Source organism: Saccharibacillus sacchari (genome assembly GCF_037722395.1).
Classification (GTDB): Bacteria; Bacillota; Bacilli; order Paenibacillales; family Paenibacillaceae; genus Saccharibacillus; species Saccharibacillus sacchari_A.
This window is the reverse complement of sequence record NZ_JBBKAR010000033.1, coordinates 692,057-807,399: the sequence shown is the minus strand read 5'-3', so window position 1 is coordinate 807,399 and position 115,343 is coordinate 692,057. Positions and strand designations below refer to the sequence as shown.

At 53.1% G+C, this 115,343-nt stretch carries 108 protein-coding genes, 1 riboswitch and 1 other annotated feature (1 of these 110 cut by a window edge); of the genes, 10 read left to right on the top strand and 98 right to left on the bottom strand.

Annotation, left to right across the window (positions count from 1 at the left end; genetic code table 11):
• The 6 genes from WKI47_RS12445 to WKI47_RS12420 form a co-directional block, all read right to left on the bottom strand.
• Nucleotides 1-1,401: the 5' portion of an ABC transporter ATP-binding protein gene (locus WKI47_RS12445; RefSeq protein ID WP_340227429.1), read on the bottom strand. The gene continues 372 nt to the left of window position 1, outside the view; the window shows 1,401 of its 1,773 coding nt (coding positions 1-1,401); the start codon lies at nucleotides 1,399-1,401; its stop codon lies beyond the left edge, outside the window.
• 461 nt (nucleotides 1,402-1,862) lie between these two features.
• Complete coding sequence (locus WKI47_RS12440; RefSeq protein WP_425355459.1) at nucleotides 1,863-2,819, bottom strand: pectinesterase family protein; 957 nt, start codon at nucleotides 2,817-2,819, stop codon at nucleotides 1,863-1,865.
• Nucleotides 2,820-2,850: 31 nt separating this feature from the next.
• Complete coding sequence (locus WKI47_RS12435) at nucleotides 2,851-2,979, bottom strand: hypothetical protein (protein WP_340227427.1); 129 nt, start codon at nucleotides 2,977-2,979, stop codon at nucleotides 2,851-2,853.
• Nucleotides 2,960-4,225: a glycoside hydrolase family 88/105 protein gene (locus WKI47_RS12430; RefSeq protein WP_340227426.1), complete on the bottom strand. Its 1,266-nt coding sequence runs from the start codon at nucleotides 4,223-4,225 to the stop codon at nucleotides 2,960-2,962. Before WKI47_RS12430 ends, WKI47_RS12435 begins: the two co-directional genes overlap by 20 nt.
• A gap of 15 nt (nucleotides 4,226-4,240) precedes the next feature.
• Nucleotides 4,241-5,770 carry an extracellular solute-binding protein gene (locus tag WKI47_RS12425; protein WP_340227425.1) on the bottom strand — a complete coding sequence of 510 codons (1,530 nt, stop codon included), beginning with the start codon at nucleotides 5,768-5,770 and terminating at the stop codon, nucleotides 4,241-4,243.
• A 50-nt stretch (nucleotides 5,771-5,820) separates the two neighbouring features.
• On the bottom strand, nucleotides 5,821-6,693 hold the full coding sequence (locus tag WKI47_RS12420; protein ID WP_340227530.1) for a sugar ABC transporter permease: 873 nt from the start codon (nucleotides 6,691-6,693) through the stop codon (nucleotides 5,821-5,823).
• Nucleotides 6,694-7,062: 369 nt separating this feature from the next.
• On the opposite strand from WKI47_RS12420, the gene WKI47_RS12415 reads away from it, so the two are divergent.
• Complete coding sequence (locus WKI47_RS12415; protein ID WP_340227529.1) at nucleotides 7,063-7,950, top strand: carbohydrate ABC transporter permease; 888 nt, start codon at nucleotides 7,063-7,065, stop codon at nucleotides 7,948-7,950.
• A gap of 125 nt (nucleotides 7,951-8,075) precedes the next feature.
• Here WKI47_RS12415 and WKI47_RS12410 read toward each other — a convergent pair whose 3' ends face one another.
• The 12 genes from WKI47_RS12410 to leuC all read right to left on the bottom strand — a co-directional run bounded on the left by WKI47_RS12410 (nucleotide 8,076) and on the right by leuC (nucleotide 27,777).
• Complete coding sequence (locus WKI47_RS12410; protein WP_340227424.1) at nucleotides 8,076-10,316, bottom strand: helix-turn-helix domain-containing protein; 2,241 nt, start codon at nucleotides 10,314-10,316, stop codon at nucleotides 8,076-8,078.
• 292 nt (nucleotides 10,317-10,608) lie between these two features.
• Nucleotides 10,609-11,508 (bottom strand): peptide-methionine (S)-S-oxide reductase MsrA, encoded by a 900-nt coding sequence (msrA, locus tag WKI47_RS12405; RefSeq protein WP_340227528.1) that lies wholly within the window; start codon nucleotides 11,506-11,508, stop codon nucleotides 10,609-10,611.
• A 154-nt stretch (nucleotides 11,509-11,662) separates the two neighbouring features.
• Entirely contained in the window at nucleotides 11,663-12,511 is an 849-nt protein-coding gene (locus WKI47_RS12400; protein ID WP_340227423.1) for a S66 peptidase family protein, read from the bottom strand.
• Between the two features lie 252 nt (nucleotides 12,512-12,763).
• Entirely contained in the window at nucleotides 12,764-15,181 is a 2,418-nt protein-coding gene (locus WKI47_RS12395; RefSeq protein WP_340227422.1) for a putative bifunctional diguanylate cyclase/phosphodiesterase, read from the bottom strand.
• Nucleotides 15,182-15,406: 225 nt separating this feature from the next.
• Nucleotides 15,407-19,246, bottom strand: coding sequence for a dynamin family protein (locus WKI47_RS12390; RefSeq protein WP_340227421.1), 3,840 nt, complete (start codon nucleotides 19,244-19,246; stop codon nucleotides 15,407-15,409).
• 54 nt (nucleotides 19,247-19,300) lie between these two features.
• Nucleotides 19,301-19,558: a hypothetical protein gene (locus tag WKI47_RS12385; protein ID WP_037293207.1), complete on the bottom strand. Its 258-nt coding sequence runs from the start codon at nucleotides 19,556-19,558 to the stop codon at nucleotides 19,301-19,303.
• Nucleotides 19,559-19,621: 63 nt separating this feature from the next.
• Nucleotides 19,622-20,293 (bottom strand): endonuclease III, encoded by a 672-nt coding sequence (gene nth / locus WKI47_RS12380; RefSeq protein WP_340227420.1) that lies wholly within the window; start codon nucleotides 20,291-20,293, stop codon nucleotides 19,622-19,624.
• 136 nt (nucleotides 20,294-20,429) lie between these two features.
• Entirely contained in the window at nucleotides 20,430-23,171 is a 2,742-nt protein-coding gene (locus tag WKI47_RS12375) for an S-layer homology domain-containing protein (protein WP_340227419.1), read from the bottom strand.
• 287 nt (nucleotides 23,172-23,458) lie between these two features.
• The gene (locus WKI47_RS12370) at nucleotides 23,459-24,868 is read right to left on the bottom strand and encodes an N-acetylmuramoyl-L-alanine amidase (RefSeq protein WP_340227418.1); all 1,410 of its coding nucleotides are present in this window, start codon (nucleotides 24,866-24,868) and stop codon (nucleotides 23,459-23,461) included.
• A 297-nt stretch (nucleotides 24,869-25,165) separates the two neighbouring features.
• Complete coding sequence (locus tag WKI47_RS12365; protein WP_340227417.1) at nucleotides 25,166-25,555, bottom strand: DUF6037 family protein; 390 nt, start codon at nucleotides 25,553-25,555, stop codon at nucleotides 25,166-25,168.
• A 163-nt stretch (nucleotides 25,556-25,718) separates the two neighbouring features.
• On the bottom strand, nucleotides 25,719-26,321 hold the full coding sequence (leuD, locus tag WKI47_RS12360) for a 3-isopropylmalate dehydratase small subunit (protein WP_340227416.1): 603 nt from the start codon (nucleotides 26,319-26,321) through the stop codon (nucleotides 25,719-25,721).
• Between the two features lie 34 nt (nucleotides 26,322-26,355).
• Entirely contained in the window at nucleotides 26,356-27,777 is a 1,422-nt protein-coding gene (leuC, locus tag WKI47_RS12355; RefSeq protein ID WP_340227415.1) for a 3-isopropylmalate dehydratase large subunit, read from the bottom strand.
• Between the two features lie 430 nt (nucleotides 27,778-28,207).
• On the opposite strand from leuC, the gene WKI47_RS12350 reads away from it, so the two are divergent.
• The 4 genes from WKI47_RS12350 (at nucleotide 28,208) to proC (ending at nucleotide 32,887) form a co-directional block, all read left to right on the top strand.
• Nucleotides 28,208-29,125, top strand: a complete 918-nt coding sequence (locus WKI47_RS12350) for a LysR family transcriptional regulator (protein WP_340227414.1) — start codon at nucleotides 28,208-28,210, stop codon at nucleotides 29,123-29,125.
• A 399-nt stretch (nucleotides 29,126-29,524) separates the two neighbouring features.
• Nucleotides 29,525-30,628, top strand: coding sequence for a glutamate 5-kinase (gene proB, locus WKI47_RS12345; RefSeq protein WP_340227413.1), 1,104 nt, complete (start codon nucleotides 29,525-29,527; stop codon nucleotides 30,626-30,628).
• A gap of 30 nt (nucleotides 30,629-30,658) precedes the next feature.
• Nucleotides 30,659-31,906, top strand: coding sequence for a glutamate-5-semialdehyde dehydrogenase (locus WKI47_RS12340; RefSeq protein WP_340227412.1), 1,248 nt, complete (start codon nucleotides 30,659-30,661; stop codon nucleotides 31,904-31,906).
• A gap of 102 nt (nucleotides 31,907-32,008) precedes the next feature.
• Complete coding sequence (gene proC, locus WKI47_RS12335) at nucleotides 32,009-32,887, top strand: pyrroline-5-carboxylate reductase (protein ID WP_340227411.1); 879 nt, start codon at nucleotides 32,009-32,011, stop codon at nucleotides 32,885-32,887.
• Nucleotides 32,888-33,004: 117 nt separating this feature from the next.
• Here proC and WKI47_RS12330 read toward each other — a convergent pair whose 3' ends face one another.
• The 6 genes from WKI47_RS12330 to WKI47_RS12305 all read right to left on the bottom strand — a co-directional run bounded on the left by WKI47_RS12330 (nucleotide 33,005) and on the right by WKI47_RS12305 (nucleotide 40,911).
• Nucleotides 33,005-34,264, bottom strand: a complete 1,260-nt coding sequence (locus WKI47_RS12330) for a multi-tm2 domain protein (protein ID WP_340227410.1) — start codon at nucleotides 34,262-34,264, stop codon at nucleotides 33,005-33,007.
• 1 nt (nucleotide 34,265) lies between these two features.
• Nucleotides 34,266-34,718 carry a hypothetical protein gene (locus tag WKI47_RS12325; RefSeq protein WP_340227409.1) on the bottom strand — a complete coding sequence of 151 codons (453 nt, stop codon included), beginning with the start codon at nucleotides 34,716-34,718 and terminating at the stop codon, nucleotides 34,266-34,268.
• Nucleotides 34,715-35,233 (bottom strand): RNA polymerase sigma factor, encoded by a 519-nt coding sequence (locus WKI47_RS12320; RefSeq protein WP_340227527.1) that lies wholly within the window; start codon nucleotides 35,231-35,233, stop codon nucleotides 34,715-34,717. Before WKI47_RS12320 ends, WKI47_RS12325 begins: the two co-directional genes overlap by 4 nt.
• Nucleotides 35,234-35,714: 481 nt before the next feature.
• On the bottom strand, nucleotides 35,715-37,385 hold the full coding sequence (locus WKI47_RS12315; protein ID WP_340227408.1) for an ABC transporter substrate-binding protein: 1,671 nt from the start codon (nucleotides 37,383-37,385) through the stop codon (nucleotides 35,715-35,717).
• A gap of 133 nt (nucleotides 37,386-37,518) precedes the next feature.
• The gene (locus WKI47_RS12310) at nucleotides 37,519-39,126 is read right to left on the bottom strand and encodes a response regulator (RefSeq protein WP_340227407.1); all 1,608 of its coding nucleotides are present in this window, start codon (nucleotides 39,124-39,126) and stop codon (nucleotides 37,519-37,521) included.
• Nucleotides 39,127-39,141: 15 nt separating this feature from the next.
• The gene (locus tag WKI47_RS12305) at nucleotides 39,142-40,911 is read right to left on the bottom strand and encodes a sensor histidine kinase (protein WP_340227406.1); all 1,770 of its coding nucleotides are present in this window, start codon (nucleotides 40,909-40,911) and stop codon (nucleotides 39,142-39,144) included.
• A gap of 237 nt (nucleotides 40,912-41,148) precedes the next feature.
• Between WKI47_RS12305 and WKI47_RS12300 the strand changes: the two genes are divergently transcribed.
• Both WKI47_RS12300 and WKI47_RS12295 read left to right on the top strand, forming a co-directional pair.
• A complete protein-coding gene (locus tag WKI47_RS12300; protein WP_340227526.1) occupies nucleotides 41,149-42,006 on the top strand; it encodes an ABC transporter permease in 858 nt (285 codons plus the stop codon).
• Between the two features lie 16 nt (nucleotides 42,007-42,022).
• Nucleotides 42,023-42,895 carry a carbohydrate ABC transporter permease gene (locus tag WKI47_RS12295; RefSeq protein ID WP_340227405.1) on the top strand — a complete coding sequence of 291 codons (873 nt, stop codon included), beginning with the start codon at nucleotides 42,023-42,025 and terminating at the stop codon, nucleotides 42,893-42,895.
• 399 nt (nucleotides 42,896-43,294) lie between these two features.
• Here the strand turns inward: WKI47_RS12295 and WKI47_RS12290 are convergent, their stop codons facing one another.
• The 5 genes from WKI47_RS12290 to WKI47_RS12270 all read right to left on the bottom strand — a co-directional run bounded on the left by WKI47_RS12290 (nucleotide 43,295) and on the right by WKI47_RS12270 (nucleotide 48,549).
• Entirely contained in the window at nucleotides 43,295-43,975 is a 681-nt protein-coding gene (locus WKI47_RS12290) for a DnaD domain-containing protein (protein ID WP_340227404.1), read from the bottom strand.
• Between the two features lie 57 nt (nucleotides 43,976-44,032).
• Nucleotides 44,033-45,328: an asparagine--tRNA ligase gene (gene asnS, locus WKI47_RS12285; RefSeq protein ID WP_340227403.1), complete on the bottom strand. Its 1,296-nt coding sequence runs from the start codon at nucleotides 45,326-45,328 to the stop codon at nucleotides 44,033-44,035.
• Nucleotides 45,329-45,351: 23 nt separating this feature from the next.
• Nucleotides 45,352-46,560: an acetate kinase gene (locus tag WKI47_RS12280; protein ID WP_340227402.1), complete on the bottom strand. Its 1,209-nt coding sequence runs from the start codon at nucleotides 46,558-46,560 to the stop codon at nucleotides 45,352-45,354.
• Entirely contained in the window at nucleotides 46,557-47,429 is an 873-nt protein-coding gene (locus WKI47_RS12275) for a 3-hydroxyacyl-CoA dehydrogenase family protein (protein ID WP_037289189.1), read from the bottom strand. Before WKI47_RS12275 ends, WKI47_RS12280 begins: the two co-directional genes overlap by 4 nt.
• 208 nt (nucleotides 47,430-47,637) lie before the next feature.
• Nucleotides 47,638-48,549, bottom strand: coding sequence for a LysR family transcriptional regulator (locus WKI47_RS12270; RefSeq protein WP_340227401.1), 912 nt, complete (start codon nucleotides 48,547-48,549; stop codon nucleotides 47,638-47,640).
• A 105-nt stretch (nucleotides 48,550-48,654) separates the two neighbouring features.
• Between WKI47_RS12270 and WKI47_RS12265 the strand changes: the two genes are divergently transcribed.
• Nucleotides 48,655-49,410, top strand: a complete 756-nt coding sequence (locus WKI47_RS12265; protein WP_340227400.1) for a tautomerase family protein — start codon at nucleotides 48,655-48,657, stop codon at nucleotides 49,408-49,410.
• Between the two features lie 93 nt (nucleotides 49,411-49,503).
• Here WKI47_RS12265 and WKI47_RS12260 read toward each other — a convergent pair whose 3' ends face one another.
• The 57 genes from WKI47_RS12260 to WKI47_RS11980 form a co-directional block, all read right to left on the bottom strand.
• Complete coding sequence (locus WKI47_RS12260) at nucleotides 49,504-51,006, bottom strand: AAA family ATPase (protein ID WP_340227399.1); 1,503 nt, start codon at nucleotides 51,004-51,006, stop codon at nucleotides 49,504-49,506.
• Nucleotides 50,999-51,544, bottom strand: a complete 546-nt coding sequence (locus WKI47_RS12255) for a hypothetical protein (protein WP_340227398.1) — start codon at nucleotides 51,542-51,544, stop codon at nucleotides 50,999-51,001. Before WKI47_RS12255 ends, WKI47_RS12260 begins: the two co-directional genes overlap by 8 nt.
• A 345-nt stretch (nucleotides 51,545-51,889) precedes the next feature.
• On the bottom strand, nucleotides 51,890-52,408 hold the full coding sequence (locus WKI47_RS12250) for a DUF5590 domain-containing protein (protein ID WP_340227397.1): 519 nt from the start codon (nucleotides 52,406-52,408) through the stop codon (nucleotides 51,890-51,892).
• A gap of 25 nt (nucleotides 52,409-52,433) precedes the next feature.
• Nucleotides 52,434-53,744: an amidohydrolase gene (locus WKI47_RS12245; protein ID WP_340227396.1), complete on the bottom strand. Its 1,311-nt coding sequence runs from the start codon at nucleotides 53,742-53,744 to the stop codon at nucleotides 52,434-52,436.
• Nucleotides 53,707-54,384 carry a redox-sensing transcriptional repressor Rex gene (locus tag WKI47_RS12240; RefSeq protein ID WP_340227395.1) on the bottom strand — a complete coding sequence of 226 codons (678 nt, stop codon included), beginning with the start codon at nucleotides 54,382-54,384 and terminating at the stop codon, nucleotides 53,707-53,709. The genes WKI47_RS12245 and WKI47_RS12240 overlap by 38 nt, the downstream gene beginning before the upstream one ends.
• A 25-nt stretch (nucleotides 54,385-54,409) precedes the next feature.
• The gene (gene dinG / locus WKI47_RS12235) at nucleotides 54,410-57,274 is read right to left on the bottom strand and encodes an ATP-dependent DNA helicase DinG (protein ID WP_340227394.1); all 2,865 of its coding nucleotides are present in this window, start codon (nucleotides 57,272-57,274) and stop codon (nucleotides 54,410-54,412) included.
• A gap of 229 nt (nucleotides 57,275-57,503) precedes the next feature.
• The gene (gene panD / locus WKI47_RS12230; protein ID WP_340227393.1) at nucleotides 57,504-57,887 is read right to left on the bottom strand and encodes an aspartate 1-decarboxylase; all 384 of its coding nucleotides are present in this window, start codon (nucleotides 57,885-57,887) and stop codon (nucleotides 57,504-57,506) included.
• Nucleotides 57,880-58,794 (bottom strand): pantoate--beta-alanine ligase, encoded by a 915-nt coding sequence (panC, locus tag WKI47_RS12225; RefSeq protein ID WP_340227392.1) that lies wholly within the window; start codon nucleotides 58,792-58,794, stop codon nucleotides 57,880-57,882. The genes panD and panC overlap by 8 nt, the downstream gene beginning before the upstream one ends.
• Entirely contained in the window at nucleotides 58,791-59,720 is a 930-nt protein-coding gene (gene panB, locus WKI47_RS12220; protein WP_340227391.1) for a 3-methyl-2-oxobutanoate hydroxymethyltransferase, read from the bottom strand. Before panB ends, panC begins: the two co-directional genes overlap by 4 nt.
• Nucleotides 59,721-60,204: 484 nt before the next feature.
• Nucleotides 60,205-61,242, bottom strand: a complete 1,038-nt coding sequence (locus WKI47_RS12215) for a biotin--[acetyl-CoA-carboxylase] ligase (RefSeq protein ID WP_340227390.1) — start codon at nucleotides 61,240-61,242, stop codon at nucleotides 60,205-60,207.
• Nucleotides 61,239-62,510 (bottom strand): CCA tRNA nucleotidyltransferase, encoded by a 1,272-nt coding sequence (locus WKI47_RS12210; RefSeq protein ID WP_340227525.1) that lies wholly within the window; start codon nucleotides 62,508-62,510, stop codon nucleotides 61,239-61,241. The genes WKI47_RS12215 and WKI47_RS12210 overlap by 4 nt, the downstream gene beginning before the upstream one ends.
• Before the next feature lie 48 nt (nucleotides 62,511-62,558).
• The gene (gene bshA / locus WKI47_RS12205) at nucleotides 62,559-63,689 is read right to left on the bottom strand and encodes an N-acetyl-alpha-D-glucosaminyl L-malate synthase BshA (RefSeq protein ID WP_340227389.1); all 1,131 of its coding nucleotides are present in this window, start codon (nucleotides 63,687-63,689) and stop codon (nucleotides 62,559-62,561) included.
• A 27-nt stretch (nucleotides 63,690-63,716) separates the two neighbouring features.
• Nucleotides 63,717-64,415 (bottom strand): bacillithiol biosynthesis deacetylase BshB1, encoded by a 699-nt coding sequence (bshB1, locus tag WKI47_RS12200; RefSeq protein ID WP_340227388.1) that lies wholly within the window; start codon nucleotides 64,413-64,415, stop codon nucleotides 63,717-63,719.
• Nucleotides 64,408-64,833 (bottom strand): methylglyoxal synthase, encoded by a 426-nt coding sequence (mgsA, locus tag WKI47_RS12195; protein ID WP_340227387.1) that lies wholly within the window; start codon nucleotides 64,831-64,833, stop codon nucleotides 64,408-64,410. The genes bshB1 and mgsA overlap by 8 nt, the downstream gene beginning before the upstream one ends.
• A gap of 35 nt (nucleotides 64,834-64,868) precedes the next feature.
• Entirely contained in the window at nucleotides 64,869-65,669 is an 801-nt protein-coding gene (dapB, locus tag WKI47_RS12190; protein WP_340227386.1) for a 4-hydroxy-tetrahydrodipicolinate reductase, read from the bottom strand.
• Nucleotides 65,666-66,019, bottom strand: coding sequence for a nucleotide pyrophosphohydrolase (locus tag WKI47_RS12185; RefSeq protein ID WP_340227385.1), 354 nt, complete (start codon nucleotides 66,017-66,019; stop codon nucleotides 65,666-65,668). Before WKI47_RS12185 ends, dapB begins: the two co-directional genes overlap by 4 nt.
• A 128-nt stretch (nucleotides 66,020-66,147) precedes the next feature.
• Nucleotides 66,148-66,807 (bottom strand): DUF1405 domain-containing protein, encoded by a 660-nt coding sequence (locus tag WKI47_RS12180; RefSeq protein WP_340227384.1) that lies wholly within the window; start codon nucleotides 66,805-66,807, stop codon nucleotides 66,148-66,150.
• A 128-nt stretch (nucleotides 66,808-66,935) separates the two neighbouring features.
• Nucleotides 66,936-67,154: an IDEAL domain-containing protein gene (locus tag WKI47_RS12175; protein ID WP_340227383.1), complete on the bottom strand. Its 219-nt coding sequence runs from the start codon at nucleotides 67,152-67,154 to the stop codon at nucleotides 66,936-66,938.
• A 268-nt stretch (nucleotides 67,155-67,422) separates the two neighbouring features.
• Entirely contained in the window at nucleotides 67,423-68,025 is a 603-nt protein-coding gene (locus tag WKI47_RS12170) for a histidine phosphatase family protein (protein WP_340227382.1), read from the bottom strand.
• A 53-nt stretch (nucleotides 68,026-68,078) separates the two neighbouring features.
• Nucleotides 68,079-68,696, bottom strand: coding sequence for a hypothetical protein (locus WKI47_RS12165; RefSeq protein ID WP_340227381.1), 618 nt, complete (start codon nucleotides 68,694-68,696; stop codon nucleotides 68,079-68,081).
• On the bottom strand, nucleotides 68,686-69,291 hold the full coding sequence (locus WKI47_RS12160) for an RNA polymerase sigma factor (RefSeq protein ID WP_037289224.1): 606 nt from the start codon (nucleotides 69,289-69,291) through the stop codon (nucleotides 68,686-68,688). Before WKI47_RS12160 ends, WKI47_RS12165 begins: the two co-directional genes overlap by 11 nt.
• Nucleotides 69,292-69,482: 191 nt before the next feature.
• Entirely contained in the window at nucleotides 69,483-69,809 is a 327-nt protein-coding gene (locus WKI47_RS12155; protein WP_425355455.1) for an immunity protein Imm33 domain-containing protein, read from the bottom strand.
• A gap of 3 nt (nucleotides 69,810-69,812) precedes the next feature.
• A complete protein-coding gene (locus WKI47_RS12150; protein WP_340227379.1) occupies nucleotides 69,813-70,103 on the bottom strand; it encodes a hypothetical protein in 291 nt (96 codons plus the stop codon).
• 23 nt (nucleotides 70,104-70,126) lie between these two features.
• A complete protein-coding gene (locus WKI47_RS12145; protein ID WP_340227378.1) occupies nucleotides 70,127-70,564 on the bottom strand; it encodes a hypothetical protein in 438 nt (145 codons plus the stop codon).
• Nucleotides 70,565-70,610: 46 nt separating this feature from the next.
• The gene (locus tag WKI47_RS12140; RefSeq protein ID WP_340227377.1) at nucleotides 70,611-71,411 is read right to left on the bottom strand and encodes a metallophosphoesterase; all 801 of its coding nucleotides are present in this window, start codon (nucleotides 71,409-71,411) and stop codon (nucleotides 70,611-70,613) included.
• Between the two features lie 19 nt (nucleotides 71,412-71,430).
• Nucleotides 71,431-71,745: a hypothetical protein gene (locus WKI47_RS12135; RefSeq protein WP_340227376.1), complete on the bottom strand. Its 315-nt coding sequence runs from the start codon at nucleotides 71,743-71,745 to the stop codon at nucleotides 71,431-71,433.
• The gene (locus WKI47_RS12130; protein ID WP_340227375.1) at nucleotides 71,742-72,467 is read right to left on the bottom strand and encodes a DUF4274 domain-containing protein; all 726 of its coding nucleotides are present in this window, start codon (nucleotides 72,465-72,467) and stop codon (nucleotides 71,742-71,744) included. The genes WKI47_RS12135 and WKI47_RS12130 overlap by 4 nt, the downstream gene beginning before the upstream one ends.
• 119 nt (nucleotides 72,468-72,586) lie before the next feature.
• Nucleotides 72,587-73,279, bottom strand: coding sequence for a metallophosphoesterase (locus WKI47_RS12125; protein ID WP_340227374.1), 693 nt, complete (start codon nucleotides 73,277-73,279; stop codon nucleotides 72,587-72,589).
• Between the two features lie 585 nt (nucleotides 73,280-73,864).
• Nucleotides 73,865-74,953, bottom strand: a complete 1,089-nt coding sequence (locus WKI47_RS12120; RefSeq protein WP_340227373.1) for a prephenate dehydrogenase — start codon at nucleotides 74,951-74,953, stop codon at nucleotides 73,865-73,867.
• 84 nt (nucleotides 74,954-75,037) lie between these two features.
• Nucleotides 75,038-76,135: a histidinol-phosphate transaminase gene (gene hisC, locus WKI47_RS12115; protein ID WP_340227372.1), complete on the bottom strand. Its 1,098-nt coding sequence runs from the start codon at nucleotides 76,133-76,135 to the stop codon at nucleotides 75,038-75,040.
• Nucleotides 76,136-76,300: 165 nt separating this feature from the next.
• Nucleotides 76,301-77,218 (bottom strand): tryptophan synthase subunit alpha, encoded by a 918-nt coding sequence (gene trpA / locus WKI47_RS12110; RefSeq protein WP_340227371.1) that lies wholly within the window; start codon nucleotides 77,216-77,218, stop codon nucleotides 76,301-76,303.
• Nucleotides 77,215-78,417 carry a tryptophan synthase subunit beta gene (trpB, locus tag WKI47_RS12105; protein ID WP_340227524.1) on the bottom strand — a complete coding sequence of 401 codons (1,203 nt, stop codon included), beginning with the start codon at nucleotides 78,415-78,417 and terminating at the stop codon, nucleotides 77,215-77,217. The genes trpA and trpB overlap by 4 nt, the downstream gene beginning before the upstream one ends.
• A complete protein-coding gene (locus WKI47_RS12100; protein ID WP_340227370.1) occupies nucleotides 78,417-79,139 on the bottom strand; it encodes a phosphoribosylanthranilate isomerase in 723 nt (240 codons plus the stop codon). Before WKI47_RS12100 ends, trpB begins: the two co-directional genes overlap by 1 nt.
• A complete protein-coding gene (trpC, locus tag WKI47_RS12095) occupies nucleotides 79,136-79,954 on the bottom strand; it encodes an indole-3-glycerol phosphate synthase TrpC (protein WP_340227369.1) in 819 nt (272 codons plus the stop codon). The genes WKI47_RS12100 and trpC overlap by 4 nt, the downstream gene beginning before the upstream one ends.
• On the bottom strand, nucleotides 79,944-80,975 hold the full coding sequence (gene trpD / locus WKI47_RS12090; RefSeq protein WP_340227523.1) for an anthranilate phosphoribosyltransferase: 1,032 nt from the start codon (nucleotides 80,973-80,975) through the stop codon (nucleotides 79,944-79,946). The genes trpC and trpD overlap by 11 nt, the downstream gene beginning before the upstream one ends.
• A 483-nt stretch (nucleotides 80,976-81,458) precedes the next feature.
• On the bottom strand, nucleotides 81,459-81,830 hold the full coding sequence (gene aroH / locus WKI47_RS12085) for a chorismate mutase (RefSeq protein ID WP_340227522.1): 372 nt from the start codon (nucleotides 81,828-81,830) through the stop codon (nucleotides 81,459-81,461).
• Nucleotides 81,830-82,945 (bottom strand): 3-dehydroquinate synthase, encoded by a 1,116-nt coding sequence (aroB, locus tag WKI47_RS12080; protein WP_340227368.1) that lies wholly within the window; start codon nucleotides 82,943-82,945, stop codon nucleotides 81,830-81,832. The genes aroH and aroB overlap by 1 nt, the downstream gene beginning before the upstream one ends.
• Nucleotide 82,946: 1 nt before the next feature.
• Nucleotides 82,947-84,116 carry a chorismate synthase gene (aroC, locus tag WKI47_RS12075; RefSeq protein WP_340227367.1) on the bottom strand — a complete coding sequence of 390 codons (1,170 nt, stop codon included), beginning with the start codon at nucleotides 84,114-84,116 and terminating at the stop codon, nucleotides 82,947-82,949.
• Nucleotides 84,117-84,371: 255 nt separating this feature from the next.
• Complete coding sequence (locus WKI47_RS12070; RefSeq protein WP_340227366.1) at nucleotides 84,372-85,196, bottom strand: protein-glutamate O-methyltransferase CheR; 825 nt, start codon at nucleotides 85,194-85,196, stop codon at nucleotides 84,372-84,374.
• Nucleotides 85,187-85,630 carry a nucleoside-diphosphate kinase gene (gene ndk, locus WKI47_RS12065; RefSeq protein ID WP_340227365.1) on the bottom strand — a complete coding sequence of 148 codons (444 nt, stop codon included), beginning with the start codon at nucleotides 85,628-85,630 and terminating at the stop codon, nucleotides 85,187-85,189. The genes WKI47_RS12070 and ndk overlap by 10 nt, the downstream gene beginning before the upstream one ends.
• A 362-nt stretch (nucleotides 85,631-85,992) precedes the next feature.
• Nucleotides 85,993-86,967, bottom strand: coding sequence for a polyprenyl synthetase family protein (locus tag WKI47_RS12060; RefSeq protein ID WP_340227364.1), 975 nt, complete (start codon nucleotides 86,965-86,967; stop codon nucleotides 85,993-85,995).
• Complete coding sequence (locus WKI47_RS12055) at nucleotides 86,964-87,818, bottom strand: menaquinone biosynthetic enzyme MqnA/MqnD family protein (protein ID WP_425355454.1); 855 nt, start codon at nucleotides 87,816-87,818, stop codon at nucleotides 86,964-86,966. Before WKI47_RS12055 ends, WKI47_RS12060 begins: the two co-directional genes overlap by 4 nt.
• Nucleotides 87,815-88,432 carry a flavin prenyltransferase UbiX gene (locus WKI47_RS12050; RefSeq protein ID WP_340227362.1) on the bottom strand — a complete coding sequence of 206 codons (618 nt, stop codon included), beginning with the start codon at nucleotides 88,430-88,432 and terminating at the stop codon, nucleotides 87,815-87,817. The genes WKI47_RS12055 and WKI47_RS12050 overlap by 4 nt, the downstream gene beginning before the upstream one ends.
• Nucleotides 88,426-89,298, bottom strand: a complete 873-nt coding sequence (locus tag WKI47_RS12045; RefSeq protein WP_340227361.1) for a UbiA-like polyprenyltransferase — start codon at nucleotides 89,296-89,298, stop codon at nucleotides 88,426-88,428. The genes WKI47_RS12050 and WKI47_RS12045 overlap by 7 nt, the downstream gene beginning before the upstream one ends.
• A gap of 1 nt (nucleotide 89,299) precedes the next feature.
• Nucleotides 89,300-90,016: a demethylmenaquinone methyltransferase gene (locus WKI47_RS12040; protein ID WP_340227360.1), complete on the bottom strand. Its 717-nt coding sequence runs from the start codon at nucleotides 90,014-90,016 to the stop codon at nucleotides 89,300-89,302.
• Entirely contained in the window at nucleotides 90,016-90,807 is a 792-nt protein-coding gene (locus WKI47_RS12035; RefSeq protein ID WP_340227359.1) for a heptaprenyl diphosphate synthase component 1, read from the bottom strand. The genes WKI47_RS12040 and WKI47_RS12035 overlap by 1 nt, the downstream gene beginning before the upstream one ends.
• A 96-nt stretch (nucleotides 90,808-90,903) precedes the next feature.
• Nucleotides 90,904-91,128, bottom strand: coding sequence for a trp RNA-binding attenuation protein MtrB (gene mtrB, locus WKI47_RS12030; RefSeq protein WP_037289270.1), 225 nt, complete (start codon nucleotides 91,126-91,128; stop codon nucleotides 90,904-90,906).
• Between the two features lie 168 nt (nucleotides 91,129-91,296).
• Complete coding sequence (locus WKI47_RS12025; RefSeq protein WP_037289272.1) at nucleotides 91,297-91,569, bottom strand: HU family DNA-binding protein; 273 nt, start codon at nucleotides 91,567-91,569, stop codon at nucleotides 91,297-91,299.
• 201 nt (nucleotides 91,570-91,770) lie between these two features.
• The gene (locus tag WKI47_RS12020) at nucleotides 91,771-92,133 is read right to left on the bottom strand and encodes a 2Fe-2S iron-sulfur cluster-binding protein (protein ID WP_340227358.1); all 363 of its coding nucleotides are present in this window, start codon (nucleotides 92,131-92,133) and stop codon (nucleotides 91,771-91,773) included.
• 12 nt (nucleotides 92,134-92,145) lie between these two features.
• A complete protein-coding gene (locus WKI47_RS12015) occupies nucleotides 92,146-93,186 on the bottom strand; it encodes an NAD(P)H-dependent glycerol-3-phosphate dehydrogenase (protein ID WP_340227357.1) in 1,041 nt (346 codons plus the stop codon).
• The gene (gene plsY / locus WKI47_RS12010) at nucleotides 93,179-93,817 is read right to left on the bottom strand and encodes a glycerol-3-phosphate 1-O-acyltransferase PlsY (RefSeq protein WP_340227356.1); all 639 of its coding nucleotides are present in this window, start codon (nucleotides 93,815-93,817) and stop codon (nucleotides 93,179-93,181) included. The genes WKI47_RS12015 and plsY overlap by 8 nt, the downstream gene beginning before the upstream one ends.
• A gap of 59 nt (nucleotides 93,818-93,876) precedes the next feature.
• Entirely contained in the window at nucleotides 93,877-95,205 is a 1,329-nt protein-coding gene (gene der, locus WKI47_RS12005; RefSeq protein WP_340227355.1) for a ribosome biogenesis GTPase Der, read from the bottom strand.
• 206 nt (nucleotides 95,206-95,411) lie between these two features.
• Nucleotides 95,412-96,692, bottom strand: a complete 1,281-nt coding sequence (gene rpsA / locus WKI47_RS12000; RefSeq protein WP_340227354.1) for a 30S ribosomal protein S1 — start codon at nucleotides 96,690-96,692, stop codon at nucleotides 95,412-95,414.
• Nucleotides 96,693-96,785: 93 nt separating this feature from the next.
• On the bottom strand, nucleotides 96,786-97,481 hold the full coding sequence (gene cmk, locus WKI47_RS11995) for a (d)CMP kinase (RefSeq protein ID WP_340227353.1): 696 nt from the start codon (nucleotides 97,479-97,481) through the stop codon (nucleotides 96,786-96,788).
• A 185-nt stretch (nucleotides 97,482-97,666) separates the two neighbouring features.
• Entirely contained in the window at nucleotides 97,667-98,308 is a 642-nt protein-coding gene (locus WKI47_RS11990) for a flagellar brake protein (protein WP_340227352.1), read from the bottom strand.
• Nucleotides 98,309-98,520: 212 nt separating this feature from the next.
• On the bottom strand, nucleotides 98,521-99,270 hold the full coding sequence (gene prsW, locus WKI47_RS11985) for a glutamic-type intramembrane protease PrsW (RefSeq protein ID WP_340227351.1): 750 nt from the start codon (nucleotides 99,268-99,270) through the stop codon (nucleotides 98,521-98,523).
• Nucleotides 99,271-99,377: 107 nt separating this feature from the next.
• On the bottom strand, nucleotides 99,378-99,989 hold the full coding sequence (locus tag WKI47_RS11980; RefSeq protein WP_340227350.1) for a genetic competence negative regulator: 612 nt from the start codon (nucleotides 99,987-99,989) through the stop codon (nucleotides 99,378-99,380).
• Between the two features lie 381 nt (nucleotides 99,990-100,370).
• Here WKI47_RS11980 and WKI47_RS11975 point away from each other — a divergent pair, with 381 nt between their 5' ends.
• The gene (locus WKI47_RS11975; protein ID WP_340227349.1) at nucleotides 100,371-101,342 is read left to right on the top strand and encodes a polysaccharide deacetylase family protein; all 972 of its coding nucleotides are present in this window, start codon (nucleotides 100,371-100,373) and stop codon (nucleotides 101,340-101,342) included.
• Between the two features lie 66 nt (nucleotides 101,343-101,408).
• Here WKI47_RS11975 and WKI47_RS11970 read toward each other — a convergent pair whose 3' ends face one another.
• Genes WKI47_RS11970 through WKI47_RS11960 form a run of 3 tightly spaced genes read right to left on the bottom strand, consistent with a single transcriptional unit; the run spans nucleotide 101,409 to nucleotide 103,257 of the window.
• On the bottom strand, nucleotides 101,409-102,245 hold the full coding sequence (locus tag WKI47_RS11970) for a metallophosphoesterase (protein WP_340227348.1): 837 nt from the start codon (nucleotides 102,243-102,245) through the stop codon (nucleotides 101,409-101,411).
• Entirely contained in the window at nucleotides 102,236-102,670 is a 435-nt protein-coding gene (locus WKI47_RS11965; protein WP_340227347.1) for a hypothetical protein, read from the bottom strand. The genes WKI47_RS11970 and WKI47_RS11965 overlap by 10 nt, the downstream gene beginning before the upstream one ends.
• On the bottom strand, nucleotides 102,667-103,257 hold the full coding sequence (locus tag WKI47_RS11960) for a type II CAAX endopeptidase family protein (protein WP_340227346.1): 591 nt from the start codon (nucleotides 103,255-103,257) through the stop codon (nucleotides 102,667-102,669). The genes WKI47_RS11965 and WKI47_RS11960 overlap by 4 nt, the downstream gene beginning before the upstream one ends.
• 314 nt (nucleotides 103,258-103,571) lie before the next feature.
• Nucleotides 103,572-103,812: a binding site (T-box leader), on the top strand.
• Between the two features lie 230 nt (nucleotides 103,813-104,042).
• Between WKI47_RS11960 and serA the strand changes: the two genes are divergently transcribed.
• Nucleotides 104,043-105,629 carry a phosphoglycerate dehydrogenase gene (gene serA, locus WKI47_RS11955; RefSeq protein WP_340227345.1) on the top strand — a complete coding sequence of 529 codons (1,587 nt, stop codon included), beginning with the start codon at nucleotides 104,043-104,045 and terminating at the stop codon, nucleotides 105,627-105,629.
• 122 nt (nucleotides 105,630-105,751) lie between these two features.
• On the opposite strand, the gene glpK is transcribed toward serA, so the two are convergent.
• From glpK to ribE, 9 genes are all read right to left on the bottom strand, one after another.
• Nucleotides 105,752-107,254: a glycerol kinase GlpK gene (glpK, locus tag WKI47_RS11950; protein ID WP_340227344.1), complete on the bottom strand. Its 1,503-nt coding sequence runs from the start codon at nucleotides 107,252-107,254 to the stop codon at nucleotides 105,752-105,754.
• Between the two features lie 97 nt (nucleotides 107,255-107,351).
• Complete coding sequence (locus WKI47_RS11945; RefSeq protein WP_340227343.1) at nucleotides 107,352-108,806, bottom strand: HAMP domain-containing sensor histidine kinase; 1,455 nt, start codon at nucleotides 108,804-108,806, stop codon at nucleotides 107,352-107,354.
• A gap of 1 nt (nucleotide 108,807) precedes the next feature.
• Nucleotides 108,808-109,524, bottom strand: coding sequence for a response regulator transcription factor (locus tag WKI47_RS11940; RefSeq protein WP_037289300.1), 717 nt, complete (start codon nucleotides 109,522-109,524; stop codon nucleotides 108,808-108,810).
• A 96-nt stretch (nucleotides 109,525-109,620) separates the two neighbouring features.
• On the bottom strand, nucleotides 109,621-110,364 hold the full coding sequence (locus WKI47_RS11935) for a pseudouridine synthase (RefSeq protein WP_340227521.1): 744 nt from the start codon (nucleotides 110,362-110,364) through the stop codon (nucleotides 109,621-109,623).
• Nucleotides 110,365-110,587: 223 nt separating this feature from the next.
• Complete coding sequence (gene scpB, locus WKI47_RS11930) at nucleotides 110,588-111,259, bottom strand: SMC-Scp complex subunit ScpB (protein WP_340227342.1); 672 nt, start codon at nucleotides 111,257-111,259, stop codon at nucleotides 110,588-110,590.
• On the bottom strand, nucleotides 111,228-112,019 hold the full coding sequence (locus WKI47_RS11925; RefSeq protein WP_340227341.1) for a segregation and condensation protein A: 792 nt from the start codon (nucleotides 112,017-112,019) through the stop codon (nucleotides 111,228-111,230). The genes scpB and WKI47_RS11925 overlap by 32 nt, the downstream gene beginning before the upstream one ends.
• Before the next feature lie 31 nt (nucleotides 112,020-112,050).
• Entirely contained in the window at nucleotides 112,051-112,521 is a 471-nt protein-coding gene (gene ribH / locus WKI47_RS11920; protein ID WP_340227340.1) for a 6,7-dimethyl-8-ribityllumazine synthase, read from the bottom strand.
• A 59-nt stretch (nucleotides 112,522-112,580) separates the two neighbouring features.
• Nucleotides 112,581-113,894, bottom strand: a complete 1,314-nt coding sequence (locus WKI47_RS11915) for a bifunctional 3,4-dihydroxy-2-butanone-4-phosphate synthase/GTP cyclohydrolase II (RefSeq protein WP_340227339.1) — start codon at nucleotides 113,892-113,894, stop codon at nucleotides 112,581-112,583.
• Nucleotides 113,895-113,916: 22 nt separating this feature from the next.
• On the bottom strand, nucleotides 113,917-114,582 hold the full coding sequence (gene ribE / locus WKI47_RS11910; protein ID WP_340227338.1) for a riboflavin synthase: 666 nt from the start codon (nucleotides 114,580-114,582) through the stop codon (nucleotides 113,917-113,919).
• 407 nt (nucleotides 114,583-114,989) lie between these two features.
• Nucleotides 114,990-115,156: riboswitch (FMN riboswitch) on the bottom strand.
• Nucleotides 115,157-115,343 lie beyond the last annotated feature (187 nt).

Here is a 115,343-nt window from a genome sequence, read left to right as displayed (position 1 = left end):
GACTACGGTATCGTAGCCATCTTTCATTTCCATGATGAAATCATGGGCTTTGGCCAACTTGGCCGCGCGGACGACGTCTTCCATCGGAACGTCGTTCATTCCGTAACCGATATTGCCTTTAATCGTCGACGAGAACAAAAAGGTTTCCTGGAAAACGGTCGCGATCTGTCCCCGCAGATCTTCGACGCGGATATCCCGGATATCGACGCCGTCAAACTTGATCGATCCTTCCGTGACGTCGTAAGCACGCATCAGAAGCTGGATGATCGTCGATTTGCCGGCTCCGGTTCCGCCGAGCAATCCGATCACTTTGCCCGGAGGCGCATCCAGACTGATATCATGCACCGCGTGCAGCTTGTTGCCGTAAGCGAATCCGACTTTTTCGAACGTCACCTGTCCGCGAACCGTATCCGGATCGAGGGCCAACGCATTTTCTTTGTCGCGAACGTCGATCGGCCGGTCCAAAATTCCTAGCACCCGTTCGCCGGAAGCTTCGGATTGCGTATAGTTGTTGATATGGAACCCCAGGCCCCACATCGGTCCGATAATGTACCAGATCAGACTGAAGAAAGCGACCAGTTCGCCGATCGTCAGCGTTCCGCGAATGACCATCGTGCCGCCGACGCCGAGCAGAAGTACGGCGCAGCCGGAAGCCAGAAGTTCCATCACCGGGAAGTAGCGGCTCCAAAGTCCGGAAGCATGCAGCTGATTGTCTTTGTACCGGTCGTTGCGCAGCGAAAATTTGCCGACCTCGTGAGGTTCGCGCGCAAACGCTTTGACGGTACGTACGCCGGTGACGTTCTCCTGAACAGCCGTCGTCAGCGATCCCAGCGCAAGACGCATTTCCTGAAAAGCCGGATGGATTCGCGATTCGAAGCGAATCGCCACGAATACCAGCGGCGGAATCGTGATCAGCGTCCACAGCGTCAACTGCCAATTGATCGACAGCATCATCGCGGCGCCGAAACCGACCATTAGGAACAGGTTAAGAATTTGGGCGAACCCGAAGCCGATAAACAAACGGATCGCTTCCAGATCGCCGGTTAGGCGGGACATCAGATCGCCCGTTCTGGCCGTGTCGTAATAGCGGAACGACAGAAATTGCAGCTTCTCGTAACAAGCGTTACGCAGCCGGTAAGCCAGAAAGTTACCGAGACGCGCGCCGAAGAAGCCATGCAAAAACTGCATGAGCGCTTTGAGCGTCACCACGCCGACCACGGCCAGCGCAAGCTGAGGCACCAATTCGAAATTGCGCGGTGTAATCACATCATCAATCAAAATCTGAAGTAGTTTGGGGTACACCAACCCCAGAGCAGTGGCGATTGCCAGAAAAAGAATCGAGACGAACATATACGTCTTCTTTTCCCAGTAATAGTCCTGCAGTCGCCTGAGAACGTTCATGTCTTTCCTCCTCGTTTTCGGGATGCCGAATTTTTTCCGGTTTCCCAATTTCCGTATACGGTTGCAATGCTTGAGCATAATGCAGTGTATCACCCTGCCTTTATCCCGGCAAAGCGAGTAAAAAAGCGTATTTCGGCAAGGGAACGGCTCAGCATTCGACTGGTGTTGTCAGCGCATTCATTTATACAAAATGGTCTTGTATCCTCGCTTATTCGGCGACTTTGGGGAATTTCGAAAAATATGGCTCGAAAAATTCGAAAACGCTTTAACCTTTTTCAAAAAACAGTCTTTCCGCATAATCAAAAAAGCCCGGTACAACCGCCTATTCTATACACTTTTCCGACAAAAACAGGTTCAATATTGCGACATCGCTAAATCAAAAAGACCGCTTCTATTTAAATGACCAGCAAGGTGCATGCTGTGCATTCGAGTAGAAACAGCCTTTCCTCATTCTATTAAAATCACCAAAAATGCTCATTTGCAAAAATATCCGCCTTGCTCCACATCTTGCCTGGGGACGCGTCATAAATCGCCCAAGGCACACGTTGACTTGAGCGATTTGCAGTCACGCTGCCATATTCCCGATAGTCTACCGTATGTTCGTTGGCGGCATTGCCCCAATGATCCCAGCCCGCCGGGTGAATATGGCTTCCCATTCGGCAATCGGCAAATACCGTTCGGGCATAAGCTCGCCACGGGCGACCCAGGTAGACGGATGAAGAAGCGACGTCGGGGGCAGCAGTCAGTACACATTGGCGAAAGATATAGCCGAAGGACTGCTGCTCGGGTGTCGAAGCGGCTGTGATATATCCCGCCGACTCCCGATTCGGACGAGCCAGACTATGCAATTCGCATTGCTCGAAATAAGCGCAAGCCCCACCGAATATGTAGTCTACAGTTCCTTCAATCCGGCAATTCACGTACAGCTGTCGATATTGCTCATGATGCTGGCGAATTTCGATGCCTCCAAATGCCGCGCGTTTTTTCGGAGCAGGGGGAAGGGGGCCGGTGAACAACGTATCCTGATGCCCTTTGAATATGCAGGAGCGAAAAACAGTCCGGTCGCAGTAAGCCGTCACGGCGATCGCTTGTCCGATAGGCTCTCCCTGACCCGCCGTGTTGGAGACCGTTATGTTTTCCACCCACAAATCGCTTCCGCCCAAAAAAAGGGTCGGCGTGGCAAAGGTTCCGATCTCTTCGCCGTCCGCTTCCTTTTCCCGGGCATAACGATCCATTTCGATATTCACTTGGCCCACGCCGATTATCCTCAGATTGGACCGATGAATTTGAAGTTGCTCGCGATACGTTCCCGACAAGACGTACAACGTTTCGGGGATTTGCGGATCGCGGCGCTCAAGCTCTTCGACCGCCTCTCTTATCGTGGCATATTCGCAAAAAGGTACTGTACCGACCCATATCGGCATCCGCGTTTCCTCCGTTCGTTAAACACTACCTGACTCCGAACACCGTTCCTCCCCCTGCCCATGCAGCGGCATCGATGGCCGCTTGAATGCCATTCGTCGAAGATTGCCGCGCGTTGGGGAGGGCTCCGTAATCGCTAACGTTGTACATCGCCACGTCGGTTCGCTCCCTCCGCTCCAACAGAGGACGCTTCGGTCGGTTGCTTAGTCTTGTGCACAGATTGAGCAGGCTGGGAAAAGTGTTGGCTTGACGCGTCGTTATTCGGCATTTTTGGCAGCAACAGTTCGTACTCGACACACGCTTGCAAAAAGGCGCCCAGCCCTTTCTGGTCATTGGTAACGATCGGTTCGCTAATATAGTAAGCAAAGCTGCCGTCACGCTTGTCCGCGCCGCCGAGTCCCGCAACCTGGCAGTTTTTGTTCAGGTTGATCCAGCCTTCTTTCGTTTCGAGCACGAATTCGTCGATCAGTCCGCGGAAAGCCAGATCCAAAGGCTCCCGCCAACTGTCGTCCAGCACGCCGAGACGAATGCCTTTTGCCATCGCATAAGCGATCATGGATGAGGCGGACGCTTCCAGATAGTTGCCTGTTCGGCCGCCCTGGTCGACGATCTGATACCACACACCGGAATCTGCATTCTGATAGGAACGCAGCGCGGTCAGCGTGTCTGTCAGCATCCGCCGCAGTTCCGGAGCATCGGATTGGCCTGCCGGAAGCAGTTCCAACGTATCGGCGAGCGCCATCACGAACCAGCCGAGCGAACGCCCCCAGAAGTGCGGAGACAATCCCGTTTGCGGATCGCACCACGGTTGAACCTTTTTCTCGTCCCAGGCATGATAAAGCAGTCCGGTTTTCGTATCCTTCGTATGCTTTTCGCACAGCAGGAATTGCTTCGTCACGTCTTCCAACCCTTCGCCGCCCGCGTACTCCAATTGATATTGCAGATGGAACGGCGAGCCCATATACAGTCCGTCCAGCCAGATCTGATACGGATAAATCCGTTTATGCCAAAAGGCGCCTTCGGATGTGCGGGGATGGCTGGCCAATTGTTGTCGCAGCAGATCGGCCGCCGCGCGGTATTTGGCTTCGCCCGTTTTCTTATGGAGCGCGAACATCAACTTGCCGTTGTTGATATGGTCGATATTGTACTCGTCCTGGGCGTAACCCCGGATCGTACCGTCCTCCTGCACGAATTCGTCCATCTGCTTTTGCATGTACAGGAAGTATCGGTCATCGCCGGTGCGACGCCAAAGCGCTTCGAAGCCTTTTAACACGACGCCGTAATCGTACGACCATTTGCCTCCATGCCCGTTGCATTCATGCAGCAGCGGGTTTCGTTCCATGATCGATTCAGCCGTGCGCACGGCCCAACTTTGTTTGTTCAAAGCGGTATGCTGATCCATAGGTTCCTCCTTTGTTTACGATTGAACTTCTTTGTAAGCGGATTCATATTCAGCAATGATCGCATCGCCTCCGGATTTTTTCCAACTTTCCACGGCAGCATCGAATCCTGCACGGTCAAGCTCGCCCAGAATGTATTTATACGTCGCATCCGTGATCGTTTTTTGCAGCTCGGAGCCTTGCGTGTTATACGTCTCCGATTCGAGCGAATACGCCGGGTTCAGCACCGCGTAGTTGGCGTTGTCGGCAATCAATTTGTCGGATTCTTTTTTCAACGGATCAGCGTCATGAATCTTAAACCCGCTTTCTTTCGGACGGCTGGCCGAGAACGGTTGAACTTCCTGCTGCCACAGATCCGTATTCGTAATCGTCGCCGCATCCTGGTCGTCCACGGTATAGTGCGTGCCTTCGATGCCGTAAGTCATCAGTGCATAGACGTCCTCATCAAGCAGATCGTTGACGAACTTCAGCACTCTTTTCAACTCGGCTTCGTCTTTCACTTCGGACCTCGGGAATGACAGCAGGCCGCCGATGCCGTTGTTGGCTGCCCAGATCGCCCGATCCGCTTCGTTGCCGGTGGAGGTGATATCGTTGACGAGCACCAGCTCCATATCGTCTTGGATGCCTTTTGCCATGTTCAACAGGTTTTTGCTATCAAAGATCGCGCCCACGTAGATGCCTGCACGGCCTTGAGCGAACTTTTGTTGCTGGTCGGTTTTGGCGGTCACAGCGAAGTCTTGATTGATATATCCTTTTTGATACAGTTCTTTCATATAATCCATCGTGTCCACGTAACCCTGGGTCATGAACTCCGGCGTCATTTTCCCATCCGCGCTCACTTCCCAGATGTTCGGCGTACCGAAGTAGGAACTGAGCGTTTTGAACGCCCCGTAGATCAGATCGCTGCGATCCACAAAGCCTGTCGTGTCGTCTTTGCCGTTACCGTCGGGATCATCTTCGGTGAACGCCCGGGCGACTTCCATCAGCTCTGCGGTCGTATGCGGTGTCTCCAAGCCCAGCTTGTCGAGCCAGTCTTTGCGGATGGTGACACCGTTGCGCGCCAGATCCTTTTGGAAAGGAACCCCGTACAGCGTACCGCCGATCGAAGCCGAACGGCGCGTATCTTCGGAGATTTTGGCCAGATTCGGATAATCGTTCAGATACGGCTCCACTTCCCAGAACAACCCCGACTTGAGCGAGTTGCGCACGGACGAGTTATCGAGCAGCGTCAACGTCACGATATCGGCCAGCGAGTCGGAAGCCAGCGAGGTATTGATCCGTTCTTCTTTCGAAGCGTCCGGAATCCAGGAGAACTGAATATCGGTATTCGTTTTCTCTTCGATCTTGTTCAAAATGGTATCGGTCGGCGGGGAAGCGGTATGCAGGATATTCAGCCAACTGATATTCGCTTTGGAATTTTCGTCGTACGGCTCGCCGGACGCCGCTTGATTGCTACTCGCGCCCCCTCCGCAAGCACTCAGCAGAAGAATTGTGGTACACAGCAGCAGCGCACCCGTTTTACGGGCTTTTCTCGCAACTTTTTTCATGTGATTACCCCTTCTTTTTTGGAATAAAATCTTTTCACGCCCCAGCACGGTCAATACACGCCGTCTTCCCCCATCTTTTTGGCAAGCCGGTTGGACAACATGACGAGCGCCAGTCCGACAACGCCTTTGAACAAACCGACGGTCGTACTGTAGCTGAGTTGACCGTTTTTAAGACCCGCCGTATAGATGTACGTATCGAAAATTTCCGCGACGTCGCGGTTGAGGGAATTCAGCAACAGATACATATGCTCGAAACCGAGGTCCAGCGTGCTGCCGATCTTCAGAATGAGCAACGTGATGATGACCGGACGAATCGCGGGCAGCGTGACGTGCCATGTTTTGCGCAGGCGCCCTGCTCCGTCCATCTCCGCCGCTTCGTACAACTGCGTATCGACGACGGTAATCGCGGCCAGATAAATGATCGTCGACCAGCCGAGTTCTTTCCAAATGATCTGTCCGATGTACACGGTACGCAGCCACTCCGAGGAGGTGAGGAAGCTGATCTTTGGTAGTCCCACCGCGGCCAGCAGCTCGTTCAATACGCCGCCGTCGACCGTCAGAAAGACATAAGTAATGGAAACGATGATAACCCAAGACATAAAGTGCGGAATGTAGATGATGGTCTGGATCGAGTTTTTGAAAAACTTGTGCCGAACTTCATTGAGCATGAGCGCGAGAATAATCGGTAGCGGGAAAAAGAAAACGATGTTCATCGCGAACAGGACTAACGTGTTGCGCAGCAGCATAAAGAAGGTAGGTTCCGTGAACAAGCGGACAAAGTGTTTGAGTCCTACCCATTCGCTGCCCATGATGCCTCGGTACGGCTGATAATCCTGGAAGGCAATGATCAGACCTCCCATCGGGAAATACTTGAATACGACGAAATAGAGAAAACCGGGCAGGATCATCAGATACAGCAGCATATGCTTGCGAACACCGAATCCGCGTTTGCGCACCGCCTGACGATCGTGCTTCAGCAGGGACGCATCGGACACGTTCACCGGCTTTGCCATCGTTAACCGACCTCACTCTCACTTTGAATTCCGATTGCTTTCCCAGCGTAAGCGAAGGGGGCGATTCCGTATATAATCATCACATGATAACGCTTGCAAATCGCCGCGGTTACGGGATTTTCCGTCAACGGAACGCTTCTGATGATTACTGTCAGGGCTGATGATTATCCGGTAAACAAAGCTTCAAAAGCCGATCATCTCATGCGCGGATTATATACGGAACGCAAGGCCGCTGGTATCGTGGAGATAGGCATTCAAGTCCATAAGGAGGTTCATATGATGGAGCATTCTTCTTCACGTCGCAAGCAAACGCTCGGCAGTCGGGTATTCAATATCGTCAACTATACGCTGCTGATCCTGATCGCGCTTATCTGTCTGCTGCCGTTCATTAACGTAATCGCCAGCTCGTTCGCATCCACTCAGGAGGTCGTATCCAAAAAGTTTATTTTGTTCCCGACCACATTCTCTTTGGATGCTTACCGCTATATTTTGTCCACGCCAACGATCTTCAAAGGACTCGGCGTATCGGTCGGCGTGACGCTGGTCGGAACGGTCGTGAGCATGGTGTTGACCGCACTTATGGCTTACGGGCTGTCGCGCAAGTATTTGAGAGGCCGGAACTTCATTAACTTTGTCGTCGTGTTTTCCATGTTGTTCAGCGGCGGTATGATCCCGACTTTCTTGGTGGTCAAAGGAACCGGGCTGATCGACTCGTACTGGTCCCTGATCCTCCCCGTTGCCGTCAACGCGTTCAATCTGATCATCATGCGGAACTTTTTCCAGGCGCTGCCTGACGAACTGGAGGAATCGGCAAAAATCGACGGCAGCAACGACTTCGGCATTTTCCTGAAAATCATGCTGCCGCTCGCGCTTCCGTCGATCGCGACCATCTCGCTGTTCTACGCCGTCACCTATTGGAACACGTATATGACGGCGATCTTGTATCTGACGGATTCCGTCAAATGGCCGATTCAGGTACTGCTGCGCCAGATCGTGATCGTATCGAGCGGCATGCAGGCGGAAGGCACGTCGGTCGACGTCATCCCACCCGCGCAAACGATCAAGATGGCCGTAATCGTGGTCGCGACGATTCCGATGCTGATCGCGTATCCGTTTGTGCAAAAGCACTTTACGAAAGGCGCGCTGCTCGGAGCGGTCAAAGGCTGATCGGTCGTCCGCAAGCGGTCGCACGCCTATCCGGTTATCCGCGTCCGTCTGGCGCTAGGCACGCCTGTAGCGAAACGAAGCCCCGTTCTTCTGTGGAACCACAGGAGCACGGGGCTTTTCGTGCGTCACACATTTTGCCTGAGCTTGCGGTATACGCCGGGAGTCACTTGTTCTTTTTTACGGAACGAACGAATAAAGTTTTGCGGATTGTGGTATTGCAGTCGTTCGGCGATCTCTTTTACCGTCTTGTCGGTCTCGGTCAGCCATTTTTTCGCCATGTCGAGCCGGTATCCCATCAAGTAGTCGCTGAAGGTGACCGAGAATTCCTTTTTGAAAATGCTGCTGAGATAGTTGGGATTGTAATGCAGTCTTTCCCCGATCATCTCCAGCGACAGCTCCTGATCGTACTCCTCATGCACAATATCGGCAATCGTTTGCGACAAGCAGCGGAATTGCTCGTTCGTTTTCTTTTCCATGCTGCGCACCATCGGGAAAATAACCTGCTCGACCAGTATGCGTTCCACCTCTTCGGGATTGCGGATACCGAGCAAACGATGGTACAACGCATGATTGTCGGCGGTTAGCAGCACTTCGATCCCGAGCAGCTGCTCCAGCTGGATCAGATTGTTGACCAGCCGGACGAGCATGACTTCCAGGTTCATCGAATTGCGGCTTTTTTTCATAAACTCGGCCAGAAGCGGATACAAAGCTGCGGACACCCGCTCCTCGTCGCCCAACCGAATCGCGTCGAACAGTCTGGATTCCAGCTCGGCTGGATAATGGAGCAGCAAAGGACCGGAAACGACCCCTGTGATATCCTCGTAAAAAATAATCGACTCTTTGCCCAGATTCAACCGTTGATGCAGCGCCTGTTTGCCCATCTCGCACGCTTCCTTGCTTTTGAGCAGTTTGGGATAGGCTCGGCTGATCCCGACGCTGACCGACAGCTTCAGATACTCTTTGACCGTCTTAACCATCAGCTTCGCGTAATCCAGCATTCGGCGCCGGACTTCCGGCTCTTCGATATCGTCGAACATCAGAATCGTCGCTTGGGTGTCATCGTTTAAAATAACAGGCAGCATCCGATGTCCCGCCGGAATGATCTCCTCCGCGATCTTGTTGACGGCGAGCAGCAGCACGTCCCGATCCGGCGTGTCGCGTTTGCCCACGTTATCGAGTTGAACAAGCATCGTTACGTATAGCCTGGAGCGACCTCCATCGTAGTTCAAACGGCGAAGTTGATGCTCCAGATCGTTGGCCGAAATCCGATTGCGGAATAAATTCAACACGAATTGCGTCTCCAATTGCGGCTGTTCGGCTTCCATCAGGCTTTCCAGACTCTGCTTCTCGCTTAACAATCGATTGATCGAAGAAAGAATCCAATCCACTTCGTTTTTGCCCGGCGAAGCGACATGATCAGGCAGGCTGTGGGTAATTTGGCGAATCGGTTTGGTAAAATGGGCAGCGATAACGTAGGCAACCACGGCGATCAGCAAAATCAACGCCAGCTCCATCGCCATCAAGCCGAATCTCGTCGCTTTTAATGCACCGGCGATTTCTTTTGGATCAAGCACGGTAAAATAAGTCCAATTGTTGTACGCAGAACGGGAGTAGATCAAATCGCCTTGAGCTTTGTTGTTTGCTTCTCCGTCGATCATGCCTTTTAGCTCGCCGTTTCCGGCAATTCGAGTCAGATTCGATCGTACGGCGTCATCCAACGGCGCATCCGGGTCGGTATCATACATCAAATCGCCTTGCTTGTTCAAAATGAACACCCGTGCGCCGTCCTCGCTGCGCAGCGTCCGCCCCAGCGTAGCCAAAGACAGATCCGATAGCGCTATCGCGTCTTTGTTGGTCGAAAAAGCGGGCAGCGTATTGACGAATCGAATCCCGCTTTCCGTTTTGATCCAGAACAGGCCCTTCTCCTGATTGTGGATGTACTGCTCATAAAGGCGTTCTTTCTCCTCAGCGCTGATATAGGATAACGTCCCGTTCGAAATCTTCCAATCCCGCTTGAGGCTGATCAGCGTATACTCGGCACCGTCCAGCCCCATCGTCGCGATGTAGTTCAATTGGGAGTTGACTTCCCGATACGCGACAAAATCGCGTTCGGTAATCGGGTTATCGACAACCTGATCGAAGGAAGTCGTTGTGCTATATGTATTGAAAGCGTATTCAATCGTACGTATTTTTTGTTCCAGATTATTTTTAATTTGGGTAATTGAATTTTGCTTTTCTTCGGCTACGCTATCGATGACCGAGCGAACCGTCTGAAAATACGTATAAATTCCAAAACTGACTGCCAAGCCGACGCCCAGCAAAAGGATTGGAATGAACGTTTTATAAAACATTCTTCCTTTTTTCATGGAATTCCTCCAACGTCTATAAGATTCTTCCATATTATAACGCTTAAAAGATAGAGGGGGAAGGTCTTAATTTGGCGGGGAAGCGCGGGACGCTACGGGAGAAATTCGTTTCGGTCGCGTGTTGTCCTTAGAAAGCGGGATTAAACTTTTATAATGTGGCTTTCCAAGGACAAAGGCGATCGCTAGCGCTCCTACACTGAATTTCTCCCTTCGCTAGCGACTTCCGCAAAGGATAAGACCGTTTGGGGGAGTAGTCAGGGAAAAGAAAGTGATTCAAGAAATCATAGCATTCTTAGTCCGCTTCTTCCCGGGGGATGAAGCGGAGAGCGGCGGAGTTGACGCGGTAATGGAGGCGGTCTTCGCCGGGGCCGTCGTAAAGAAGATAGCCGAGTTTGATGCCGGTCAAGCGGCTGACGAGCGCGGTTCGGATGTCGGTTCCGCCGCCGAGGGAAGCTTCGCGTTTGACAAGACGGCTGGAAGCGATCTTGGAGAAGGCGGGCCAGCCGTCGCCGGCGTCGTATTGGTGTTCGGCCTCGAACAAAAGATCGCCGCTCAAGCGGTCGACGTATCGGCCGGGACGGGTTTCGTTCCAGTACGCGTTATCGAACGCCGGTTCCATGTCGCCCAGCACCATGACGCGGTACTCCGTATCCGTCAGTTCGCGGCGCAAAGCTTCCCGATCGCGGTCGGTATCCCAATGGTCGCGGATAAACGCATCCCGGCCCGAATGTTGGCGATACAGGCGGTAATGGCCGAAGCTGCGTTTGTAGTATTCTTGATGCTCTTCTTCGGCGGGGTAAAAAGGACCGGCATCGAGAATTTCGGTCACGATTTTACTTTTGAACCGGCCGCTTTTTTGCACAGAACGTTTGGAGGCTTCGGCTTCTTGGCGCTGACGTTCCGAGGTAACGAAAATCGCGGTTCGGTACGAAGCTCCGCGATCCTGAAACTGTCCGTCGGCGTCGGTCGGATCGATCTGCTGCCAAAACAGGTCGAGCAGTCTGGTATATGGAAAAAGACGCGGATCGAACACAATTCGCACCGCTTCCGCGTGTCCCGTCGTCTCGCCCGCCACCTCGTCGTAGGTCGGATTTTCGGTATGCCCGCCGGTGTAGCCGGATACGACCGAAACGATGCCCGGCAGCTCGTCGAACGGCGATACCATGCACCAAAAGCAGCCGCCCGCGAAAATCGCCGTTTCGAAACCGGGCGTTTTCTCCGCAAAAAAGTCCGGCGCGACCGCAACGTTTTCCGCTTGGGCCGGCCGCGATTTTATTTGTTTTCTTCCGAATCGGCCGAACAACCGCTTGCCGCTTTTCAAATCGATTCCTCCTTTGGACGCCGCATCAGCCCAATACGACGCATTTTCCGTTTTCGCCATGTCCGATCTGACTGGATTTGACGATCGGCGTTCCCCGCTTGCCGGTCAATTCGATCAGCAGGTCGCGAATCAACCCAAACTCGCCCCGGCTTTCCAATTCGGTGAACGTTCCCAGCAAAATGCCCGAGCATTGCTCCAATGCCCCGGTCTGCGCCAGTTGCGACAATAACGAAGCGATGCGCGCCGCGCTGCCGCCGAGCGATTCGAGCAGCAACACTTTGCCCGTGAACGTCGGCCAATACGGCGTACCGGCCAGCTTGAGCAAACAACGCAAATTGCCGCCGACCGCATCGCCGTTCAGATCTTCTCCTTGCAAAAACTCAAAATCGAAATTGTACAAATCCGGCAACCCTTCGAAAAACGTCCGGTAAAAGTCTTCCTTTTGCCGCTCGGCTTGCGAAGAGATCAGGTTCATGACCCGGTAATGATAGGTGCGTATGCCGCTGCGGGCGACAACGGCGTTCAATACGGTCGACAGATCGCTCAGACCGAAAAATGCCGCCTGCGAATTCCGAATACGGTCGTAATCGAGAAAAGGCAAAATTTGATTGGCCGCATCGCCTCCCGAAATATCGAAGATGGCCGAAATGCGCGGATCGGCGAACAATCGGTTCAATTCGTCCGCTCGCTCTTGCGGCGTGCCGCCGAAAGGGCCGTTGCTCCGAAATAAGGCGCGCGCTTCTTCAACCTGCAATCCCCAGCTTTTCAACTGGGCGGCAAGGGCGTCCGTCCGACTTCGGTCTTCCGGCGCCAAGCCGTCCGAACAAGCGATCAAGGCGACGGTGTCGCCGGATTTCAATGTAAATGAAGACATGGAAACTCTCCTTTTATGCAAAGTCTGGGCAGAAGTTCGCGTTCCGGCGTTGAGCCTGACACGCACTCTCTGCGCTATCTGTATTTTACCGACTCCCGTTTGATTTGAAAGCCTTTTTTCGGAATCATTTTTTACGTTTTTCTATTATGAATTTTTCATTACCTTATTTTTATTTTTTATTGATCAAGATAAAAAAAGCCCCGAGACCGCGAACGGTCGACTCGGGGGTGGGATGACTGCATTTTTGATCGGTTACGAAACATAAGCATGATCCACTTGTTCCGCCGTAAGAGGACGACTGTAATAAAATCCTTGCACGTTGTAACACTGAAGCTCTTGCAGCAAAGCGACTTGCTCGCTGGTCTCGACGCCTTCGGCAATGATTTTCAGTCCTAACTGCTTCGCCATGGAGATAATCATTTCGGCAATCGCTTTGCTGTCTTTGTCGGTCGTGATTTTGCGGATAAACGAACGGTCGATTTTCAAGCAGCTGATCGGCAGGCTATGCAGGTAACTGAGCGAACTATACCCCGTACCGAAATCGTCCATCGAAACGGAAATGCCCGCGGCTTTGAGCTTGTCGAGAATCTCGATGACATGTTCTTCGTTGTGCATCATCGCGCTTTCGGTAATTTCCAGCTCAAGCAGATGCGCATCCAACTGCGTTTGTTCCAATGTTTCGATAATCGACTCGTAAATGTCCGGCTTCATCAAATGCACCTGGGAGATGTTGACCGCGATCGGCACGACAGGGCGTCCGACCTTTTGCCAATTTTTCGCTTGCATGCAGGCCGTACGCAGCACCCACTGTTCGATCGGAACGATCATGCCGGTTTTTTCCGCCAACGGGATAAAACGCAACGGCGAAATTTCTCCGTGAATCGGATGATCCCAGCGCAGCAGCGCCTCGTACCCGATCGCTTCGCCGTTGCGGATATCGAATTTCGGCTGATACATCAACCGAAGCTGGTTCAGTTCCACCGCCTGCTCCAGTTCCTGCTCCAGCCGGATTTCCTCCTGGCTGCTTTTGTCGCTTGCCGCATCGTAAAACCGGTACTGCGAGCTGCCGTTTTGCTTGGCGACGTACATCGCGGCATCCGCGTATTTGGTTAACAATTCGCTCGATAATCCGTCTTCCGGGTACCGGGCGATGCCGACCGAAGCGGACAATTTGACCGTATGCTTGCCGATCTCGAACGATTCGTTGAACCGATCGACGATATTGCCGGCCCATTTTTCGATTTCGGCGATTCGGCACACGCCCGGCAGAATGACGGTGAACTCGTCGCCGCCCATCCGGGCGATAAACGCGCTTGACGGAATGCTTTCTTTGATCACTTTGCCCGCATGTTTGATGACCAAATCGCCGAACGCATGGCCGAAAAAGTCGTTGACACGTTTGAAGCGATCCAGATCGACAAACAGCAACGTGAACGGTTCGGGCTTGCTTTCGCCGTAATTCGCGTAACGCTCCAGCGTATGCTCGAACGAACGGCGATTCGCCAGCCCCGTCAATTCGTCATGGTACGCAAGATGGCGGATCGTTTCCTGGTCGCGTTTGCGCTTGGTTACGTTTTTCGCCATGCTGTAAGCACCTATGACGCGGCGGTCCACGACGATCGGAAGCGAAGTGAGCGAATACGACTGGATGCCGCCGTCCATGCCTTTGAAATCGATCTCCGTCGTTCCCGGCCTTCCGCCCAGCACGATCTTCATATGCTCGGCTACGATACGTCTTTGCTCGCCGGAAAACAAATCGCTGAACTTCGCGCCAATCAACTTTTTGCCCATTTTTTTCGCGATCATTTCCGCTTGCTCGTTCATGCCGGTCACGATGCCCTGTTTGTCGAATTCCAGTACGCCGTCGGGGTTATGTTCATACAAGGAAATATAATGCTGCTCCCGTTCGCGGTGTTTGCGGGCTTGCAGCTTTTCGCGCGTACGCAAAAATTCGTCCGGGATCGCGACCAATCCGCAAACCACGGCCAGCATGACGATATAAGGAATCAGAAAAGCGCGCTTTTCGCCGATCTCTCCCGCTCGGTCATACACGTCCAAAGGAAGCACCGACAACACGCTCAAGATCGGAATGCCGAATAGCGCGACGCCGCACAATACGATCCCGAACATGTTCCAGCGGGAATGCAGCCCGTGTTCGCGGTTGCGGTTCGATAAAGCCAGCAACCTTAGCACCGCGAATCCCGCGCACAAAGCCAACCCCGTATTCAAAGCGATCAAATCCGGATTCCAAACGGCCAAATGGCCGAACAACAATACGACATTCACGTAATCGAAAACAAGAATGATCAGCGATACGAGCAGTCCTGTGAAAAAAAAGCGTGCAGATCCGCTCGGCTGTAAAATCGTATATCGCATAGCGAACGCCGTAGCTGCCAAACAGCCGATAATCGTAAAGACGATATGAATCAAATAATAGTCCCGGTTCACGACAATGGTCAACGACAAAGGCGCGACGATATGGTCGATGCTAAAAGCGAGCGTGCCCAGCAAAATCGCGAGCATCTGCCTTCTTTTGACCTTTTCCGTTCGAAGTTCAGAATCTTTCCAGGATGCTCCGTACGTAACAAGCACACATGCGGCGATTGATCCAAGCAGCGCAATCGTCAGATAGACCCCGTTCAGTGATAGGATTTGCAAGATGTCATTCATGATATTCTCTCCCGCCCGATTAACTTAGGGACCCGCTCGTGCCAACTGCATCAATATGACTACCGATAATGAGTCTTTTCTCATAAGAGTTACCCAGCAAACTCCTACCCGAAACCTGACGTACCCATAAAAAAAGGCAAGCAAGTGACAGATCGTTCCTGTCTTTGCAAGCCTAACATTTTAATGGAAAAATCATTTCCCGATTTTCCCGGTTTTTGCGGCAAGCTATTTTTCTGCATAAGCCGATCTTTGAATCACGACATCCAAACGGCTTTCGATCTGTTTCCACGAACCGATGTCCGGCGTTCCCGACAACGAGATCCGCATGCCGTCGGCCGCTTCTTCGACCTGATCAAGCAACTGCTCCGACCGAAGCTGCAATTTGCCGGACAGTTGCGTGCCGTAAAAGCTTTCGAACTCCGGCAAGCGCGACTCGGTAATATGCTGAAGCGCTTCTCTGAACGTTGCCAGCGAAGCTTCGCGCACCACATCGCGTCCGCGCTGCTCGAAAAAGGCTTTCGGGCTTTTGAATAACGGCCAAAGCGATCCCCAATCCAAAGCTCCGCCGAGCTGAACTTCGGAAATTTCCGGCGTTTGCCAAGGCTCGCTTTCATTTTGCTTGGGCAGGTCGAACGCAGCGCCAAGCCCATGCAGACGCTCGATCGCATCGTTCAAGCTTGCCGTCAGCATACGCTGACCGGCTTTTTCGATCCGAAGTCCGGTCGCAAGCAGCTCGTTTTCCGCTTCCCGGGCAACCATTCGCGACAGCTCCCGGCCGCAGGCCAAAAACGAAGCTTTCAAATCGCCGCTGCCCGCATGCAGGATCGCGGGATTGAAGCTTTCCGCAAACCAGGTGCCGAAACGAAGTTCAATCCGCTGCCGCACATGGAACAATAGCTCCCGGATTTCTCTCGACAACTCCGGCGCTTTGTCGGACGATCCGGCTGCGGCCACAATCGTTCGGGCTTCGGTCAATGCCGATTCCAGCTGTTCCAGACGCGTCCGGCGCTGCTGCTCGCCGTAAGCCGCCTCCTCGATCCAACCGCTAATCCTTTCTTTTGCCGCTTCGATCTCGCGATCGGCAGCCGCAGCGGCCAAACCGGCCAGTTCTTCCGCCGCAAAGTGCATCAGTTCGCGCTCGAAATCGTCAAAGCGATCCGTTAGGTCGGGTGCGGAAGATTCAGCTGTCGAAGCCTGCTTGCGGTCGAGCGCATTCAAGCTGGACACCGGATAAATCCGGGGTTGCAAAATGCCTTCGGCGCGCAGCCGTTCTTCCAAATGCGAGGTGACGCCCAGACATTCTTCTTCCGAATCGGCCAAATCGGCGGCATTGACGATAAAGAACGTTTTATCGACGCTGTCGCTGCCTTTCACGCGTCCGAGCTGCGCCAAAAATTGACGGTCGGCGCGCGAAAAAGCATGGTTGTAGTAGGTAACGAACACCAGCGCGTCCGCGTTTTTCATATAGTCGAACGTCACGCCCGTATGGCGGGCATGCACCGAATCGGCTCCCGGCGTATCGACCAACACGATGCCCTGACGCGTCCAAGCGGAATCGATATACAGATCGATGCGTTTGACGAAGCACGCGCGACTTTCGTCCGCCGCGTACAACCGGAACTCTTCGCTTCCCGTCAGCATTTCCGTGCCGAGCAAAGGCTCCGCCCGGTCGAAGCCGACGTCGGCGGCGCGCAGGAAGCTGTAATGCGCCCGTCCCGACGGATGGATGCGTTCCGGCGTCAGCGCGCGCACTTCCGCGCGCCAGCGTCCAAGCGACGGGTCCCGCAGACCCAGCAGCTCGCAAGCGTCCGCGAGATCGCCCAGCAGCTCTTCGCTGCTTTTCATCACGATCAGCGCTTTGCCGTGGTCTTCGGCGCGTTCCGGCGCCATGATCCGGTTGATTGCCGCCGTCGTCGGATGCGGGGATACCGGCAGGTAGTAATCGCCCAGCAGCGCATTGGCGAACGACGATTTGCCGGCGCTGAACGCGCCGAACAAAGCCAGCGTGAAACGGCCGCCTCTAAGCGACGCTTCCCGTTCGCGCATGGCGCGCAGCGTCGAACCGAAAGCCGGCAGCGGCTCTAGCGCCTGCACGGCTTCGTTCAAACGCTCCGCCGCCGCTTGCAAAATGCCGAGGCGGCCGGAGACGGAAGCCGTCTCCGGTGCAGAACGGCGTGACGCGGCTTCGTCTTCAACCGCTTCGCCGGAAATACCGTCGGCGGATTCGGATGCCTCCGACCCGCCGACCGGATGCGCCGCCATCTTCCTATCGGCGCTACTCGCTGCGCCGGAAGACCCGGCGCGCACATCCTGAAGCTGCGCCTTTCCGCCGGTTCCGGCGTCATCACGGGCTTGCTCGGCCGACTCTGCGAGGTCGGCAAACCATGCTTGCGGAACCGTCATCCGTTCCGCCGGCTGCTGCCCGGCTTCGCCGAGCAATGCCGCCAGCTCCGCCTGGCGCAGATCCAGCGCTTCGCGGACTTCGCGCCTGCGGCGCGCTTTGTCCGCGAGCGCGGAAGCGACCGCAATCCGCTGCTCCAGCTCAGCGCGCTTCTCCGCATCCTGCGGCTCCCGGCTCTCCAGCAGCCGGTCGGCGAATTCCAAAGCCGCCCTGCGGAAGCGGCCGAGCGCGTCGGCGCGCAGATCGCCGGTGAAATTCATGACGTACTCCGGCGATAACCGGACATCGGGCTTGAGCCGCCCGGAGATCCAGGCGCTTTCCACGCGCGGCAAAGCTTGCTCCAGCTGCGCTTCCCGATCGCCGTCCCATACGCCGATCTCGCGCCCGAAAGCGCGCAAGCGCTCGCGCACATGCACGTCGAGTCCCGCTTCCACCCGTTCCGAAAAGTCGGAAGCCACATGCCGAAGACGGTCTTCGCGCTCTTTTTCCGTCCGTTTTTTCGAACCGAACAGCCCGCCGGCGCGGAAACCGGGCGCCGTGGATTCCAGATAGCCTTGAACCAAGTCGCGCAGCGACGCCGGCATGATCGGGGCGTTATCGAGTATGCGGCCGATATCGGCCATCAAGCGATCCCGAAGCAGCGCTCCTCCGCCCAGCAATTCGATTTGCTCGGACTGAAGCGCTTGCAAAGTTGCTTCCGCGCCATATTCAAGTTCGGCTTCTTCTTCGGTCAGCGCCGCGGCTTCTTCAGGTCGGGTTTCCCGCTCGCGCAGCAGATGCCGTTCGACCAAGTCGCGGGCAGCCAAGCCGATGCCCCGTTCCAGCAAGGGTTCCCGGCGATCCAACAAATGCCGGATCAAGACCGGAAGGCGCTGCCAGTCGCTTAACGGATGAACGGGATGCTTGACCGACACATACAGGATTCCCGCGGCTTCGATCTGCCAATCCGCAAACGTACGCTCCACCGTTTGTTGGTAATGCGCAAACGGCAGTTCTTGTTCCCGATGCTTATCGACTTGATTCACGATCAAAACGAGCGGCTTGCCCAGATCGGATAAACTTTTGGCAAAAGCTAAATTGGTTTCCGATTGAACATGGTTATAATCCATCACATAGAATACGACATCCGCCAAATGCAGGGCCGCATCGGTTGCCGAAGCATGGGCCGCATCGGTAGAATCGACCCCCGGTGTATCCAGAAAGGCTCCGCCGCGTTGCAGCAACGGAATATCTCCCCAAATTTCCACCGTGGCATAAGCTTCCCCGTCTTTGCAATACTTGGCCAACGCTTCTTCCATCTCTTCGGGTGCCAGCACCAGCTTCCGCTGTTCTGAAGCGGAATCTACATTAGCCTCCTGCTTATCCCCCGCTTCGAAGGTTGGATGCAACGTGATCTCGGCACGGCGTTCTCCGCTTCGGATAATGGCTGCATTGGCTGTCGTCGGAAGCGGGCCGGATGGCAACAAAGGTCCTCCGCATAAAGCATTGATCAAGCTCGACTTTCCGGCCGAGAAATGTCCGAGAAAAGCAAGCGTCAGTTCTTTTTGTTCCCATTTGTGCTCAAGCTGGCCGATCTTGGCTGCTATTTTAGGATCTTCATATGAAATTAGAGCGGCACGCAGCCGCTCTAATGTTTTGTGCAGATCCCTGGAATTCATTGTCATGTCCGCCATATGCTCCTCCAGGTTCAGCGCCGTTTCAACGTTCGCAAGCGAAACTTAAACGGACGGGATGAAAATTTCGAAAATTTTTCCGTGCTGCAAAATCGTGATGTTGCGTTTTTTGTCGCGCATAACCACGACTTCCGGTTTTACACGCATTTGTTCGATGTACTCTTCGGGAATCTCGGTCACGAGGCCGACCGTTACGCCTTCGATTTCCGTGTCTTCGTTCTCGGGAATATCGCTGACGAGTATTTGCTCGAAGATATCCGAAAATTTCTCGAACTCATTGGTATATACCGTTACGCATTTCATGTTTTCCATCATGTTTTCCATGTTTTCCATCCTGTCCATCCTCTTTTTGTGTAATTTTAGTCTTTAACTTGATTTTCGCGCTCGACGTACCGTTGACGTCTTCATCCGTCTTTTGCCTTCTTTGCACACATCAAGCAACGGACATACTTGGCAGTTCGGTGATTGCGCCTTGCAGTGGTAACGACCGAAAAAGATCAGACGGTGATGCGTAAGGGTCCATTCGTCCTTCGGCACCTTTTTCATCAGCTTCTTCTCGACTTCAAGCACAGAGTCGTCCTCTGCCGCCAGACCCAATCGCTTCGATACGCGCTCGACATGGGTATCCACCGCAATGGCCGGCATATCGAAAGCATTCGACACGACGACATTGGCTGTTTTCCGGCCTACGCCGGGCAGCTTGACCAGTTCGTCGTGAGCACTCGGAACTTCGCCTCCATATTGCTCGATCAACAAATGGCAAAGACTTTGAATATGCTTGGCTTTGTTCCGGTACAGTCCGATCCGGCGAATATCCTGTTCCAGCTCTTCACGGGGTACGGCGATATAATCGGCCGGTGCCTGATATTTCTGGAACAGATCTTTTGTCACCTTATTAACCGTAACATCCGTACACTGAGCTGACAACAGCACCGCGATTGTCAATTCAAACGCGTTGCCGTAATCCAGCTCGCAACGGGCGTCCGGATACATGCCAGCAATCGTGTCCAGAATATGTCTGACCTTCGCGTTTGTCATGGCTCAATCCTTCTTCCGCGCCGCGATTACGAGGCTTGGCCGTAGAAGCCCGATCTCAAAGACAAACCGGCCAGTGCGAACGATAAGGTTCGCACTGAGCCGGCCTGACCGTACCCGGCAATAGCCGGACGGAAATCTATTGCTTCACGAGCTCGTAAACGACGTTGTTATTCAGATACAATACGATTTTATCATCTCCGGCGAGTGATTGCACGCTGATATTCGTTGTTCCTTGGTGAATCCAGGCATCCGGAGCCAATTTGAAGGTATTTGCCTCCGATGATCCCGGCGTAATCTTCACGAATACCGTCTGGGTCAGCGCGTCGTATTTCCAGAAACTTTTGCTCAAAGCTTGGAAGACCGTGAACGATGTGCTTCCGTCCGGTTGAACGTTGGCCTGGACATGCTGCCCGGCCGAAAGGGTTCCGATTCCCGATACGACCGTTCCGTTTTGAGTAACGGTCAGCGGGGAAGTCGCTGCGGTATAGGTCCGTGTCGCTCCCGAGGAAGTCAGTACAGTCACGGTACGGGCAGCGGTATCCACACTTTGGACCGAACCGATAACGCTGTCCGAGATCCGAACTTTCGATACGTCCGGGCCGCTGAAGGTCACGTCTACCAGGCCACCGATTGTCAGACCTGCATAACCGACTTGCGCGCCCTGTACGTTTTGAATAAGCTTGTCATCTACATACAGGCTGTTTGTGATTCCGCCTTGTTCTACGGTCAACCGGCTGCTTGTTGGCGTTGTAGCCGATATACGGAATTGTTTCGTCGTCTGCACCGCAACGGATTGCAAGGCAACCCGATCGGCGTACAGAGAGGCCACGACGCGGTCTCCGGTCTTCACATTCGCCATTGTCGCATTGTTCGTGCCGTACACCTGAACCACGGTTCCGGTCGTGCCGTAAGGCAGCTTGACGCTCGTTCCATTATCCAGCTTCAACGTCAGCGACAACGACGCGGCATTGACCTGCTCGACCGTGCCTTCGTATTTGTACACGATCTCCATTGACAGCAAGCGACTATTCACGGCGGTCAGATTAAGCCCGCGCCCTTTGATCAACAATGGCTCGATGCCTTTCAGCGTCGGAGTCGTCGTATTGTAGGCCAGTTTCGTATTGGCATCCAGGGTGAAGGCATAAGGCTTACCCGCTGAATCGATAACGGCCAGCACGCCTGTCGCCGAGTCATAGGAGCTGACCGTCGCAAACGCAAGCTGGGTCGCTTCGCGATCCCGCACGACGATCTGGGTCACTTCGCCAGCACCGTTCAAGGTTAATATGACACGGTCACCCTGTGTCTTGTCGGCAATCAGATCGGCTAACGCAGCCGTTTTTCCGTCGACAACCACAACAGCGTTATCCGCTACCAATTTCACTTCAAGCGCACCCGAATCCGTTTTATAGGTGAGTGTCGAGCCGTCAGCGGACGTTTGGTACAACGATGCCGTCACCGTACGCTCCACGCTCTCTGTCACTTCGATCGTGCGAATCGCGTTATTTTCGATCGTATAGCCGACTTTGCTGCCGACTTTAAGATCCGCTACGCTTAAAATTTCATTTTGGTAGCGAATAATCGTTGTAGAATCAAGCTTGTACTGTTCCGAGATCCCTGTTGAAGCATTGAAGGTCACTGTACCGGAAGTCGTATCGACCGCCGTGATCGTACCCGTATCTTTTTTGCTCACATTGCCCGAAGTCACTTGAACAGTCAGGATTTTGCCTGCGCCGGAATACGTTTCTTTCAGAAGCGAGATGCGGCTGCCTGCGCTAATGCTTTTCGGATCGATCTTATTGCCGTTTTGGTCCAGGAAAACCGTCTCTGCATCATATTCGTATTTCGGATAATCGCTCTCTGTTCTCATGAACAGCGTATTCGTGCCTGTGACCCGATCGAATTCTCCCGTGATTGTCTCGACCTGGGCTTTGGCATCGACAATTTCCACGTAAGCAGCTTGCCCACCCGTTCCTGCGGCCATGACCCGCGTATACAGCTGCACGGACGAGACAGGCACTTTCGCGTCGGAATCGGCGGCGAAGACTGCCGTACCTGCGCCGAGTGTATACGTAGTGTTTGTCCCATTGGCATAAAGCGTTAGGGAATTAGCTGTCAGACCCGTTACGATTCCTGTTGTCATTCCTGCATATGTAGGCGTGATATACGCTTCTGCACGGCTGAAAAACGTCGCCATTTGCGCACGAGTCACCGAACCTGCCGGATTGAACTTATTGTTCTCGACGCCTTGAGCGATTCCAAGCTTAACCGCTGTGCTGACATAGCCTACGCTTGCTTTGGCAATGTCGCCATTATCGGCAAATGCCGTAGCTTCGGTCGAGGCCAATGCTTCGGACTCTTTTCCGATAGCACGTACGAGAATTTTGGTTACCCATTCACGGCTGGCTGCTTGGGTGCCCCAGGCTTTGCCGTCGATGTCTTTTTCTTCGCCGGACTTGATCAGCCCTTTATCGAGCGCAAGATCGACGTAAGGTTTGAAATAATTACTCACGGTAAGCCCTTCAGGCAGCACGGCTGCTTCCGCTGTTCCCAGCTCGCTTTCCGCTCCCGCAAAACGAATCGCCATCGTGATGGCTTCTTGGCGCGTAATGTTGTCGGCTGGCTTAAACTGACCATTTTGCCCAAGAACGATCCCCTGCGCGGCCAGCTTGTAGATATGTTTTTCGGCCCAGTAGCCGGATTTCACATCGCTAAAACCTGTGGCTGCCGTCGTCGTAGCGGTGGCCGCGACGGGTGCTGACGTTGTCGTTTCGGCTGCCAACGCCAGCGAGCCCCCGCCCGCTCCCATCATTACGGCCAAAACGGCCGGAACCACTTTTTTCATTTTGAATACTCCGTTATTGTATTTAAACTGCTGCATATTCGTTTATCCCCTTTCCTTTCTTCCAAGCGATTAGGACGTGTTTGAAAACTCAACGATGTGCATCTTTTACCGCCTTTTCGCCCGCCACGGCGTCACGGTTTCTTGACGTGCCCCGGCACGACTGCGAAACCCTTCCTTGTTGCAAACGAAAATTCGGCAAAATCTGCTTCCTTCGGAGTTTTCAAACACGCCCTAAGCTCTAAACAAAACATTCGCCGCCGGCGCTCTTATTCCTGCCGGCGGCGAATGTATGAAATAATCGTAACTTTTAAGCGTCGATCCCTTTATACTCCCAGATACTCAAGCAATCCTTTGGCAATGGCCTCAGCAACTTTTTGTTGGAAAGCTTCATTTTTCAGCTGTGCCGCATCTCCCGCATTGCTCACGAATCCGATCTCCAGCAGCGCTGCCGGCATGGTCGTTTCGCGGATGACATGGAAATTGCCATATTGAACCTTGCGGTCTTTAAACCCGGTAGCCGCAAGAATATACTTATGCAGTATGGTGGCCAGCGATTTGCTGCCGTCTCGTTGGTAATACGTTTCGGTTCCGCTCGCAGCCGCCGAACCGCTGTTGTTGTGAATCGAAACGAACACGTCTGCGTTAACATTCTGCGCCACCCGCACACGTTCCTTCAGTTCCAGGAATGTGTCGTCGCTACGCGTCATTACGATATCCACGTTCGAATTCTTTTTCAAAATGGCTTCAACCTTGAGCGCGATGCCCAGATTGATGTCTTTTTCCCGGATACTGTTGCCTACGGCGCCAGGGTCCTGGTTGCCGTGTCCCGCATCGATCACGATCACTTTTTTGCCGTTGCCGCCCACGTTGGTGTTCGGCGCCGACACTTTGTCCAAGGCTACGAAAACAGACGTTCCCTCTTTGGAAAGCTTATACGTATTCGCGCTTTTCAGATCGATCACGACTTGAACAGTGTTCGGATTGGATTTGGGAATGAAGTAGCGAATCTGTGAGACATTGTCCGCATTGTCTGCCGAGATTGTCCCTACGTCGCCGACACTCATGCCGCTTCCGATCGCCGGACCGAAGCCCGTGTTCGATAACTCCAGCAAAATGCGGTTTGGACCGGCAAGCACGGAGTCTTTCACGCTTACGTTCTTATCCGTAGTCACCATCAGCCGATTGTCGCTGAAGCTGATAGCCTGAAGCACAGCCAGATTGCCGACCGGCGTCGTTACGGGAGTCAGCGTTCCGCTATCCGATGTGCCCGGAGTCGTAGCGCCAACCTGACTTCCCACCGGATTTCCCGAAGTAAACAGGGAAACCGTTTGTGCGGCGTTGTCCCACTTGACCTGAAGTCCCATCTGCGCGCTTACGAAGCGCAGCGGCACGTAGGTCGTTTGCTTCTGAGCCATGGCCGGCTGGGTTAGGGAAACAAGTGCCCCGTTTACAGAAGCCATACCCTGGTTAATGGTGAGTACGACGGTATCTGCACCGCTGCCGATGGTCACCTGCTGCGCTGACTGGTTCCACTCGACCTTATAACCCAGTTCTTCGGAAACGACCCGGATCGGAACCATCGTAGTCTGATTAACCGTGAGCACGTCTGCGTTGGCAAGCTCCCGATTATCCAGCACGATTTTGGTTCCCGATGAGGCCGCTTGTCCCGTATGCGGGAGCAAGAACATCAGCATCAGGACTGCCATGACTGTTGTTAACACGTACTTTTTCATTCATCCACCTCTAAATTCTTCGCTTTTTTCGTCGGACTTAGATTCTACTCGGGCTTGCTCCCAAACGCCTTTCGAACTATTCCGAACTATTGACATCCCAACAGTTGCCTACGTTAGCTTAGACGCGGACTTTTTTCGAAAGTTGCGGCATTTATTGCAATTTTGTCATCAAATCCTGGAGTTGTGCCATGAGAAGCGGATTTCTTACGCACAGCAAATTCCTATTCTTCTTATCGGCATTGCTCGTATGTAAAACGTAGAGTTTGAACAAAAAACCTGATGGTTTTTTGTGTTTTTTTATCCACGCAGAACTTGTTGCTCGATCTCCGACTTGTCCTCCAACACTTGAATCGGAATAAAATCCGCAAATCGCTCGTAAAGATCCCGAAAAACCTCGCCCAAATTTTCCGTATACTCAATATCGAAATAATTTCTCATCGCACGCGCGTCCAGCATGAACTGCCACTTCGTGGCGGGTACAGCCAACCGATCGCGAAGCTTGCCGACCCGTAAAAACTCCAGTTGCATCAGCGCTTCAGGTGGCTTTTTCTCGCCTTTTGCATAAGGTTTGACCAAAACCACGTACTGTTGCTTATTATAGCCGAACAAAAAAGAGTCAACCGGGCACTTTTTTTTCTTCATATCCTTTTTCAACTGTTCCAGATTACCAAATAACGATGAGTTCATCCCTTCCTCCTCAATCCTATCCCTGTTGAAAACCCTCACTTATTATAAAACGAAGTCCCGCATTCTTCCAACCCTTTGTTATCCGCGTCAACCCAAAGCAAAAAGCACCGCTCCCTAACCGGGAAGGCGGCGCTTAGAAAACTCGACTCTAAATCATACAAGATTAAGCATATACCCGCTCGGAGCGCTTTGCTTCGTATGCCGAGATGGCATCTTCATGCTGAAGCGTCAGACCGATATCGTCCAGGCCTTGCAGCAGGAACTGGCGACGGTGCTCGTCCAGATCGAATTCGATTTTCAGCCCGTGGCCGTCTGTAAGAACTTTGTTCTCCAGATCGACATTCAGGCGATAGCCTTCATGCTCAGCCGTACGCGCGAACAGATCCTGCACTTGCTCTTCGGACAGCTTGATCGGCAAAATACCGTTCTTGAAGCAGTTGTTGTAAAAGATGTCGGCGAACGACGGCGCGATCACGCAGCGGAAACCGTAGTCCATGATTGCCCAAGGTGCGTGCTCGCGGGACGAACCGCAACCGAAATTGGCACGGGAGATCAGCACTTCCGCTCCCGTGTAACGCGGCTTGTTCATCTCGAACGAAGGATTCACCTCGCCCGCTTCGTCGAAGCGCCATTCGAAGAACAGGAACTGGCCGAAGCCGGTCCGTTCGATACGCTTCAGAAACTGCTTGGGAATAATGGCGTCTGTATCGACGTTAACCCGATCCACCGGGGCAACGAGTCCGTTTAATTGTTTGAATGCTTCCATATAAAGTCCCTTCTTTCCGGAGATTGGTCAGTGATCAGCTAACGACTTCGGTCTTGAATTCCCAGTCGCGCACGTCTGTGAAATGGCCTTCGATTGCGGCAGCCGCAGCCATTGCCGGCGACACCAGATGCGTACGTCCTCCGCGGCCCTGACGGCCTTCGAAGTTACGGTTCGACGTGGATGCGCAGCGTTGTCCCGGTTGAAGCACGTCCGGGTTCATCGCCAGGCACATGCTGCATCCCGCTTCGCGCCATTCAAAGCCCGCGTCGCGGAAGACCACGTCGAGCCCTTCCTTCTCCGCTTGCAGCTTAACGCGTCCCGATCCCGGAACGACGATCGCGGTAACCTTTTCCGATACTTTGTAGCCCTTGGCGATTTCGGCAGCCGCACGCAGATCCTCGATCCGTCCGTTGGTGCAGGAACCGATAAATACATAGTCAACCGGAATGTCAGCCATTTTCGTACCCGGAGCCAGATCCATGTATTCCAGCGCCTTTTCCGCAGCACGGCGTTCGTTTTCTGTCGTGAAATCGGCTGGATTAGGCACAACCGAGTTGATATCCGTACCCATACCCGGACTGGTTCCCCAGGTCACTTGCGGGATCAGCGTATCCACATCGAATTCGACAACGCGATCATAGGTCGCGCCTTCGTCCGTGGTGAGATTTTTCCAATCCGCAACCGCTGTCTCGAACGCTTCGCCTTGCGGCGAGTATTCGCGGCCTTGAATGTAGTTGAACGTCGTCTCGTCCGGCGCGATCAGACCCGCTCTCGCTCCGCCTTCGATCGACATGTTGCAGACCGTCATACGCTCTTCCATCGTCAGATCGCGGATCGATTCGCCCGTGTATTCCAGAACGTAACCTGTCGCGAAGTCGGTGCCGTATTTCGCGATAACGCCCAGGATCATGTCTTTTGCCGTTACGCCCGGTTTACGCTTGCCGATAAAACGAACTTCCATCGTTTTCGACTTTGCTTGTTGCAAACATTGCGTCGCCAGCACGTGTTCCACTTCACTCGTGCCGATACCGAACGACAACGCGCCGAATGCGCCGTGCGTGGACGTATGGCTATCGCCGCAGACAATCGTTTTACCCGGATGCGTCAGCCCCAGTTCCGGTCCCATAACGTGCACGACGCCTTGGTCGATCGTATCGAGGTCAAACAGCTTCACGCCGAAGTCTTTACAGTTCTGGCTGAGCGTATCGATCTGCTGCTTGGAAATCGGGTCTTTGATGTTAAAACGATCCGTCGTCGGTACGTTATGGTCCATCGTGGCGAACGTACGGTCCGGGCGGCGAACTTGACGGTTGCTCAGGCGCAGACCTTCAAATGCCTGCGGCGACGTCACTTCGTGCACCAGATGCAGGTCGATATAAATGATAGCCGGCTTGCCTTCTTCTTGATGAATCACGTGATTGTCCCAAATTTTCTCGTACATCGTTTTTTTACTCATTGATCTCACCCCGCTGCTGGATTCGAACCGACTGCTTAATTTTCCGTGCCGGTTTTGTTATTGGGTTAAATATAACATGGCGATGTCTCATTGTTCCAAGATATAATAACTATAATCCTAATAGGTTATACCTATAGACGGATGGTTTGTCCGCTCTTTACAATAAGAAGAGTGAGGATGACTTAAGGTCTTTAAACATGTAGAAGAAGTCACGTAGGTGAGGGAAGCGAGAAGACGGAGAGAGAAATTCAGTGAAAGACGCCTTTGAACTTGGAAAACAACCACTAAAAATTTTAATCGACTTTTCCAAGTGAGACAGCGAATTGAATTGAATTTCTCTCGTAGTCTTCTCGCTTCCAGCTACGTTGGGCTTTTTCGATAGTTTAAACGGCATTAATACCGCCAAAAGAAGCTAAGGAGCATAACGAACATGGAATTGAGACAACTTCAATATGCGTTGATGATCGCCGCCGAACGTAATTTTTCCCGCGCGGCCGAGAAACTACATATTGCCCAGCCTTCGCTGAGCCAGCAGCTTTCCAAGTTGGAAAAAGAACTTGGAGTGCTGTTGTTCCAGCGCAATACGAGTACGGTCGAGCTGACGCATGCGGGACGGGAGTTTATGAAGCGCGCCCAGCGGATCATCGACGAAATGGAAATCTTACGCGTCGAGATGGAGGATATTTCGCAGCTTCGCAAAGGACGGATTACGGTCGGCAGCATGCCGATTACCGGCTCGCATCTGCTGCCGCATGTGCTTCCGGCTTTCCGCGCGGGCTATCCGGGTATCGACGTGACTCTAATGGAAGATACGTCGCATAACCTGGAACGATTAACGGCAAATGGCAAAACCGATATTAGCCTGCTCTCCCTTCCGTTGACGGAACCGACACTGGATTACGAACCGATTGCCGACGAGCCGATCGATCTCGCCGTACCGCCGGGGCACCGTCTGGCTTTGCGTTCCGGCTCCTATCCGCTGGCGGGCGTCGATATGAAAGAATTGGAGCACGAACCGTTCATTATTCTCAAGCAAGGTCAAGGGTTTCGCAAAACGGTGCTCGATCTGTGCCGCCAAGCCGGTTACGAACCGCAAGTCGTGTTCGAAAGCAGCAACATGGAGACGCTCCAATCGCTGGTTGCGGCCGGAATGGGCGTGACGCTCGTGCCCCGTTTCGTCGCAAGATCCAAAAGAAGCGAGCTGCTACCGGTCTATCTTCCACTAGCCGACCCGGTTCCGTACCGCACGCTGGTGATTGCTTACCGAAAAGGACGCTCGCTCTCCAAAGCAGCCGAAGCTTTTATCAGTACGCTGCGCAGCACGATGACCGGGTTGTCGCGTTCTTGATTCCCCGCATAAAATTCCGGCTTTTACAAACGGCGCTCTCCGTGCTATTCTAGGAAAAACCAAAGGTTACATTGCAATGACGGGACCAGTAAGAAAGCGTCCGCCTTCCAGAGAGTAGATTCCGGTGTGATGGAGATCAGTCGGCATTCCGATGCCTGCATGTCAATCACCGGCTGTGAGAATTTACGGTCAGGCCCTTTCCCAACCCTATCCCCGAGCGATCCAGATGCTAAGTTTGGACGGTTTCCCTCCGTTAGCGGGGTTTGAGTAGGGCGACCCCGGTCGTCAATCAAGGTGGTACCGCGGAAGCGCTTATTCGGCTTTCGTCCTTCGCATAGCTGATGCTGTGCCGTGGACGAAAGCTTTTTTATTTTGCGCAGACAGAAAGAAGGAGATTTCATGATCAAACGCATCGTAGTCAAAATAGGCAGTAGCTCACTAACCGGAAGCCAGGGTGGGCTCAATCGCGACGCTATCGCCTACTTCGCACGCGAACTTGCGGAGCTATACAAAAAAGGCTACCAACCGCTACTGGTGACCTCGGGCGCCGTAGCCGCGGGCTTTAGTGCAATCGGCTATACGCAAAGACCCAAAAAGCTGCATGAGAAGCAAGCTTCGGCAGCGGTCGGACAAGCGTTGCTCATGCGTGCGTATCAGGAAGCGCTGGCTGAATACGGTCATGTCGCGGCGCAGATTCTGTTGACCCGAACCGATTTTCACAGCCGCAAACGGATCGGCAGCGCCGTGATGACCATTGAAGAATTGCTGGAACGCGGAATTTTGCCGATTTTCAATGAAAATGATACAGTCTCCGTCGACGAGCTGAAATTCGGGGATAACGATACGTTGTCAGCGCTCGTCGCCAATCTGGTCAAAGCCGATCGCCTGGTGATCCTGACCGATATGGACGGATTATACAGCGCTGATCCCCGCCATGATCCTGAAGCCGTCAAGTATGCGGTGATCGACGAAATCGACGACGACATCTATCGGATGGCTGGCGGTGCAGGCAGCAGTGTCGGAACAGGCGGTATGCGCTCGAAGCTGGACGCCGCCAGAATCGCCACGCGCGGCGGCGTACCGGTATTCGTCGGACGAGCCAAAGAAGACGGGGATCTTCAAGCTGCTGCCGACGGCGGAGGCAAAGGGACCCATTTTACCACCACTCTCTCTTCCATGTCGGTTAAAAAACAATGGCTGGGTTATCTTTCCCGTCCGCTCGGCGCCTTGATCGTCGATGCGGGAGCACAGCGCGCTTTGACAGAAAATGGCCGGAGTCTGCTGCCTGTCGGCATTACCGCTGTGGAAGGTCAGTTTCATGCCGGCGATGTCGTTGAGGTTCGCGGACCGCATGGCGAGATCGTGGGGCGGGGCGTCGTCAATTACGATATGGAAGATTTGCAGCGGGTCTGCGGCTTAACGGGACCGCAAGTGTTGGAGACGCTGAGCGGACTGCATCGCTTGGAAGCGATCCATCGGGACGAGTGGATTTCTTTGAAATAAACAGGCTATACATCTAAGGAGGAATAGAATATGAGTGAAGTTCGCACCAAAGCCGCGTTGGCAGGAGTTGCCGCTCGTCAAATGGCCACATTATCGACAGAAGAAAAAAATACGGCTTTGCTCGCGATGGCCGATGCGTTAAATGCGGAAGCCGCATCCTTGATCGAAGCGAATCGCGAAGACCTGGAGCGCGGACGCGCAAACGGAACCAGCGAATCGCTGCTCGATCGATTGATGCTCGACGAAGCCCGAATCGCCTCGATTGCCGATGCGCTTCGCCTTGTTGCCGACCTGCCCGATCCAACCGGAAAAGTGCTGGAGACGATACAACGTCCGAACGCGCTGCGGATCGAGAAGGTCAGCGTTCCGCTCGGCGTGATCGGGATCGTGTACGAAGCCCGTCCGAACGTCACCGTCGATGCGGCGGCGCTTTGTTTGAAAACCGGCAATGCCGTAGTGCTACGGGGCGGATCGGCCGCTTTGTCCACGAATAAAAGAATCGCCGAAGTGCTGCGCGCTACTCTTGCTCAGACAGCGCTTCCGGCGGAAGCCCTGCAAGTGATCGAAGATGCTTCCCGTGCTTCAGTCGATGAAATGCTCAAGCTGAACGGCCTGCTGGATGTGATCATTCCTCGCGGCGGCCGTTCGCTGATCGATAATGTCGTACAGAATGCTACGGTGCCTGTGATCGAGACCGGCGCGGGCGTCTGCCATACGTATATCGATGCCTCCGCTGACGCGACGATGGCCGAAGAGATCGCGATCAATGCCAAAGTGCAGCGGCCCTCCGTCTGCAACTCGATGGAGACGCTGATCGTACACGAAGACTTTGCCAAGCACGGCTTGCGGCAGTTGGCGAACCGGTTGTTGGAGCAAAAAGTAGAGCTGCGCGGCGATAAGCAGACGCTGGCTATCGTACCGGAAGCGAAGCTTGCGACCGAAGAAGATTACGGCACCGAGTACAACGATTACATTTTGAATGTTAAGATTGTAAGCGAGTTGGATGAAGCAACCGCGCATATCGCGCAATTCGGCACGAAGCACTCCGAATGTATCGTAACGGAAAACGACGAAAATGCGGTTCGCTTCCTCAACGAAGTCGACGCTGCGGCTGTGTACCACAACGCCTCTACCCGCTTTACCGACGGCTTCGAGTTCGGATTTGGCGCAGAGATCGGAATCAGCACGCAAAAGCTGCACGCACGCGGTCCGATGGGATTGCCTGCTTTGACCTCGTCGAAATACCGGATCTACGGTAACGGGCAAGTCCGCAAGTGATTTAAGCCGAGTACCATAACGGTATACGGTTTTCGAGTTTGGCGAGCGAGCTGTTGCTTCGAGCTACACGCAAGCTTTTAATTTGGAAAGGATGATTTTATTATGACTCAAGCTCGTATGCTGATTGAAGATCGCGTTTGCTTTTTCGGTGCCGGATCGATGGCTGAAGCCGTTGCTCGGGGTTTGATCGCCCGGGCCGTTATCGCTCCCGGCAACATCACATTCCTGAACCGCAGTGACCAATCCAAGCTGGATGACCTCAAGCAGCGCTACGGCACTCCAGGCACTAACGATCCCGTTGAAAAAGACAACGTGCTGCGGACTTTCCCTATCATTATTCTGGCGATGAAGCCAAAAGATGCGGCGGAAGCGCTGGAGCAGCTCGGTAAGTTGATCGGCCCGCGCACGGTAATCGTGTCCATGATCGCAGGACTGTCGATTCAAACGCTGCGCAGCCTGCTCGGACGGCCGGAGCAACCTGTCGTCCGTACCATGCCGAATACATCGAGCGGCATCGGACTCGGCGTGACGGGCGTCAGCTACTCCGAAGGTCTGCCGGACGACCAACGCCGCACGGCTCACCTATTATTCGAATCGGTCGGGATCGTGGTTGAGACAGAAGAAGAAAAAATCGATGCGTTGACCGGCATTTCGGGCAGCGGTCCGGCGTATGTCTACTACATGATGGAAGCTCTGATCGAAGCGGGCAAACGAGGCGGACTGACGGCTGGCCAGGCGCGCGACATGACGATTCAGACGGTATTGGGCGCTGCCCAAATGGTTCGGCAAACCGGAGAAGAACCGGCCGAGCTGCGCCGTAAAGTCACTTCGCCGAACGGCGCGACCCAAGCGGCGATCGCGAAGCTGGACGAAAGCGACTTCTATGGCGCCGTGATCCGTGCCGCAGAACGCTGTTCCGAACGTTCCGCCGAGATGGGACGCGAATTGGAAGATAAGCTGCCGAAATCCGGTCAGGCTTGAATTTTTGCTTGATCAAAAAAGGCTGTCCCGCCGCCCGATCGCGGTTTGCGGACAGCCTTTTTCTTAACCAAACGAAGCAGGGACGGTTTGCGGCATTTTTTGAACAGTCGCGTGCTTTTAAGCTTTGGATCGTTTCCCGAGCATCAGCCTGATACCGCCGCCGATCAACAGTAGCGCCACTAACGTATCGCTAAAGTAATCCATGGCTCCATACAGATAGGCTTTAATATAAGAAGGGATATATTGGAAAAAGAAAGGAATCAGTATGCTGCCGAAAATATAATACGAGCCCAACAGCACCAGCAAAACGCCCAACCATTTTCGATCCGCGAACCGATTGCCCAGCAACGCCCGATCTTGCAAAACTTCCTGCCCGTAACGTCCGACCTGTTGCAAAGCGTCGAAGAACGCATAGAACCAGATCAACGGAACCAGAAACAAAAACAACGACAAACCGAACACGTCCAAAATATAAATGCTGCCGAAAAACAAAATCATGAATTGCGTGCCACGCTTCATCAACCCCAGATACATATGAGCCGCACCCGGCACGATAGCCAGCAACAAGCCCATCGTACGGCTTTTCCGTCCTTTTTCACTGCCCATATCCCATTTGGCGATCAGGGAATAGTCCTGCAACTTTTCCCCGCGGCGTTTTTTTTCAGCCAATTGAACCGCATCGAACATCCCGTAGACCCAGATAATCGGCAGCACGCCCAGGAATAACAGGAACGACTCCTCTCCGGTAAATCCGGTAATAAAGACCAAGACCGTCGTTAGCCCGAAGAAAGCAGCCAAGAACGAAACACCCCGTTGAATCAGTCCCATGTACAAATGACCAAGACCTGGCAAGAAGCTAAGCAGGATGGTGAGGAATCGCTGCGAATCCGAAAAGTATTCCGGCTCGCGCAGCATATGTCCTTGTCCGATCGGCGGCGGATATGCCGAGTATCCCGGCATTTCGTCCGAACCGAATTCCATATGCGGAGGCATGCCTTTTTCCATTTCCGTTTGTTCGGCTCTGTATGCGGCTTCGTCGGGGTATTCGCCGTAAAAACCTTGTCCATGCGGCGATACGTGATCCTGTTTAAAATATGCCGCTTGCATCTGCCGGGTTTGCCGCTTGGGTAAGCTGTTCAGCACGGCGGCCAGCAGATCGAACATGCTGATCAACCAGACCATGAACCAGAAAACCAAAGCAATGCCCAACGGAGCATCGTCGTACGAATCGATCGAAACCAAAATCCCGAGTGCCATGATGCCAAGCGCAATCAGAAAATAAAAGAAACTTCGAATTCTTCGCCCCCAGTACAAATGCCCCAATCCCGGTACGATATTTAGCAGCAACGCCGCAAAGGCGCTTCGTTGTTGATTCATGCTATTTGTCTCCTCTCGCTTTGAAGCCACTCAGCCAACCCGACGCTCCGTCCGCCAGCATTTGGCTATATGAGACTTTGCCCGCTTCATCGGCGGCACGCTGTGCTTGTTCGCTCAATCGGTCGAATGCTCCCGTGAAGGTCAGCAGCAGCGCAGCCGCGGCCGCCACGGTATACAGAAAGACCGGCTCTGTCCATTTCCGTCCAAAACGGCTTTTTCCGGCAGTTGACGGTTGTTCGGGAATCGCAATCATGACACGCTCGATAAATGCAGTCTCATCTGTCTGATCCGGCAGGTCGCCGCCTACATTTTCAAGAGCGGCCATGTAGTGTTCGAACGCCAACTCGTCACCGTTATTCAGTAAGCTTTCCAGGTTGTCGCGAGTGGCTTCCGGTAGTGTTCCTTTTACGTACATCGTCCATTCTTTCGGTCCGTAACGTACGATTTCACTCATCGCCATTCCTCCTCCCGCCAGTGCTGCCGAATCCATATTCGTGCCCGGTACAATTTGGACTCGACGGTTTTGACCGTAACCTGCATCTCCGCCGAGATTTCTTCGTAATTTTTACCTTGAAAATAAAACGCTTCGATCACATCGCGATGTCCCTGCGGCATTTCCGCCATTCTTTTGCGCATTTCATCCGACTGCTCTTCTCGCAGCATTCGGTCCAGCGGCGCTTCGTCACCCGATACCACCTTGAGCAGAGCCGGCTCGGAGTCATACAAGTCTTCGCGTCTTCGATTCTGCTTGCGCTTGAAGTCGATCGCCTTGTTCATCGCGATTCGCGAGATCCACGTCTTGAAGCCTTGGGAACGGTAGTCGGGGAGCGATTTATGAATTTGGATGAACACTTCCTGCGCGGCATCTTCGGCATCCTTCTCGCTGCGCAGGACCGAGAAGGCAATGCGGAAAACATGCTGCCTATAGGCGTCGACGAGCTCGCGAAACGCGTCGCGTTCGCCGCGCAGTATGCGTCTGATTAATTCCTGTTCGTCAATCGGGCTCCCCCCCTTTCCAGCCGAATAGACGTATGTGTTCGTTTTGACCCCTGCATCTTTTCGAAAAAAAAGTAGAATATGATGGTGGCGGTGGTTTGATTGGTTTTATTGTACAGGTTTCTGTTCTGGAGGAAGTTCCTATTTGTTGGGGAAGCGCGGGCGGCGGAGGGAGAAATTCGTTCAAGGCACTGTCTCACTCGAAAAGCCTGATTAAATTTTTAGAGGAATGTTTTCGAGTTCAAAGGCCAACACTTGACAGGTGTTACCGTAGGTTTTCTTCGAAAACCTATGTTTCACTGAATTTCTCACTCCGCCTGCTTGCTTCGCTGGGTATCAAAACTTTTGGGTATGTAAAAGGCGGGGAATCTTGGATTAGATTCCCCGTCTTACATTTGTACATATGAAGTTCAAGAGTATCAAATGACCTTCGTTACACGGTTCTCTTTAACGATCATTGTCCCGATACGGATTTGTACCAGTCGTTGACTTCCTGCGTGATTTGTTCGCCGCCGTTGGATTTCCAGCTGGCTACGAATTCGTCGAAGGCGTCGACCGGAAGTTGGCCGTAGATGATTTTGTTGAACGTCTCCATTTCGGATTGGCGAAGCAGGTTCCATTTGGAGATCATGGTTGGTGTTGCCGCGCCGGTGAAGTAGTTTTGTTTGCGGACTTCCTGCTGCGACATGACGACTTTGGCGGCGTACCAGTTTTCCGGTTTGCGGAATTCGGCCATTTGTTTTTCGAACGGCGTTGTCGGTTCTTCGCCGTCCGCCAGTTTAACCAGCGTTTTCATGTACAGATCCGGAATACGTGCCGGGCCTGTGAGGAACGGGAACTCGTTCGAGAAGTTGGGAATCTTGTCTTTGTCGCTGGTCGGCGTACCGTCGATCACGTCCCAGTCGTAGCCTTTGGCAAAGCCGTATTCATATTCGCTGCCTGCTTCCGGGTTAGCCAGGTTGTCCAGCAGGTAATTGTAGTACAGGAAAATAGCTTCCGGATGCTCGGCGTCTTTGTTGATCATGATGCTGGCATTGACGCCGGAGTTTTGCCATTTGGTCCCGATCAGACCGTCAGGTCCGGCCGGAACCGGATAGGCTTTGATTTTGGAGCCTTGAACGTTTTTGAGCAGATCGGGAGCCGGCCAGTCGGGAACCCAGTTGGCGCCGGGCAGGATGCCTGCGGTGCCTTTGGTCCAACTCTCGGCTGCTTTCGACTCGTCCCAGAGCGCGGAGTCGGCGTGGATATACCCTTTTTCCATCCACTCCTGAAGCTTGGCAAGTGCCTGCTTGGCGCCTGGATTGACGGAACCGTATTCCAGATTGCCGTCGGCGTCTTTGTTCCATTGTTCTTCGATGGTGCCGTACGCGCCGAATAACCAGTCCAGCGAGCCCATCCAGGTATTCGTGTTGTTTTTCAGCGTGATCGCGAGCGGGTAGACTTCGTCCGGGGACAAGCCGTCCGGGTTCTCGTTCTTGAATTTGTCCATGATGACTTCCAGATCGGCGATCGTTTTCGGCGCTTCGAGATTCAGCTCCTCCATCCAGTCTTCGCGCAGCCACAGCTCGGTATCGTCGTTATCCGTATATTCGAGGATCGGCATGTTGTACTTCTTGCCGTCTTTCGTAAAGGGATACCACAATTCCGGATGCTCGGCCGAATGGTCTTTGAGAATCTGGTTGGCATACTTGTCGAACAGCTCGTCGATCGGCATAAACTGTCCCGATTCGATCAGTTGGTTCGTCAGCACCGGGTTAGTCGGAACCGGTACGAAGTCAGGCAACTTTTCCCCGGACGCGACGGCAAGCTGAAGCTTTTGTTTGTACTGATCGTCGTTGGCCGGGTACCAGGTGTCTTTGTGTTTGATTCCCAGCGTCTCCAACATCCAGCGGTCATGGACGTTGTTTTCTTTCGTGTCGCCTTGCACGTATTTCTTCGGCATCAGCACGGTGCTGATTTCGATCGGCGGATCGTACTTGCCCGCGGCGAAAGCGGCTGTTGCCGTTTCCGACTCCACTGCCGCAGTGTCCGTTTTCCCGTCTCCGTCCGTTGCTCCGCTACAGGCACTGACCGTAAACAGACTCGCCACCGCAAGGATTTTCCAAGCATTCCGGATCTTTTTCATTGCTTTATCCCCCCCGTTGTTTGGTTCTGCCATACCTTACATGCCTACTGTATCAACTTTTGCGGGAGGGCATCTATATGAGTTTGTTAGGCGGAATAGGACTTTATTAGGCCGTTTACGTGCACGTGCTTATTTATTTCCCGCTGTCCCGATACTCTTGCGGCGTCATGCCGAAATGCCTTTTGAATACTTTGATAAAATACGCCGGGTCCATATAACCGATCTCCAAGCCGACTTCGTACACTTTTTTATCGGTCGATTTCAGTTTCTGGGAAGCTCGTTCCATACGCAAATTGGCGACGTAATCACTGATGCCTTCGCCGGTCTCGATCTTGTAGATTTTGGACAAATGCGTCGGATGCAGATTCACATGATCGGCCAACGCACGCAGCGAGACGTCCAGATGCAAGTTTTTGTCGGCAAAAGCCTGAACCTTGCGCACGTAGGAGGAACGGTTATCTTTCACTTCGTTCGACGTGCCTTCCTGCAACAGACGAAGCGCGGTGATCGACCATTTTCGCAGCCGGGCAATCGAGGAAAAGGCTTCGCCGCGCTGCAACGGTTCGATCTCATTCCCAAGCAGACTTTCCAGCGTGCGTCCGCCCCGATGCGCCAGGTTGGTATACGAAGCCGCGATCAAAAAACCTGTTTCCATACAGTGTTCCCACGATTCTGACCAGTGACCGTCCAGCTCGTCGCACACCGTGTTCAGCTTCTCCTCCACGTCATCCCAACGACCGGCTTCAAGCAGCGTTTCCAGCGAGGGGGAAAGGTAAAGCGAACGCAATGCCCCTTGCTCGGACGGCCCTGCCGGTTCGCTCAGACGCATCACGAATTCCCGTTCATCTCCGACGATTTGCCTAAAATAAGCGGTTGAACGTCTGAACGCATCCGGCAGCTCTTCGGGAAAACGAAAAAGATCGGTCATCACAACCGATAGCGACCCTTTCAAAAACTGCTTGACCTTCTCCTGAAGTCTGGTCGCCAGCTTTTCCAGCAACCCTTCGCGGACAGGAGGAGCTTGAGGCTTGAATTGCAGCAGAAACGCCAAATATCCATGTTCCTCTTTCACGCCCCAGACTTCCAAAAACTCACCCATCACTTCTTCGGCCATATTGATAATCGCATACTCGATCAGCGGCTGCCCGTTGTTGCGGTATTTGCCGAACTCTTCTTCCATCCGCACCAATAATAACGCGCAGGTCCCCACCGTAAAAGGGAGTCCGTAACTGCTTAGCTTACGCTCCCACTCTTCGATCGGCATCCGCTGCCCATCCAGCGCGTCGAGCAGCAGACGTCCGCGCAGCAGCGGCAAATTCTCGCGCAGCGCGTACGTCGTCCGCTCCAGCGAACTGACCATTTCCCAATCGGTATTCAACTGTTCGACCGCAGCGCCTACGGCACCCAGCAGTTCGGCATCGCTCGGCGGCTTCAGCAAATAATCGACCGCATTATGCCGGATCGCCTGCTTGGCGTATTCAAAGTCCGAATGACCGGATAATAGGATACATTTGATCTTCCGATCTCTTTCCCGGATGATTTCGATCAATTCGATTCCTGTCATCTCCGGCATCAGAATATCCGAAATGACGATATCGATCGGATGGGTATCAATCAGTTCTAGCGCTTCCCGCGCGGAATAGGCTTTATGCACCTGCTCGATTCCCAGCGTGTGCCACGGTTTATTCATCGACAGATTGTCGACCCAGTGGATTTCGTCGTCGACGATCAGTAACTGCATCCTTATTCTCTCCTTTTAAAAAAAACCGTTTTCCCACACGATCTCGGTACGGAATCCTCCGGCAGGCGACGGACCGAAACGCAATCCCGATCGGCTGCCGAATTGGTGGATCAAGCGCTGATGCGTATTCCATAGGCCGCAGCCCATCTCTTCTTGCAGTTCCTCGTCCATTTTAAGATTTAACGCTTCATACTGCTCCGGCGTCAAGCCCGGCCCGTCATCGTCAATCGTAATCACGCAGAAGCCGTCCGAACATTCTCCGCGGATCGTGATTTCGCCTGCCGCATACGATTTGGCGACACCGTGAATGACCGCGTTTTCCACAATCGGCTGAATCATCAACCGCGGAATCTCCTGACTTCGCAGTTCTTCCGAAATGTCGATGCGATAGTCGATTCTGCCGTTGCGGAGTTTCTGAATATCGAGATAATTGACCAGTAAGCGCACTTCTTCTTCCAGAGGCGTACTTTCTTTTTCCATACGCGTCGTGTACCGATAGTAAGCGCTTAAGTTAAAAGCCATCGACACGACCGCATCCTCGTCTTTCATCTGTGCCATATTGATGATATAGCCGAGGCAATTATACAAAAAGTGAGGATTGATCTGTGCCTGAAGCTGCTTGAGCGTCGCTTCCCTGGCCCGGATTTTTTCGTTGAACACATTCTCGATCAATTCTTCCGTGCGGCGCGACATCTCGTTGAACCGTTCGAACACAAAAGAAAATTCGTTGCGGCTACGTGCGTGCAACCGAAATGAATAATCGCCGCGCTGCACCTGCAATAGCCCGTTCATCAGTTTTCGGATCGGGCGCTGCACGTTGCGGTAGAGCAGCAGCGATGCGGAGATACCCAATACGAACAGCAATGCAATAGACAGGTAAAACAAGTTACGGCTGAACGCGATCGGTCCGAGCACCTGCCCCAGCGGCACAACGTCCATCAACTGACCGTCCAGATAAGCGGAACCGACGGAGCTGACCAGATAGTCCTGCCCTTCAAGCTTGACGATCCGTTGAGCGGTGCGTTCCATCGGATTCGTGTCCAGATAGCTGGTCAATGCTTTCGACAATTGCGGGTCGGCCGTGCGGTTCAGGATCGGCAGGTCCCCTTTTCGATAATAAAAAGGATCGCCTTTGCCGTCCGCTTTGTACGTGTCGAGCATATTGCGGATATTGTCCGAGCTGAAGCTGGCTTCGACCACCAGACTGCTGCCCGTCAGCAAATTCTGCTGGCCGAGGGAATCGGTGTAAAACCAATAAAAGTACGACGGCCCTTCCGCGTCTTCCTCGGCGCTATAACTCCATTTCGTGCTCATATTGCGTTTCAGGTAATCTTCGTCGTATCCCCCGCTGCGCGAATAATTCGAGACCACTTCGCGGTTTTGCTGCGAATGCAGCGCGTAACGCGCCGGCCAAATGTCGGTCACGCCGGATTGCAGCACCATTTTCTCCTGCACCGCATAGCGGGTCTGCATCCGGTCATACGCGTCCCCCCACAGGTTCAAGCCGTTAAAATCCTGCACATTAGGGTCTTTGGAAAAGGTCAAGCTGAAGTCCATCATCTGGCTGACTCTGGAGTCGATCTGCCCGGAAAGAAACGTCAGCTGCCGGGCACTCGACGATTGCAGCTCACCGCTAACGACGCGGAAAGTCACATCGTTCGAATACGTATAGGCAAGCACGATCGGAAGAATCAAAAAAAGAATCAGACTGTTCATTTTCGCAAATAAGCTAAAGCGCCCGCGAATGTTCCAACGGCTGCCTGTTTTTTCGGATACGGACTCCATGCTGACATTCCCCCTAATAAAACCATATCGATCCTAACATTGTTATATAGTCAGCCCAAAGAGCCGCTTGATACTATTTATATATAGCAGAGAACGCTTAGAAGCAAGACACTTATCATATACATTCGAAAGCGGGGGTACGCGATGGAAGCCAATCTAAGCGAGCAGGCCAAAGATTCGACGGTGCGGCGCAGCAAAAGAAAAAAAGGCCGTGGACAACCATGGATTTTGCATTTTATGGTGCTCCCGGCGGCGATTATGGTCTTTATTTTTTCCTATATTCCGATGACGGGCATCGTGATGGCTTTTCAGGATTATAAGCCTGCACTGGGGTTCGCGGAATCGCCTTGGGTCGGACTGAAGCATTTTCAATACATGTGGGAGAACGACTACTTCCTGAAGATTACGGGCAATACGTTGTTTTTCGCGTGTACCAAAATCATTATGAACCTGATCGTGCCGTTTGTGTTTGCTTTGTTATTGAACGAGGTTCGGAAAATGGCGCTCAAGCGCTCGATCCAGACGCTCGTCTACTTGCCGCACTTTCTGTCCTGGGTCACGCTGTCCGGCATTCTGATCGATATGTTGGCGCAGACCGGACTGATCAACCAATTCATCGTCTACCTGTTCGGCACCAAACCGATCTTTTTCCTGGGTGACGGCAACTGGTTCCGCTTTACCGTAATCGTCAGCGACGTGTGGAAAGAATTCGGCTTCAACACGATCATTTTCCTGGCCGCGTTGTCGGGGATCAATCCGGCGTTGTACGAAGCGGCCGAAGTGGACGGCGCGACGCGCTGGAAGCAAACGCTGCATATCACGATGCCTTCGCTGGTGCCGATCACCATCGTTATCGCGACGCTTGCGCTCGGCAACGTACTGAACGCCAACTTCGACCAAATCTTCAACTTGTACAGCCCGCTTATTTACCAACAAGGCGATATCATCGACACGTTCGTGTATCGGGAAGGCTTGCTTAGCGGACAGTTCAGCTTCGCTACGGCGGTCAATCTGTTCAAATCGGTCATCAGCTTGATTCTGATTGCGGTCTCGTACCGTCTGGCTTACCGGTTTGCCGGATATCGGATATTCTAGGAAGGAGGCCGCATTCATGTATCACAAAACGCTGTCTTACCGAGTTTTCAGTATCTGCAACAATATATTTTTGAGCGCGATCTCGATTGCCTGCCTGCTGCCGCTGTTCCATCTGTTGATGGTGTCGCTCAGTTCTACGGCTCCGGCAAACGCAGGATTGGTCACCTTTTGGCCGATCGGCTTCACGTTCGAAGCGTATGCCAAAACGTTCGACAATGCCAACTTCCTCGCCTCGCTCTGGGTATCCGTCGAACGTACGGTGCTCGGAACCGCGCTGGCGCTGGTCGTGAACACGACGGCTGCTTACGCGTTGTCAAAAGAAACTCAGGTGTTCCGCGCACGCAACGTGTACCTTTGGTATTTCGTCGTAACCATGTTGTTCAGCGGCGGATTGATTCCCGGGTATATTCTGGTGTTGAAACTGGGCCTCATGAACACGCTATGGGCGCTGATCCTACCGGGACTGGTCGCGGTATTCAATATCATTTTGCTGCTGAACTTTTTTCGGGGCGTGCCAAAAGATTTGGAAGAAGCTGCGTTTATGGACGGCGCAGGCCATCTGCGGACGTTTTTCAGCATCTATCTTCCGCTTTCCTTGCCCGTGATCGCGACCGTATCGCTGTTCATGATGGTCGGGCATTGGAATTCGTATTTCGACGGCATCATTTATATCCGCGATACGGAAAAACTGCCGCTGGCGAGTTTTATGCAAACGATCATCGTGCAAGCCGACATGTCCAAGCTTGATCCCGAAGCCGTCGCCAATCTGTCGCAACGGACGATTCGCGCTTCGCAGATTTTTATCAGCGCGTTGCCGATTTTGCTGGTGTATCCGTTTTTGCAGCGGTATTTCGTCACCGGGATCGTGGTGGGGGCGGTGAAAGAATAGAACAGGTTGGGGAAGCTGAGAGGCGCTGCGGGAGAAATTCGTTCAAAACGCTGTCTCACTCGGAAATATCGATTAAAGTTTTTATTGGAATTTTCCGAGTTCAAAGGCGTTTTTCACTGAATTTCTCCCTCCGCTCACGCTTCACGTGGCCTTTCAATTCTTTATAAAAAGAGTAGAAAAAGAAAAAGACGCTCTCCGAATTGATGGAGAGCGTCTTGCTTTTTGTTTAAAAAGATCCGATCGGTGGAGCTTCAGCGGAGGGAGAAATTCAGTAAGGAACGCCTTTGAACCCGGAAAAATTCCACTAAAACTTCAATCGGTTTTTCCGGGCGAGACAGCGTTCCGAACGAATTTCTCCCGTAGCGCCCCACCTTCCTAACGAACAGGATCTACCGCCGTTTATCGTTGTCCGCGAAACTTCTGGGAGTAGGCGCGGACGTCTTCGGGCGTACGGACGCGGTTGCGGCTCCATTCGAGCAGGATACGGTCGATGTAGCGGAAATGCAGTTTGCCTGCGAATACCGCTTCTTTCAGAGCCAAAAGAATCAGCTCTTCCGGATATCGATCCTGGTCGATCCAGACGGAGATCGTTTCGCATTCCATCGGAGACAGCGGACGGGCGAATTCTTGTTCGAAGATACGGAACAGGTTATCGACCGTCTCCGCTTCTTCTTCGTTGACGGCCGGGCGTTCAGTTCGACGCTGGTTGCGGCGCTCTTCAGCCAGGCAGCCTGCGATGCGCTCGTACAGTCCCGCCAGGTTGTAACGTTCGTAGCGAATGCCGGACGGCGTATCCTCGTCTTCGTGGATAGCCAAAAAGCCTTCCTTGATCAGACGTTGAAGCTTACCCGCGAGTTCGCCTGTTGCAAGTCCAGTGCGCTCTTCCAATTCTTCGAGCGTGGGGAAGTCATTCAACTCGGCTTGACGGAAGCCGATGAGCTGGATCAGCAGCATCGTCTCCTCCAAACTAAGGTCCATCTTGCGATAAAAACGCAGCAGGGCGTGAGGAATATGAACCTGCGGCGATTCCATCGCATGGGAGACCCCCATGGCCCAGGTTTTCCAGGCTTCGTCATTCACCCGCTTGTTCCTCCTTCCGCCTGCTTGATCTACTCTTCGCAGCATGCGTAAAGCGCCTTACGGATACAGACGGTATAACATGCGCGGGAACGGAATCGTCTCGCGAACGTGATCGAGGCCGCAGATCCAGGCAACCGTACGCTCCAGACCCAGACCGAAGCCGGAGTGCGGAACAGAGCCGTATTTACGCAGGTCCATATACCATTGGTAAGCGTCGGAGGCCAGATTATGCTCGGCAAAACGCTCTTCCATCAGCTGCGGATCGTCAATACGCTGCGATCCGCCAATGATTTCGCCATAGCCTTCAGGTGCGATCATGTCCGCGCACAGTACGACTTCCGGGCGATTCGGATCCGGCTTCATGTAGAAAGCTTTGATCTCTGCCGGATAGTGCGTAATGAAGACCGGCTTGTCGTAGTGGTTCGCGATCGCCGTCTCATGCGGTGCGCCGAAGTCTTCGCCCCAAGGGACGTCAAAGCCATTGTTGTTCAGGAACTCGATTGCTTCGTCGTACGTGATACGTGGGAACGAACCGCTGATTTGCTCTAGCTTGGTCACGTCGCGCTCCAGCGTTTCCAGTTCTGCTTTACAGTTCGTCAGAACGGACTGCACGACATGGCTTACGAATTGCTCCTGGATTTCCAGGCTCTCTTCCAGATCCACAAAGGCCATTTCCGGCTCGATCATCCAGAACTCGATCAGGTGGCGACGGGTTTTGGATTTTTCGGCGCGGAAGGTTGGACCGAACGAGTACACTTTTCCGAGTGCCATTGCGGCGGCTTCCATGTAAAGCTGTCCGCTTTGAGTCAGATACGCATCTTCGTCGAAGTATTTGATATGGAACAATTCCGTCGTACCTTCTGCCGAAGACGGCGTCAGGATCGGAGGGTCCATCAAAGTGAAGCCTCTCGTGTCGAAGAATTCGCGCACGGCGCGCACGATTTGCGCACGCACGATCATCACGGCGCGTTGCTTGGTCGAACGCAACCACAGGTGGCGGTGATCCATCAGGAAATCGACGCCATGCTCTTTCGGCGTGATCGGGTAATCTTCCGTGATATGCAGCACTTCGATTCCGGTTACGGTCATTTCAAAGCCGGATTTGCTGCGTGGCTCCTCCCGAATAATGCCGGTCACATAAAGCGAACTTTCTTGAGTCAGGCTTTTTGCGTCGTTCCAGATTTCCTCCGAAACTTCACTTTTTACAACGACGCCCTGGATATATCCGGTACCGTCGCGCAGTTGCAAGAACTGAATCTTGCCGCTCGAACGTTTATTGTTTACCCAGCAGCCGATTCTAACGGTCTCGCCAACATGGGCGCTAACGCCGCGAATGTCTGTTTTGGTGGACATGGAAGTCATTCCTCTCCTGTATGTTAAGCGTTGCTCTCTTCTACGATACGGAACGTATCGCGTGCGATAACAAGCTCTTCGTTCGTCGGAACAACCAGTACTTCCACTTTCGAATTCGGAGTGGAGATACGACGCGGGTCGCCGGAACGGATTTTGTTCAACTCTTCGTCGATCTCGATGCCGAGATACGACAGGTTTTCGCAGACCGCTTTACGCACGATTGCCGAGTTTTCACCCACGCCTGCGGTGAAGATCAGCACGTCTACGCCGTTCATTGCAGCCGCATACGAACCGATGTACTTACGCAAACGGTATTCGTACATTTCGAAAGCCAGCGTCGCGTTTGCTTCGCCTTTTTCCCAGCCGTCCGTAATGTCGCGCATATCGCTGCTAACACCCGAGATTGCCAGCAATCCGCTGTGTTTGTTGAGCATGGAGTTCACTTCGCTTACGCTCAGCTCTTCCTTATTCATCACATAAGGCACGATCGCAGGATCGAGATCGCCGGAACGCGTGCCCATCATCAGACCTTCAAGTGGAGTCATCCCCATCGACGTATCGACGGAAACGCCGCCCTGAATCGCTGTCAAGCTACCGCCGTTACCGATATGGGCCGTGATGATCTTCAGATCTTCGATCGGCTTGTTCAGGAATTCGGCTGCCGCAAGGCTTACGTAGTAGTGCGATGTGCCGTGGAAACCATAGCGGCGCACTTTGTATTTGCTATACAGAACGCGCGGAATCGCGTACAGGTAAGCTTTTTCCGGCATCGTCTGGTGGAACGCGGTATCGAAAACGACAACCTGCGGTACACCTGGCATATTGATTTCCGAAGCTTCGATCCCCATAACAGCCGCAGGGTTGTGCAGCGGAGCCAAGTCGATCAGCGCACGGATGTTTTTCTTCGCTTCTTTGTCCACGAGCGCGGATTCATTGAAGAACTCGCCGCCGTGCACCACACGGTGTCCGACCGCATTGATCTCGTCAACGCTCGACAACACGCCGTGTACGCTGTCCGTCAACTTGTCGATGACTTTGCGAATTGCCGTGTTATGTTCCAGGATTTCGCTGACTTCGACCACTTCATCCTTGCCGGTCGGTTTGTGCGTCAGAATGGAAGAATCCATCCCGATCCGCTCGACCAGGCCTTTAGCCAAAACCGATTCGTCCGTCATATCGTACAGTTGGTATTTAAGCGAGGAACTCCCCGAGTTGATTACGAGTACTTTCACAGTCTGTCACCGTCCTTGTCGTACTTGAAGAAACCTTCGCCAGTCTTCGTGCCGAGATGTCCTGCGCGCACCATCTTTTTCAAAATGATTGCCGGACGGTACTTGAGGTCTCCGTATTCGCGGAACATCCCATCCAGCGCTGCCAGTACCGAATCCAGACCGAAGCGGTCGCACATTTCGAGCGGTCCGCGGTTGAATTGGTAACCGATGCGCATAGCATCGTCGATATCTTCAGCGGAAGCTACGCCTTCTTCAAGCACATGCAGAGCTTCGTTGATCAGCGTGCAGATCAGACGGGTGGAAACGAAGCCCGGAGATTCGTAAACGGTCACGCCTTTTTTCTCCAACGTTTCTTCCACGAAGTTCTTGGTCGCTTCGAAAGTCGCGTCCGATGTTTTCAGTCCGCGGATCAATTCGACCAGGTTGATCGAAGCTACCGGGTAAATAAAGTGCATGCCAATAACGCGTTCCGGATGAAGCGTGGAACTGCCGATTTCGGTCAGGCTCAGCGCGGACGTGTTGCTTGCCAACGTAATGTGGCTCGGGCATACTTGGTCCAACTGGGCGAATACCGCTTTTTTCGCTTCCAGGTCTTCCGAGATCGTTTCGATGACCAAATCGCAAGAACCGAGTTCGGCAAAGTGGGTTACTTTCGAAATTCTCGACAGCGTAAGCTTTTTCTCTGCTGGGGTAATGCCCCATTTTTCAAGCTTTTTGTCCAGGCTTGTTTCGATCATGCCGTACGAATAGTCCAGCTTCTCGTTATTTTTCTCTACGAGCAGGACATCAAGGCCTCTGGAGGCAAGCATCTCTGCGATGCCTTGTCCCATGACCCCGCCGCCGACGACGCCTATTTTTTTGAAATTCATCTCTAGTATTCATCCTTTCTGGTCTCTCATGCAAGATTGTCCACTCCTACAGCCGACATGAGCGTCTTGCATTCCCAACATCTAATCATATCTTAGCATACCCGAAATGTAAAAAAGAAATTGCAGCTTAAAAATATTCGAAAATACAAAAAAATGATAAGAAGAGTTCGAACAGGCATTGTCGACTGTGCGCGGACACATATTTCTATCATACCTCCGAATAATGTGCAGGCGAGAAGCGACTTGCGGAAATTTTGTGAGCATTGCGAATCAACTGCGTAAATACGTCCAAACCGGGGCTTCGATAACGGCTTTTTCCGTTTTGCAGCAGTCCGATCGGAATCTTGGAATCTTCGAGTGCAAAAGGCATATATTGCATGTTTTCCGGCACAACAGTGGAAGTCAAGATTGCACCGATTCCTTGAAGCGCGCTCGCTACGTTCGGAATCGAAGATAAACGGCTGACCGTATAGCTGAAAGGCTTCGTCGCATACGTCGCGAAAGTTTGTTCAAGCCGCAGATGATATAAGCACTGCTCGCCGCCTGTAACAAGGGGATATCGATAAAAGTCTTCCAGCGTGAGGCTTTCTTTTTCGGCAAGCACGTGCGTCTTATCGACTACGAATACAATCTCTTCGCTATACAAGGGATCAAAAAAAGCATCTCCCAGACTTCTCGGCTGACCGCATAAAGCGAAGGACAGCTCTCCGTCGTGCAGTGCAAGAGCCAAACGCTCACTGGAATCGATAGTGACCGCACATTCGATGCCCGGTTTTTCGTTTCGAAAAGCGGCAAGCAGTTCTCCCAACATTTTTTCCGCAACAGGTTCGATCACGCCAAAAGATAAGGTTCCGCGTTCTTCGTTACCGAGTTCCGCAGCCAAGCCACGAACATGGTTCCAATGGCGAATCAACCCGTCCACTTCCGCCGCATATAAGCGTCCGGCCTCCGTAAGCTCCGCTTCCCAGCCTCGCTTGAATAACAAAAACCCCAATTCTTTTTCCAACCGTTGAATTTGCGAAGTGACCGTCGACTGCGCGTAATGCAATTTTTCCGCCGCCTTGGCAAACGTTCCCTGCTCGATTACCGCCCGAAAAGCGATGAGTTCTTTTAAGCCCAACCCAATAATCTCCATTTCTTTTTTCGTTTTTTTAATACTTATTATCTATTATACGAATACATATTTTACAGATACAATAGCTTCATCTTGCGAAAAGGAGTGATCATGTTGCCTTTTGTCCGAACCAGCTACTCACGCAACCATTACGATGCGGATCAGCTCCGACTCTGTGCCGAAACGCTTTTGGAATCGTTGATCGAACATTTCCGGATTCCGCCTGACGATTTTTTCCACGTTTTTCACGCAATCGAACCTGGCGAATTTTTCTTCAGTCCTCGCTATTTGTCGGTGGAACGAAGCGAAGCGCTTCTGTATATCGAGGTCACGCTTGCATGTGGACGAAGTTCGGCGCAAAAACAAGCTTTCTATAAAGATGCGGCCGATCGTTTGGCTGCGCGCTGCAATATCCGCCGGGAAGACGTATTTATCGTACTGTCGGAAACGCAGCTGGAAAACTGGTCGTTCGGGCTTGGCCGCGCACAGATGATCGAAACGCCGCCGACTTGGCTTCGATCCGTACAGGACGAAGAATCCGCATGCGTCTCCGCCCTGACCGATTCGGCCGGAGCTGATTACGCGCGCGTTTCACCCTCTTTTGCCGAACATACACGCACTGTTTTGTTCGGCGAAATCTGGAAAGACCCGACGTTGTCTCCTCGCGAACGCAGCCTCGTCACGCTTGCGGCTCTCGTCTCGGAAGGCGCTTTAGACCAGATTCCGTTTCATATCCAACTCGCGCAAGCTCACGGCCTGACACAAACGGAGTTGTCCGCCGCTTTCTCGCACTTGGCCTTTTACGCGGGATGGCCTCGGGCCGCTTCGGCTTTGAAGCTATTAGGCGATGTCGAACACCATAACTGATATTCGCTCCCGGTATTTTTCGGATCAAAAAAACCCGACTTTAGCTATTGGCTAAAGGTCGGGCTTTTCGATTTAATCTTTATATCCGTGCGTTCAAGCAGGCAGCTGCGACAATTCACGGAACTGGGCACGGAATTGTTCGCCCGAGAGGACCTCTTCGTGCATCAGAATATCCAGCGAGCCTTCGAACACTTTGCGGTACCGTTCCAATTCATTGCGTGTAGATTCGGTTAAGGCACGCAAAATTTTATCATTGTGCTTCATTAATTCTTCCTTGGTCAACATCTTCAGGCTGACGATCCCCAGATCGGTCAGACCGGATACGATCATGTTTTCGACCAGATCCAGCGCTTGTTCGAAGTCGCCGCGCGATCCTGTGCTGCGGCCGCCGTAATACAGTTCTTCCGCGGCGGAACCAGCCAGGGCAATCATGATCTGTTCTTCGAGGAACTGCTTGGTATACAAATACTGTTCTTTTTGAGGATTATGGCGCACATAACCCAATGCCTGTCCGCGAGGGCTTAACGCAACTTGACTCACGCTTCCGGGACGCAGTAACTCAGCCATGATGGCATGTCCAAGCTCGTGAATTGCCACACGGCGTTTTTCTTCCGCGCTCGTCTCACGATCCGTTCTTTCGCCCAGCATCACTTTATCAATCGCACGCGATAGATGCTGTTGATCGATCACGGCTTGTTTATCCCGCATCGCATAGATTGCCGCTTCGTTCATCACGCTTTCGAGCTGCGCGCCGGAGAAGCCGTACGCTTCCTCCGCAATACGGTCCAGATCGGCATGTTCCGCCACCGGGCGGCTTTTCGCATGGAGTTCCAAAATATGCTTGCGGCCTTTTTTATCGGGCAAATCGACCTGGATATGACGATCGAAACGCCCCGGCCGAAGCAGCGCGGCATCCAGCATTTCTTTGCGGTTCGTCGCGGCGATAACCAAAATGCGCGGCTCGTCGTTGTTATAGATGCCGTCCATTTCGGTCAGAAGCTGGTTCAGCGTCTGATCATACTCGCGCTGCTGTCCGCCTTCGCGTTTACCGCCGATTACGTCGATCTCGTCAATAAAAATAATAGCGCTCTGCTTTTTTTCCTGAGCCGCACGGGCACGGGCATCTTTGAAAAGATCGCGAATACGCCCCGCGCCGACACCTACGTACATTTCAACGAAATCGCTGCCCGAAGCCGCAACGAAGATCGAATCCGTATAGTGAGCCGCGGCTTTCGCCATCAGCGTTTTGCCTGTTCCCGGAGGCCCGGTCAACAGAATGCCTTTTAGCGGACGAATACCGAGCTTTTTGATTTCTTCGTGTTTGATCAAAAAATCCAATGCTTCGCGCAGTTCCTGCTTGGAATTGTCTTGTCCGCCGATTTGTTCGAACGTGAACTTTTCGGGCTTTTGCTTTTTGCGTTTGCGGTCTTGCGCCGCGCCAACGGCCAAGCCGCCGCGCATCTGTAAAATAGCGAATATGCCGACGCCGATCAGCGCCATCACTGCAAACGGCAAGATGTTGACTCCGATAAGGCCGAGGAAAATCACGAGTGCCGCCGAAAAACCGATCAATATTTCCATTGTCCATTTAGGCATTGTATTGTCCCCCTGTTCCCGTCGCCGCGGCCAGCGGCAGAATAATGTATTTGTTGGCCTTTTTGTCCGACGCGGAACTTAAGGCAACGTACACGTAGCGGTCATCCATATCGCTGGAAATGGTGTATCCGTTATTTTCGTTTTGAATTTTGGATAACGTGTTCGGAATCATCGTATAACGCTTATTGGCCATCGCTTCGGCAACCGAGAATGAAGCCTGCTTCCAAAGTTCTTCGATCTCCGGCGTCGAGTGGTCGGCAATCTCCAGTTTGATCGAACGATCTTCCAAAATAGAGCTTTGCTCTTTGCGAAGTTGGGCGACCATTCCGCGAATATCGACATTCGATTCCAAATCAAGTTTCAATATAGCCTGGTTCTGGGTAATATGAGCTTGGGCGCTGGTAACGCCTGGATATTTCGCGAGCATCTGTTCGATCGGACGCTCAAGAGCAGTTTGACGATACATGAACCATCCTCCGAGCAGAAGGATGAGTGACAATGCCGCGGTCACGGCAACAGGCAGCACACGAATCTTCAATGGGCATTTCTCCTCTTCTTGCTGTGTGTTTAAGCATGGGGCAGAGTATAGTATCCATTTGCGAATTACAAAAGAACCTCGATCAAACCAAACCGTCGATTTCCTTCTTTCATCCAAATTTAAACCTTTGTTGAGCATAAGTATATCACACCGTTTTCCCATTTTCTAATTTGTGACCTTTTTCTCAAGTGCTTGCTCGGCACGGTTTTGACTGAGAAAAGCCCACTGAAAGAATCTGCTTGCTTTGAAGCAAGTCTGCAAAAACAAGCAAAAAGCATACAAAACAGCCTCTTCCCGATCGGGAAGAGGCTGTTTTTAATTCCAGTCACAGGACGGAAACGATTCCTACCACTTAGGCAAAGCAGAAGGTTGTCCGACCTCACTGCCATCCTTGAGATTATAGAATCGGTAGTAACGCGTATCGTTCTGTTCATAAAAAATCTGCCATATATATTGATTGCTATATACACCCGGCAGAAGACGAATCAACTTGGCATCCGGAAGCTCGGCTTCGAATCGGCTGCGCATATCGTCGCGCGTAACGGTTCCAGAGACAGGAAGCGTTCGTAGTGCATTTTGCCCTTCAGCCGGCGTACCGTCCGCATTGTATTTCATCCATACATATTCTTCTTCGCCTGCAGCAGTCGTGCCCAATACAACCCAGAAAATAGAATTTTCGCCCCAGACCCATTTGTCGGCACGTTCCACTTCCGTCAGTCGTGCTTGAGTACGAGCTGCCGCGATTGCCGCATTGCGTTCGCTCGTTCGATCCTGCATCGAGATGGTGTAATACAAATACGCTCCCGAGAGCAGGATCAAAAGAATGAGCACCGCCAGCAAAATAATTTTTGCACGCTTACCCACGTTGTCTTTCCTCCCGGTGTCCGGTTTATCGAGCCAACAGCCCTTCGAAAGCAGCTTGCGCTTCGAACCGGATTTTCTCTTCGTCCAGGGTCAGGCACTCACGATTCTTCACAATCTGGCGACCGTCCACCCAGACATGACGCACGTCCTGTCCAGCTGCCGAATAGACGATATGCGAAACATAGTCCGTACGTGGCAAGAAATGCGCCTGCTCGATATCCAAAGCCACAAAGTCTGCCTTCATGCCGGCAGCAAGCGTACCCAGATTCTCAAGATACAACGACTGAGCCCCGTACAAGGTTCCCATACGCAAAGCTTCCAGCGCAGGAACAGCCGTCGGATCGCCAGACACCCCTTTGTGGATCAATGCCGCAAGGCGCATCTCTTCGAACATGTCCAGGTTGTTGTTGCTTGCCGAACTGTCCGTGCCGAGCGAGACGACCACGCCAGCTTTGAGCATTTGCGGCACTTTGGCTACGCCGCTCGCCAATTTGAGGTTGCTGCCCGGATTATGGGACACGGCGACCTTATTGGCTGCAAGCGTTTCGATTTCTTCGTCGTTCAAATGTACGGCGTGCGCGACCATCGACGGACGCGAGAAGAAGCCCAACTTTTCCAGATGCGCCACCGGACGGAGTCCGTAATCACGAACGTTCTGCTCCACTTCCGCTGCCGTTTCCGACATATGCGTATGCAAAGGCAGATCCAGATCATGGGCAGCCTGTACAAACCGTTCAATGTAAGCTGGCGGACAGGTATAAGGCGCGTGCGGAGACATCATGACCGTAATACGACCGTCCGCGCCGCCATGCCACGTTTTCGCGAACGAGATAGCATCCGCCAATTTGCGTTCCTGTTCTTCCTCTGAACACAAGCCAATGACACCCCGTGTCAACGAAGCGCGCATACCGGATTTCTCTACAGCTTCCGCTACCCGGTCCATATGATCGTACATATCCAGAAATGTCGTCGTACCGCTTTTTAGCATTTCCATGATCGACAGAGAACTGCCCCAATACACGTCGTTTGACGTGAACTTGGCTTCCATCGGCCACATTTTTTGCTGAAGCCACTCCTGAAGCACCATATCATCGCCATAACCACGCAGCAACGACATTGCCGTGTGTCCGTGGCTGTTGACAAGACCCGGCATGAACAACAAGCCTTTGCCATCAACGGACGGCAAGTCACGCGCGTCTTCCGGCTCTTCGGCTCCGATGTAAGCGATCGTGCCGCCGTCAATAACCATACAGCCGTGTACGACGCCTCCTTGCTCAGCAGTGGCGAAAACGCCGTTTTTAATGATCCACTTCTTCGGGCTGTTTGTCGTTGTCATGGACTTCAGTTTCCTTTCCGTTGTCGAGGTAATAAGCGAGACTCAGCAGATCGGTGGTGAAGTCAGCTGCGTGAATCCGCACTTCGGTTGGCACCTTAAGCACGGTCGGAGCAAAATTCAGAATCGCTTCGACTCCGGCTTCCACCAGTTGATCGGCAACGCGCTGCGCTTCCGAATCCGGAACCGTAATGATGCCGACACGAATATTTTTTTCGATTACCGTTTCTTTCAATTCCTCGATCGGTTGCACCGTCAGCATATTGATCTTTGTGCCAATCTTCGGCGTATACGAATCGAAAACCGCTACGATTTTCATGCTTTCTTTCAAGTACATATTGTAGTTGGACAGCGCGTGTCCCAAATTACCGGCACCAATCAACGCCACGTTGATCTGACGGTCCAGCTTGAGGATATGGCGAATTTTCTCAATCAGATAAGACACGTCATAGCCGATGCCTTTCCGGCCGAAATCGCCAAAATAGGCAAGATCCTTACGGATCTGCGCCGGATTGAGATCCAGCTTTTGTCCAAGTTCTTGCGATGACACCGTCATCACTTCGCGTTTATGAAGTTCGGTCAGGTGACGCAAATAAACGGGAAGTCTGCGAACGACGGCTTCCGAAATTTTTTCCGCTTTCATTCAAGTTCCCTCCTAGGGAAAAAAATTAATCCGCCTTTACTTCCGGCTCCAACCATTCTTCGACTCTCGGCACAATCTGGTCGAGATTCATATGCTCCATTTTCGGGCCGGGAAGCGAGTATAAAAAGTATTTGCCGTAATAAGATTCAATCACGCGCGTGTCATACACGATAACGATCCCGCGGTCGCGGCGCGTCCGTACCAAGCGGCCAAAGCCCTGCTTGAAACGAATAACCGCCTGCGGCACGGAAAGCTTCATAAACGGATTGAGATTCTGACGCTTAAGCAGTTCGCTTTTGGCCTCGAGCAGCGGATGGCTTGGCGGCTGGAAAGGCAGGCGGACGATCGCCAAGCAGGTTAACGCATCGCCCGGAATGTCTACGCCTTCCCAGAAGCTGCTTGTGCCCAAAAGAACGGACTTCGGATTCTCCATGAAACGCCGGGTCAACCGACTCCGACTTCCGCTGTCTACGCCCTGGCCGATAATCGAAATACCCGAGGAAGCCAGCATCTCCTTCAGCGGTTCGTACACCTGCCGAAGCATACGGTACGACGTGAACAAAACAAGCATCCGACCCTGGGTCGCCTCTGCCGTGCGCGCCAGCGAATCCGTCAACGCTGCCAAAAATCCGACGTCGGCATTCTGCCCTCTGACACTCGGGAAATCTCTCGGAACAATCAACAGCGCTTGCTCTCGATAATTGAACGGAGAAGGCAACACTTCGGTTAACAGCCTTTTTTGCGAAGCGGATTCCCGAAGTCCAAGCTGATCGATCATATAATCAAACTTTTTGTCCACGGCCAAAGTAGCTGACGTCAGGACAATGCTTTTCTTTTTATCAAAAAAGTGCTGCTGTAGCTGGGCACTGACATCAATCGGCACGGCATACAACTGTAGCGACTTGCTTTTGAATTGCGAACTGCCTTCCAGCCAATACACGGTACTTCCGTCGTCGAGTCGCATAAAGAAACGCAGCGACTCTCTTGCCTCCGATAGATCTTTAAGCAGCCCGGAAATATCCGTCGCCAGACCTTCAGCCGTATAATCGCCGCTATCTTCCTTCACGGAAGCCGCCATGCGTTCGCCGCGCCGTATCGCTTCCCCAAGTCCCACGTAGATCTGGTCCTCCAGCGTCGATAAAGTATCCCAGCCTTTTGGATATTCGCCTGCCGTCAAGCGCAGCGTATGCTGCCCCGCTTCGGGCGCTGACGGGTCTGCGCGGTCCGGTAGCAGCGTGTAGAGCAGTTCGGTCAACTTGTCCCAGCTTTCTTTTGCATCGATCAGCTCCGGAATCACATCGTCGATAGCCCGGGTCCAGTCATTGGTTTTCTCGTGACTGAGACGGCCGAGAAGCTGACGCAACGCTGACAATTGACCGTTTTTCGAGTCCTTGTACAAACGGGTCATCGAATGAACAAACGAGAAATATTTCAAATGCAGCCCCAGATGCTTACCGGCTACGTCTTCAAGGTGATGCGCTTCGTCAATGACCAACCGCTCGTAAGCAGGCAGCAGCTGATCGTCAGCCTTGACATCGGAAAACAACTTGGAATGGTTCGTCACGACAACATCGGCCATCGTGGCTTCATGCTTGGCCCTGTAGTAGAAGCAGCTTCTAAACCACGGACAAGCCCGTCCCAGACAGGAGTCTGTCTCGCTCGCCACCGTGTCCCAGAAATCTTGCCCGCGCCCGATCCCCAGGTTCAGTTCCTCGTCGTCGCCGCTTTGCGTTCGCGTTAACCAGACGACAAGCTGCGCCGACGTCATCGCATCGTCCGCCGGATGTACGAATTCGCGCCGATCGATTTTTTGCTCCAATTTGCGCATGCACAAATAATGCTGACGCCCCTTGAACACGGAAGCACGGAACTCAAAAGGTACGACTCGGGTCAACAACGGTACGTCGCGTTCGCGCAGTTGCTCCTGCAAGTTGATTGTATGCGTACTGATCATCACTTTGCGGTCATTGCGCACGCTCTCGTAAATGGACGGAATCAGATAACCGAGCGATTTGCCCGTTCCTGTTCCCGCCTCGATCAAAAGATGTTTGTCGCTTCCGAACGCTTCCTGCACTTTGCCGAACATCATGTTCTGAGATTCACGTTCCTCGTAACCCGGCAATTCCGCGCGCAGATTATCCTGCACCTGCTCCAGAAAATCCGCGAACGAAAGGTCTTCAAGCGGATTGCCGTCCCGAATTTCCCTCGCGGGCGGAACTTCTGCCCACTCTCCGGCTTTCAACGCAAATTGGCGATAGAACTTGAACTCTCCGCCATCCGGCAATTCTTCAAGCTCTTTCTCTTCAACCAGTGTCTGGAAAAACCAGCCCAGATCGCTATCTCCTTCAAGCAGCTCGGCTACACGTTGAAGCGTAATCAGCGGCAGGGATCGAGCTTCCTCCAGGCAGTGCAAAAAAACGTGCGCCGTTGCCAACGCATCGCTATCGGCCTGATGCGGTCGTTCGTGAGGAACGCCGAACTGCGATGCAACTGCGCCAAGCTGGTAGCTCGTAATCGAAGGGTACAAGATACGCAGCAGGTCGATCGTATCCAGAATTCGTCCCGTAAACGGCAAATATCCGGTCTGATCAAGCGCACGCTGCAAAAACCCGAAATCGAACGCCACATTGTGTCCGATCAGAACGGCATCGTCAAGAAGCGGAATCATCCCGATGATCGCTTCGTCCAGTCCCGGAGCCTCGCCAAGCTGTTCTTCGCGGATTCCCGTCAGTTCAGCAATGAACGGAGGGAGCGGGACGCCGGGATTGACCAGGGATTGGTAGGTCTCCACGATCTCAAGATCATGGTTGATGACGCTCAGCCCGATCTGGATGATGGCATCCGATGCCTGAGTGCCCGTCGTTTCAAAATCCAGCACGGCAAATTTCATGGTGTCGATAAATCCTTTCAATCGGTTTTCCTTACCAGCATACCAGACAAAAGGCAGTTTGGGAAACCGTTCACCACTTCTTAAAGTTCAAAAAAGCGTGAGTTTTGTAGAGTTTGATCCGGTATCCCACGACACAAACGGCGGCCGCCGGACGATTCCTGCATTGAGGATCGCCGGAGCCGCCGCCAGGGCGAATATGAAGGGGAATACCCGATATTCGGTTTTTAAATTAACGGATCGTTGCGTGGATTTCCTTGACGGCCGTCTCGACCGCGCGGTTGCCCGCATCCACAAAGACGACTGTAGGTTCATGCGTCAAAGCTTCCTCATTCGACATCGACGCATACGAAATGATGATGACGGTATCGCCTGGCTGCACGCGACGCGCCGCTGCACCGTTCAAGCAGATCACGCCGCTGCCGCGCTCGCCCGGAATGACATAGGTTTCGAGGCGCTCGCCGTTGTTATTGTCGACGATTTGCACTTTTTCGTTTTCCAGCAAATCGGCCGCTTCCATCAAATCCTCGTCGATGGTAATACTGCCGACATAGTTCAGGTTCGCTTCCGTAACGGTCGCGCGGTGGATCTTGGATTTCATCATCGTTCTATACATGCAAAGGAACCTCCTTGAGCTTCATGATCGTGTTGTCTATCAGACGCGTAGAGCCGAATTTAACCGCCAAGGCCAAAATAACGGAACCTTCCGACACACGCAGCTTGCTGAACCCGCCTTGTTCGTCCAGCGGCTCCAGATTCGGAAAAGTCAGCAGGTCCACATAATCGATCTCGGCCAACGGCGATTGTTGAATCGCCGTCGTCACCTCCGCGATCACCTGCCCGGGCGTCACAGCGGCATCACTTTCGATCCGCAGCGCTGCTGCTCGCAACGAACGAGAGAGCACGAGTGCTTCACGACGCTGCTCTTCGCTCAGGTAGACGTTGCGGGAGCTGAGCGCCAAGCCGTCTTCTTCCCGAATGATCGGACAAGGAATGATCTCGATATCCATGTTCAGATCGTTGACCATTTTCTGAAGCACGGCGACCTGTTGGGCATCCTTGGCACCGAAAAAGGCTTGATCCGGCTTCACGATGTTGAACAGCTTCGATACCACCGTGGCCACGCCGTCAAAATGTCCGGGACGCGAAGCACCGCATAGACGCTCGCTGATCCCTGTAACCGTTACAGTCGTTTTGCGTTCTTCCGGATACATCTCTTCGACGGAAGGCAGGAACACCACGTCTACGCCTTCGCGCTCCGCCAGCTTCAGATCGGCTTCTTCGCTGCGCGGGTAACGGTCAAGATCTTCGTTCGGCCCGAATTGGATCGGATTGACGAAGATGCTCAGTACCGAGATTCCGCTTTCCTGCCGCGAACGGCGCAACAGACTGGCATGGCCTTCATGCAGGTATCCCATTGTCGGAACGAATCCTACTTTATCGCCGGATGCCGAACTACTGCGTTCTTTTCGCAATTCGGCAATAACGGATCGTACTTCGGCAATCGTTTTGGCGATTTTCATGCTTGCGCCCCTACTTTCTTTTTATCGGAAGCCGAGGACTCATTTTGCTGCGTCGCTTCTTCAGGGCGCCCGCTGCCATAGAGCGAATCCAGGGACTCGCTTACGCCTTCGTCCGCTTTGAACACATGATTTTCGGCAGGGAAAGCCCCGCTTTTCACTTCATTCACGTAATCTTCGATGCCGCCGCGAATTTGCGAACCGACATCGGCGAATGTTTTCACGAATCGTTTTTCCATATAAGGAGAAGCGTACTTGACCACGTCGTGGAACACCAGAACCTGGCCGTCGCATTCGCGCCCTGCGCCGATCCCGATCGTTGGAATCGAAAGTTCGCGCGAAATGGCGGCTGCCGTTTCTTCGGCGACAAGTTCCAGCACGATAGCAAATGCTCCGGCCGCTTCCAGCGCTTTGGCTTCGTCCATCAGACGCTTGGCGTCTGCGGCGTCTTTGCCCTGTACCCGGTAGCCGCCGATGGTATTGACCGACTGCGGCGTCAGGCCGATGTGGCCCAGCACCGGAACGCCGGATTGCACGATGCTTTTCACCGCTGCCGCGATCTCAAGCCCGCCTTCCATTTTAACGGCATGCGCATGGCCTTCCTGCATCAGGCGACGCACGCCTTTGAGTGTCTCATCTGTGCTTCCGTGGTAGGTCATAAACGGCATGTCGGCCACGATAAACGTATTACCCGCTCCGCGCGCTGTGGCTCTCGAATGATACACCATGTCGTCCAATGTGACCGGAATCGTCGAATCATAACCCAATACGACGTTACCCAGGGAATCCCCGACCAAAATCATATCGATACCGGCTTCCTCTGCAAGTTTTGCCGAAGGATAGTCGTAAGCGGTAATCATGGTGAGACGTTCCTTTTGTTCTTTCATTTTTCGAATCTTGACTACGTTTAATGGTCTTTTCGCTGCCATGTGATCAGGCTCCTTTTGTGGATAGTGTGGGCCTTTGCACCGGATTTGCAACTTACTCCAGCACAAATAGCCTTTTGCTGTCACCAAAAGGGCCGAAAGGTAAAGAAGAAACGGGTGCGACGATTCGCTTCTCCCTTCTGTCTCGGTCCTTGTTAGGCTCAGAGCAGAACTGCAGGGCTTGCCTGGGCGATGTTTCGCCCGGTCGTTGCCTTTGTTGCCGACTCCGTGCATTTGGGCAAACGGTTGGATTTCCTTTTTCCCTACGTTCGATTCGATATTCCGCCTGAACAAACGGGTCGGATTTCGAAGGGAACGCAGATCCGCATATGGCCTATGCACGTGATCGCCTTGCTGGGACTGCGATTTGCGGCAGTGCAGTTCGGCCTTGTTTCACCGATACCGCCTCCACATCGCCAGTATACCAAAACCAAGCCTGAAAATCACCCTGTCATAACGTTGAAACCCAGGCTTCTAAATGAATGATTTATTGAACGGCTTTGTTATTCGCACCGGGATACAGTTCGATATCGCCCGAATAAACCGGAATGATCTCGCCTTGCTCCGTTCGCATCATAAGCTCTCCCTGCTCGCCAAGACCATGCGCGATACCGCGACGTTCGCCTTTCAAATCGCGTACGACGATCTCGCGTCCCAATGTCACGCTAAGGGATTCCCATAACAAACGAATCGGTTCGAAACCGCGTTCGTTATACAACCCGTACAGCATTTCGAATTCATTCATGACCGCCGCAATCAGGGCAGAGCGATCCACTTCGACCCCTGATTCACGCCGCAAAGACGTTACTTTGCTGCGCAATTCTTCGGGGTAATCACTTTCGCTAAGGTTCGCGTCGATTCCGATTCCCATGATGCAGTGACGAACACGACCATCTTCCACGACGGCTTCCAACAAAATACCGCATAGTTTTCGTCCGTCGGCCAAAAGATCGTTCGGCCACTTGATTCCGGCTTCCACGCCGCTAACGACGCGAATCGCCCGGCAAACGGCAACCGCCGTGAGCAGAGTCAGCTGCGGCACAGCCGTCAAGGGCCCTTCGGGACGCAGCACCGCACTCATCCATACGCCGAGGCCGGGAGGGGAATGCCAAGGGCGTCCTTGCCGCCCGCGGCCCGATGTCTGTTCCTCGGCGACCACAAGCGTTCCTTCTATCGCGCCTTCATGAGCCTTTTTCTCCGCTTCGGTCTGTGTCGAGTCAGTCTTGCTCAGCACGGTTAGCTCCCGGCCGAAACGAGATGTCGTTAACGCAGCCTGGATACGCCTTGCATCGAGGGCCGAATCCGAATCCGCCAGTCGATAACCAAGCTTCGGCGCAGCGTCGAAAACATATCCGGCTTCTTTCAGCCTGCGAATCTGCTTCCATACCGCGGTACGACTCACACCCAACCGTCGGCTGATCTCTTCGCCCGACAAATATTCCCCTTGGGCCGCTTCGAACATATCAAGCAACCGATCCCTGCTTTTGGGCTCTTTGGCACCCTTCGGTTTGTTTGCATCGGTCATTCGAGGTTCGCCTCCTTGCCAGTCTCTGCTTCGATTCGAACAATCTCAGCCAACAAAGCTTCACGCTCATTCACGAGTTGTCCAAGCGCAACCTTTTCAAGCAACTGACGAATCCGCACGCCTAGCCAAGGACCCGGTTTACGATCCAAATGCGCGACGATATCATGGCCGCCAAGCGCAAGTTCCCGCACCGATTCAACCGGAATCTCTTTCAGCCAGAACGTTTCGCGTTCAAGCGAAACGCCACCCTTATCAACGGTCGAGCGGTAGATCAACCAATTCCCGACCGAAGTACGACCGAAATCCAGTATACAGCGGACAAAAATGAGCTTTGCGTGCTGTTGCCCTTTTTGTTCGGCTTCTTTTATATGCTCATTGATTCGCAGCAGTGCCGAGACCGACTTGGCGAAGTTGCCCGAAAAAGTCCAGCTTTTGAGCACATGCTCCGCTTCCTCGCCGGAAGTGCCCAGATCTTCAAGCAGCGCTGCCCAGCGCAGTTCCTCCGGCTTTTCCGGCAAAGCGGCCAATGCTTCGTGCTTCACGGCTTCGAGACTCTCAGGCGTCAGACGGATTTTGGCCTGTTCCAGCAGGCCGCTGCGCGCCAAAAGACGAATACCGTCTGCCGGACGCGGCCCCGAAAACATTTTTTCCAACTCCGCCCGTATACGCTCTGCCGCAATATGCGTCATATTGTCACGCAGTTCAAGCAACGCTTCCCACGTCTTAGGCTCCATGTCAAAACCAAAAACAGACGCAAAGCGAACGCCCCGCAGCATTCGCAGCGCATCTTCACGAAACCGCTCTCGGGCCTGGCCTACGCAACGAATAATGCCCTGCTCCAAATCCGCTCGCCCATCGTAAGGATCGACAAACGTTCCGTCCAGCAGACGGGCGATCGCATTCATCGTAAAATCGCGACGCTTAAGATCCTCATCCAACGACCGGACAAAAGTCACTTCCTCCGGTCGACGAAAATCCTTATACTCGGTTTCCGTCCGAAAAGTCGTGACCTCGAACGGAATCTTCTCCATCACTACGGTCATCGTGCCATGCTCGATCCCGGTAGGCACGGTACGCGCAAACAGATCGGCAACTTCCTCGGGCCGTGCCGACGTCGCGATGTCCATATCGTTAACCGGACGTCCGATCAGTTCGTCGCGAACGCATCCCCCCACCCAGCAGGCCGTATGGCCCGCTTGTTCGAGCGTACGCAGGATCTCTGCACTAAGCCGCACCTGCTGCGGATCTGCATGCTTCCACTGCGTCACATCGTTCAACCCCGTTTCTCTCCGAATCTGCATCGTCGTGACTGAAGCTCAACGCTTCAACACGCGATAATAAATATCCTCGTATTCCCGCATAATCTTCTGGTCGCAAAATTGAGTGTGCGCCCGTTCCAGGCAAGCCTCGCGCATTTCTGCCTTTTTCACCGGATCACGCAGCAACGACGTTGCATAAGCCGCCATCGCTTCTGTGTCACCGATCGCGGCCAGATACCCCGTCACACCATGCTGAACAAGCTCGGGAATCCCTCCGGCTTCCGAACCGACCGTCGGCACGCCGCAGGCCATCGCCTCCAAGGCTACCAGACCGAAGCTTTCTTTTTCCGAAGGCAGCAGCAAAATGTCCGCAAGCGAAATGACCTGAGCGATCTCGTCCTGCTTGCCCAGAAAATGCACGCGTTCCTCCAGCCCCAGTTCCCGGATTTTGCTTTGTACTTTCGGCATATCAGGGCCTTCGCCGACGAGCAGCAGCTTTGCCGGCATCTCATGATTAACCCGGTTGAACACATCAATAACGTCCGGCACCCGTTTCACGGGACGAAAATTCGAGATATGCATCAGGATTTTCTCGTCCGGCGTCGCAAACTCGGCACGGAGCGTCGATACTTCGCGCGGATAATAGACCCTTTTATCGATAAAGTTGTACGTCAGGTCGATATCGCGCGTAATATCCAGTGCCTGGCGCGTCTGTCCGATCAGATCGGCCGAGACCGCTGTCACCGCGTCGCTTCGATTAATGGCGAGCGCGATCAGGTCTTTGAGCGTCTCGTCCTGGCCCAGCACCGTAATATCGGTTCCGTGCAGCGTGGTAACAATTTTCAGGTCGTCGCCGACCATTTGTTTCGCCAAATAAGCGCAGACCGCATGCGGCACCGCATAGTGGACATGCAGAATATCGAGCTTTTCCCGTTTGACCACCTGAGCCATCTTGGAGGCCAACGACAAGTCGTAAGGCGGATAACGAAATACGTAATAATCGCTGACTTCGACTTCGTGGTAATGAATATTCTTATGAAAAGCACCCAGCCGGAAAGGAATGCTATGCGTGATAAAATGGACCTCGTGTCCTTTTTCCGCCAGCAGCTTGCCCAGTTCCGTTGCTACCACGCCCGATCCGCCGAGCGAAGGATAGCAAGTGATGCCGATTTTGAGTACGTCTTTCATGAAGGCCGGAACCCCTTTCTCGCCGCTTTAAAAAAGATGAACCGTGTGCGGCAGCCGGGATGCGAAGCCCTCTGCGTAGCCGATGCCGCTTTTTTGGCCCAGCAGCGAATCGCGCGCTTGAACCCGCTGCACATACTGCGCAGTCAGCGGGGTAGCCACGGCATCCGAACTTTGCGCCGGTCCTGTGAACTGCGACGCGTAACAGCGTAGCGAAGCTTCTTTTTCGGCATAAAAATCGGTCACGTCAACCGTAAGGTCGGCGCGTCCGAGATCATTGATAAAATAAAAATACGTCTGGCTTACCGTTACCGGAGGCACCTCGGGCATATAGCGCCGCAGCTTGGCATTGAATACCGCTTCCTCCACCAATTCGCTGCACGCGATATGGTCGGGATGCCGATCTTCCCAGTAAGGGGCAAATACGAGGCGCGGCGCCCATTTGCGGATTTCGGCTACGATCCGGCGAATATGCTCGTCCGTGCGGAACAGTCCTCGATCCGGTAAGCCGAGATTGCTGCGCATGGAGAGGCCGAGCACGGCGGAGGCCGACTCGGCTTCTTGTTTGCGCAGCTCTACCGTACCGTTGGAAGACATCTCCGCATACGTGAGGTCGCAGATGCCGACACGGTAGCCCGCGCGCGTATGCTTGACGATCGTGCCGGCCATACCGATCTCGGCATCGTCGGCATGAGCGCCAAAAACGAGAATATCAAGCGGCTCAGTCATTGCTCTCGATTCCCGGCTTGTACTTATGTACCAGCTCCCGCCAGGCGAAATCGCCGCGCATCAAAGCCTTGACGAGAATTTCGGCAGTCGCCACATTCGTGGCTACCGGGATTCCCTGCACATCGCAAATCCGCAGCAAAGCGGTAATATCCGGCTCGTGCGGCTGCGCCATCAACGGGTCGCGCAGGAAAATGATCAGATCCAGTTCGTTTTCCGCGACGAGTGCCCCGATCTGTTGGTCTCCGCCAAGCGGTCCGGACATGAAACGATGAATATTAAGGCCCGTTACTTCCATAATACGCTGCCCGGTGGTTCCTGTGGAATACAGCTGGCAGTCTACAAAAGCCTGCTCGTAAGCGGTAACGAAATTGACCATCTCGTCTTTTTTGCGGTCATGCGCGATAAACGCGATCTTCATCGAGATCCCTCTTTCCGACTATGTTGGTTAAAAAACTACATTAGATGCTCGAACCCGTAGACCATTCCCGTATATTCCATCACTTTTTTGACCCCGATATTGACGCCCGGCATATAGCCCGCCCGCTCGTACGAATCATGGCGGATTTTCAGGCTTTGGCCGTATCCGCCGAACACGACTTCCTGTTGGGCAAAGACACCCGGCAAACGCAAGCTGTGAATACGGAAACCGTCGTATTCGCCGCCTCGTGCTCCCGGCAAAATTTCTTCTTCGTTCGGGTTGCCTTGTTTGATTTTTTCGCGTCCTTGGGCGATCAGCTCGGCTGTTTTGATCGCGGTACCGGAAGGTGCGTCCAATTTCTGATCGCCGTGCGTTTCAATAATTTCGACGTGCGGCAGATATTCGGCGGCCTTCGCGGCAAATTGCATCATCAAAATCGCACCGATCGAGAAGTTTGGCGCGATCAGCCCTCCGATGTTCGCTTCCCGGCACAGCCCGTCCAACTCTTCAATCTGCTGCGGGGTAAACCCTGTCGCGCCCACGACCGGACGAACGCCGTGCCGGATCGCGGTAACCGTGTTTCCGTAAACGACGGACGGAACCGTGAAATCCACCAACACGTCCGGTTTGGTTGCCGACAACGCTTGCTCAAGATCCGCAACCGCGATAACGCCGCAAGGTTTCAAGCCTGCAATCTCGCCCGCATCCTGACCTGCACCCGAACGGTCAACGGCTGCGACCAATTCCAACAACGCGTCTTCCAGCACCATTTTCACAACCTCGCGTCCCATACGCCCGCTGGCTCCGGTAACCGCTACTCTGATTTTCTCGCTCATTGTTGCTCCTCCTCCTGCTGCTGATCCTTGTCGATTGGTGTCCAGCGGTCTTTGTCGCGCGTGTTGAATTTATGCATGACCCGGTCATGGGCCTCAGTCAAATCAATATTGAGCGAATTGGCAAAACACAGCGTGATAAACAAAATATCGCCGAGTTCCAATTCGATCGAATTGTCGTCTTCCCCAGCTTTTTTCGGCTTCTCTCCAAAGCTGTGGTTGACTTCCCTTGCAAGCTCGCCGACCTCTTCCGTCATCCGGGCGAGCATCGACAACGGACTGAAATACCCTTCCTTAAACTGCGAGATATAAAGGTCTACCTCGCGCTGCATCTCGGCCAGGCTCTTTTCCATGCCGGTATTCGCCTCCTTCTGCGATGTAATATGCGGTTCGTTTTCGAACTCGCTACTCTAATCCAACGGGCTGCACTCTTTCCTATGTTATCGCAAAGGGATTTTGAAGACAATGGTTGATATGTAGCCTAACGCATATCAGCCGGCCTGTTTGTCGATCTGGCGCCACGCCCGCTGCCGCGAATAGCTAACCATCCAGCCAGGACGCTTGCGGCCGTTAATCCGAACGTAAAGTTACGCACCTGATCGAGGATTGCCAGATGCTGCAACGATAAATACGGGAAAATGCCATATGTATAATCGACCGTATCGTTGGTAAACGTCCAAATCGCAGCCGGAATCAGCCATAAAGTCCCCAAGCTGAAGAAACGAACATAAACAAGAGCTTCTATAGCCATAATGCCATGCGAAGCGATCAGCATCCAACTGAGCGGCTCAATCGGGTTGCCCAGCGCAGCATCCCAAAAAATAATGGAAATCGCCCAAACTCCGTATTTGACGGATGTCACGATCGCCAAAGCTTCAATCAAATGAACGACGCCGCGCATCAACCGGGAAGCTGGAGGAAAAAGCAGGCCAAGAACCGCCAGCGTGAAGAATAAACTTCCGGTCGGACTATCCGGCACAAAAACGATTTGCCAAGCCGGCTGCGTGCTCCAAACATTGACCAATTGGCCTCCGTACCAATAATAACCATAGACCGTTCCGACCAGATTGCTAATAAAAAGCAACCAGAGAATCCGGCGATCGGTCAAAAGAGCGCGGCTCCACAAAAATGATAACGACATGTTGTTCCCCCCGAATAAAATTGAAAATGCGCCCGGTAGCCTTTAGCGGGCTTTCTCTTCATAAAAAGCCTGACCGCGTTGGCGGTCAGGCTTTTTATGAACCCGTTTTTATTTTACAGTTCGTATCTTCAAGTTGGCAAGCGCGAGGATTCTATCGATACACTGTCACGTTCAATCCTTTTCAATTCGCTCGTTAGAGCCAAGAAGGCAAGTTCGTCTCCATTGGCTAGAGCTGCGTCGATATCCTGCTGCAGCATTTCGCAGCGCCGTCTGCGCAATGATTCATCCCATACCATCTCGGCGGCCAGACCCAACATCACTTCGTAAGCTGCTTTCATCTTGTCCAAAGGACGCACCTCCCGAGTTTTCATATCTTCACCGGCAATTGTTCATCGTTTTGTTGTGAGCGCCCTCATTTTTTCGCAACTTTAAGAGATCGAAGAAGCAAAGAAGCCAACTCCTTTCTATGTTTTTAACCAAAACTTTCGCCCGTGCAACATAAAACGGAAAAAAACGGTAATTTTATTTAACCTGTAAGCGTTCCTGAACAGCAAAAAAAGCCTTTCAACGGCGTTATGCCGTCGAAAAGCTCTGAATTTGCTTTAAATCCGACCGTTAGCGGTGAAGCTTGCCCGTTTGCTCTACGGATAGATGCTTTGTACAGTTATAGACCAATGGCTCCCACAGCTCGCCGTTCTTTTCAAGCACAGTCAAAGACAAATTGCCAATCCGCTCAATCTGACGATCTGCATAAAGCGTGGCGTAAAGTTGAGCCAACAGACCCCCGTGCGTGACGACCAAAATATTTTGATCCGGGTATTTCACTTCAAGATCAACCATGAATGCCAGCGCGCGCTCGCCAAGTGCCTGAAGCTGCTCCTGGCCGTTGTCTTGCGTGCTCCAATCCGCTCCGTACTGCTCGATCAGTTCGGAGATTTGCATCCCTTCAAGCGGTCCGAATCCGCGTTCGGTCAGACGTATATCAGCTTCCAGCAACGGCAAATCCAATCGGGCAGCAATAATCTCAGCCGTCTCCTGCGCTCGCAGCAATCCGCTGGAAATTGCAAAATCCCACTTGTAAGACTCTTCCGTTAACCGCTCGGCCAATCGCGAAGCCTGGGCGCGACCTTCGTCGTTAAGCGGAATATCGCTTTGCCCCTGAATTCGTCCTGCTGCATTCCAGTCGGTCAGTCCGTGTCTAATCAAGCCGATACGCATCAACGTCGCTCCAATCTTTTACAACTTATACGTTTTGGTAAAATAAGCCTGCCTTACTTTCTCATCGCGGCAATTCGCGTAAGCGACAGCAGTGCAAGTCCCATGCCCGTCAGTGACAGGAACATCCAATATTGCGGGTGTGTCGGCCCGATTTGAGCGACCAGAGGCTCAATGATCCCGCGTCCCGGCACTTGTTCGTCCGATTCCGTGTCGGACGATTCAGAGATACCCGCCTGCACCGTCAACGGCTGAACGATTACGCCGGCCGGCACTTCCTGAGCCGCGCTTCGTTCACGGTCGGGAACGCCCCAGCCAGCAAGGTAAATAAAGCTGACAAGAAAAACGGCAAGCAGTGCAGCAATCCATACGGCCGCCCGGCTTCGGAATCGGTGTTGCGAAGCATACGTTTTCGCTTCTCCCGGAAGCAGCCACGGAGATTCCTCATAAATCCGATCCATGACGCCGCGGTTCATCCGTTCGGCGTCCATCTCGGGTAAATCAAGAGAGGCTTCTTGCAGCAACTCGTCCAGATCAGGGAAATCATCGGGATCAAACGTATCGCTTTGCCGATCTTCCGGCCGAAGCGGTCCGCCCTTCTTCTCGTCCGGGCGCTGCTCATGCGGATTCCAGCGCATGTCCGCCCGGCGTCCGCCATCCTCTCTACCCTTCATTCGGTCTCATCCCCTTGTAGATCTCCTCGTCGTAGACCGGGCCGTAATAATAGGGTTCCAACTGATTCTTGATACTGAGCCGCGCGCGGAACAGCAAGGACTTGACGGAGCTGATACTTTGCCCCAAAATACGCGCGATCTCTTGATAGTCCATCTGATCGTATTCGCGCAAGATCAACGCCGCGCGTTGTTTCTCCGGCAAATTGTCGATCGCCGAGCGAACCATCCCAACCTGCTCGTTGCGAAGCAATGCCTGCTCGGGTGCCGCATCCGTCGACGAATCGGTCACCAACTCGCCGTCCTCCAGCGGAACGTTGGTCGCCCGGTGCCTGCGAAGCTCGCTGAGCGCCGTGTTTCTTGCAATCGTGTACAACCAGGTCGAGAAAGAAGCTTCCACTTCGCGAAAAGATTGAAGACTTTTAAACGCTTTATAAAAAGTTTCGGAACTCACGTCTTCGGCAAGATGGCCAAGGCCCGCGCTCTTCAACATATAGTACGTAAATGCCAGGATTTTGCGCTGATAGCGCCGCATGAGAACCGAGTAAAGTTCGACATTCCCTGCTTTAATTTCCCGAATCAGCTCGGAATCTTCCATCGAAAACGCGCCCCTCCCTCGCTCGCCGCAAAAAATCTACAGCCCTTTTTATCATCATCCCCGTTTTCCACAGAAAATCCGGGTCGTCGACTCATAGACGGACAGAGCCAAGATAAAGTTGCAGCAATTGGCGATTTTTTTCTCTTTATTTAATCTTCTTACCCGTTTCCCGCCAACATATCGCTTTTTTCTTAGATCTGCGCTCTCCAAATATTGCGATCTTCCGTATCCAATACGGCTTCGACCTCGTCGCCATCCAGAACCGCAACGCAGCCTTTCGGCAGTGCCAGTACTTTCAGTACGCCCGGACGCAGATTGAATAATTGAAAAATATAATACAACCGCAGCTCTTCCTGCTCGACTTGTCCTTCCGCCGGTCCGAGGTACCAACCGGAACGTCCGTCCTGACGATGGTCGGTCCGCTCCAGATAAACCCGCTCCGCACTCCATGCTTTTTCCGACGCGATCAGCGTATCCTGGAACAAACACGTTTCTCCCGTCGTTCCGCTCTGCTTCAATACCTAGTTTTGGGCCAGTTGCACGGATAACGTCGCAGACAAATCATCGGTCGTGCGCGAAAAAGGATCGGTCGCATAATCGGGAGCCAGAATTTGCACCTGGCCTGCGCCGATCTCATGCACGAACAAAATGCTCCAGCCTACCTGGATTTTCATGCCGTCTTCAAGCAAACCGGCATCCGCCTCGGTAGTCTGAAACAAATTCAGCAGAAACTGTCCTTGCAGTTCCAAGCTTTCTTCGCATTTTAGCGAAAACGTGCGAGTACCGATTTCTTTGGTTTTCGTAATTAGCATGATTCGGCGTCCCCCGTTCGGAATTACTTTTGCTTACGGATGCGCTCCTGCTCGCTCAAATACTCCTTGTATCCCCAGAACGCTTCTTCGCGCCCGCCGCCTTCGAGCAATGTGGCGACCGCATAAGACAGCAATTCGACCCAGTCAGACATTTGCTGCAAAGCTTCATCGGCGATCAGCTCGTTTCTGCGCAGCATGCCGTTCGGCTCAACCGCCCACGCCCTTGCATACTGGCAAAGACTCCAAAAACACGACACGATCGCGCGGTCGAGCTGTTCTTTTTCCAACTCGTCGCTCAACACGTCCAGAATCTCCATGACTTCATGAAAATTCTTTTCGATCAGCTTACCTCTATAGGGACGTAACATGCCGAGAAATCCATGTTCCACTTTCTCGTGTTCGAGATCGTCATGTACGAAAGCGTGCATGTTTAACCGTTCAACGGCTTGTTCCTTATTCAAGATCAACCCTCCATGATAGCTGCATATTCCGGTCATGCCTTTTTGTTCAAACCTGTGTGAAAATAAACGCTCGGCCGTCCGCATTGAGCACCTGCACCTGTCCGATCTCAGCCAGCGGCTGCTCCCAGTGCACATGTCCGCAGCACACCAGCATGTTCGAAGCGAACGCCTCCAACTGGCCGCTGATTCCCGGGTGACCATGCAGCCCGAGTGTCGGCACATCCGGCCCTTGATGCAGCAGCAAAATATCAGGTTTGCGCGCCAGCAACTTTTTCAACTCACGTAAAAACAGTTCTTCCGGCATTCGATTCGGTCGCCCTCTGCGGCCTATGATGCCTCCTATGCCCGCGATCCGCACACCTGCTACTTGTTGTACGCCGGGATATTCGAAAAATAAGACTTGCGCGAGTTCTCCCAGCCCACCCGGTGAAAACAGATCGTGATTCCCTGCGACGCCCGCCACGCTGCCGAACCGGTTGTTAAAGGCTTGCCAGACTGGAAACGGGTCACCGCTTGATCCGCGAACGCTTGGGTCGGCATACAAATCCCCGCAGAGCAGGACAAGCACCCGCTGCGGGTCTATACTCGGAAACTCCAATTCCAGCAGCAAAGCAAGGTGTTCGGCCAACTCCTCACCAAGCAAACGATCTCCGCAGTCGCCTTCTTCCCCTGCTTTACAGGTACCCTGCAAGTCCGAAGTTACGATCAAAGCATCGCATTCGGCAGGAAGACCTTCCACTTTTCCACTATGTATAGGCAGCCCGATACGTTCGGTTCCGCCTCCCGTTGCCGCCGACAGATAAGGTACCGCATCCAGAGGGTCCGGGTCAAGTTTTACGATACGCATCAGGATGCCTCCTTTGTGTTCAAAACGGCTTTTGGCCTTTAAAAGGAGCAAACTGCGCCGGATCGGCTCCGCGCGAGCACAGATAGCGAAGCGCTTGGTCGAAGCCGTCGAAGATCAGCAGCTCTTCTTCCGCGCAGTCTTCGGCGATATGCACTTCTTGCGGATCGACGGCAAAAAAATAAGCTTGGTAGCGCCCGTCTTTTTTACGCATCGCATACTGGACAAACTCTTGGCTTTCAGGAACGCCCGGCTTCGGCCGCATACATTCATACCCGCGTGTCCGTCCACGCTCCACGGCTTTGCTCCAGATGAAAGGGTCGCTTCCGCTGCTCAACGATCCATCTCCGACATGGAAGCTTGAAGCCTGGAACGCAGATCTTCCGCCAGTTTACGAAAAGCCGCTCTCTCCTCGTCGTCGGCATACTCTTCTTTTCGCAGTTCCAACCAGTAATCGCCGTCGGCCAGATCATACATATCCAGCAGCGTGATCTCGGCGCAAGCCGGGCTTTCCATTGCCGCAAACATCAGCTCAGGACCGTCATCCCAATTATATCCGTTCACAAAAGCATGCAGCAAAACCGCGGAGTCCAGCGTACGAACAGCTTCCAACGCCTTTTCGCGATCTTCTTCATACAGAAGCGCATCCAGCTTTTGCTGTTCTTCGGCGTTCAAGGTAAGTCTGATCGCCCCGCGCGTCTCCATCAACAAATCCGCTACGGCACGATCCCCACGGGAAGCCGCGGCATTCCACGGAGTAGCCCGAATGCCGCGCGGGGAGTCGATCTGGGCCCCGTATTTCAGCAGCAGCTTAACCGCGCCTTCTTGCTGGAACTTGATCGCTTTGAGCAGCGCCGTCTCGCCCATCTTATCCGTAACTTCGATCTCGGCTCCTTTTTCCAGCAAGATCTCTACGGCCTCCGTCGGCAGTTTATACGTCATAAACAGCATCAACGGGGTCCGTCCCCTGGAATCGCGCTCGTTGACATCCAGTTCTCCGGCAGCGGTTCGTACCGCATGCACGTTTTTCGTTCTTGCAATTTCTGCCCAATTCGTCATTTTCCGGCTCCTTTGCAGCTTACTTTGGTTCAAGGCTTCCAAGTCCTTTTATGATTCCTTATCCTACAGTATCCTATGCACGTGCCTGTAGTTCAAGTCGAAATGAAGGATAAGTCCGTTTAAATGCGAACCAGATCGCGATAGATCAGCCGCTGCGCTTCAGGGAGCTTCATATCCGCATGGTAATGACCGAACAGCCACCGCTTGAAGGACAGGCGTTGCTGAATGTTTTGAAAATACTCATGCATAGCATCCGGCTTCACTTCTGTCGCGAGTTCTGCGGAAATCCACTGTAAGGCCGAATATGAACACGTATGCGTCAGAACGACATCGACCTCCCAATTGCAACCCTCCAGATTACGCAGTCCCTCCGCATACTCTGCTTCAGACGGCATCTCTTCGGCCCACCAGGACACGCCTTCCTTGCGATGCTCCCGATCATGCGAAGCCGCGCCGCCGAAAGTGAAAATCCGCTTCCCCTCCAGTTCAAAAACGTGTCCGCGCATCAGATGCAGCACGCTGTCATTGATCCGTCGCACCTTGCCCCCGTTCCATTCTTCTTCGGGAAAAGTAGAGAGCAGATCGAAATTCTCGTGATTCCCGTCGATAAAAAGTGTTGTGAACGGCTTGGTCTTATGCAGCCATTTCAACCAGAACCGATCTGCGGCGTCCAGGTTCCAGATTAACCCGAAGTCGCCCGCCACGATCACAAAATCTTCCTTGGTCATTTGTTTCTGCTGCGGAAAATTCCGGGTATTCAGCCGCTCGCCGATCCTGTCCGCCCCATGCACATCCCCTGTCACCCAAATCATGTCGTCCCCGTCCTTTGCTTGGTTCCTATCCCTTCAGTATACCTCTTTTGTCGATCAAAACAAAAAGCGGCGGATCGGCACCGGCCATCCGTCGCTACTTATTTCGATTCCCAATGCTCGTCGTTCTTAATTTCACTCCATATTAACTTTAACAAGCCACCACCCACGACCGCCTCGCCGCAAGGGTATCCTGATCTATTTTCCCGCAAAAAAAAGACCGCTCACTGTGAGCGGCCCGTGCACCATTTCGAAGTACACTAATAGTTATAGGAGTGGAGAGAAACCATACTGTACGTTCATTATATGTATACGCTTCCAAAATGTCAACGCTTTCTTTTCCTTTTTTGTTCAAAAAAATTAATAAGCCATTTCCGTCACTACGCAACGACGGAAATGGCTTTTAAAATTGCTATTCAAACGAAGCGTTTAGCGGCAAGCAAAATTCAGTGCAGGAACGAAGTGTTCGCCTTTGAACTTGGGAAGCTTCCTTTATTAAATCCAATCAAGCTTCCCGAGTTCAACACGCGACCGAAACGAATTTTGCTTGCAGCGTACGCGCTTCTTTTGCGAATAGGAATTTATCAATCAGACATACACGTCGAACTCCAACCCCTCCAACGCTTCTTTGCCCCGGTTCATATTCGTCTCGTCCCGGAACGAAAGCCGCATCAGCCCCGGCACATCCTCGCGACTCTCGATAATCTGCAAGTTGCTCAAGTTGATGCCGCGCGAGCCAAGCTCGGTCGTGATCCGGCCGATAATGCCCGGATGGTCGGGTACGTCGAGATAAAGATCGTAGGTTTTGGCAATGACGCCTTTGCGGCGTTCCGGCAATTCGTTGCGGAAATCGCCGGCATCCTGAAACCGCGCCGAGATGCCTTCGCCGTCTTCCCGTTCCAACTGATCGATAAAACCTTCGACCTGTTGATTCCAGTCGCGTAGAAGCTTTAAAAGATTGAAGCGGTTGTTCAGTAAAATGTCGCGCCACACGACAGGGTCGCTGGACGCGATCCGGGTAATGTCGCGGAAACCTCCGGCAGCAAGCGTCCGATACAACGGATTGCTTTCATGGTATCCGCTAATCTGATTCACCAAAGCTACGGCAATAATATGCGGCAGATGGCTGATAGCCCCGACGATCTCGTCATGCTGTCCCGGTTCCATGCAGATGACTTTGGCCCGGGTCAACGCCAGCAGCTTCGTCAACGCTTCGGTCGCTGCCGGATCGGTATCCGGCTCCGGCGTCAGCACGTAATACGCGTTTTCGAACAGCAGCGAAGTCGCCGCCTGAACGCCCGAGCGTTCCGAGCCAGCCATCGGATGCCCGCCGATAAAGCAGGCGTCGCCCCAGTCCAGCTCTCTCGCCCGCGCGGCGATCGAAGCTTTGGTGCTGCCCACATCCGTAACGATACAGCCTTTTTTCAGCGGCAAAGCATGGATTTGTTCCAAATACTTCTCCAACAATCCGACAGGCGTAGACAGAAAAATAAAGTCGGCATCTTGTACCGCTTCTTCCAACGACAGGGTCGCGGAGTCCACGACTCCGCGCTCCACGCTCAGATCGGCCAGATCCTGCCGGTGGGAAAATCCGACGAGCTGGACGTCCGGCTTCCCGCGGAAGCACAAGGCCAGCGAGCCGCCGATCAGTCCGACGCCGATCACAGCAATTTTCATAGAGGTCAGCCTCGCTTCGTTAAGGTTCTTGCAGGAAAACGTCCCAGTACCATGACCCAGTTAAATGTAAGGTTGGTCAATCTATTAGACGGTCGCTTCCTGTCCGTTCAATGCTTCTTCGAACGTCCGGATGAAAATCTCGTTCTCTCTCGGAGAACCTACAGTCACCCGCAGATACGTCGGATAAAGCTTGAACCCCGCACGCGCGATTACCCCTTTTTGCAGCATCAGTTGGAACAGCTCCACAGCCGACTGCTTCGTATCGACCATGATGAAGTTGCCGTTTGCCGGGAAATGAACGAGTCCCAGACGATCGAATTCGCTTTGCAGGAACTTGATTCCTTCGGCATTTTTTTCACAGCAAGATTGCACGAATTCCTGATCCGCCAAAGCTGCTTTTGCTGCTGCTTGAGCGATACGCGTCGTATTGAACGGCTCGCGTACCTGATTGATCGAACGGATCACGGAAGCTTGCCCCACGCCGTAACCGATCCGCAGGGCGGCAAGACCGTAGATTTTGGAGAACGTACGCAGCACGACCACGTTGGCGTAATCCGCCAGCAACTCCGTACCGTCCGGGTATTCGCTGTCGGTCACGTATTCGAAATAAGCTTCGTCCAGCACGACCATTACGGAAGAAGGCAGGCGATCCAGGAAGCTTTTCAATTCGTTTTTGCTGACGATGGTGCCGGTCGGATTGTTCGGGTTGCAGATCCATACGATCTTGGTCCGGTCCGTCACGGCAGCCAGCATGGCGTCGAGATCGTGTTTGCCTTCTTGCAGCGGAACTTCGATACTCGTTGCTTTCTCGATATCGGCATTGCTTTTATATACGGAAAAAGTCGCATCCGCCATAATATTCTCGTCGCCTTCCGAGAGGAACGCGCGAGCAATCAGGGCAATGACTTCATCCGACCCGCAACCAAAAATAATCTGGTCGGAGTTAACGGACAGATGCTCGGCTACCGCCGCAGTCAATTCGACCGCGCCACCGTCCGGATACAAATTAAATTTAGTCAATTCTTCTTCGATCGCGGCTTTGACACGAGGGGAAAATCCGTAAGGATTTTCATTGGAAGCCAATTTCACGACTTCGCTGAGTCCGTATTCTTTTTGAACTTCTTCGATCGGCTTACCGGGCTGATAGACCGGAAGGTTCACAATGTGTGCTTTAGGCTGCATGGATATTCCCCTACTTTCCTGATTTGGCGTGTTGCAGTGCGACAGTGTCGGGCTGCGAACAGACGCAAAAAGTATATGCTTAGGCCGAAACAAGGAAGGTCCGCGAAAAGCAGGCCGGCTACACGCCTGGTTTTTCGCTTCGTTCCTTGATTTCGACTTACGCAATTATACCTTTAATTCTGCCACAAATTTGCGAATTTGCAAGAGTGCATCTTCGCGCTTGTCTGCATTCATCAGATCAGGGATCAGCGATTCGATCGTGCGAACGATCGCGCTACCTACCACGACACCGTCACACAGCTCCGAAAACCGCTCGACCTGCTCCCGGCTGGAGATGCCGAACCCGACCGCAACCGGCAGTTCCGTGCGGGATTTCACGTCGCGGATAAAAGCATCCACGCCTTCATGGAACGAAGCCCGCTCCCCGGTAACGCCAAGCGACGATACGCAATACACAAAGCCGCGGCCATTGTTCAGGATACGCTCAATACGCTCGCTGGACGTCGGCGCGACAAGCGGAATCAGCGCGATTCCGGCTTGATCCGCCCGTTCCAGCAGTTCGCCCGATTCTTCGTAAGGCACGTCGGGAATGATTAGGCCGCTAATGCCGTGCGCGGAAGCCTGGTCGAAAAATTCGTCCAGTCCCATTTGCAGCACGGGATTGTAGTAAGTGAACAGCACGAACGGCATATTCACGCCGCGCTCTCTCGACTTTTTGGCGATATCCAGACAGGTGCGCACGGTAATCAACTGCTGCAACGCACGGGACGATGCCCGCTGAATGACCGGTCCGTCCGCAAGCGGATCGGAGTAGGGAACGCCTAACTCCAAAATATCCGCTCCCGCGTCTTCCAGACGCTCAATGATTTCAAGCGTGGTCTCAATGTCGGGATCGCCTACGGTGAGAAAAGGAATAAGCGCCGTGCCGCCCTGCTCGCCGATACGACGGAACGTTTCATCGATCCGGTTGGGACGCACATCGCCCGGCGCTGCGAACGAAGCGCTTGCCGCGCCTGTCGACAGCCCTCCTTCGGCCGCTGGATGCCTCATGATCCGACGTACGGCATTCGATTGGATGTTCATTGTGCGTTTCCTCCTTCATTTTCGTAAGCCATGATCGATTCGACGTCCTTGTCACCGCGACCGGACAAACAAACGATCAACAGTTTGTCTTGGCCGAGCTCCGGCGCGATTTTCCCGGCTTGCGCCAGTGCATGGGCCGATTCCAGCGCCGGAATGATTCCTTCGGTCCGGCAAAGCAGCTTCAGCGCGTCCAACGCTTCGTCGTCGGTGATCGGTACGTATTTCGCGCGCCCGGTATCTTTTAAGTAAGAGTGCTCCGGTCCTACACCCGGATAATCGAGTCCCGCCGAGATCGAATGCGCAGGCTGAACCTGACCGTAATCGTCTTGCAGCAGATAACTCATCGAACCCTGGAATACGCCTTTCGTACCCAGCGTCATCGTAGCGGCATGCAGCGGCGTATCGATGCCTTTTCCGGCTGCTTCGACCCCGACGAATTTGACCTCCTGGTCGCGAACGAACGGATAGAACATCCCGATCGCGTTGCTGCCTCCGCCAACTGCCGCCACAATGGTATCGGGGAGACGTCCTTCGATTTCGAGAATTTGGCGCCGGGTTTCGTCTCCGATGACGCGTTGGAAGTTACGCACGATCAGCGGGTACGGATGCGGGCCGACCGCCGAACCCAGAATGTAAAAGGTATCGCTCACATGGCTGACCCAGTAACGCAGCGCTTCGTTGCCTGCGTCTTTCAGCGTTTTCGTTCCCGATACGACAGGCACAACTTCCGCGCCGAGCAAACGCATACGGAAAACGTTCAGCTGTTGACGCTGCATGTCCTCCTCTCCCATGAACACTTTGCATTCCAAGCCGAACAGCGCCGCTACGGTCGCTGTTGCTACGCCGTGCTGGCCTGCGCCCGTTTCGGCAATGACTTTCTTTTTCCCCATGCGTACGGCAAGCAGTCCTTGTCCCAGTGCATTGTTGATCTTATGCGCGCCGGTGTGGTTCAGGTCTTCCCGTTTGAGATAAATCTTCGCGCCGCCGAAATGTTCCGTCAGACGCTTGGCGTAATACAGCGGCGTCTCGCGTCCCGAATATTGCTTCAGCAGATCGTTCAGTTCGGCGTTAAAGTCTTCATCGGCCGAGTATTTCAAGTAGGACTGTTCGAGTTCGATCAAAGCGTTCATCAACGTCTCGGGTACGAAACGTCCTCCAAAATCACCATAACGTCCTTTTGCATCCGGTACTTGCTGAATCATGATAAAACCGCCCTCTCCACGAATGTAGTCATTTTCTCAAGGTCTTTATGTCCGTCCGTCTCGACACCGCTGGAAACATCGATGCCGTCCGGTGCGTAGTCTGCGATCAACTGATGAACATTTTCCGGCGCCAATCCGCCAGCTACGAATAATTGTAACCCATTTCGCTGCGCGGCGCTTCGATACAGAGGAATGATCTCCCAATTGAATGTCCGGCCCGAACCGCCTCCGTACAGCGGGTCATGGGTATCGATAAGCAGCACATCGACCGTGCCTGCGTAGTCGGTAGCGATACGTTCCGCTCGTTCAACATGGCTCTTTTCGCGATCGTCTCCGCCGATAGGCACAGCTTTGAATACGGGAATGCCGAATCGGTCGCGAACTTGTTTGCACAGCTGCGGGCTTTCTTGTCCATGTAACTGGATTACATCTAGGCCAGCGTTCGATAAGACTTGCTGAAGTTCCTCCAGAGTCGGATTGACGAACACCCCCGCGACGCGAGGACGAGACGTTGCAGTGACTTGTGCGTCAAACGATCCATACCCGTCATCCAGCTGTTGAATAAGTTCAGCCGCTTGCTGCGTATTGACCTGTCGCCTACTCGGTGCAAATACCAAGCCGATGTAATCGACCTGCAATTCGGCCGCTTTTTTCAACGCTTCCGGTGTTCGTATGCCGCAGATTTTGATATGGGGACGCGTAGTTTCTTGATGGGTCATCGCGCGGCTCCCGTATCGATCTGTGAACACACAGTTCCCATCACTTCGGTCACGGCTTCGCCGATATCAGGCCGCCGCATAAACGTCTCGCCGATCAGCACGCCTTTAGCACCGTTGGAACCCACATAGGCGATATCTTCGGCTGTGCGAATCGCGCTTTCGCTAATAAGCAGCGCTTGCGCGGGAATAGAAGTCGACAGATCAGCGGTTACGGTTAAACTCGTCTCGAACGTATGCAGATTGCGGTTGTTCACGCCGATCAGTCCGCGATCCGTCACTTCCAACACCCGTTCCAATTCCTCGGCGTTATGCACTTCGATCAGCGTGTCCAACCCGATCGATTCGGCGGTTGCTTTTAATTCGCGCAAACGCTCTGTCGGTAGAATCGCCGCAATCAGCAGTACCGCATCGGCTCCGATCAGACGTGCTTCGTAAATCTGCAATTCGTCGATCACGAAATCTTTGCGGAGCAACGGCAGCTTGACGGCTTCGCGAATTTGCGTCAAATATTCGGCATTCCCCTGGAAATAATCGACATCGGTCAGTACGGACAAGCAGTCCGCACCGGCAGCTTCGTAGGCTTGAGCGAGTTCGACCGGATTGAAGTCTTCGCGAATCAACCCTTTGGACGGAGAAGCCTTTTTCACTTCGGCGATCAGTGCCATCCCGGTTCGTTTCGGACTGCGCAGCGCAGCTTCGAACCCGCGAGTAGGCGGCATGTCGGCGATACGCTGCTTGGCCTCCGCGATATTCAACGTTTCTTTCAAACGTTTTACTTCATTTTTTTTCGTCTCTACAATTCGATCAAGATACATATCCGCATTCCTCCGTTGTCTGGATCAGCTGTTCAAGTTTGCTAAGGGCCTGGCCCGAGTCCACGATGTCTGCTGCCTTGCGTACGCCTTCCGCTAAGTCTTGCGCGGCTCCGGCTGTATAGATGCAGGCTCCGGCATTTGCGAGTACAATGTCACGCCGCGCGCCGCGTTCACCCGACAATACGCCTCGCACGATACGTGCGTTATCCGCAGCATCGCCGCCGAGAATGCTCTCAAGCGGGTGACGTTCAAGTCCCAATTCTTCGGGCGTGATCTCGTAAGTGTGCACGACCCCGTTTTTCAATTCCGATACCCGAGTCGGGCCGGACACGCTGATCTCATCCAATCCGTCCAGTCCGGCAACGACCATCGCGCGTTTTGCCCCAAGGTTGCCGAGTACGGATGCGATCTGCTCGGTTCGGTTCGCGTCGTACAAGCCAAGCAGCTGTCGATCGGCGCCTGCCGGATTGGTCAGCGGGCCGAGCAGGTTGAACACGGTGCGTACGCCCAACTCCCGCCGAGGAGCAGCCGCGTATTTCATCGAAGGATGATAGGTCTGGGCGAACAAGAAGCAGATACCGATCCGTTCCAAGCATTCGGCGGCTTGAGTGCCGTTGATTCCGATATTGACGCCGAGCGCTTCCAGCACGTCCGCGCTACCCGCGCGTCCGCTTGCGGAGCGATTGCCATGTTTGGCGACGCGGACGGAAGCCGATGCCGCGATCAACGCCGATGCCGTTGAGATATTGAATTTATGAATACCGGAGCCGCCCGTGCCGCACGTATCCAGCAGATGCTCACGCGCAGTTCCGACTGTTCCTGCAAAGCTTCTCATCGTTTCGGCAAATCCGGTAATTTCTTCGACCGTTTCGCCTTTCATGCGCAAGGCCAGCAGGAACCCGCCGATCTGTGCGGGCGTTGCGGCTCCGGTCATAATGCCTTCCATTGCGGCTCTTGCTTGTTCACGACTCAGCGAAATTCCTTCGGAAACCAATGCCAGTGCGTCCTGGACGCTGAACATGGGATGGATCGAGTTGGTTGTGTAAATCTGCGAGGATGGTTGCATATCAGGTTCTCTCCTTTAAGTTGGATTGAGCTTGAGCAACTAGTGGCTTCCTCGAAATGCCGATTTCCTCACCGCGAAGAGGTTATAAAAAAGACCCCCGCTTCGCAGCAGAGGTCTTCGGTTCGAACCAAGCAACTGCCTGTTGGCGGCATACCGGGTTCGGACTTCGACGGATCGCATTCGTTGATGTATAGCTCAAAAAAATCCGTGGCCCCCTGGCCTTCGAATCCCTTCCCTATACGCTAACTCTGCTCAGCCTGACTCTGCTCTGTCTTGCGGCCTATGCCGCATCGGTCCCTGTGGACCTCACGATTCTCCATTCCCGCCCAAAAACACTCCTGTCTTCGGCGCGGTCATGTGAATCCTTCATGTTATTCCCTACTATACCCGATCCTCAAACGGATAGCAAGCGTGCCTGCCTGATCCGATTTTAAACCTTTACTTTTGACCGGCCAGATCCGGACGCAGCACGGTGGCTCCCTGTTGATACACATGCCGAATTTCGCGCTGGCTCTTCTCCGTGTTCACCTGGATCATCAGACGAATGCAGCGCGGCAAGCTCCCTTCGACAGGAACTTCCAAAGCGCACATAAGGGGAACGAAATCCCAGCCTGCGCGTTTACGCACGGCCACCGCCGGAAAAGCGGCATCCAGGTCGTGCGTGACGGTGATCCAGACATTGCTGACTGTCTCCGGATCAATAGCGTTGCGCTCGATCATCTCCGCAACCAATGCTTCGGTCGCGGCGTAAATTTCGTCCCGATCGTTATGTTCGACGGTCGTCGCTCCGCGAATGCCTCGATTGTAGATCACGATAATTCCTCCTTTTCTTTCAACCGTTCGATGATGTCCCGGACGGCATCCGCTTCCACGTCGTCCGCGATTTCCACGCGGCCAATCTCGGACGGCACGATATACACCATTTTGCCTTCCCTGAACTTCTTGTCGCGCTGCATGGCGGACATGAGCGCTTCGGTATCCATGTCATCCGGCAACGTAACGGGAAGTTCAAGCGCACGCAACATCAACATCGTCTCGCCGTACAGGCCGGTTTCACCGCCGCGTTCTTCGCCCAACAACGCTGCGGCGGCCATGCCGACCGCGATCGCTTCGCCATGCAGGAAACGTCCGTATCCCGCCACGGCTTCGATCGCGTGCCCCAGCGTATGCCCGAGATTCAGGATCGCCCGAAGGTCGTTTTCCCGCTCGTCCCGCGACACGACCTGCGCTTTGATCGCGCAGCCTTTTTCCAACCCGTAAATCAAAGCTTCCGAATCGAGTGCCAGCAGGCGCGGCGCGTTGTCATGGCACCATTCGGCGAATTGCCGATCCCAAATCAGACCGTGCTTGACCATCTCGGCCAAGCCTGCACGCACTTCGCGGATCGGCAAAGTGGACAGCGTATCGACGTCATAAAGCACCAGCTCCGGCTGATGGAAAACGCCGATCATGTTTTTGGCAAGAGGATGGTTAACCGCCACCTTGCCGCCTACGCTGCTGTCATGCGCCAAAATGGTCGTCGGCACCTGAATAAAGCGTATGCCGCGCATATACGTGCCTGCGACATAGCCGGCCAAGTCACCGACTACGCCACCTCCGAGCGCCAGAACGGCCGAAGAACGGTCCAATCCGGCTTCGATCGCCTGCGTAACCAGATCGTTGTAGACGGCTAGCGACTTGGTTGCCTCACCTGCCGGAACCACTGCACTCACTACACGATACCCGCCGTTTGTCAGTGCGGATTCCAGTTTTTCCAGATAAAGAGGAGCTACGTTATCGTCAGTCACGATCATCAGCGGGCTTTTGTCCGGCACACCCGCTTCGCGCAGATACTGCGCCGCACGATCCAGCAATCCGCCGCCGATCACGATCGGATACGAACGTTCGCCCAATTCTACCGTTAGCGTTGTCGTCGCCGTACCCATATCAGTAGCTCTCCAGTTGACGCTTATAGTTGTCGTAGTTGGCTTTGATTTCCTCCATGGAGTCGCCGCCGAATTTCTCCAGGAACGCTTTGGCCACTTCCCAAGCGACAACGCTCTCCAATACGACGCTTGCTGCCGGAACAGCACAAGCATCGGAACGTTCCACTTGGGCGTTGAACGGTTCGCGAGTATCGATGTCTACGCTGCGCAGCGGCTTGTACAGGGTAGGAATCGGCTTCATCACCCCGCGCACGACGATCGGCATACCGTTGGTCATACCGCCTTCGAATCCGCCGAGACGGTTCGAAGCACGCGTGTATCCTGTTTCTTCGCTGTACAGAATTTCGTCGTGAACCTGCGATCCGCGAAGCTGACCCGCTTCAAAGCCGATACCGATCTCGACGCCTTTGAACGCATTGATCGACATAACCGCTTGCGCGATACGTCCGTCAAGCTTGCGATCGTACTGCACATGGCTACCGAGACCGACAGGCAGACCTTCGACGATACATTGCACCACACCGCCTACGGAGTCGCCTTCTTTTTTAATCAGATCGATATAGGCTTCCATCTTCTTCTCGGTTTCTTCGTCCACGACGCGCACCGAAGAAGCTTCCGTACGTTCGATCAGCTCATCCAAAGGCAGGTTGTTAACCGGAGCTTCGATCTCGCCAATCCGCAGCACCTGGCCGCCGATCCGAATACCGAACGCTTCAAGGAGCTGGCGGGCAAGAGCGCCGACCGCGACGCGAACAGCCGTCTCGCGGGCACTGGAGCGTTCCAGTACGTTGCGAAGATCCTTGAGATCGTATTTCAATCCGCCGTTAAGGTCGGCATGGCCGGGGCGCGGGCGATGTACGCGGCGCTTCTCTTCGTCCGTGCCTTCGATCGGCTCGATGTTCATGATTTTGGTCCAGTGTTTCCAGTCGTTATTGACTACGATCAGCGCGATCGGCGCGCCAGTCGTTTGCCCATGGCGAACGCCGCCTGCGATATCTGCCGTATCCCGTTCGATCTGCATGCGCCGGCCGCGGCCGTATCCTTTTTGTCTGCGCAGCAGTTGGAAGTTCAAAGCTTCAAAATCGATACGCAGATTGCTCGGCATCCCCTCTACGATCGCGGTCAACTGCGGTCCGTGGGTCTCCCCTGCGGTCAAGTAACGTAAACTCATGATGCGTTCCCCCTTTAAACTTTTAAACTGTAAACGGCTAAAATCCGTAAATGTCTTTGCCCATTATACCACCTGCCTGCTACTTGTCCAAGCCACCTTCACATTTTGCGTCAGCTGTTCTTTTTGAACGACAAAAAGCCGCCGACTCTGCTTAGAAGCAGAATGCGACGGCTTGAGTGCATTGACCGCGTTCGACAGTAGCTCTTGGTTCGATACGGTCGATGCACGTAGGAACATTTTTTTCAAAGATATTCCTTAGATTTTTTTGTAGAAGAAGGTATCGCAAGGCTCAAGTCCGTATTGCCCCGGCGAAAAAATCTGCTCGGTGCTGCCCACGAACAACACGCCGCCTTTGCGCAAGCTGGACGCGAACTTGTGGTACAACGCAGACTTTGCTTCTTCCGTGAAATAGATCATGACGTTGCGGCAAACGATCAGATCGTACCCGTCGTCGAATTTGTCCGTCAGCAGGTTGAGCTTGTGGAAATTGACTGCGCGTTTCAGCTTGTCGTCGACTTTGTACATGAGTCCTTCGGCTTTGAAGTACTTTTCGGCGACCTTCGGAGGAACGTCTTTCAAAGAACGTTCAAGGTATTGCCCCTGTTTGGCTTTTGCCAACGCGCCTTCGTCCAGATCGGCGGCGTTCAGCTTGGAATCGCCGAGAATGCCGTGACCGTCCAGAATCATAGCGAGCGTGTACGGTTCTTCGCCTGTGGAACAAGCTGCGCTCCATACTTTAAGCCCTTTTTTGCCACCTGCGCGAAGCTCGGGAATAATCGTATCGCGCAGCACTTCCCAGCGGTTCGGGTTGCGCCAAAATTCGGACACGTTGATCGTCATCCGGTCGAGGAACTCGAAAAACAGGTTTTTGTCTTTCTTCATCGCTTCAAAAAATGCCCCGAACGTATTGAAGCCGTGCTTGCTGCGCAATGTCGTCAAACGGCGCTTCATCTGTGCTTCTTTGTATTGAGACAGGTCAATTCCCGTACTTGCATTTACGCTTTTGATAAACCCGCTATAGTCCGGGTCGCTTCCCGGAGCCGATACTTCCTCGCGCCCCGCTCCTCTGATTAGATCCATCTGGCCACCGCCTTGTCGTAATCAAGCTGTTCCGCTTCGGTGAAGAAATTAGCGATCTCCCGAGCAGCGCTTTCCGGTCCGTCCGATCCGTGAATCAGGTTAAACGGCGTATGTGCCGCAAAATCTCCGCGAATCGTTCCAGGCAGCGCGTCCGTCACTTTGGTCTTGCCCATGACGATCCGGGACAGCGCGATCACGTCGTCGCCTTCCCACACCATCGCGAATACCGGACCGGACGTAATGAAATCAACCAACTCTCCGAAAAACGGCTTGCCTTCATGCTCGGCATAATGGCGTTTGGCCTGTTCTTCTGAGATTTGCATAAATTTCCCGGCAACCAACTTGAATCCTTTATCTTCAAATCGGCTGACGATCCGTCCAACCAGTCCACGTTGTACTCCATCGGGTTTGACCATCAAAAAAGTGCGTTCCATCGGTAATCTCCCACTTTCGGCTATGATTTATTATCGGCTGAGGCGCTTGCTTTTTAATAGAGTTATACGTTTTGGTGCGATAATCCTGCCTAATGTGTGAAAAAAGGGAGATTCATTGGGATTTGCCCGTTTTTCTGAGAAGTTCCTGTTTGTAAAAGAAGATGAGCGCTGCGGGTAAAATTCGTTCAAGACGCTGTCTCACTCGGAAAGATGGATTGGATTTAGATTAAGGAATCTTTCCGAGTTCAAAGGCGTCTTTCACTGAATTTTACCCTTCGCTGGCTCGCTTCATTTTTCAAACAAAACTTCTTTTCAAACCGGACAAACTCGCGAATCTCCCTTTTGCTTGGTGTTCATGGATGTTAATAGGTGCGCCGGGACACGAAGTGAGCGATATCGCGCAGGTGGCGTCTGGCGCGGATATCGGGCAGGCGGTCGAGGGCGGCTAGAGCTTTTTGGGTGTAGCGGTCGGCCAGTTCCTCGGCTTTGGCGATGCCCGTGCTATTTCGGATCATTGCGACGGCGGACGAGACGTCCGTGCGGCCGTTGGCTTCGTGGATGCGGCCAATTTCGCTCAGCAGCGGTTCACGTAGCGATTCTTCTTGCAGGGCATACAAGACCGGGATGGTGATGTTGCCTTGACGGATATCGCTGCCGGGCGGCTTGCCGATTTGTTTTTCGGTTCCGCACAGGTCGAGCAGGTCGTCGCGGATTTGGAAAGCCATGCCGACGTTGTAGCCGTAGTTGTATAGCTCACGCGCGGCTTCTTTTGAAGCGCCAGCGGCAAGTGCGCCAAGCTGGCAGCTTACGGCGATCAGCAATGCCGTTTTGCGGCGAATGCGCAGCAGGTAACGGCGGATGCTTTGACCGGAGTTGAAAAAGTCGCGGATTTGCTCCATTTCTCCGATCGACATTTCGACCATCGCTTTGGCTAAAATGCGATGAATGCGGGGATCGTCGAGGCCCGCTACGATCTCCAATGCTTTTGCGTAAATGTAATCCCCTGTGTACATGGCGATTCGATTGTCCCATTTTGCTTTGACTGTCAACTCACCCCGGCGGGTTTGTGCGTTGTCGATCACGTCGTCATGCACAAGCGAGGCCATATGAATCAGCTCAAGCGGGACGGCGATGCGTTGCAAACGATCCAGCTCATATGTACCGAACTTTCCGCCCAGCAGGACGAAAGCGGGACGAAGTCGTTTCCCTCCGGCTTTGAGCAAATGCATAGCCGCTTCGCCGAGCGCTTCGCTCTCGACTTCAATGCTTGCGTACAGCGAACGTTCTACGGCATCCATATCCTTTTTTAATGTTCCAAAGATCTCCATTCGTTTCATTCATTCACCCGTATCTGCGTATTATCGCTCCAAATTTCGATCTCTGCCTTTTGCGGCAGCAATCCCATCTCCCGAACATAGCGGAAGTAAAGGCTCAAGCCTTCCAACCGTTCCGGAGTCAAGTCGTAATTCAGATTCGCAAAATACCCCTGCCAGTATTCCAGCTCGCCGCCAAGCTTTTCCTGCGCTTTGATGGCGACTGGCGTTACATTTTCCGCACTGCGCTGTTTGCTTGCCGCAAACGCCGCAGCCAGTTCAGCAATTTGCTTCGGATAGCGTTCCGCAGCCTTTTTCGAAACGGTCCAGACCGCAAACGTCATGCTTTTCCCGGTCCAACTTTTCCACTCCGCTCCGAGATCGGTCACGGTATAATCGGTATTTGCCCAATCGGCCCGGATAGCATGGTCGCCGATCAATAACGCAACATCCGCATGCTGCAACATTTCTTCCAGATCCGGTTCGCATGTCACATATTCCGGCTTGGCTTCATACGCTTTTTCCGCGATAACTTTCAACAAATTGACTGAGGTTGCAGATGTATTGGTCAGCGCGATCCGTCCGTGAACCGCCTCCGCAAACGGCTTACGCGAAAAACAGAGGATCGACCGGACTGGACCGTCCGCGCTCACCGACAGATCCGGCAGCAGCAAAAAGTCATTTGACGCTGTCGCGTAGGCAAAAGAGGACACCGGACTCATATCCAATTCCCCTTCCAGCAGCAGCCGGTTCAAGACAGCCGGAACTTCGGTCCGCGTCGTTGCCGGAAAGCTAAGCGAAGACGGATCGAAGTAATGGTACACCGGCCAAACGTTCGTATAGAGAATGCGCCCCAAGCGCAATGGCTCGCTCACGACTCCTCCCCCCATCTTTTAAACAAGTTATGTGGTATTCCAACCGTATCCAACACCTTGCCAACCAAGAAATCAACGACTTCCTCTAAAGTACGAGGGCGATGGTAAAAGGCCGGCATGGCCGGAACCATTTTGACGCCGAGTCTCGACAGCTTCAGCATATTCTCCAGATGGATAGCATGCAGCGGCGTTTCTCTCGGTACGATGACCAGTGGACGGCTTTCTTTGAGCATAACGTCAGCCGCACGGGTCATCAGATTATCGGAGGAACCGTGAGCGATCGACGACAACGTGCCCATCGAGCAAGGGGCGACGATCATTCCCTCGGCCCGAAAAGAACCGCTGGCGATCGACGCCCCAATATCCGCCACCGGATGATAGATCAAGCGGCCCGCGCGCCCGCCGAAGCGACGTTCCAGCTCTGCCTCCCGGCCGGAAGCGTCAAAATCCATTTCTTCTTTGAGTACGCGCCAACCCGCATTCGAAATCACCAGATGCACGGTAAAACCGCAATCCAGCAATTCTTCCGCCAGCCGTACGCCGTAAACGCTACCGCTGGCACCAGTGATCCCCACTACCCAGTGCCTGCCGGTGCCTACGAGTTCGTTTACCAAAATTTCACCACCAAATCGATCAATGTGAAAATGAAAACAATTCCGCTAAGCCAGCTGTTCATCGTGAAAAAGGCGGTCTGCACACGACTCAGGTCGCTTGGTTTCACAATACGGTGCTGATAGAACAAAATGGAGCACGCAATGACGACGCCCGCCGCATACCACCAGCCAAGCGGCGTGATGAAGACCAAAGAAATCAGTCCGATTGCCGTAACCACATGGAACGCCTGCGCAATCTTCAACGCTTTCTCAAGTCCGAATCGACTTGGAATCGAATAAATGCCTTCTTTGCGGTCAAAGTCGATATCGTCGCAGGCATAGATGACGTCGAAACCGGCCGTCCAGAACGCGACTGCGATATAAAACACAAGCGACGACCAGCTAAAGCTATCCGTTACGGCTGCCCAGCCGCCCAGCGGCGCCAACGCGATCGTTGCGCCGAGCACGACGTGGCATAGCCAAGTAAAACGCTTGGTGTACGAGTACAGGAAGATCAGCACGAGCGCGATCGGGAACAACGTCAACGCAAAACGCGACAATTCCCATGTTGCCCATAAGAATAGGCCGAGGAAAACAATGACGAAAACCGTAACCTCGCTCGTTTTGAGCAACCCTGCCGGGATAGCGCGCTTTTCCGTACGCGGGTTCTTGGCATCGATGTAGCGGTCAATCAGGCGGTTCATCCCCATTGCCGCACTTCTAGCCCCAATCATGGCCAGCAAAATCCAACCGACCTGCGCCCAGGAAGGCAGGTGTCCGTTAATGACCACGGAGCCGAGCAGCATCCCCATAAAAGCAAAGGGAAGCGCGAATAATGTATGTTCAATCTTGATCATTTCTAAAAAGACACGGATTTTCCCGAACATGCTATTTCTCCTTAATTCCGATATGCAGCGCGGCGACTCCGCCTGTCAGCGGATAATCTTCGACCTGTTTCAGGCCGACGTCACGAAAGGTTTGAGCCAATTCCTTGCGTCCGGGAAACGGCTTAAGCGATTCCGGCAGCCATTTGTATTGCTCGTAGCTTTTGGCAAAAACTTTACCGAATACCGGCAGAATCCGATCAAAGTAAAAATAATACAGGCCTTTGAAAGGTTGAGTGGTCGGCTTGGAAACTTCCAGACACACGACCATGCCGCCCGGCTTGACGACGCGGCGCATTTCCTGGAGCACCTGGACCAGATCCGGCACGTTGCGCAAACCGAAACCGATCGTCGCGTAATCGAACGTATTATCGGCAAACGGAAGCTCCATCGCGTTTCCTTGAATCAGCTTGATCTGATCGCCGTAAGGAGCCACTTTGATTTTTTCCCGGCCCACGTCCAACATGGCCTGACTGAAATCAAGTCCCGTGATTGGGCCGCTTTTACTGGCTTCTGCCAGGCTAAGCGTCCAATCGCACGTTCCGCAGCACAAATCGATCGCGCTGTCACCCGCTGAAACGGCCATTTTTCGCATGGCGAACTTGCGCCACGCCTTATGACGGTTAAAGCTGATAATATTGTTCATGCGATCGTAATTTGGCGCGATCTGCTGGAACACGTCATGAACATGCTCCTGTTTTGGTTTCGACGAATCCGCCATTACCCGACCACCTTTCCTTTCGATTCTGCCGAAGCCTTGAAGTTTTGAACCAGCGGATTCAACAATTCACGATTAACGTTGGATGGCAGTTCCGCGATTGCACGCTCCAACTGCCCCGCAAACATCCGAAGCCATTCGGCTAATTCCGTATAGACCGCCGCTTCATGGTCTGACGCCTGTCCACTGGATCGGAAAGATACCTTATCCTGCTCCGTTCCGTTTACGGCAGCCAATTCCTCTGCTGTCGCTTCGCACAAGCCGACCAGCTTAAGCAGCGTCTGCCAATGAGCCGACAAAGGCCCCTTCAACAAACCGTCAAAGCCCTCGAATAGGCGCACCTTGATACCGGCCACCTCATCGAGATATTCACGTAGTTCAGGAGCTTCTCCTCCCTGAATCCGCAGGTACAGCTCCATTTTTCTCCGGTTTACATCCGCGATTGCGCGACTCAACTCGGCAATCATTTCGACTTCGCCCGCCGCAGCCAGCAACTCATAAAAGCGGCTGCTATAATAATCGCCCGCCAGCACTTTGAGCTGCCGGGTCCGCATCGCTTGTTCTTCCTCGCTATCGTCTCCCGGCGCTACGCGGTCATGGATATCCAGACCGGTCTGAAGCAGAGCGGTGACGGTTCCATAGACCTCGCTCCGGCCGGCAAATTCCGAAGCTTCGAGGAAGACATGCAAGAGTCGAAGCCGGGCGTCCGGCAATGCCGGGATGGCCGTATGCTTCCGGATCATATCATATCCGGCATATTTTTCGGTTTTCTCCGGTACGCAGTAAGGTTTCATCAACAGGCCTCCGACTTTTTACAACGTTCAACGCTAATTTTGTCACAATCTTTTCTATTATAGCATAAGCTTCTTCAAACAACTAACCTAAAACGCTCAGGATTCGGTCTCGATATTCCCGTGTTTCGTGAAGACAGTTGCTTTGCCGCGCACCTTGATTGCAGACGTATGGTCGGTAAATTGCGCGATCAATACCTCACCCTTGTCCAATTTTTCCGTGTGATGAAAACGGGTATCTTGTCCTCGTGTCAATCCAATGACATGAACGCCATTCTCATGGGCTTTAATTACGACGTAATCCGCTTTTTCCGACTGTTCCATCGCGATACCTCCTTGAGTGTATTTAAGAGCATTTATTTGTGTATCATTGTGTGTTCAACGTTAAATAAAGAAAAAGGCCGTGAATATGTATTCACGGCTTTCTCGCATCTTCGGCTGCGAACAGCCTGGATGTTCAAAATCTTAAATCCCAAAAGGATTATGTAGATTTTATTTAATTCCGTCTTTCAGGGCTTTGCCCGGTTTGAAAGCAGGAATCTTGCTTGCCGGGATTTCGATCTCTTCGCCAGTTTGCGGGTTACGTCCTTTACGGGCGGAACGTTCGCGAATTTCAAAGTTACCGAATCCAACGAGCTGTACTTTCTCGCCATTTTGCAGAGCAGTGGCAATGGCTTCGAAAACAGCGTCAACCGCTTTGGTTGCTTCTTTCTTACCAAGCTCAGATGCTTCTGCAACGTGGCTGATCAGGTCAGATTTGTTCATGCGTTTCACCTCCTGTTACAATCATACCCGGCACTCGTCCGAGTGCCTGCCTATAAGGCGTATTTGGTCTTTCCGTTTTGCCGCAAAGCAAACCGCTAGGCGATACAAAGCCGGAATTCGCAAACTGCCCAGAACCTGCGTTCTGTAGGCAACAAACTTATAGTAATACACCAGCCTTATAATTTCAAGCGTTTCGTCTATTCAAGCCCAAAAGTCGTCTTCCTCGTCTTTTTGCCGCTCAAGCTGTAGACGAACCGCGCGTTTTAACGGATCTTCCGGCGTAACCACCGAAGTCTCCCCGCATACTTTAGCCTGGCAAGCCAGACGGATTCCGGATTCCAGGCTGGTGCCCAATTTCCGGCGTTCCGCTTCGGCTGGAGGTGAAACCCCAGCGCCTTCCGATTCCACCGTGACCTTGCACATCAGGCAGCCCATCCGACCTTCGCAGCGTACCGGAATACGTACACCCGCAGACCTTGCGGCAGCAAGCAGCGTCGTCCCGGGCCTTACGCGCACGCTTTTACCGTCCGGCGAAAAAGATACCGTATGGCTCTGAATGGGCATATTAGCTCCTCCTTACGTATGCCACTGCTCCCAAGTCTCTTGAGAAATCATTTCCATCTCCGTTTTCGGTCCCCGCCCCATCAAGGCTTCGACAGCCGTTTTGGGATCAAGTCCTTCAAACAAAACATGGTACAACTGCTCCGCAATCGGCATTTGAACCTTATATTTTCGAGAAATGAAATGAGCGGCCTCCGTCGTGCGAATCCCTTCGACGACCATTCCCATGGAATCGAGCACTTCTTGAAGCGGCTTGCCTTGTCCGAGCATATAACCCGCCCGCCAGTTGCGGCTATGCTTACTTGTTGCCGTAACCACGAGGTCGCCTACCCCGGCAAGTCCGGCAAAAGTAAGCGGATTCGCTCCCATTTCCGTACCGATTCGCGTGATTTCAGCCAAGCCCCGAGTCAGCAGCGCAGCCTTTGCATTATCGCCGTTGTCCAAGCCGTCCGACATCCCTGCACCGAGCGCAATGATGTTTTTAAATGCGCCTGCAAGCTCGGCTCCAAGTACGTCACGGTTCGTGTATACACGGAAATAAGCATTCATCAGCAAATTTTGCGCGCGTTGGGCTTCTTCCTCGTTGGATGAAGCCACTGCAATCGTTGTCGGCAGCCGTCTGGCTACTTCTTCCGCATGGCTCGGTCCGCAGATGACGCCAATCTTTGACTCTTCGCAGCCCAATTCCTCCGCGATGACCGTCGACATCCGCTTCAGCGTACCGACTTCCATTCCTTTTGTCGCGTGAACGCAGAGCATATCTTCGTGCCAAAAAGGCTTTAAAGCCCGAACCACTTCGCGCATTGCTTTGGACGGCGAAGCAATCACAACCGCTTCTGCGTCCTTGACGGCCTCTTCCATGTCGCTTGTGGCGCGTATGCCGTTTGGAAGCTTAACGCCCGGCAGAAAACGTGCATTTTCATGTCGTTCGTTAATCTCCTTCACATGTTCTTCGTTACGCGCCCATAGCCGGACGTCATGACCGTTGTCGGCCAATACCATAGCCAGGGCCGTTCCCCAACTTCCCGCTACCAATACGCACACTTTTTTAGCCAAGGCTGCGCTCCTTCCCGCCGGACTTCGATCCCAGCTTGTTCTCTGTTCCATTTTTCAGCTTGACCAGATTACCACGATGCCGCCAAACGGCAAGCGCCCAGATTGCGATGCTGACCACCAGCACGGCAGTTCCGTAATCATGCCAGCCAGTAGCGCTATAAAGGATTAGCACAACCGGAGTCAGCGTGACAAATAAAAGCGATCCCAGCGAAACATAGCGGGTGAAGACAATCGACAAGATGCCGACAACGCCTGCGATCAAAGAGGGTACGAAGCAAAGGGTTGCCAACATCCCAATAGTCGTGGCAATCCCTTTTCCGCCTTTGAAATGGAAGTATAGCGGCCAGTTATGACCGATTACGGCGGCCAAACCGGCAAGCGCCGGCGTCCAATCGTAGTCGGGTGCCAACCAGCGGCCTAACCAAACTGCAAGAATGCCTTTGCAAATATCCAGTACAAGCACCAGGATTGCAGGTCCTTTGCCGAGCACCCGAAGCGTATTGGTCGCTCCGGCATTCCCGCTTCCGTGGTTACGAATATCGATTCCTTTGAACAATCTGGCGAATAATACGCTAAAACTGATCGAGCCCAGCAAATAAGCGACTACGATCGCGATTCCCGAAAATATCATGGTTCGCTCCCCTTCGTGCAACTGAACTTTTCCGTTCTCTTATCCGGTATCCGACGAGTTTACGCGTTTTTGTTATCGTCGGATTTGCGTCTGGTAAAGATTCGAATCGGCGTTCCTTCGAAATCGAAAGCCGCCCGAATTTTGTTTTCCAGGTAGCGTTCGTAAGAGAAATGCATCAGTTCCGGCGCGTTGACGAAGACTACGATGGTCGGAGGCTTAACCGCAACCTGAGTCGCATAGTTGATACGCATACGACGTCCCTTGTCTGTTGGCGGCGGATTGATGGCTACCGCATCGGAGATCACGTCATTAAGCAGCCCTGTAGGAATACGGCGCGAATGCTGTTCAGCCGCTTGATTCACGACAGGCAACAGCTTTTGCACACGTTGTCCGGTTAGAGCCGACAAGAATACAACCGGAGCGTAAGTCATGAACAGGAAGTGATCGCGGATGCTTTTTTCGAAATGCTGCATCGTTTTATCGTCTTTTTGGACAATGTCCCATTTGTTGACGACGAATACGGAAGCTTTGCCCGCTTCAAGCGCATAGCCTGCGATATGCTTGTCTTGTTCGATAATGCCTTCTTCGCCATTGATAACAACCGCTACCACGTCTGCACGCTCGATAGCGCGCATCGCACGCATGACGCTGTATTTTTCCAGGTTTTCGTACACTTTACCGCGCTTGCGCATACCGGCGGTGTCGATCAGCACGTAGCGTTGTCCGTCGCGTTCGAATTCCGTGTCGATAGCGTCGCGAGTCGTACCGGCCACATCGCTGACAATTACGCGCTGCTCACCGAGCAAAGCGTTAACGAGCGAAGATTTGCCGACGTTTGGACGACCGATTAGCGCAACGCGGATTACGTCCTCGTCATACTCTTCCTCTTCTACTTCCGGCAGGTTTTCTACAATCGCATCCAGCAAATCGCCGACGCCGCTGCCGTGCGCGCCCGATACGCCGATCGGATCGCCAAGCCCCAGATTGTAAAACTCGTACGTATCATCCATACGGCTCATGTTATCGACTTTATTAACCGCCAACACAATCGGTTTTTTGGAGCGATACAACAATTCCGCCACTTCCGTGTCCGATTGCGTAAGGCCGGCCTTGGCATCGCACATGAGGACGATAACGTCCGCTTCTTCGATCGCCAGTTCGGCTTGAAGCTTAATCGATTTGAGGATTTGTTCATCATTAAGCTCGATACCCCCGGTATCGATAATGCTGAACGACCTGCCGTTCCAATCGCCGACACCATAAATCCGGTCGCGTGTAACGCCCGGCTTATCTTCGACGATGGACAGTCGGTCGCCGATAATTCGATTGAAGATCGTAGACTTGCCCACGTTCGGACGGCCTACGATCGCGACTACTGCTCTTGCCATTTGAACATTCCTCCTGTCAGCCTCAGCTGAATTTTCCCGTTACACGACAAGAAACGGCTAAACCAATCCAATTTGGATTAGCCCCCGTTTCCCATCGGCGAATCCGGCCCATAACATGTAGATTACAGCCGATCCGTCCTTATATTGCAGAAACGGCGAACCCGCAGCGGGTCCGCCGTTTGCTCGTTACTATACTAAGGCACCAATTATTCTTCCGATTGGCCCAGTTTTTCTTTGAGTGCTGCAAGGTCGAAACGCTCGCCCAGGGAAACGTTCATGCTTTGGTTGCTCAGCGAAACGTTAGGGTTGTCGATTTTCTCAACGCGAGGACCTTTATCACGGCCTCTGCCCGCTCCCGATCTTTCCGGACGCTCAGTTCTTTCCGGACGCTCTGCACGAGCTTCGCCCGCAGGAGCTTCTTCGGTTTCTTTGATGCTCAGGCTGATGCGTTTTTCCGAAGGGTTCACGTCAAGCACTTTGACTTGAACCGTTTGTCCTTCTTGCAGAACTTCCTGAGGCGTACCGATATGCTTGTGGGAAATTTGCGAGATGTGAACCAGACCTTCTACGCCAGGAGCGATTTCTACGAATGCACCGAAAGGTACAAGACGTTTAACTTCGCCGCTGATGATTTCGCCTTGGTTGAACTTCTCGGAAGCCGTTTCCCATGGACCTGGAGTAGCTGCTTTGATACTCAGGCTGATTTTGCCTTTTTCCGGATCGACTTTAAGGACTTTTACCTTAACGCTGTCGCCTTCGGATACCGCGTCGGATGGTTTGTCAACGTGGTGCCAAGCCATTTCCGAAACGTGAACCAGGCCGTCAACGCCACCAACATCGACAAATGCGCCGAATTGAGTCAGACGTTGTACTTTACCTTCGATCACTTGGCCTTCTTGAAGTTCAGCCATCACTTTAACTTTGTTGGCTTCGAATTCTTCTTCAAGAACATCTTTGGCGGACAGGATTACTTTGTTGTTTTCGCGATCCAGTTCTTTTACGCGAACACGGATTGTGCGGCCTTTGTAATCGCTGAAGTCTTCAACGAAATGACGCTCAACCATCGAAGCAGGGATGAAAGCACGCAGACCTACGTCTGTTACGATACCGCCCTTGACAACGTCAGTAATCGTAACTTCGAAGATTTCCTTGTTAGCCAATTTTTCTTCGAGTTGATCCCAAGCTTTCGCTCCGTCGATTGCGCGTTTGGACAGAACCATTTGCTCTTTGTTGTCGTTCAGGCTAACAACTTTAGCAACAACTTCTTGTCCGATTTCAGCGCCTTCTTCAAGCTCGCGAGTCGCGATTACGCCGTCGTATTTATAACCGATGCTGACGTACGCTTGGTCATCGTCCAATTTCACGATTGTACCGGTAACGGTGTCACCTTTTTTAACGGTAACCACTTGCTCCAGTTGATCTTGCGTAGCCGTTTCTTCGTTGATTTCTTGGTTTACTACTTCTTCATTTCTTGTCTCTTCCGACATGTTAAATACCCTCCTCGATTCAAAACCCTCATATTTAAACCCGCGGTGCGCAGAGTTCAAAACAATATTGCCTGTGCCGCCTTCATTTCGTTCTTACTGAACGATCTTCTGATCAGCCTGGCGCACGATCGCATCAGCCACCTCATCGATGGTCATGTCTGTCGTATCAAGCACCGTCGCATCATCCGCACATAACAGCGGAGACACTTCGCGATTACGATCCAACTCGTCGCGCCGTGAAATTTCCTGTTCAAGCTGTTCTAACGTAATGGCTTCAGACTCCGGCATTTCCCGATATCGTCTTCTTGCCCGCTCCTGAACGGTGGCGGTCATGAAGATTTTCACTTCTGCATCGGGAAGTACAGTGGTTCCGATATCGCGTCCATCCATAACGACACCTTTACGCAAAGCCATTTGCCGCTGGGAAGCCGATAACTTCGCACGCAGCCCCTCGATTTGCGCATATCGTGAAACCGTCCGATTGACTGCGAGAGACCGAATGTCGTCCGTTACGTCTTGGCCCGAAAGCCAAACGCGCTGTCCGTCTTCTCCGGGAACCAACTCGATGTCAAGCGCCTTCAGGCGTTCGAGAACCGCAGTCTCGTCTTCCGCCTCAATGCCATGCTTCAGCATGTCCCATGTCACGGCCCGGTACATAGCGCCCGTATCCACGTATACATAGGAAAGCTGTGCGGCAACCTTGCGCGCGACCGTACTCTTCCCTGCTCCTGCAGGTCCGTCGATCGCGATGTTGATTCTGAACTCCCGTTCCCCGTTCAAACTGGACAAGGGGCCATTCCTCCTCAAAACCGTCTATCCGACAAGCAAATAGACTTCTCAATCAGTAAAAAAGCAGGCTGGGCCTGCGACAATAAAATTATAGCACAAGGATGTTTAATTTGCAAAACGTCCGCAAACGAAAGCAAAAAAACGCTCTCTCTTTTCAAAAAACGTCTACACAAACACACTTGGAATTACCGGTTTCGAAAATCGAGTTGGCGTTCGAAGCAGTAACGAATGACTTTTTGACGCTCCGCATCCGCAATCTGGTTAAAATGTACGCTGACTGTATTAAGACCTGTACCCGGTTCCTTCACCCTAAGGACTTCGCCGCTGAATTGAACATGGTCGATACTCCCGCTTTTAAAAGCAAGCAAAATCCACCCGTCGACTTCTTGATTCATATGAAGATCATGTCCATTAGGCGATGTGAAAGATAATCCGCCGCCGCTCAAATCCGAAGTCATCGCCGTGAAATGAAACTCGGGTGCCAATACGGCGATTTCCACTTTTGCAGGGACGCGCAAGTAATGTCTCCGTTGAATCTTCGAGATTTCTTCGGGTAACGGCTTGCTGACCCGCATCAAAGGAATCGAATCGTCATGATATCCCAATACATGCGACGTGAAATAATATTTGACCCCGTCTTCCGTCATATGGTAGACCGACAATTCCTCGCCAAGGAGAAGTCGGCTCATCCGACCTCCGCGCATCGGAATCTCAACCAGCAAGGACTGTTCTTCAATCTCCGAAATCCGGGACCGGTGTTCATTTTCAAGTTTGGCTTCCATAGATACGGGCTGCATAAACAGCATATCGTTCGTTTTTGGATACATTTTTGATCGCCCGCCTTTAGTGTGCTTGCCATTCGGCTGTTCGCCGCGCTGTCAGGTGTTGCCTGGTCATCGGCTTCATCAGTATAGCATGGAAAAATATGCTTGTGAGCCTAACATCCCAAAAAACAAAAAGAAAGCCCGACATCCGGGCTTTTCCCAAGCCAGGAGCGGACTTCAAACGGATTTTCGAATATAAAACCAGTGCTTTTGAATCAGGCTTTTTTCTTTTCCGAGATGGATGTACGAGAAGATGTCGGTTTCTGCCTTACCTCGCCAGACGGCTCTTCCTTTTTCAAAAAACGGAACGGGGAACGATTATTCGCCTTAACGACTTTATCCATTCCTCCGTACCACATCAAGGCCATGAACGGAATGATGTACCATAGCCAGTAGTGACCGGACAGATTCAAAATGATGTCGTAGAAGCCGTGCCAGACAAACGGCATGATAAGCGATAGCAAAAGGAACTTCTTACGTTGCGACGGTTTGGCGAATTTCGCCCTGCCCATATAGTACCCCATCACAACGCCGAACATCGCATGACCCGATACCGGAAGCAATCCGCGCAGCAGCAGCGCACCGAAGGAAGCCTTGAGTTGAAAAGCATACATAATGTTCTCCAGCGTCGCAAAGCCGAGCGCTACGGCTACCGCGTACAAGATTCCGTCATAAGGTTCGTCAAACTCGGTATGATTATAAATAAAATGGAATAGCACAAACCATTTAAAAGCTTCTTCAACGCCCGAAGATAGGCCAAAGGCAAACAAGTACGGATTATCTCCAAAGGCTCGCAAAAGCCCCTGCTGTACGATGGTAATCGGTAACACGACCAAAAAGCCGAGCAAAAACATGCGCACGACCATGTGCAAAGGCTCCGCATCGTACTTGTCTTTGAGATAAAAGTAAAAAAGCAGCGCTACGCCAGGTGTAACAGCTGCGACCAGAATCGTGAGAACGAACAACGCTTCCTCCTTTCCCGCCTGCTTATCGCGAATTTATGAGTATCGATTTCATGCCAAAACGGAAACGGCCGCCCCGGAAATCGGGACGGCGGCGTTTCGTTCGGGTGTCAGGCCCGGCGGTCAAAATGCGTGCAAATCTGGGCAATCGCCTGATCTGCCATGACCGTCTTGCCATATTCCTGAAGCACGGCCGGCGTGACTGACGAGGAGCTGCCGAATTCGGCAAGCACCGCCACCAGAGAGTCGTGCAGCGAATCGTCGAGATCCTCGGCAGAAAAATGCAGGAACCAGGCGTTATTATAATGGTAAAGCGAACCGGTCTCGGTTACCCGTTCACGCAGTACGTGAGCCGCTTCGATCAAAGGATCGATATCGTGGAAGGAGTAAACGATCGTATCGTTCGCCTCCATGGTCACTTCCATTTCATAAACTTCATCCGGCATTTCTTCGTCTCCCGGTTCCGAATGGAGCGGATCGTATTTCCCTTTGGTTACGACTACGACCATACCCTGAGCGGGAAGCGCGAACACTTCGACAGCCAGAGGACCGGTTGCGTCAAACCCCAACTCGGAATAGGCTTGATCCATCATCTCGGTAAACAGCTCGTGGACTCTCGGAATCTCCTGCCACATATCTTCTCGCTGAATACCGCGTTCATTGAGATCATCGGACGTAAGGAAGATGCGAATTTTATCCTGACTTAATCGTTCAATTTTCATGACAGGACCCTCCTTTTGGAGTGAATTTTTTTGGAAAGGCATCCCATGATCGGCATGTCTTCAGTTCTGCCATCCGTATGCCAAGCACGAAGCGCCGGCTCCTGGAGACTCAGCGCCCGCGGCGTCGGTCCTGGAGCATCTCCGAAAAACTCGCCATATGGTTGTGTTTTATATATATAACCACATATTTATGTTATCACTTCTTTTCGCTAAATGCACGCCCGGAAATCAAAAACCATGAAAGGTTTCAGGTTGAAATGAAAAGGTTACAATCCCGTTATGTGCCGCAAACCTACTGGTAATTATGTTAGACTTTGAAAGGGTTACATAATTCAAATGCCTTGAGCACAAATGGATAACAGAAAGCGAGATGGATGACAGATGTGGAAAAAGACGGCCATGTTCTGGCTGGCTGCCGGCCTCGTGCTCGGCGCCTGCGGGAGCACTGCCGAAGAAGCGGGGACAAGCAACACCGAACAAACCGCCAACGCAACCGACGCACAGACTTCAGAAAACGTTACGGAAGGCACCGAACAACAGCCTGCGAACGAAGCGAACGTTGAAGCCGAACCTTCGGAGAACCCGGACACTGGCGAAATCACCGAGACGGACGAAACGGAAACCGATGCAGCAGCGCCTTCGGAAAATGAAGAAACCGACACCGAAGAAGCCGACGGCCCAAGCAAGGATCAGGCGGCGACCGCCGAAGAAGTCGCGATCGAGTATCATATGAACGCAAACTACGACATCGTTCCTAACGAAGGTACCGACGTTCCGAAAAAAGTCGTGCTACTGACATTCGACGATGGTCCGAAAGAAGCCGAGATGATCAACAGCTTGATCGATACGCTTGACAAGCACAACGCCAAAGCGATCTTCTTCGTCAACGGGTATCGCGTCAAAGCTAATCCCGATCTGCTCAAGCTTATTCATGACCGCGGCGGAATCGTAGGCAACCATAGCTACGACCATATCATTTTGAAAAAAGAAAGCAACGCCGAAATCAAAAAGCAATTGGAAGACACGCAAGCGATCGTTGAACAAACGATCGGTGAAGCGCCTCACTTCTTCCGCCCGCCAAACGGCGCAGGTAACGATTACACGCGCGTCGTGGCCGCTGAGAACGACATGCTGCATATGAACTGGTCTGTCGGCTCGCTCGACTGGGTCAACCAAAACGATTCTCAGGCCGTGATCGACAACGTCTTCGATCAGCTCCACTCGGGCAGCAATATTTTGATGCACGAGCTTCCATGGACGGTTGAAGCTCTTGACGACTTACTGACACAGCTCGAAGCCAAAGGCTATTCCTTCGTGGACCCTCGCGCGATCGATACAACCAAGCAGCCTTAACCTGAAAACCAACAAAGCCGTCCCCATTGCGGGGACGGCTTTTTACGTGCTTTGTTCACAGTCTGTTTACTTCTGTAACGGCGGCGAGCTTCGCAGCGTAATCAGATGCGTCTCGGCAGGCGAACCAAGTCGCAGCGGGAAATGGCTGGTGCCGATTCCTCGCGTGATACGCAGTCCCGTCATGCCGCCGTCTTCGGAGTCGATAAAATGTGTGCCGTCGAGATAGGTTTTGTAAAACGGCTTGGATGCCGCGGGGCCAAGCACCGGCAGACTGATTTGTCCGCCATGGGTATGACCCGCAAAAGCGTAATTGGCCGAGATACGACGCAGCGCCACCACCCACTTGGGATCGTGCATCAGCACAAGTACGCAATCCTCGCGGCGGATACGCGGATCTCCGCGCCACATGCCCGCGGGACCCAGATCGTCGATTCCCGCGAGCCAGATCGTGCTTCCTCCGCGATGCAGCGGCACGTTTTTGCTGCCGAGCGGCTTGACTCCGCAGTCTTCAAGCAACCGATCCAGCTTTTCCATATTCGGCATATAGGCTTCATAATCATGATTGCCATAAACCGCATATGCCGGTCCAAGATCGCGCAGCATTTTCATATTGGCGCGCGTTCGCTCTTCCGGAACACCGCGATCCGTTAAATCCCCGGCAATCCAGACCATGTCCGCTTTGCCTTTCAATGCAGCAATCTCCGCCTCGGGCAAAGCCCGGCGATGAATGTCCGCGATAAAATACACACGATAGCCATCAAAGGCTGCTGGCAACCCCGGAATATGTACATCTTCATGCACGACGCGGAAAGCCATAGCCTCCTTTACCATATGTACGCCCAAGCCAGCAGCGGCCCCTGCCGCTGCTGCCAGAGCTTGTTTCCAACCAAACTTTATTGCCATGGCCACTTCACTCCTGTCGCCTGGGTCCCCCACCAGAGCAGCGTCCCGAGCAGTATTAGAAACAGCAGGATCAGCGTTTCGTAAAACCATTTGGTCAGTCGTATCCGACCCGATGGATATAACACGCTGCGCGGCGGAAGCTCTTCCTCCGCCCCCACTTCGTTCATGCCTTCCGCTACGGCCGCTTCACTTAACATCGGACGTTCTGTAGCGCGAGGAGCCACAAGCGGCCGTACAGAAGGCGTCTGCGGGACTGGCCCGGGCGATACGGGAGCTTTGCGGTTCTCGGGAACCGACAGCCTCAATACGGTCGTATCCGACAGTTTCCTCTGGTTATCCTGCCACTCCTGCTTGAACGATGGGCGCTTGCGGCGCTTCTTCCTTGTGCTCGGATGCCGATCCATGCGGCTTAAACGTTCGCTCATTGTTCCTTCTGTTCCCTCCGTTTGATCATGATGCCCGAAATAAAATCAATCAAAAAATGACAAATAATCGGCGCCCACAGCGTACCGGACTGCAAGTAAATCCAACCCAGTCCATAACTGCTGGCAAACACCCATGCCGTCGGCAACCAATGCCGCAAGTAACGGATATGGATGACCGCAAAAACAATACTTGTCCAATAAGGCCCCAGATGATACTGAAGCGCTCCCCTAAACAATAACTCTTCGCAAATCGATACAATCGCCGCAATCGCAAAAATATGCCATATTGGGCGGCTGCGAAATAACATGGCATTGATTCCGCCATCGTCCAAATCTTCTTCGCGGCCCCAGATCGTCATCAAAAAGTCAATCAAAAACATGACGACAGCCAATCCCAGTCCCCAATAGAGGAAGGTGAGACTTTCCGGCAAAGCCAGCAACGCCAAAGGATTTCTACCCTGTAAAAATATCCAAACCGTACCGATCAACAGAGTCAACCCTTGGGTTAAGTACAGATTGATGAGCAATAACCGGTCTGTAAGCTGTACTTGAGCCCGCCTGCTTCTGTTCTTCCTTTTATTCGTCATGGTTTCGTTCCTTAGTACCTACAATTTAGAAAGCGGATTTCTAATCAAATGATAACGAAAAGAAAAGAGGTAATCAAGTTCTGCCCGATGATATAGCCCTTTTCTCCCCCTATGCAAAAGGCTTTCTGACACGTATTCCAGATACCCGAAAATACGTACGCATTCCTCTAACATATCGTTAATGATCGGAATTAACTCTTCATTCATCGGTATAAATCGAACTTTCCGGTTTGATCATTCGTAAAACCCGAATTTGTTTTACCCGTTGACACTCCATGTAACCTTGTGTTAAAGTATGAAAAAATTAACCTGAGCGAAACGCTTTGAAGGAGAACGAACGGACCCGTACATTTCAGAGAGCCGGTGGTTGGTGCGAACCGGTATGGCGATCCGTTCCTGAGCGCTCCCGAGCGTCTGTCCGATTCCGCATTTTGCGGCGTAGGCGCAGCCGGTGTCACGCCGTTACCGTGAAGGGTCGGATTTCCGACCCGCTAAGGCCGCAGCCTGCAAAGGTTCGGCGAATTAGGGTGGCACCGCGAGACTCTCGTCCCTTTACCGTACCAGCGGTATGAGGACGGGAGTCTTTTTATGTGGAAGCATTTTGCGAGCCGCCTGTTTTGCTCAGCCCTGTCCTCTGCCACAGCAACGCGTCTTTCCGTTATCGCAATATTGTAATCGATATGACATTCGGTTTTTCGGACGTTCCGCAGGCGCGGACCGGTTCCTTGAACATATTGGCTTGACTTGCAACGTACAGCGTTCCGAATAAGGGAGGAAAAATGACGATGTTTAAAGTATTGGTATCCGATCCGATCAGCGATTTGGGAATTCAGCAACTGGTGGAAGCAGCAGATGTGCAAGTGGACAAAAAGACGGGCCTTTCCGAGTCCGAATTAATCGAAATCATCGGCGAGTATGACGCGCTTCTCGTGCGCAGCCAAACCAAAGTAACCGAAGCGATCATGACTGCCGGCACACGGCTTAAAGTTGTCGGCCGTGCAGGTGTAGGCGTCGACAACATCGACCTTCCGGCCGCAACCGGACGCGGGATTATTGTCATCAACGCTCCGGACGGCAACACAATTACGACCTGCGAACATGCTTTTGCCATGATGATGGCATTGGCTCGCCATATTCCTCAAGCTTATGCCAAAACCGTCGGCGGTGAGTGGGATCGCAAATTCCTCGGCGTTGAACTGCGCAACAAAAAGCTGGGTGTGCTCGGAATGGGACGGATCGGCAGCGAAGTCGCTAAACGCGCCAAAGCCTTCGGCATGGACATTCTCGGCTACGATCCGTTCTTGACGGAAGAACGCGCAGAGAAACAAGGCGTTAAGCTGTCCAGCGTTGATGATATTGTCAAAAACGCGGACTTCATTACCGTTCATACCCCTTTAACGCCGGAAACTAAACATATGATTTCGACGGCTCAATTCGCAGTGATGAAAAAAGGCATGCGCATCGTTAACTGTGCCCGCGGCGGCGTCGTAGACGAAGTTGCGCTTGTCGAAGCGATTGATCAAGGCATTGTAGCTGGCGCCGCATTCGACGTGTTCGAGCAAGAACCACCGGCTCCGGATCACCCGTTCCTGAACAATCCAAAAATCATCGTCACTCCTCACTTGGGCGCTTCGACCGTTGAAGCTCAAGAGAACGTTGCGATTGACGTATCCGAGCAAGTTCTGCATATCCTGCGCGACGAGCCGTTCAAGAACGCCGTTAACATGCCGCCTGTGGCAAGCAGCGTCATGAACAAGTTGCAACCGTACTTCTCGATCGGCGAAAAGCTCGGTAGCTTCGCTTCCCAACTGACGACAGCAGCCGTGAAATCGATTCGGATCGAATATGCCGGCGATTTGTCGGAAGTCGATGTTCAGCCGTTGACCCGTTATATTATCAAAGGCGTGCTTTCCCGTCATCTCGGCGGCGAAGTCAATATCGTCAACTCGCTCCACTTGGCTAAAATTCGCGATTTGAATGTTCAGGTGAACAGCTCGTCTACGACGAAAGGCTTCACCAACCTGATTACCGTGACGCTCGTCGAGCAAGATGACCAACAGCGTTCGGTATCCGGTACACTGTTGTACGGATACGGCGAACGGATCGTCCAAGTTAACGAATTCCCGATCGACTCGGCACCGGATAGCCATCTGTTGCTGATCTCCCACAATGACCAACCGGGCATCATCGGCAGCATGGGTACGCTGCTCGGCCGCAACGAAGTCAACATCGCGACGATGCAAGTCGGACGGAAAGTCGTGGGCGGCGAAGCGGTTATGCTGCTGAGCGTAGACAAAGAAGTACCGAAAAACGTACTGACCGAACTGGTAAGCCTTGAAGCGATCAACTCGGCTCAGGAAATTACCCTGTAACCACGATTCAATCATTCACCTCATAAAAAAGCTGTACGTGGCCCTGTGGCACGTACAGCTTTTTGCATCTCATCGTTTTCCGTCTAATCTTCCGCTTTAAAGCAAGACCGCTCCGGCCGCACTCAAGCCTCGGGCTCTTCCCAGCCGCGAGTCCGCTCAACCGCGTTTTGCCAACGGCGATAGCGCTTCTCCCGCTGCTCCGCATCCATTTCAGGTTGGAAGTGCGCCGCTGCCGGATTGAACGAACGAAATTGGTCCCGTTCCCAGAGTCCGCATTGCAAGCCCGCCAACATGGCCGCGCCGAGCGCTGTCGTCTCGGTTTGTTCGGTACGCACCACTTCCAGCCCCAGAATATCCGCCTGAAATTGCATCAGAATGTTATTGCGTACCGCTCCGCCGTCTACGCGCAGTTCGCGCAGCGGAATGCCGGAATCTTTTTCCATCGCATTCATCACATCCCGCGTTTGCAAAGCAAGAGACTCCAATGTAGCACGGGCGATATGACCGGGCTGCGTCCCGCGCGTTAACCCGAATATCGCGCCCCGCGCATACATATCCCAGTAAGGCGCGCCAAGCCCGGTAAAGGCCGGCACGATCACCACACCGCCGGAGTCTTCGACGCTTGCCGCCAATTGCTCGGATTCACGGGGATTTTCGATCAAATTCAGACCGTCTTTCAACCATTCGACCGCGGCTCCTGCGACGAACACACTGCCTTCCAGCGCATAATGCAATTCGTCGCGCCAGCCCCAGGCAATGGTGGACAGCAGGCCGTGCGTGGAGCTTACCCGCTCGCTGCCCGTATTGAGCAAAATAAAGCAACCTGTTCCGTATGTGTTTTTGGCATGACCCGCTTCTACGCACGCATGGCCGAACAAAGCCGCCTGCTGGTCGCCAAGCACGGAAGCAATCGGAATCTCTACGCCGCCGAACCATTCGGGGAGCGTTTTCCCGAAATCGGCTCCGGACATCAACACGGTCGGAAGCATGGAAGCGGGAATATTCAGCTCCGCCAGCAATTTTTCATCCCAAACCAATTGTCCGATATCGAACAGCATCGTACGGGAGGCGTTGGTCACATCGGTCACGTGAGAACGTCCGCCGGTCAGCTTCCAGATCAACCAGGTATCGACGGTTCCCGCCAACAAGTCTCCGGCTTCCGCCCGCTGCCGCGCACCGGGAATATGCTCCAGCATCCAGGCAATTTTGGTCGCTGAAAAATACGCATCGACCACCAGTCCGGTCGTTTCGCTGATATAAGGTTCCAGGCCTCTTTTTTTCAACTCTTCACAGATCGCGGCGGTTCGACGGTCCTGCCATACAATAGCCGGGCCGATCGGCCGTCCTGTTTTCCGATCCCATATCAGAGTCGTTTCCCGCTGATTGGTAATCCCGATCGCCGCAATCTGTTCGGGTGCCAATCCTGAAGTCGAAAGGGCTTCCCTAGCCGCTTCAAGCTGGCTTTCCCAAATTTCATCCGGATCATGCTCGACTTCACCGGGTTTCGGGAAACTCTGCGCGAACGACCGCTGCCCGATCGCCACCGGACGCGCTTCTTGATCGAAAAGGATCGCCCGGGAACTGGTCGTTCCCTGATCCAAAGCCAATATATAAGTACCGTTCATCCTGCCCATCCTTTCCGTGATAAAGAAAACATGCCGGAATCGCTCCAGCATGTTCATTGTTAAGCCTGTTCGTTCGATTTGAATCTCATGGCCTTTTTTATAGGCTTCGACCGTTTTTGGGAAGGATCACGCGGAACTTGGTTCCCTCTCCTACAACGCTTTCCACCTGAATACGTCCACCGTGCGCATCCACGATATTTTTGACAATCGCAAGACCCAGACCCGTTCCGCTCGAGACCGCTCTCGTTCTTGCCTTGTCGGCTTTGTAGAAACGTTCGAAGATATAAGGCACGTCTTCCGCCGGAATCCCGTGACCTTCGTCGGACACATAGATCGTCAAAGCCTCGCCTTCTTCAAGGGTAGGCTTGACCGCGATCGTGACTTTGCGTCCGGACGGCGTATGGCGAAAAGCATTGTCCAGCAGATTGGTGACCACTTGTTCCAGACGGTCCTCGTCCGCCTGTTCCAGCACTAATTCTTCCTCGGCCCGTTCCAAACCGAAATCCAGCTCGTCTTCTTTGGCACGCACGGCGAATTTGCGATAGACTCGTTCCACCAACTCGCCGATATCCACGCGCTCCCTGGAAATATCGGTATGCCCTGCTTCCATTCGCGCCAGATCCAGCAGATCTTTAACCAGACGTCCCATGCGTAGCGACTCGTCATGAATAACGTGCAGCAGTTCTCCTTGCTCTTCCGGCGAATTCGCAAATCCGTCGAGCAAAGCTTCGCTGTATCCTTGCATCATGGACAACGGCGTACGGATTTCATGCGAGACATTGGCGACGAAATCTTTGCGCATCTTTTCCATACTCACGGCTTCGGTCACATCGCGCAGCACCGCTACGGCTCCCCGTACCTCGTTATCGAGGAACAATGGCGCCATATTGACCGCCCATACGCTTTGTCTGACCAGCACGTTGGCGCTTCGGTCTTCCAGCGTCGTTCTGACCTGATCGAATAGCGGATACAGCGGCTCGGGAATACGTGAAGAAGAAACGTTGCCCGCTTCCGATTCGGCTTCCCAACTGATTGCTTTCCAATCTTCAAGCAGACGCTGGCCGCCCGGATTGGTCAACTGTACCTCACCTTCACGGTTGAACGTAATCATGGCATCGCTCATGCTGCGCAGCACGCCTGCCAATTGTTCCTTTTCAATATTGAGGTCGCGGATATTTTCTTCCAATCTGGCTGCCATCAGGTTAAAGGTGCTGGCCAACTCACCGATCTCGTCATGAGCTTCCAGATGGACCCGTGTTCCGTAATCCCCTCTGCGTATAGAGTCTGCGGCGTCGATCAATTGGCGCATCGGCTGCGTAATTTTTTTCAGCAAAAAAAGCGCAAACACGGTCGTCATGGAGAATCCAACGATTCCCACGTAGATCAGCATGCGCTTGACGGCCGCCGAGTTGGCGAAAGTGATATCGACGTACGGAATCAGGAAAAAGCCAAGAGTCAGCAGCACGCAAGCGACGAGCGCGATAATCGTCAGCCAGAGCTTACCGACCAGTGTTCGCCACAGCGTGCCTACTCCTTCTCTCCACCCTGCCATCTTACTTTGGAACCTCAAGTTTATAGCCAACGCCCCATACCGTGGTAATCATGGACGCCGAGTCCGGAGACACTTTGTTCAGCTTCTCGCGCAGACGTTTGACATGCGTATCGACGGTACGCAGATCGCCGAAGAATTCGTAATTCCACACATCCTTCAGCAATTCCTCGCGGGAAAATACTTTATCCGGAGAAACGGCCAGATAGTGCAGCAGCTCATATTCCTTCGGTGTCAGACTCACTTCATGGCCTCCGGCAAGAACACGGTGCGCGTCATGCTCGATAGTCAGATGCGGGAATACGATATTGTTGCTAGTCCCGCTTTCCTTGGTGAGATAGGCGGTTGCCGAAGAACGGCGCAGGATCGCTTTCACCCGGTAGATGACTTCCCGCGGACTGAACGGCTTCACGACATAATCGTCGGCACCGACTTCAAAGCCTTGAACGCGGTTCACTTCTTCGCCTTTGGCCGTCAGCATCAACACGGGAGTCGATTTGACCTGGCGCAGACGCGCACAGACTTCTACTCCGTCAATGCCCGGCAGCATCACGTCGAGAATCACGAGCGTATAATCACCCTCGGTCGCTTTTTGCAAAGCGGTCTCTCCGTCTTCGGCCTCATCGATTTCATAACCTTCTTTTTCTAAATACATACGGAGCAGACGCCGGATTCTCTCTTCGTCGTCCACCACGAGAATACGCTCTTTTTGATCAGCCACGCTGCAACAATCCTTTCGTCTACGGCATGCCGGGGATGGCGGATCTGTCCCGCTACGGCACACCCGATCAAGATCCGTTCTATTTAAAACGAAGCGTTAGAGCTTGTCTCCATCGTTCTTTTTGTCCAGAAGCTGTCGAAGCTCGTTAATCTCGCTTTTAGTCAGCGGTCGGTGTAAGCCGCGCTTCAGGTTCTGCAAATACAGATTGCCCATCGCGATCCGCTTCAAACGCTTAACCGGGTGCGAGATCGCATCGAACATCCGGCGAACCTGACGGTTCTTGCCTTCGTAAATGGTGATCCGGATCGTCGCCTGCTTTTTCACTTGATCCACGTCATAATAGTCGAGATCCGCCGGAGCCGTCATCCCGTCTTCGAGCTGGATACCTTTTCTCAGCTTTTCCAGGGAATCTCCATGCGGAATACCTTCTACAGTTGCCAGATAGGTCTTCGGCACGTGATGGCTCGGGTGCGTAAGCAACTGCGCCAATTCGCCATCGTTGGTAAGCAGCAAAAGTCCTTCCGAATCATAGTCCAACCGGCCAACCGGGTACACGCGTTCTTTGATTCCTTTGATGTAATCGGTTACGACCTTGCGGCCTTCGGGGTCCGTTGCGCTCGTAATCACGCCCTTCGGCTTGTTGAGCATCAGATATAGCTTTTGTTGGGCCTTGATTGCCCGGCCGCTGACCGTAATCTCGTCGGCATCCGGATCGGCTTTGGTTCCGAGCGTCGTCACGACTTCGCCGTTAACCTCGACCTTGCCCGCCAAAATGAGCTCCTCGCATTTCCGTCTCGAAGCCACACCTGCCTGGGCCAAAATTTTCTGTAATCGTTCCATAGTCATCCAGTCACCTCACCTTCCATCATACCCATACCTACGTAAAATCACAAGCGTAACTGCTCCCGGTTTTCACGGATTCGCCATGTTTGCTGCATGTGAAAATATAAAATTTGTTGCGGCAAGCGACCTCATTGAAGCTTTTAACGCACTGAGGCCCTCCCCCTGCGCGGGGAAAGGCCTCAGCGACATCCTTCGGTTCTTTTGAATCCGTACATATCGATCATTGCTCTTCTTTATGAGATCCTTCATCTAAAGCCTTTTCTAAAGCCTCTTCAAGCTCGCCTTCTTCCGACGAATGTTCTTCGCCGTCAGCTGACGCAGAAGAATCTACGCTTCCGAACAACAATCGTTCTTCCTCTTCCGAGATGACCATCGCTTCAAAAGCTGACGCATCCGGAAGCTCTTCCAGCCCGCCCAAACCGAAATGATCGAGAAACGGCTTGGTCGTTCCATACAAGATCGGTCTGCCGATCGCATCGGCACGGCCGGTCTCCACGATCAAGTTCTTATTGGTCAACGTATGAATCGCGCGCTCGGATTTCACGCCGCGAATCTCTTCAATCTCGATCCGCGTAATCGGTTGGCGATAAGCGACGATAGCCAGTGTCTCCAGCGCCGCCTGCGACAAGGTCGCCCGCGACGGCGAGTACGCCAACCGTTCAAAGTACTCCGAATGCTCGGGCAGCGTGGTCAAATGGTAGGCTCCCGCCAACTTGGTGACCCGCACGCCGCGCTGCGACTTGCGTAGATCGCGTTGCAAGCTTTCGACCGCTTTTTGCGCTTCGCTTGGCTTGCTTTCCGTAATTTCGGCAATCTGCCGTACGTTCAATCCTTCGTCCCCCGCCAAAAACAGGAGTCCTTCAATAATTGACTTCAACGTCTGCAAATCCATTTGACGCCGTTTCCCCTCTCCACTCCATTACGATGTCGTCGAACAGCCGATCCTGATAGCAGCTTACCTGCTTCATCTTCATCAGTTCGAGTACGGCGAGGAACGTCACGACGATCTCCTGTCTGTACATCCGCTCGTTCAACACGCTAGAAAATAATATTCGTCCGCCCGGTCCCGCGCTGCGAAGCGCTTCTCCCAGCTCCCGCATCCGGTCTTTGACCGATATCTCGTCGCGGCGGATCCGGGTCACGACCGGTTTGCGGTCCGCCCGCGCAAGCGCGCGCTGAAGCGCCGACACCAGATCGTCCACATGCAGCCCTTCCAGCGGATTCAAAGCTTCTTCCGGCAGGAAAGGTGCCAGATCGTCCGGTTCACGGATATAAATGCGACCGCGTTCATGCTCTTTTTCATGCAGCAAACCGGCAATGCTTTTATACTTCCGATATTCGGTCAACCTGCGGATCAGGTCTTCCCGCGGATCGGGTTCTTCCTCTTCGTAGAAATCGTATTCGTCCATATCCATGACCGGAGGTTTGGGCAGCAGCAGTTTGCTCTTGATGGAGAGCAGCGTCGCCGCCATCACGAGGAATTCGCTCGTCACTTCCAGCTCAAGCTCCTGCATACTGTGCAGGTACTCCATATATTGCCCCGTAATCTCGTTGATGGAGATCTGCTGAATATCGATCTCCGCCTTGTCGATCAAGTGCAATAGCAGGTCGAGCGGACCTTCGAACGTTTCCAGTTTGTAAAGTACAGTCAAGCCGTTTCCCCTCCGCCTGTATCGCGAACGGTCAGCCTTTGAATTGACGGCTCAGGCTGGCCATTTCAAGCGCGGCAAGTGCCGAATCCCAGCCTTTGTTGCCGGCCTTGGTTCCCGCACGCTCGATCGCCTGTTCGATATTTTCGGTGGTGACGAGGCCGAAGATCGTCGGAACGCCCGTTTTCAAATTGATCGCGGACACGCCCTTCGCCACTTCGTTGCAGACATAATCGTAATGGGTCGTAGAACCGCGAATCACAGTGCCCAGCGTAATGACGGCATCGTACTTGCCGCTTTCCGCCATCTTTTGCGCGATCAGCGGAATCTCAAACGCGCCCGGAACCCAGGCTACGTCCACGTCGCCGTCTTCTGCGCCGTGACGCTTGAGCGCGTCCAATGCGCCGGTCAGAAGCTTCGATGTGATGAACTCGTTAAACCGTCCTACAACGATCCCGAACTTATATCCCTGCGATACCAAGTGTCCTTCGAATACATTTGCCATTTGTCATCAACCATCCTTTGTCTATTGTATACCAGATTGACTGGTTTGTAGCCTTCGTTTTACAAATTTCTTGACTTGATTTCACGATCCGCCGCAAGCGACGCTTCGTTCTGCTCCAACGGTTCCAATTCTCCTGCCGATGCTCCGACAACCGATTGGCTTTCACCGAAATCCATCAGATGCCCGAGTTTGGATTGCTTCGCGTGCAAATAACCGCGGTTGTCGACGTTCTCCGGCATCTGGATCGGCACGCGTTCGGTCATCTCCAAACCATGTCCTTGCAAGCCTTTGATCTTGCGCGGATTGTTGGTCAGCAAACGAATTTTGCGCACGCCGAGGTCGCTTAAGATCTGTGCGCCGATACCGTACTCCCGCAAATCCGCGGCAAATCCGAGCGCCAGATTCGCATCCACGGTATCGAGTCCTTCTTCCTGAAGCTTATACGCTTTGAGCTTGTTGATCAGCCCGATTCCCCGGCCTTCCTGACGCATATACAGCAGTACGCCGCTGCCTTCCGCCTCGATCTGCCGCATGGCCGCGTCGAATTGCGGGCCGCAATCGCAGCGATGGGAGTGGAACACGTCGCCTGTCAGGCATTCGGAGTGTACGCGAACCAGTACGGGTTGATTCGGGTCGATCTCTCCTTTGACCAGCGCGATATGCTCTTTGTCGTCGATCTTGTTGCTGTACGCGACGGCGCGGAATTCACCGAAATCCGTCGGCAGCCGAACTTCGACTTCCCGCCGGATTAACTGTTCTTTTTCGCTGCGGTAATGGATCAAGTCTTTGATGCTGATCAGCTTCATGTCCCACTTCTTCGCAAGTTCGACCAGATCGGGCAAGCGTGCCATCGAGCCGTCTTCCTTGATCACCTCGCAGATGACGCCCGCCGGCTCCGCTCCGCTAAGCCGTGCCAGATCGACCGCCGCTTCGGTATGCCCAGCCCGACGCAGCACGCCGCCGTCTTTGGCGATCAGCGGGAACATATGGCCGGGACGACGAAAATCTTCCGCTGTCGCTTCCAGGTTCGTGATTGCTTGAGCCGTTATGGCCCGTTCATGAGCCGAGATGCCGGTCGTCGTTTGGATATGATCGACCGACACCGTGAACGCCGTCCCGTGGAAGTCCGTATTACGCGCCGTCATCGGCTCAAGTTCCAGCTTCGCCGCCCGTTCGCGCGTGATCGGCAAGCAGACCAGACCGCGTCCTTCCGTAATCATGAAATTGATGACCTCAGGCGTCGCCCGGTCGGCCAAAGCGATAAAGTCCCCTTCGTTCTCCCGATCTTCATCGTCGACGACCAACACGATTTTACCGGCCTTCAGGTCGGTTAGCGCGTCATCGATGGCGTCGAAAGCAAATCGTTCATCCATCGTGATTCCTCCTTCGTTTTTCTTAAGCAAAACCGTGACGGGATAAAAAACTTTCGTCGATCGCCGAGAAGGTTTTGGCTGGCGTCTGATCCGCTTTTCCGAAGCCGAGCAGATGCTCGACATACTTGCCTAAAATATCGCATTCGACGTTAACCGAGCTTCCGGCTTTTTTTTGCGCCAAAGCCGTCTCGCCCAATGTATGCGGAATGATCGATACGCCGAAATGTCCGTTTTCCGCATGGGTTACGGTCAAGCTGATCCCGTCGATCGCGATCGAACCTTTGCCGATCACATAGCGCATCATATGCGGGTCATCCGCTTTGAACGTGAACACGACGGCATTCTGATCCCGCTCGATCGAGACGATTTGCGCCGTACCGTCGACATGGCCTTGCACGATATGTCCGCCGAAGCGTCCGTTTGCAGCCAATGCCCGTTCCAGATTGACCGGACTTCCGCTGCCCAGCGTACTCAGATTGCTGCTGCGATACGTCTGCGGCATCACGTCGACGGTGAACGAATCGCGTTCGTAACCCGTTACGGTCAGGCATACTCCGTTCACCGAGATACTGTCACCGATCGCGACGTTTTCCAGCACCTTTTTCGCGCCCAAGGTCAGTACCATCGCTTCTCCCCGTCGGTCCGCGCGCCTGAGATTGCCTACTTCCTCGACCAGTCCGGTAAACATAGCGCTCCTCCTCTTCTTTTTGTTTGTGTATCCGATTGGGGCTCCATACCGCTTCAGTAACTTTGTCAACTCTTAATTGGCATAAAAAGGCCCCGCGATTTGGACAAACGTCCAAAGGCGGGGCCTGGGATTGAAAAGCGAAAGTTGACGTATTTGCCGAAAATTCGGACGGCAAACCAAACAGAAAGCTCCGATATGGAGTTCTGGCGTTTGCTTCTGCCTCAGTGTCGGAAAGACCGTTTACGCATCTATGTGAAAAAACATACGAATAGCTTTAGACAAATGTCTATAGCAAACCCGCTATTATTTATTCTGGACGCGACGCCACTTCCCTATACATGTGCCTGAAAAAACCAATAGATATTGGCATATTTACAGACATACCTATGGCAAATACGACGGTTCGTTTTCTCTTTCTCCCATCCAGACTTTAACTGTCGGTCCCGGAATCGCACCAGGTCAGCCGAGCGGCTTCTATGTAAGAAACCGTTCGGGTCACGGACTTCGATCTTTTTTCGAAAATGGAAAGATCGTCACCGCCGGTGGGGAATTTCGCCCCGCCCCGAAAGAGTGTTTTGTTGTAAGTACCCGGTGAGTTACCGAAGTACGGTATTCGTTATGATGGTAGCATGGTTAAAAAAGAATTGCAATGACGGGGAGAGGAACAAACGTGGATCGAATGCTTAATCCTCTGTATGGTGTCGAGAAAGTTACTTCGGCGGGGAAGCGAGAAGACTGCGAGAGAAATTCGTTCAATTCGC

Coding starts and splice junctions, on each gene's coding strand:
- WKI47_RS12260 (WP_340227399.1), bottom strand. CDS start 51,006: ATGCCTAAATGGACAATGGAAATATTGATCGGTTTTTCGGCGGCACTC.
- WKI47_RS12070 (WP_340227366.1), bottom strand. CDS start 85,196: ATGGATCTAATCAGAGGAGCGGGGCGCGAGGAAGTATCGGCTCCGGGA.
- WKI47_RS12415 (WP_340227529.1), top strand. CDS start 7,063: ATGGAGCATTCTTCTTCACGTCGCAAGCAAACGCTCGGCAGTCGGGTA.
- WKI47_RS12385 (WP_037293207.1), bottom strand. CDS start 19,558: ATGAAATGCGTAACGGTATATACCAATGAGTTCGAGAAATTTTCGGAT.
- WKI47_RS12150 (WP_340227379.1), bottom strand. CDS start 70,103: ATGCTAATTACGAAAACCAAAGAAATCGGTACTCGCACGTTTTCGCTA.
- WKI47_RS11980 (WP_340227350.1), bottom strand. CDS start 99,989: ATGAAAATTGAACGATTAAGTCAGGATAAAATTCGCATCTTCCTTACG.
- WKI47_RS12350 (WP_340227414.1), top strand. CDS start 28,208: ATGGAATTGAGACAACTTCAATATGCGTTGATGATCGCCGCCGAACGT.
- WKI47_RS12400 (WP_340227423.1), bottom strand. CDS start 12,511: ATGTCTTCATTTACATTGAAATCCGGCGACACCGTCGCCTTGATCGCT.
- WKI47_RS12140 (WP_340227377.1), bottom strand. CDS start 71,411: ATGCGTATCGTAAAACTTGACCCGGACCCTCTGGATGCGGTACCTTAT.
- WKI47_RS11990 (WP_340227352.1), bottom strand. CDS start 98,308: ATGTATCCAAAAACGAACGATATGCTGTTTATGCAGCCCGTATCTATG.
- WKI47_RS11965 (WP_340227347.1), bottom strand. CDS start 102,670: ATGAGCGAACGTTTAAGCCGCATGGATCGGCATCCGAGCACAAGGAAG.
- WKI47_RS12425 (WP_340227425.1), bottom strand. CDS start 5,770: ATGAAAAAAGTTGCGAGAAAAGCCCGTAAAACGGGTGCGCTGCTGCTG.
- bshB1 (WP_340227388.1), bottom strand. CDS start 64,415: ATGACTGAGCCGCTTGATATTCTCGTTTTTGGCGCTCATGCCGACGAT.
- aroC (WP_340227367.1), bottom strand. CDS start 84,116: ATGAGTTTACGTTACTTGACCGCAGGGGAGACCCACGGACCGCAGTTG.
- WKI47_RS12370 (WP_340227418.1), bottom strand. CDS start 24,868: ATGAAAAAGTACGTGTTAACAACAGTCATGGCAGTCCTGATGCTGATG.
- dinG (WP_340227394.1), bottom strand. CDS start 57,274: ATGAAATTTGCCGTGCTGGATTTTGAAACGACGGGCACTCAGGCATCG.
- WKI47_RS12025 (WP_037289272.1), bottom strand. CDS start 91,569: ATGAACAAATCTGACCTGATCAGCCACGTTGCAGAAGCATCTGAGCTT.
- WKI47_RS12185 (WP_340227385.1), bottom strand. CDS start 66,019: ATGGAAAAGAGCCTGGCCGAGATGCAGCGCGAGGTAGACCTTTATATC.
- ribE (WP_340227338.1), bottom strand. CDS start 114,582: ATGTTTACCGGACTGGTCGAGGAAGTAGGCAATCTCAGGCGCGCGGAC.
- serA (WP_340227345.1), top strand. CDS start 104,043: ATGTTTAAAGTATTGGTATCCGATCCGATCAGCGATTTGGGAATTCAG.
- WKI47_RS12120 (WP_340227373.1), bottom strand. CDS start 74,953: ATGAAAATTGCTGTGATCGGCGTCGGACTGATCGGCGGCTCGCTGGCC.
- mgsA (WP_340227387.1), bottom strand. CDS start 64,833: ATGAAGATCGCGTTTATCGCGCATGACCGCAAAAAAGACGAGATGGTC.
- WKI47_RS12160 (WP_037289224.1), bottom strand. CDS start 69,291: ATGGAAGATTCCGAGCTGATTCGGGAAATTAAAGCAGGGAATGTCGAA.
- der (WP_340227355.1), bottom strand. CDS start 95,205: ATGGCAAGAGCAGTAGTCGCGATCGTAGGCCGTCCGAACGTGGGCAAG.
- WKI47_RS11975 (WP_340227349.1), top strand. CDS start 100,371: ATGTGGAAAAAGACGGCCATGTTCTGGCTGGCTGCCGGCCTCGTGCTC.
- WKI47_RS12340 (WP_340227412.1), top strand. CDS start 30,659: ATGAGTGAAGTTCGCACCAAAGCCGCGTTGGCAGGAGTTGCCGCTCGT.
- WKI47_RS12315 (WP_340227408.1), bottom strand. CDS start 37,385: ATGAAAAAGATCCGGAATGCTTGGAAAATCCTTGCGGTGGCGAGTCTG.
- WKI47_RS12130 (WP_340227375.1), bottom strand. CDS start 72,467: ATGACGAATTGGGCAGAAATTGCAAGAACGAAAAACGTGCATGCGGTA.
- nth (WP_340227420.1), bottom strand. CDS start 20,293: ATGACAAACGCGAAGGTCAGACATATTCTGGACACGATTGCTGGCATG.
- WKI47_RS12170 (WP_340227382.1), bottom strand. CDS start 68,025: ATGCGTATCGGCTTGATTAGACACGGACTGACCGACTGGAATGCAGCA.
- leuD (WP_340227416.1), bottom strand. CDS start 26,321: ATGGAAGCATTCAAACAATTAAACGGACTCGTTGCCCCGGTGGATCGG.
- WKI47_RS12390 (WP_340227421.1), bottom strand. CDS start 19,246: ATGACAATGAATTCCAGGGATCTGCACAAAACATTAGAGCGGCTGCGT.
- WKI47_RS12430 (WP_340227426.1), bottom strand. CDS start 4,225: ATGGATCAGCATACCGCTTTGAACAAACAAAGTTGGGCCGTGCGCACG.
- ndk (WP_340227365.1), bottom strand. CDS start 85,630: ATGGAACGCACTTTTTTGATGGTCAAACCCGATGGAGTACAACGTGGA.
- WKI47_RS12060 (WP_340227364.1), bottom strand. CDS start 86,967: ATGAAACGAATGGAGATCTTTGGAACATTAAAAAAGGATATGGATGCC.
- WKI47_RS12325 (WP_340227409.1), bottom strand. CDS start 34,718: ATGAGTGAAATCGTACGTTACGGACCGAAAGAATGGACGATGTACGTA.
- rpsA (WP_340227354.1), bottom strand. CDS start 96,692: ATGTCGGAAGAGACAAGAAATGAAGAAGTAGTAAACCAAGAAATCAAC.
- leuC (WP_340227415.1), bottom strand. CDS start 27,777: ATGAGTAAAAAAACGATGTACGAGAAAATTTGGGACAATCACGTGATT.
- WKI47_RS11960 (WP_340227346.1), bottom strand. CDS start 103,257: ATGACGAATAAAAGGAAGAACAGAAGCAGGCGGGCTCAAGTACAGCTT.
- trpC (WP_340227369.1), bottom strand. CDS start 79,954: ATGTATCTTGATCGAATTGTAGAGACGAAAAAAAATGAAGTAAAACGT.
- WKI47_RS11945 (WP_340227343.1), bottom strand. CDS start 108,806: ATGGCAGGGTGGAGAGAAGGAGTAGGCACGCTGTGGCGAACACTGGTC.
- WKI47_RS12310 (WP_340227407.1), bottom strand. CDS start 39,126: ATGCAGTTACTGATCGTCGACGACGAAATCCACTGGGTCGACAATCTG.
- WKI47_RS12275 (WP_037289189.1), bottom strand. CDS start 47,429: ATGAATTTCAAAAAAATAGGCGTCGTCGGCGGCGGGGTCATGGGACAA.
- WKI47_RS12035 (WP_340227359.1), bottom strand. CDS start 90,807: ATGAAACCTTACTGCGTACCGGAGAAAACCGAAAAATATGCCGGATAT.
- WKI47_RS12265 (WP_340227400.1), top strand. CDS start 48,655: ATGTTGCCTTTTGTCCGAACCAGCTACTCACGCAACCATTACGATGCG.
- proC (WP_340227411.1), top strand. CDS start 32,009: ATGACTCAAGCTCGTATGCTGATTGAAGATCGCGTTTGCTTTTTCGGT.
- panB (WP_340227391.1), bottom strand. CDS start 59,720: ATGGCAGCGAAAAGACCATTAAACGTAGTCAAGATTCGAAAAATGAAA.
- trpA (WP_340227371.1), bottom strand. CDS start 77,218: ATGAACATCCAATCGAATGCCGTACGTCGGATCATGAGGCATCCAGCG.
- hisC (WP_340227372.1), bottom strand. CDS start 76,135: ATGCAGCCTAAAGCACACATTGTGAACCTTCCGGTCTATCAGCCCGGT.
- WKI47_RS12365 (WP_340227417.1), bottom strand. CDS start 25,555: ATGAACTCATCGTTATTTGGTAATCTGGAACAGTTGAAAAAGGATATG.
- WKI47_RS11935 (WP_340227521.1), bottom strand. CDS start 110,364: ATGGAACGATTACAGAAAATTTTGGCCCAGGCAGGTGTGGCTTCGAGA.
- WKI47_RS12375 (WP_340227419.1), bottom strand. CDS start 23,171: ATGCAGCAGTTTAAATACAATAACGGAGTATTCAAAATGAAAAAAGTG.
- WKI47_RS12395 (WP_340227422.1), bottom strand. CDS start 15,181: ATGAATGACATCTTGCAAATCCTATCACTGAACGGGGTCTATCTGACG.
- scpB (WP_340227342.1), bottom strand. CDS start 111,259: ATGGATTTGCAGACGTTGAAGTCAATTATTGAAGGACTCCTGTTTTTG.
- asnS (WP_340227403.1), bottom strand. CDS start 45,328: ATGTCCACCAAAACAGACATTCGCGGCGTTAGCGCCCATGTTGGCGAG.
- WKI47_RS12180 (WP_340227384.1), bottom strand. CDS start 66,807: ATGTCGTTATCATTTTTGTGGAGCCGCGCTCTTTTGACCGATCGCCGG.
- WKI47_RS12330 (WP_340227410.1), bottom strand. CDS start 34,264: ATGAATCAACAACGAAGCGCCTTTGCGGCGTTGCTGCTAAATATCGTA.
- proB (WP_340227413.1), top strand. CDS start 29,525: ATGATCAAACGCATCGTAGTCAAAATAGGCAGTAGCTCACTAACCGGA.
- WKI47_RS12215 (WP_340227390.1), bottom strand. CDS start 61,242: ATGACCGATGCAAACAAACCGAAGGGTGCCAAAGAGCCCAAAAGCAGG.
- WKI47_RS12040 (WP_340227360.1), bottom strand. CDS start 90,016: ATGGCGGATTCGTCGAAACCAAAACAGGAGCATGTTCATGACGTGTTC.
- ribH (WP_340227340.1), bottom strand. CDS start 112,521: ATGGCAAATGTATTCGAAGGACACTTGGTATCGCAGGGATATAAGTTC.
- WKI47_RS12165 (WP_340227381.1), bottom strand. CDS start 68,696: ATGAAGGGTAGAGAGGATGGCGGACGCCGGGCGGACATGCGCTGGAAT.
- glpK (WP_340227344.1), bottom strand. CDS start 107,254: ATGAACGGTACTTATATATTGGCTTTGGATCAGGGAACGACCAGTTCC.
- WKI47_RS12245 (WP_340227396.1), bottom strand. CDS start 53,744: ATGACAACGACAAACAGCCCGAAGAAGTGGATCATTAAAAACGGCGTT.
- panD (WP_340227393.1), bottom strand. CDS start 57,887: ATGTATAGAACGATGATGAAATCCAAGATCCACCGCGCGACCGTTACG.
- WKI47_RS12045 (WP_340227361.1), bottom strand. CDS start 89,298: ATGTTCGGGAAAATCCGTGTCTTTTTAGAAATGATCAAGATTGAACAT.
- WKI47_RS12100 (WP_340227370.1), bottom strand. CDS start 79,139: ATGACCCATCAAGAAACTACGCGTCCCCATATCAAAATCTGCGGCATA.
- panC (WP_340227392.1), bottom strand. CDS start 58,794: ATGAAAATCGCCAAAACGATTGCCGAAGTACGATCCGTTATTGCCGAA.
- WKI47_RS12295 (WP_340227405.1), top strand. CDS start 42,023: ATGTATCACAAAACGCTGTCTTACCGAGTTTTCAGTATCTGCAACAAT.
- WKI47_RS12410 (WP_340227424.1), bottom strand. CDS start 10,316: ATGAAAAAAGGAAGAATGTTTTATAAAACGTTCATTCCAATCCTTTTG.
- WKI47_RS12020 (WP_340227358.1), bottom strand. CDS start 92,133: ATGCCCATTCAGAGCCATACGGTATCTTTTTCGCCGGACGGTAAAAGC.
- aroB (WP_340227368.1), bottom strand. CDS start 82,945: ATGGGTACGGCGACGACAACGCTAACGGTAGAATTGGGCGAACGTTCG.
- WKI47_RS11970 (WP_340227348.1), bottom strand. CDS start 102,245: ATGGCAATAAAGTTTGGTTGGAAACAAGCTCTGGCAGCAGCGGCAGGG.
- plsY (WP_340227356.1), bottom strand. CDS start 93,817: ATGATATTTTCGGGAATCGCGATCGTAGTCGCTTATTTGCTGGGCTCG.
- trpD (WP_340227523.1), bottom strand. CDS start 80,975: ATGTTCAGCGTCCAGGACGCACTGGCATTGGTTTCCGAAGGAATTTCG.
- WKI47_RS12305 (WP_340227406.1), bottom strand. CDS start 40,911: ATGGAGTCCGTATCCGAAAAAACAGGCAGCCGTTGGAACATTCGCGGG.
- WKI47_RS11915 (WP_340227339.1), bottom strand. CDS start 113,894: ATGGATGAACGATTTGCTTTCGACGCCATCGATGACGCGCTAACCGAC.
- mtrB (WP_037289270.1), bottom strand. CDS start 91,128: ATGGAACAGTCGGAAAAAGCGGATTACGTCGTAATTAAAGCCCATGAG.
- WKI47_RS12240 (WP_340227395.1), bottom strand. CDS start 54,384: ATGAAAGCGGAAAAAATTTCGGAAGCCGTCGTTCGCAGACTTCCCGTT.
- WKI47_RS12420 (WP_340227530.1), bottom strand. CDS start 6,693: ATGCTGCTGTATCTGATGATCCTGCCCGGTTTTCTCTATTTCGTCGTA.
- WKI47_RS12125 (WP_340227374.1), bottom strand. CDS start 73,279: ATGATTTGGGTGACAGGGGATGTGCATGGGGCGGACAGGATCGGCGAG.
- WKI47_RS12300 (WP_340227526.1), top strand. CDS start 41,149: ATGGTGCTCCCGGCGGCGATTATGGTCTTTATTTTTTCCTATATTCCG.
- bshA (WP_340227389.1), bottom strand. CDS start 63,689: ATGAAAGACGTACTCAAAATCGGCATCACTTGCTATCCTTCGCTCGGC.
- dapB (WP_340227386.1), bottom strand. CDS start 65,669: ATGAGCGAGAAAATCAGAGTAGCGGTTACCGGAGCCAGCGGGCGTATG.